The sequence below is a fragment of the Bacillus cereus group sp. Sample62 genome (genome assembly GCF_036851315.1).
GTDB lineage: Bacteria > Bacillota > Bacilli > Bacillales > Bacillaceae_G > Bacillus_A > Bacillus_A wiedmannii.
Map to the genome: position 1 here is coordinate 4,153,819 of NZ_JAFLPK010000001.1, position 115,343 is coordinate 4,269,161.

Genomic DNA, 115,343 nt, shown 5'->3' on the forward strand with positions numbered 1-115,343 from the left:
TCTCTTTCGGTAAATCACCCGGATTTGCTTCAAATGTTAATTCACAATTTGGCGCAAACGGACGTAAGCGACTGTTTATAATATCTAGTAACTTTTTTGTCTGCTCCATATTTAACGCTGTCGGAGTTCCTCCACCAACAAAAATCGTTTTCATACTATCAAACGGTACTTTTTGAACTGTATTTATTATTTCTTTCTCTAAATACTCTAAATATTGATCGACCGGTTGGCGTTCAATAAACACTTTATTAAAATCACAATAGTGACAAATATGCTGACAAAACGGAATGTGAATATATGCAGCTTGCACCAAATATAACTCCTACCTTTCTAAAAAGAAAACCTCCGCGCTTCGGAGGAATCTTTACTTCTCTAACGTATTACGAATTTGTTCCATTCGCATTTTTCCCCAATCATACATCATTTCAACGATTGGTAAAAGCGACATGCCTAATTCCGTCATATAATACTCTACTCGCGGAGGAATTTCTGGGTATACTGTTCGATCAACAACCCCATCTTCCATTAACTCTTTTAATTGGTTCGACAAAACTTTATGAGAAATACTTGGGAATAATCGTTGTAATTCACTAAAACGATGAGGCCCTTCCACACCAAGATGCCACAGTATCACAACTTTCCACTTCCCACTAATAATAGAAAGCGTCAATTCCTTTTCACAATTAAAATTGCCATTTTGTATTTTCTCGTGAATATCTTTTCGAATATTTTCGGACATTAATAGTCTCCTAACTCTATATCAATCATTCATAAATAGCCACTTCACTATTGTAAATGAGAGAAGCTACGTTGTCTAAAAAGTAATTATACATAAAAAAGAAGCCGTATAAACGACTTCTTTTTTATCTCAATTCGTACGAAATAACAATCAATTATTAGTTGTCATCCATTTTCAGTACAGCCATGAATGCTTCTTGCGGTACTTCTACAGAACCAACAGACTTCATACGTTTTTTACCTTCTTTTTGCTTATCAAGAAGTTTACGTTTACGAGAAATGTCACCACCGTAACATTTCGCAAGTACGTTTTTACGCATCGCCTTAATTGTAGAACGTGCTACAACCTTGTTTCCGATAGTCGCCTGAATTGGTACTTCGAACTGTTGTCTTGGAATTAATTCTTTTAATTTCTCTACAATTACTTTACCACGGTCATACGCTGAATCACGATGCACGATAAATGATAAAGCATCGACTTGTTCATTATTTAAAAGAATATCCATTTTCACAAGTTTCGACGGTTTATAACCAATTAACTCGTAGTCAAACGATGCATATCCTTTTGTATTTGATTTCAACTGATCGAAGAAGTCATATACGATTTCTGATAACGGAATTTCGTATGTTAGTGTAACACGTGTTTCATCTAAATATTGCATATCAATAAACGTTCCACGTTTACCTTGGCAAATTTCCATTACAGCTCCAACATAGTCATTCGGAACCATAATCGACGCCTTCACAAACGGCTCTTCTACACGATCGATAGATTGTGGATCTGGCATATTAGATGGGTTATCAACAATAACATCTTCACCGCTTGTTAAATAAACTTTATAAATAACGCTTGGCGCTGTTGTAATTAAATCAATTTTAAATTCACGTTCAATACGTTCTTGAATGATTTCCATGTGAAGAAGTCCTAAGAAACCACAACGGAAACCAAATCCTAGTGCTTGAGATGTTTCTGGTTCAAACTCAAGAGCAGAATCGTTTAACTCTAATTTTTCTAACGCATCACGTAAGTCGTTGTAACGTGCAGAATCGATTGGATATAAACCACAGAATACCATTGGGTTTAATTTACGATAACCCGCTAACGCCTCTGCAGCCGGACGTTTTGCATGTGTGATTGTATCACCTACGCGTGTATCACCTACGTTTTTAATAGATGCCGCTAAGAACCCTACATCACCTACTGTTAACTCGTCACGTTGCGTTGTTTTCGGTGTAAACACACCTACTTCTGTTACTTCAAATTCTTTTCCAGTTGCCATCATACGTACTTTATCGCCAACTTTTACCGTTCCATTTACAACACGGATATATGCAATTACACCGCGATACGGATCATATAAAGAATCGAAAATCATACATTGTAAAGGCTCTTCTGAATCCCCTGTTGGAGCCGGTACCTTTTCAACGATTTGTTCTAAAATATCTTCAATACCAATACCAGCTTTCGCTGAAGCAAGTACAGCTTCCGATGCATCTAAACCAATTACATCTTCTACCTCTTGACGTACACGTTCTGGGTCCGCACTTGGTAAGTCGATTTTATTAATAACTGGTAATATTTCTAAATTATTATCAAGCGCTAAATATACGTTTGCTAATGTTTGCGCCTCAATCCCTTGTGCTGCATCCACAACAAGAATCGCACCTTCACAAGCCGCTAAACTACGAGATACTTCGTACGTAAAGTCGACGTGTCCTGGAGTATCGATTAAGTGAAGAATATACTCTTCACCGTCTTTCGCTTTATACGTAAGTTGTACTGCATTTAATTTAATTGTAATACCGCGCTCACGCTCTAAATCCATAGAGTCAAGCAATTGAGCTTTCATTTCACGTTGTGTTAACGCGTTTGTTTTCTCTAAAATACGGTCTGCTAACGTTGATTTTCCGTGGTCAATATGAGCAATGATAGAGAAATTACGGATTTTGGACTGTCTTTTTGCTCTTTCTTCTTTGTTCATCTATGTTCTCAACTCCTAATAGTCTCGCCAATATACACTAGCACTGATTATATCAATAGAGCAGCAAAGATTCAATGAAAACTCGTGCTGCTTACAATACAAATCATTCTATCTATATCTTATGCGAACAAACCATAAGAGACAAACCTTTTTCAAATTTAAAAACGGCTGTCGTACAAAATGGTAAGACAACCGTTCTTCCTGCTACCCTTAACTAAAAATCTCTTTCACTTTCCCAACAACTATATCCGTTCCAAACTTTGTTACTTCATAAGTAGCACTTGCTATTGCCATACCAATTCCTTCTACAACATTAAAGCTTTTTAAGCTTTCTAATTGTTTTTGTTTTTCAGCAACGGAAAACGAACTTCCCAAAATTTCTGATTCAGCACCCGCACCCTCTGTTCCTGTCATATGAGCGATTTGTTCATACGACATTTGCTGATAACCTTTCATACTTTTCAAACCATGATTAGCAAGTACCACCCCTGCTATTATCATAAGTAAACATAAGGCCGCACTACATATACATAAAAGCGAAAAGCGGCTTAAACGATTATCGTCTCTTCCCATCAATGTGTATATGCTCCTGTATTATCTTGGTCAATTTGATGATGCAAGGCTGCATTTAAACCACTCGCTATTACATTCGCCATATCCTCTATGAAAGCATCCACTTCTTTCGGAGTCACCATTAAATTATGACCAAGAGGAGATAACACTTCATAAATTAATTTTCTCTTCTCTTCATCTTCCAGTGTACCTACAGCACCTAAAAACATATTCCGACTCTTTTCATCCGGCATATCTTCTTCTGTTAATTTTTTCTTTTCTCCAAATGTAAAACCGGCTGGTAACAAAGAACGGGCAGGTTTGTTTCCTTCTTTCATCTCCCGTCCAAAATGTTTCAAAATAAAATCAATTGTATCGCTTGTAATTGAAACGGCATCAACCACAGTCGGAACACCAATCGCGATAACAGGAATACCCAATGTTTCTTTACTGAGTTCCTTACGCTTATTCCCAACACCCGATCCAGGATGAATTCCCGTATCAGAAATTTGTATCGTACTATTTACTCGTTCAATAGAACGGGCAGCTAATGCATCAATTGCAATGACAAAGTCTGGCTTCGTCTTCTCAATGATTCCATAAATGACATCGCTCGTTTCGATTCCTGTAATTCCCATTACCCCCGGCCGAATTGCACTAACAGGCCTAAACCCTTCTTCTACACTTTCAGGTTGCAATTGAAACAAATGTCTCGTTACCAATACATTTTCTACAACAATCGGTCCAAGCGCATCTGGCGTTACATTCCAATTCCCAAGACCAACAATTAAACAACTCGCTTCTTTCGTAACGCCAACCTCTTCTAAGAAATAAGAAAATTCTTTTGCAAAAATGCGCTCTACTTTTTGTTGCAGCTCCGTATCTTGTTGACGTATACCTTGTACTTCAAGCGTTAAATAACTCCCTGGTTTTTTACCCATCGATTCAGAGGCAACTTCATCAATCATTACTTTTGTAATGGTAATACCTTCTTCTTCCCTCTCTTTTACAATAACTCCTTGTATCCCTTTTTTCTCTTCTTGACTCTCTTGCAGCATTTGATGCGCCTCTACAGCAAGGTCAGTTCTAACACTATATTTACTTAAATCTAATGGTTCTTTCATCGTATCTCCTCCGTAATTCATAGTAAATATCGTTAGATTTCCCAAAGTTATATAAGGTCATTCTTTCCTTTACGTGAAATTTCATTGATATACTATTGCAATTCTCTTCACCGTTTGATAGAATATCACTTGTTCTATGTTAAGAATCGAGTCATTCGATTGCACCAGGGAGGTGAAAAGTATGGCAAACATCAAATCTGCTATCAAACGCGCTAAACTTAGCGAAGAGCGTCGTTCACATAACGCTTCTATCAAGTCTGACATGCGTTCTGCTGTTAAAACTGTAGAAGCTTTAGTTACTAATAACGATCTTGAAAATGCTAAAGAAGCTTTCAAAACTGCTTCTAAAAAACTTGACAAAGCAGCTCGTAAAGGTCTTATCCACCAAAACGCTGCAGCTCGTCAAAAATCTCGCTTAGCGAAACAAGTAAACGCGTAAGGCGTTTAAAAAACGATCCATTTGGATCGTTTTTTTATATACAAAAAAGTTCACGTGCTTAGCACGTGAACTTTTTGTTTCATCACATATGATTTAACCGCATTAAGAAAAACTCAAGCACAAGTTTCTTATCCATTTTTCCAGTCTTCATACTATAATCAGCTTCCGCTAATTCTATAATCACTTTTTTTAATTCTTCAAAAGAGAAAAACTTCGTTTGATTCATCGCTAACTTTACACGATATGGATGCACACCAATATGAGACGCAATTTGATTTTGTCCATAACCACGCTGCTGTAACTCTTTCACTTGATAGAGCAAGCGGAATTGACTTACTAATAACGCAAGCAGTTTAATGGGTTCCTCTTGCTGCGTAAATAATCCATCCAAAATTTGCATCGCACCCGTGATATCTTTTTTCACCACTTTTTCTGTCAAAGCAAACACATTTTGTTCAACCGATTTTGGCACAAGCTCTGCAACAAGTTTCGGTGTAATCTCTCCGCCCATACCGACGTATAACGTTAACTTGTCCATTTCCTTCGCCAACATCGTTACATTACTTCCCACAAGCTCTAACAACAAACTAACAGCTGCATTATCAATATGCACATTCACTTCATCTGCACGAGCAACAATCCACTTCTGAACATCCTGCACTTGCATCGCATTCGCTTCTACTACGTCCGCTGTTTTCTTTAATAGTTTTGTAATTTTTTTTCGTTCATCAAATTTTTCGTAAGGCGCAACAAAAACAAGAATAGAAAATGGAGAAGGCTCCCCAATATATTCTTCTAAAATTTTTATATTTTGCTCTAATTTTTCTTTTTGTGAAGTTAAAAATAGTGGTGATTTTATTAATAGCACTTTACGTTCTCCGAAAAAAGGAAGTGTACGTGCATCCTCAACCACATCTTCTAAATACGCCTCTTCTAAATCATATGTCACAACATTAAACTCGCGATCTTCCTCTTCAAGCGCTTCTGTTGTAATAAGCTTTATCGTTTCATTTATAAAAAACGCTTCCGTTCCATACAGTAAATACAACGGGGCAAACTGCTTCTTTTTAATCTTTTTATGTATATCACTCATACTTTTTCCTACTCCCTAACTTGGCAATATATATTTATACTAATGCCCTAGCTTTTGTTTTACAAGTACAAAGGAACAGGCTTTATAACCCGTTCCTTTATTTATATTAAACGCCACGCAATAAGCCCCGGGTTTCTTATCGGTGTGCGGTAATCACCTTCCCTTTATTATTCACAATAAAAATTCGAGTATAAGTGCCAACTGTTAACATGCTTGGAAACAAAAAACTCACGTTCCTTAATAATCTAAAAGTAGTAAAAACGCTCGATTTCTCTTCATATGGAAATTGTAGATTTTTTTCTGACAATATTTTATACTAAAGTGGAATGTTGGGGAGGGATTCTAAATGAATGATTTTGAACAAAACGTTCAAAGTAAACGCAATGACGCTATTGATTCAGGGGTAGGATTTATCGTCTCATTTGGTTTTTTCGCAACACTTTTCATCATTGCAACTGTTATTAAATTTATCGGTTCTTAAAGACTGCTGCTTACTGGCAGTCTTCTTTTTTATCTATTATGTGTTTCATCATATGTGATTTTGCTACGAAAGGTTCCGTGTTCCACTTTAAATACATAGGAAATAGCACCCTGCTTATCCGTACGCCATATTTCAATCCCCATCTTCTCTAAACGCTCTACAACTTCCTTATGAGGATGCCCATACCTATTACGCTCACCGACAGAAATAATCGCTACATCAGGCTGTACAGCGCTCAAAAAAGGCGCTATAGATGACGTATTACTCCCATGATGAGCAACCTTTAAAACATCCGCCCGTAAATCTGGATACGTAGCTATTAAAAACTTCTCTCCTTCTTCTTCTAAATCACCTGTAAACAACCACGTTAACCCTCCTAATTTTGCCCACATAACAATTGAAGCGTTATTTTCACTTCTCGCTTTTCCTGTTGGAGCTAGTACAAAAAATTCCGCTTCATTTACGCTCCAACTCTCTCCTTCCCCCACTTCACTTATTTTCACTTCCTTTTCTAACGCCTGTTTCTTTAATACTTTTTCTAATACCGCATCTTGTTCCTTTCGGCCAAATACAACTTCTTTTACGGTCATATTCGATAATAAATCTTGCGCAGCACCTATATGATCCGCATCTCCATGCGTTACGATTAATTTATCGATTGTTTTAATCCCTTCCTTTTGTAAATACGGGATTAAAATATCATTTCCAACAGAAAATTCGTGCTTTTTCCGTTGCCATTCTTCCTTATTTGCACGCATTGTTCCACCAGTATCAATGAGGTAAATCTCTTTATCGTACGGGAGGCGAATTAAAATTGCGTCTCCCTGCCCAACATCAAGAAATGTAACACTCCCACTTTCTCGAAAATACGGATATACATAATGACATGTACAAACCAAAAGAAACATACCCGAAGCTACGAACATAATTTCCTTCGACACCCGCCTTTCCCAAACCATCAATATACTAACAATACTCGTGCAATATAGAGCTACAAGAAGTATAGGTGTTTGTCCGAAAATAAGGCGGATAAACGGTAAATTTTCACAATAACTTAGAAAATCATTAGAAATATTCAAACCTATTGATAGTACATTCGCAAGTCCTTTTGCAAAAAACGGGACGATTGGTATACATACCAAAATGATAATACTACACGGCAATACAATGAGAGATAAAAACGGAACGTATAGGATATTAAGAAAAATACTATATGGAGAAAAATAACCGAAGTGATATAACAAAATCGGAGTACTAACGAGTTGTGAAATAAAAGAAATATAAATGGAATTTCGGATTACTCCTTTACTACTATCTAGTAAAATCGGGGCTGACAAAATCAAGGCGAAACTACCAACGAACGAAAACTGAAAGCCAATATTAAAAACAAGATACGGATCAAATATAAGCATACATATAGCTGTAACACTTAAAGCATCTAAGCTAGATAAACGAATAGAACATACGAAAGCAATCAACATCAAAACTCCTGTTATAGAAGCTCTTATAACAGACGGGGATGCTCCTGCTAAAATCATATATAGAGGAATGCAAAAGATAAGACATACGGTCGCTATCTCCCTCGTCACACCACTTCTTAGCAAAATAAAATACACAATCACCATTAACAATACGATATGCGATCCTGAAATCGCCAACAAATGTACAAGACCAAATTGCTGATATTGCTCTTCAACTTCAAATGTCATTTGTTGTCTATCACCAAATACTAATGCATTCATAAAAGCACCTGATTGCGCTGGAAACATTTCTGTAACGCCCGAGATTGCTTGCTGTCTCAAAAGAAGAATCCATTGCACGAGTGACAACGATGTTTTATGACATTCAGAAATATATGTAGCCTCCAATATGAAATGAATATTTTGCTTATACAAATAATCACGATAATTAAAACCATGAAAATTCCGAGCTATTGGTGGTTCTTTCCTCTCACCTTCGAATACACAGGATACTCCTGCATATAATTGTCGCAGTTGTTTCTTTTCCGAGGCTGATTTAATTTTGTAACTTAACTGCACTATATTTTCATTCTGATCTTCAACTTGAAATGATAGGCGATCCCCGTTAATAAGAGGTGTATTTTGTATTACCCCCCTTGTAACTTCGTAAGGTTCTCCTAGAGGCTTGTTTTGCCCTTGAATATACGTAGTGTACATAGCGCCACTAAAACACGCTAACATACAAAAAAAGAAGGTTTTACGCGAAGTACGGTATAAACAAAAGAAAACACACAAAACGAGACAACAAGTCAGCAATAAAACTGAAGTGGAAAAGGCAATCGCAATCCCTACGATAAACGAGATTGCAACATAGCCCCATTGTCCATACAACTCATACTCACTCCTTATAGCATCATTTTTGCTTTCGTGAATACATGCTGTAATTCTTCCATTGATAAGTTTTCTTTTTCTAAAGATGCAAATAGTTCTTTTAACTCCATATGGCGCTTTTGATCCTCTAATGCCGCAATATTATATTCTAGCGGAACGTGTTTCACTGTTACATTCGCTTTTTCAAATAACTCTACGGCATATGGATGATTTTTATAATCCTGCGCATAATAAACTGCTGTAATACCACTTTGAATAATCGCCTTACAGCATTGTAAACAAGGGAAATGCGTAACATAAATTTCCGCTTCCTCCGTTTTCACACCGAACTTTGCACACTGTAATAAAGCATTCATTTCTGCGTGAATTGTACGAACACAATGATTATCAATAACGTAGCATCCATCATCTATGCAATGTACGCCACCTTTAATTGAACCATTATATCCACCAGCAATAATTCGTTTATCACGAACGATTGTCGCTCCTACTGCAAGCCTTGTACATGTACTACGTAAAGATAGCAGATGGCTTTGCGTCATAAAATATTGATCCCATGAAATTCGTTCCATATTTTTCACCTACTTTTTTGTCTACTTGTAGTGTAGCGAATGAAGAAAAACTTCGTCAATCTTTTACGGAATAATAATTTGATCTTTTATTTTTTCCAATGACTTCACACCGATCCCATCAATCTCTAACAAATCTTCTATTTTCTGAAAAGGACCATGTTCTTCTCGATATTTCAAAATACTTTCTGCTTTCCGAGAACCAATACCTGTAATTTTTTCAAGTTGTTCTTTAGAAGCTGCATTTATTTGAACTTTCCCCTCCCCCTTTGAAATAGCAGCTACTTCTTGCACTTGTTCATTTTCATTCGGTACATAAAGGATCATTTGGTCTTGTACTATTTGCGCTAAATTCACCTTCTTCCTATCTGCCTCGGGTAAAAAACCACCTGCCTTTTCAATGGCATCCTTGACCCGGTCCCCTTCTTTCATTTCATACACCCCCTCTTTAACAACAGCCCCTTTCATATCAATTACAATTATTTTTTTCTGCTGCTTTGTATCCGATATTTTCGGTTTACTTTTTTTCTCTAGCTCTTTCGCTTGAACATCCGTTGTAATGACCGTTCGCTCTGTATGCTGGTTCGTTTTCCAAAAAAGAAGAAAAAGTACAGTTCCAATAATAGCTACTAATCCTAACCATTTCTTTGGAAAATCCCACATCATTTTACACCTCTAATCATAAATTTATAACATCATTCATATTGTTTAGGAGAAAGCTGTTACGAAGGAGGGATGAAACATTGAACATAGGAATTATAGGGACAGGGAACATGGGGAATATACTAATCGACGCATTTTTAGAAACCCGTGCTGTCAAACCTTCGTGCCTTACAATCATTAATCGAACGCCCGCCAAAGCATATCATATAAAGGAAAAACACCCTTCTGTTCACATAGCCAAAACTATCGATGAGGTAATCGAACGATCACATCTTATTTTTATTTGCGTAAAGCCGATAGATATATACCCGATCCTACAAAAATACGCTGAACATTTTTCTGATGAAAAGTGCTTAGTTTCTATCACAAGCCCAATATCTCCGTCACAATTAGAGACACTTGTACCTTGCCACATTGCACGTATCATTCCGAGCATTACAAACCGCGCCCTGTCTGGCGCATCACTATTTACATTTGGAAGTAAATGCTCTGAAGAGTGGCAACAAAAGCTATTTCGCCTATTCAAAAACATTTCTACTCCCCTTATGATAGAAGAAGATATAACGCGCGTTTCATCTGATATAGCAAGCTGCGGCCCTGCATTCTTTAGTTATTTATTACAATGTTTCATTAACGCTGCTGTAGATAAAACAAATATTACACATGAAGAAGCCACTACTTTAGTAAGTGAAATGGTCGTTGGAATGGGGAAACTACTTGAAAAAGAGATTTTCACATTGCCTACTTTACAAGAAAAAGTATGTGTTAAAGGCGGCGTTACAGGAGAAGGCATTCGTGTTTTAGAAGAACATGTTGGGGATATGTTTCATAAATTAATCGAGCGGACACACGAGAAATTTGATGAAGATTTAAAATGCGTTGATCAGCAATTCAATAAACACACATAATAAATACGTCATCGTCATTCCAAATCCTTTTTATAAATACTTACTTTTTTACATTACATTTTCACTTAAACTAGCATTTTCACACTTCACGTATATCATCTTCCTATTATGCTAGAACTAAAATTACAACTTCTTTATAAAACAAAAGCAACCTTCTCGGTTGCTTTTGTTTTATGCGTTTTTCTTCGCCATGAAGAAAATACGCTCTGTTTGTTCTGTAACTTCAAGTCGCTCAAAGTCACCAGTCACACGAAGCACTGTAAACCCAGCTTCTTCAAGCCATTTTGTTAACTCTTCAACCTGATATGCACGTTGCACGTGACATTCGTCAAAACGATGGTACACATCTTCTTCTGGGTCTTGAACAAAGAATGTTAAATCATGTTCTACACTATTTGATTCTTCACCAGGGAAGCAATTCCAAATAAGAGATATTTCCTCTCCATTCACTGTGTATGTTTCATTTTGAAATACATGATGTATTTTATACAAAGAATGTACATCAAATAAAAACAAACCATCTTGACGTAAATGGTGAAACACTCTGCGAAACGTTTCTTGCACTCCATCTTCTTGCAATACATAATTTAATGAATCACAAAAGATAGTTACACAGTCAAACTCACCCGGAACGTCAAGCTCTCGCATGTCTTGTTGGTAAAAAGGAATAAAGTATCCTTCTCCGCCTAGTTTTTGCTGAGCGACCGTTAACATCTCTTCTGAAAGATCGACACCGATTAAATCGTAACCCTTTTGTACAAGCGGAAGTGTTACATTACCCGTACCGCATGCTACATCAAGAATCTTCGCCTCTTTCATATCCGCTTGCTGTAAACTTTCCTCAGTGAATTCCACCCATTTATCATAAGGAACATCATTCATTAGTTCGTCGTACAACAATGCAAATTGTTCGTATTTCATTGGTCTAGCTCGTCTGTAATATCCTCACGCGGTACATCGCCCCAAAGACGCTCTAAATTATAGTGATTACGCTCATCTTTATGGAATACATGAGCAACTACATCTCCAAGGTCAACTAATACCCAACGTGCTTCGTCAAAACCTTCCATACGTTGTACGTCGATTTCAAACTCATGTGCTTTTGATTTAATTTCACGCGCAATTGCTTGCACTTGCTTATCTGAGTTACCGTGACAAATAATGAAATAATCTGCAATTGGTGAAACACCTTGCATATTTAGGACAACCATATCTTCTGCTCTCTTATCATCAGCCGCTTTTGCTGCTAATACTAATAAATCTTTATCTTTCATTTACTAATTTCCTCCTTGATAACTGCGTTGTATGTTTGGAATGTTAATGGATAAATCGTTTGATTTTTTTCCATTAAAAATTGAATTGTTCGCTTTAACGCAAATAATAAAGCTTGATTTATATCCGTATATGCGAGTTTACGAGCTTCCTCCACCCCTGGAAACTTTCGCCCAGGCTCAATGTAATCAGCTACATAAATTACTTTATCTAACATCGTCATTCTCTCATGACCACTTGTATGATATGTAATAGCTTGCAGGATTTCAGGATCTGTAATGCCTACTTCTTTTTCTACTAAGTATGCCCCAACAGGTGCATGCCATAACTCTTTGTTATAACAGAGTAAATCTTTCGGCAAATTTTCACTTTTAATAATCTCTTCCATCTCAGAAATCGCTCTACACTTCGCATAATCATGGAATATAGCTGCAACTTCAGCTTTTTTTTCATCCACACCGTATAACTTAGCAAGTTCAATTGCTGTCTCCATTACACCAATTGTGTGTATATAACGTTTTTCATGCATTTGTTGTTTGACAATATGAAGTGCTTTCTCACGATTCATACAACCCATTCCTCTCGATATACACCTGTACTTTTTCAGGAAGTAAATATTTACATGTTCTCTTCTCTTTATATCTCTCACGCAATAAAGATGAAGAAACTGCAAACTCCGGAATTTCCACAGTGGTGATAGGATAAGGTGTACGCAATGTATAACCAGGTCTTGCAACCCCAACAAACGTTACAAGATCAAGTAAAGCTTCAATATTATACCACTTTGGTAAATACTCAACCATATCTCCACCAATAATAAAGTGAAACTGCACATCCGGATACTTCTTCGTCAATTGTAACATAGTGTCATACGTATAAGATGGGCCCTTCCTGCTTAGCTCTTCTAAACAAATAGAAAAATGTTCCTCTGCCTCAGTCGCAAGCTCTAACATTTGTAAGCGATTTTCTACACTTGTAATATTCCGCCCTTGTTTATGCGGTGGAATTTGGTTCGGTAAGAACCATACTTCTTCTAAATTCAAAGCGTGATATACTTCATTTGCAATTAGCAAATGCCCATAATGTGGCGGATCAAATGTACCGCCAATGATGCCAATTTTTCTCAAAAGAAACGCCCCTTCCTTTTACCTACAGTAACTCTCTTCATTCCTATCCGAAGAGAGTTCACTGTTAATAAAAGTTCAATTGGTTTCGCTCTCTACATCATTACGCACTTAAGATAAAAAATAGCATATGCTATTCTTTTGATCGCGGAAGTTTAATTTGTTTATTTTCTCTAGATTCTTTGTATAAAACGATTGTACTTCCAATTACTTGAACAATTTCAGCACGTGCGCCTGTTGCAAGTTCTTCTGCAACTTCACGACGATCGAATTCACAGTTTTGTAGCACACTTACTTTAAATAATTCACGAACTTCTAAAGTATCTGCGATTTGTTTAATCATATTTTCATTTACTCCGCCTTTTCCTACTTGAAAAATCGGTGTTAAATGATGTGCTTGTGCACGTAAAAATCTTTTTTGTTTTCCTGTTAACATATATGTTAGCCTCCAAGCTTTCTTATAACTAATTGTTTCATTCTATCGATATTCGGTACACGCCCTGTCCACATTTCAAATGCAAGCGCCCCTTGATAAACAAACATATCAATACCATTTTGAATCATTGCACCTTGCGCTTTTGCCTCACATAAAATTTTCGTTTCAAATGGATTATAAATTATATCTGATACAATCGTCCCTTTTTTTAACGAAGAAATTTGTAATGGCGTATGTTCGACGCGTGGATGCATACCTATCGTTGTCGTCTGAATGATAATATCATAATTCCCTTGTTCTTCTGTTGCTTTTTCTAGCGATAAAGCAACAGAATTAACAGTAGCCGTACATGCAGCAATAAGTTCTTTCGCCTTATCTACTGTACGATTAGCTACATCAATCTCTTTCACACCTACATCAGCAAGAGAAAAATAAATAGCTCGACTAGCACCACCTGCGCCAAGCAATAAAATACGTTTCTCCTGAAGGGGTTCACTACTAATTGACTGCAGCGCTCGGACAAAACCAATTCCATCTGTATTGTAGCCAATCAATTTCCCATCCTTATGAACCACTGTATTTACTGCACCAATTTGTTTTGCTAGCGGGTCAATCTCATCCAAATAATCCATAATAGCAACTTTGTGCGGAGTTGTTACATTAAATCCTGAAATACCTAATGCTTTTAAACCTCTTACTGCTTCCCCTAGCACTTCCTCTTTAACAAGAAATGCATGATAATGGGCATCCATATTCAAGTGTTCAAATGCATCGTTATGCATAACGGGTGATAATGAATGTCCAATTGGATTTCCGATTACACCATATAATTGTTTCATAAATCCCTCTCCATATTAAATTAAAGATTTACGTAGCGAAACACTTACTCCTTTTGGTACGTGTGCAACAATTTTTGCTCCCGGTTCGTTTACCGTAACCCATCCTAATCCAGAGAATACAACATCCGTTTTTGGTTCACGAATATTAAATTCGTATTTCACTAACTCTGGCATATTTTCTAATTCTTCTGGCGTTGGCGGGCTTAGTAAATCCCCAGCATGATTTTTATACAATTCATCTGCTTTCTCAAGCTTTGTACGATGGATTGTTAAACGATTCGAGAAGTGACAAGTAAATGCACGACGACCACCACTTACATAATCAAAACGTGCTAATCCACTGAAGAATAATGTTTGTTCTTCATTTAATTGGAACACCATCGGCTTAATTTCTTTTGTTGGTGTAATAAGCTTTAAGCTTTCTTTTCCAACATAATGAGCCATTTGATGGTGGTTAATAATACCTGGCGTATCATATAAAGAAGATTCTTCGTCTAACGGAATATCAATTAAATCAAGTGTTGTTCCTGGGAAATGAGATGTTGTAATTACATTTTCAGTCTCATCACTAAACTCTTTAATCATACGATTAATAAATGTTGATTTTCCTACATTCGTACATCCAACAACGTAAACATCTTTTCCGCCGCGGTAATACTCAATAGCATCTGCCAGCTCAGCAATCCCTTGTCCCCTTGCTGCACTAATTAAAAAGATATCTTCTGGCTTTAATCCTAGCTGCTTTGCACTATAGCGCATCCAATGCTTTACTTTATCATGTTTTACTGACTTAGGAATTAAATCAGCTTTATTTCCAACAAGTAATACTTTATTATTTCCCACGAAACGATGTAAACCAGGTAACCAGCTACCATTAAAATCAAAAATATCTACAATCTTAACTACTAATGCATCTGATTTTCCAATTCCGTTTAGAATACGTAGGAAGTCATCATCTGTTAATGATACATCTTGAATTTCGTTGTAATGCTTCAAGCGAAAACAGCGTTGACAAATTACTTGTTCTTTCTCTAAAGATGAGGCAGGAGCATATCCTACTTCATTTTTATCTTCTGTTTGAATTTCTACACCGCAACCAATACATTTAATTGTTTCAGTCAAACTTTATTCCTCCCAGTTAATTAAACCTTTTTTCTTCATATTTCTCATAATTCTTCGTTCAATTTTTCGATTAAAGCGCGTTACTAATCCGTCCGTTTGTGCTACCGGTACAACTAAAATCGTATGAAGTCCCACTCGGTTTCCACCTAACACATCCGTTAGTAACTGATCCCCAATTACTACAACTTCATCTGGCTGCAGGTCCATCTCTTGTATCGCACGCTTAAACGCGCGAACAAATGGCTTACGCGCACTATGAATAAATGGAATACCTAATGGATCAGCAAAGTCTTTCACACGTTGCTCATTATTATTTGAAACGACCGTTACTTGAATGCCTTGCTCTTTCATTTTCAAAAACCATTCTTCAAGTTGTGGCGTTGCATTTGGACGATCCCATTCAATTAACGTGTTATCTAAATCAGTAATGACACCTTTAATTCCACGTTTTTTCAAATCTTCTGGTTGAACATGATATACATTTTTCACATATTCATTTGGTAAAAATAGCTTCAATTTCTTTCACCTCTTTGAGGAGTTTTCATAAAAATTTTTCGACAGCATATTTCGATATATGACCTGTGGATAAAATTGTACACATTTTCCACATTAATTTTTCAGCTGATTTGGAATTTACTAACAATCTATACACATTTTATCCACCTAGGTATGTGGATAACCACTCGTTTGTGACTGTCATATTTTTTTGGTACATTAAATGCAACAACGAATCAATCCTTAAATTATTAGGAGGTGACTCACCTTGAAAACAAAATATATGGAACAGTTATCTACTGAGTTACTCACTGAGTCTTATTATAAAGCAAAAGAACTAAAATTAAATCCCGACTTCATTTTACTTATAAAACAAGAAATGATTAGACGCTCATTAGAGGACAAGCTTGTCAAATCGTCTTGATTACATATAAAGTGAAATTTCAATGAGCTAACTTGTAAAAAGAGCCATCCTGCGATGGCTCTCGAATAAACAAGTACTCCCATCTAGGGAATTTCATCATTAAGCATCTTTGTCCATAACTCTTGCTTACAGTTATAAAATGTTTTCTTTACTTATGAGCCGAACGAGTAGCAATTTTTTCACCAAGACGAAGCTCTTGTCCACTCTTCAAATTCTGCACTACTTCTATCATATCTTTTTCAAACAATAACACAACTGTTGAGCCAAATGTAAAGTATGCCATTTCTTCACCTTTTTGAACAGTACTTCTTTCATGCAACAGCTCAATACTATTGACAAACATAGCTCCTACTTTTACAAGTGCCATATGTTCACCGTCACTATTTACTTCTGTAACAGAGCGATAATTTTTTGATAATGGCTCTTTCCCGTATTCCATACCAGCTGCATTTACCGGATATGATTTTCTACCAAGTACAAACCTTTCAGTCACAGAACCAGAAAGCGGACTATGAATACGATGATAATGACTTGGGCTTAAATAAATAACCATGTATGTACCACCTGCATATCGCTTTGCACGTTCTTCATTACCTAGCATATCCACGATTGAATAACGCTTACCTTTAATATCAAATGTTTTTGTGTCCTCAATAGGACCGTGATCAGCAAAAACACCATCAACAGGACTAACGATACTCGATGCATCTGTATCAACACTACGCTTTCCTTCTTTTAGCTTACGCGTAAATAATTCATGCAATGTTCTATATTCCTTCAAACCCTTTTCCATCTCATCTTGGTTAATTTGAAAAACTTTCGCATACGATGGAATAATGATAGAGCTCAAACGAGATTGTGCAAATTTACGTAATATATAAGAAGTAAAACGACCATTTGTAAGTTCGATCATAAGTCGATATAATGTACGTCGCAAATTGCGAAACCTCCTAATCAGTCTATAACTTTAGCTTCCCCTTCTTTTCCTTCTATATCATATGTAAAATTGGTTCTTATTCCCACATATCATATAGAACTGTTTCATTATACATGCGGAAAACTAAGTATGGTATTATTCTTAAATTGTTTAGCACCCTCTAATATTACAGATAGAATCCGTCATTTTCAACAGTGAACATAGATTTATTCTGAACACAACTCTTTTTCTTTCCTTATTGACAAAAAGAAAAGCAGCCCATTTTAAAATATGGCTGCTTGCAATGTACGTTATTCTTTCGCTTTTTTCTCTTTCTCAGCTCTTACAAATTCATGGAACATTTTCATTAAAGCGCGCTTTTCAATTCTTGATACGTAGCTTCTTGAAATACCAAGTGCCTTCGCAATCTCTCGTTGCGTTTTCTCCTTATCAAGCCCCAGTCCAAAACGCTTCACGATTACTTCTTTCTCTCGTTCGTCTAAAATATCGATATACTCTTTAATCTTTTCTAACTCCATACTAAGCTGAATCATATCAATTACATCTTCAGACTCTGATTTTAATATATCGATAAGCGATATTTCATTCCCCTCTTTATCTTGCCCGATTGGATCATGAAGTGAAACGTCTTTTTTCGTTTTTTTCAGTACACGTAAATGCATCAAAATTTCATTTTCAATACAGCGTGCTGCATACGTCGCAAGTTTTGTTCCTTTTCCAGCCGAATAGCTCTCGATGGCTTTGATGAGCCCAATTGTACCAATTGAAATTAAATCTTCTGCATCTTCCCCTGTGTTTTCAAATTTTTTAACGATATGAGCTACAAGCCGTAAATTATGTTCAATTAACAGATTTCTCGCTTGAGCATCACCTTGCTCCATTAACTCTAAGTACTTTCTCTCATCATCTGATGATAACGGCTGCGGAAACGCATTATTCTTCACATAAGAAACAAAGACAAACACTTCTCGAACCATATATCCAATTGCGGCGAATAGACTCAAACCTTTCACCTCCGCCAAAATAGTGGTCTTTATTATGTGTATGTGGGCGTGAGGTTGTTTGTGTCTGTACGATATAAATATGGAATCCTTAGCTTTTTGTCGAACGAAATAAGTCTTTCATACCTTGAATATTTTTCCAATTCATTGCAATATGTAAGGTTCCAAAATTTTGAAAGAGGTGTTTTCATGCGATACGCTACATCAAAAATCAGAAACCTTGTAATACTTACAGCATCATTTTTCTTACTTTCAGCTTGTGGACAACAAACGTCTCCTACAAAAACTGAGGCTACTAAACAAGATACTGCCGTATCAAAAGACAGTACAAAAACGGAAGATAGCCAAAAAACTGAAGACAGTGCAAAAGCTAAGAACAACGTAAAAACTGAGAGCAATGCAAAAACTGAAAATAATACGAAACCTGAAGCAGAATCTAAAAACACACAAAAAGAGCAACAACCAGCTAAGCAACCAAATAAACAAACTGATACTATTACATTCACAAGTGAAGATGCTATAAAAGTTCTAGAAAAAAGAATGGGAGCTCGCTCAAATGAAATTCGTTACGGCTCCAGCGAAGACAAACTAATTGGCACAATAAATGGTATTAAGCTATACGACGTATTATACGGACGCGAATCTCCTGAAAACTCTCGTGCACTAAATTTTGCAGTGGGATCTGATGGAAACCTATATGATTGGTCAAAAGCTCAAGATGGTATTCTTCAACCACTTAACAGCAATTAATAAATGATTATAAGAACATAGTAAAAGCCAATCGATACGTATCGATTGGTTTTTACTAATATTCACTCCAAATTTTCTTCCCGGTATGCGCATCAATATAACGAATTTCTCGACTACCGTCGAAGAATTCTTTATACTTCTCACCCGTTGTTTGTTTATACAACAATTGATATACCGTTTCCTCTACATCATGATCTATAGACCATTCTAATTTAACTCGAATAGCCTCTCTGTATATTTCTAACGCTTTTTCTTTTGTTACTTTTGGTGTTGTTTCGTATGTAAGTAATTCTTTTATAAGGTTGCTAGGCTCTCCAGAGTAGTGCATCACTGCACCGTTTTCCGCATTGATGTTAATCATAAATTGGTTATACTCTGCCGGAATATCATTTATATATACAGAAAAGATAAATCTTTCAATCCCATCTTCTGCTTCTTCACGTTCCTCCCAAAGACGTAGATATTGTGTGATATCTGGAATAACTTGTTCTAAAAATTGAAGTGCTTTTTGTAAACATTCCTCTCTAGACAGTATTTGCTTTACTTCTTTATCGTCTGTCAGTTTTATAAAGCCAATTAATTCATTGGTAGATTTATCAACCGTAATGCCAATTAAATTATTATATTTTAACATCGGTAAATGCTTTTTAAAGAATTCATTCATTAAATACGGATTTTTTTCTTCTTTCTGTTTTTGTAATTCCTCTTTCGGAACAAATTTCATCCTTATTCCATCATCATTTTCCGTCTCATCTACTTTTGTAAAACTTTCTTTATCCCAGTCAAATAATTCGAATATGTCACCTTTCCGGCTATCTTTTTTTATTTTTTCAACAGCTACTGTTGGCGGTAATTTATAATGTTTTGGTCCAAATAAATCTTCTCCCGTACTTGCATTAATAGATGCATGACTAGGTTCTGGCTCATATACAAGATGGTACCCTTTTACTTCCTCTCCATTTTCATACTCACATGAAGAGTGTGTTAAATCCACAAATACAAGTCTCATATCTTGTCTAGCTTTCAAATTTTCTAAGACAACGTTCTCCTCAATAATTTCACTTGGCCATAACGTTTTTTTCTCGATAGCTTTTTGTCCATTATAACGAAAATGCACAACATTACCTGAAGGACAAACTTGCACGACACACCCTGTATTCGGCAATGGATAACCATTCACTTCTTGCATAAAATTTACTTCTTTCCGACCACGCCTGTCGTCCTTAACCGTTACATATGTATAAAATTCATATCCTTCTTTTGTATATTTTTTTAAGAATGCATTTGCAATCTCTCTTGCTTTATTCTCTCCTATCGCTTCCTTACCACTCGAAAAATATTTTTTATCATCTATACTAAATTCAATTAAATTACCAGTATGTCTATTCAGCGTAACTTGTATCGTTCTCTCCTCATCCTCTTTATGTTCCCACCATAATAGATGATATGGGTCATCCACACCTTCTTGATCATCTACGACAAGCCTATAATCATCTGGAATGTCAATCATATGAGCCACTTGCTTTTTTCTTTCTTTATCTTTTTGATCCATCATACCTCTCCCTCTATTACAATTTAAGGTAATTATAACAAACAAAACTAAATAACTATAAACAAAAAAGACTAGAGATATCTCTAGTCTTCTACTTCGTCTCACGATGTAGCGTTACTCGCTTTAATCGTGGACAATATTTTTTTAGTTCGATGCGCTCTGGATTGTTTCGTTTATTTTTTTTAGAAATATAATTACGATCACCGCACTCCGTACAAGCTAATGTAATATTTACACGCATATGCAATTCTCCTTTCTTTCAAAGATCGCAAACTAAAACGTAATGATTACGATTTATATGTTATATAACTTTATTCTATTTGTCAATTACAAAACAAAAGGGATCTAAATAGAACCCTTTTGTTTTGTAATCTATACCTTTTTTTAAAATGTTTCATATGTAACAAACTCACTAATCGGCTTTCGATATCCTCGTGGGCGAATTTTAGTAGTATCGCTTTTTCCTATCGTAATCATTAAAACAGGTACTACATGCTCCGGCATATTCAATTCACTTTGCACTGCTTTTTCATCGAAACCGATCATTGGGCACGTATCATAGCCGTAATATTTAGCTGCATACATAAAAGTCATCGCACTTAACGATGCATTTCTAATCGCTTCCTCTTCCATGAAGCGTTCTCCTTTTCCTTCATATAGCCCTTTCGTTTGCTTAATTGTATCTTTATATTCACATTCATCAATCATCTTTAAAACCTTCATACCAAAATAAATATTTTCGACATTTTGGTATGCTCTCTTATCACCACAAACAAGTATTACCGCAGATGCACTCGATACTTTATATTGCCTAAAAGCTAACTCCTTTAATCTTTCTTTTCGCTCTTGATCACGAATTACAACATAATGTGTATGCTGCAAATTGTAACAAGATGGCGAAAGCTTTGTTAGCTCAAATATTTTTTTAAAATCCTCATCAGGGATTTCTATTCCTTGTTCAAATTTCATTGCGGAACGTCTGGCAACTGCTAATTCTTCAAAGTTCACCGTATAGCCTCCTTAATAACCGTAAATTCAAATATACATTAATTCATACAATTGAATAAATCAAATGAAAACACTTTAAATTATGGATAATAATGATGATTTACAAAAAAAAGACAAAAATCTGAAACAATTAGTTCATACGAAATTCACACGAATCTATTACTATAAGAATTGTACATAGTGAATTTATTAACAATCACGTTTATTCATATAGAATCTTACTCGAAAGGAGTTGAAAGTATGAAAACTAAATATCGTTTTATGATTTCATCATTTGCTGCTTGCGCTTATATGCTTTGGTATTTAGTATAATAACAACCTCACTTGTAAATAGGAAAAGGTGTGTATATAAATGGAATATAATCAATCAACAGTTAACTACTGGAAAGCTTTTGTACTACCGTATACATTTGCTTTAGAAGAGTTAAAAACTAAATTTGAAATTATGAACCGGGAAGCTCAATTTTTAGAGGATTACAACCCGTTTGAACATATAAAAACAAGATTAAAACAACCTGAAAGTATTATTAAAAAGCTTGAGCGTAAAAATTTATTACCGACAGTTGAACATGCGCAAACGCATTTACAAGATATCATTGGCATTCGTATTACATGTTGCTTCGTAGAAGATATTTATCATTTAAAAGAAGTCATTCAAAAGCGTGAAGATATGGAAGTCATAGAAGTAAAAGATTATATCGCTAATCCAAAGGGAAACGGATATAAAAGTTTACACATGATTATTAAATATCCTTTATCCCTAAATTCTGGTACAAAAGATGTATTTGCAGAAATCCAGTTACGTACACTTGCTATGGACTTTTGGGCAAGTTTAGAACATAAACTTTATTATAAATATGAGGGGAAAATACCTGAGTATTTAAAAGATGAACTACATGATGCAGCAATGAAAGCTGAAGATCTTGATAATAAAATGGCAACAATCCGCCAAGATATTGATGAAATCGAAGCATGCTCAAATCAAATTATGTTACCACTATAAAAAAAGGTTCTCGCCAATGAGAACCTTTTTTATTTCGCTATTTACAGGTAGGAAGACTCCCTGATTAAAGTTTCACTTTACTTCTTCCCTATCGTGCGAACTTCTTCAATTTTCCAGCCATCTTCTTCTTTTCCAAGCGCATACTGTACATTTTTCTGAAGAGTGACCTCCCCATCTATTTCCTTTTCCTTTGTTTCAACTACAACATACCCTGCTTTGCTAGCTTTCATGTCTATATGTTCCAATTCAATTTTCTTATTTCTCTTTTGAAAAGCGGCTTCTTTTTGTGTTTTTAAATCTTCAGCACTAGGCATCTTCTTTGAGAATAACTCCATATGTTCAGCAAGATTTTTTTCATTTGTCGTCCGTACAAATTCCTCGATAACATCTTGAATCGATTTTTCTTCTTCTTTCGTTATTTGTACCTTTTCCTCAGTTTTTGTAGTAGATTTTTGTTCTATATGATTCTCCTTGGATTGACACCCGACTAGCAATACTATACCTATTAGAAGGGATCCTATTCCCATGAAAAAAGCCTTCATCTTTCCCATCTCCTAAAAAGAAAAGTGAGGCATTTCGCCTCACTTTCATTTATAATTAGCGTCTTCCTTTATTCGGATCGCCACCGCCAACAATATCAAAGACACGTTTAGCGATATTTGTATTCTCTTGAACGCCAGAGAACAAGTATTTACCTGGGCCAAATGCATATACGTTTACATCTTCCCCTGTATGTCCACCTGTCGTCCATCCTGTAACCGAACGCTTATTGAAAATATCCTCAATCGCATTATCAATCTTTGTTACATCTTTTGAAGGAGCTATATCATTTACCGCTTTAATTTCTTCTGGTGTTAACTGTAAATCAATATATTTTTTCAATGTTTCTTCCACATTTGCACCTTTTGCAATCTCATTTGCCATGAATTCTGGTGTGCGTTTTGCAGCTTTAATCGGATCTACTTTAAAGTTATACTCACCATTCGCACCTAAAGATAATCCGCCAGTAGCGTGGTCTGCCGTTGCAACGACTAACGTATTTTTATCTTTTTTCGCAAACTCAATCGCTGCTTTAAATGCTTTTTCAAAGTCTTCCATTTCACTCATTGCACCTACGATATCATTATCGTGTCCAGCCCAGTCGATTTGACTTCCTTCAACCATTAAGAAGAAACCATTTTTATTTTTATTCAAACGATCAATTGCTGCATTTGTCATCTCTTCTAATGAAGGTGTTTTATCAGTACGATCAATCATTTTATCTAATCCGCCTGGTGCAAATAAACCTAGAATTTGATCGTTTTTATCATTTAACAATTGATTTCGATCTGTTACGTAGCTATAACCAGATTTCTTGAATTCTTCTGTAAGATTGCGATCTTTTCTAACAAAGTTATTTACACCGCCGCCAAGCATAACGTCTACTTTATGCTTTCCTTTAATTTTCTCATCAAAATAATCATTTGCAATTGCGTCCATATTTTTACGACTAATGTCATGCGCACCGAAAGCCGCTGGTGTTGCATGTGTAATTTCAGAAGTAGCAACTAATCCTGTTGATTTCCCTTTTTCTTTCGCTTGTTCAAGAACAGTTTTCACTTCTGCTTTATCATTATCAACTGCAATTGCTGCATTATATGTTTTAATTCCTGCTGACATAGCTGTTGCTGCAGATGCAGAGTCTGTAATATTTTCATGTTCATCTTCCGGATATGTCTTTTGCGTTCCTACAAGATGCTTATCAAATTCTGTAGATTCCATCTCAAAAGTTTTTGGATTATCTTTCATATAACGGTGAGCCGTCATATATGAAGGTCCCATACCATCCCCAATTAATACGATGACATTTTTAATCTTTGCATTGCTTCCGCTCTCATCTGCATTAACCTCACTAGAACGAGTAAAATTCCATGTTGCTACCGAAGTAACAGCTAACGACGCCACAACTGCAAATGGCCATGCTTTTTTTACAAACTTTTTCACTATATTGTCCCCCTAATTAGGTTATTCATTTCCCACTATCAAATTTAATAGAAGACTATTAAGAGAAAATTAGTTATATGTAAATTTTTTGTTAACTTATGTAAATATCAGTTATAATTTGTATAACTTTGTCCTTTCATAGCAACCTCCTTCCCCTTTACAATCAAAATATAAATAAGTTGGATTTCATTTAAAGTAAATCTCTTATTTAACAATTTCAATCTACTTTTATAAAAATTAATAGAAATGTGGTGAGCATTTATGAAAACAATAAATCTAGATGAATCTTTTATTTTTGATTTACTCGACCTTTGCAAATCTATTGGATGGTTACAAGATACAGCATTTATGAAAAAACAATTCGAAATGTATCTTTCTCTCGGCACACTTATCGGTTATATGCATGAAAATAAATTGATTGCAGCTGGAGGAGTATTTCCTTTTAAAAATAGTTTTTCTACTATTGGCATGTTAATCGTCCATCCTAATTTTCAAGGCCGAGGCATCGGGCGGATGTTGCTAAGTCGTTGCTTAGAACACACTCAACTAAAAAAACCAATTGCACTTATTGCAACAAAAGCTGGTGAGCCTCTTTATACATCATTCGAATTTCAAACAGTAACGACGATTCATCGTTTTGAAAAACAAACTACTAAGACACATATCGCTCATACACAACAAGTGAAAAAAACAGACCTTATATCACTTATTTCTCTCGATCAAATTACAACTGGAGCTAATCGTTCCTTACTTTACTCATCGCTATTACCAAGAGCCATACACTCTTTTAAAATTGAGAGAAATAACTGTATAGAAGCTTTTTCCTTATGTATACAAAAAGGTAATATATTATGCATCACTCCACTTATCGCAAAGCAAGAGAAGGATGCTATTCAATTATTAAAGAAGATCTGCGAGTGTTGGAATGGCACAGTAAGGATCGATGTCCCACATTCACAATTTTCATTTCGTAAATTTCTTCAAACAGAAAATTTCCAAGAAACGCTTCTTTCACCTCTTATGATGAAAAATGGTAGCCAACTTCCTGGAAATCGTAATATGCTATTTGCTATGATAGACACAGCGTTATGTTAGAAAGGGGACACCTCATTGAAGCGATTTAGCTATTTTATGGTAGGTTGTCTTACTCTTACACTTTTAGTAGGATGTAGTGCAGCAGAAAAGCCAGTAGAACAAGTAAAACAAGTTAAAAATACACTTACAGCGAAACTAGCTACCGAAGAAAAAATGGTAGAAATAGATGGTCAAACCATTTACTTTAAAAAGATTGGTAATGAAAAACCACCTTTACTTATGATCCATGGATTTGGAGGATCGTCAGATGGTTTTCAAAAGATTTACTCAGACTTGGCAAAAGATCGTACAATTATTTCTGTAGATGCTTTAGGATTCGGGCGCTCATCTAAGCCAATGGATTTTTACTATTCTTTCCCAACCCATGCAAATTTGTATTATAAATTAATGAAAAAACTAGGTTATGATTCGTTTGCGATACTAGGACACTCAATGGGTGGAGAAATTTCCCTTAATTTAACGTATTTATATCCTGAAGCCGTTACCCACCTTATTTTAACCGACGCTACAGGCGGCCCTCATACATTCGTTAATAAACAAGGTTCATCAAAACCACAGTTATCGACTGATTTAAATACCGTTTCTACTATTGCAGATTATGATGAGAGCAAAGTGAAATCCAAGCGTAATGATGAAGAGCATTACAATAAAATGAAATTATGGCCTAGACGTCTTCAAATCAATGCAAATGAAATTAAACAACCAACCTTAATTATATGGGGAAGAAATGATAGTAGCGTCTCTTGGAAAGAAGGAGAAACGTATCATCAATTCTTAAAAAATAGTACTTTCCATATTATCGAAAAAGGTTATCATGCACCATTTCGTCAAGAGCCACAAGAATTTGTAGGGTATGTAAAACACTTCTTTAAGAACAATACAGTTGAAAAATAAAATAAGCGGGTATCTCATTTTGAGATACCCGCTTTCATATATTAAGCAGCTTGCTTTTGGCGTTTTTGAGTTTTTGATCCTAATACTTTCGGAATAACGAAACCATCTATTCCAAATTTACCAGCGTTCATACCAGAGACTAGAACGAACATTGATAGGATAACCATTTCAGGGTTTACACCAATTGACCCACTAAACATATAGGAAAAGTTCATTACAAGACCGAAAAAGACCGCTGTTTTTGTTAAACAGCCTACAATTAAACCAATCCCGACTAAAATCTCTCCCCACATTACAAGTGTATTAAATAAATCAACGTTTGGAATTGCGAAGTCTTGTAAAAATGATGCCCACCAAGATTGAACGGCCGGTTGTGCTCCTTTAGATTTTTCAATTGCACCTTGTAAATAACCAGTTGCATCGAATCCTTTTCCTTGTAGTTTACCGATTCCAGCCATTAACCATGTGTAACCAAGATACACTCGAATTATTGCCAACACAAAAGAAACTGCTTTGTTTTCTCTTAAAAATTGAATAACCATATCTTCCTCCTAAAGTTGTAATTAAGTTAGTTACAGATAATATAATAACATTAGTTACTTATTTTTAAAACGTTAATTATGAATAATTCGTGACATGTGTATGAAACATTCAAAACTAACGTTTATATAGTAACTTTTTTCACCTGCAAAAACTTGAACATATCATACCATAGGTGATAATCATTTTCATTGAAGAAAATGTAAAAAAAATGTGAGTTAAATGTGAAACGCCTTTATTCGAATATAGAATAAAGGCGTTTTTTACTATTTATAGAATTGAAATGTATGTGTCTCCTCATCGATTAATTTCGCCTCTTGAAAAGCATCTTCTAACGTTTTTTCATGGTTAATAAGCCCATAAAATACGCGTATTGTAAGCATAAGTGCTGCATTCCCATCTACATAATCTATCGATCCAATATACGATTTCGCCCCACTACGTAAGAAAGATTCTGCTAGTTTTCGCTCCCCTAATGTACACCCGCTATTTACAATATGTGTATTATGCAATTTTGCATATTTATAAATTTCTGCTGCACCAAAGTATCCCCTCGGTTCATCTTGTTCATATATATCTTCACCTAACTCTTCCATGACAAACTTTCCTTCCTCACCATGAAAGCAAAAAATAACATAATTGATATCGTTATATAAACCCTTTCCAGAAAGAATATTAATGAACTCTCTCGGTCTACCAATCCAGTATGTTATAACTTTTGCCCCAAAATATTCAAGCGATGCTCGGATTGATTGCGCCTCTAAATCAGAGTTAAACCCAACTACTAGTGCAACATTCAAAATACACCCTCCATCCTATCATTAGATCTCATCAATCAGACTTTTAAGGGATACATCCATTTCATATATACCCGTTTCTTGCAAAAAATCAGATCTAGTTAAAACGACTTTCTGCACATATTGCCTATACGCTGTAATTGTCCCGTCGTGAGATACAATGCAAATTCTTTCAGCACCTAGCTCATAACACCGAAGAAGAAATTCATCTACTATTTGCTGAAACCTATTCTCTGAAATAGTATTTATACCTTCCATCCATAACTGCTTATTTTTACTTTTCTCTATCGAAAAATGTGGAAATAAATTTGTTATTATCCCCTGATCTACTATGTCGTCACATGGTAATGTTTTCGCTCCTTCTCGATAAGGAAAAATACGCGGGGATACATATGGATGGACGATTGTTTGACAATCTACTTTCGCACTCCATATTGCCGCTGTTTGTAAAGTTCTACATGTAGGGCTAACAATTAATATATCCGTTTCTTGTAATGGCACATTGAATTGAAGTAATTTAGCCTGATTCTTTCCCTCATCCGTTAATGGTGGATGCAACACTTGTAAACTTGACGGCAAATCTTTTGTATGTTCTCCTTCACCGTGCCGAACAAAGACGAGTTTCATATCCAGCCTCCTCTCACTATGAAATCCTCTTACATATTTCTTCCCTATTTCATTCTTTATTCCTGCTATATGAAAAACTGGTATGTAAAAAACATTTGACACAATTAATTGGAAAACATTACAATTATATATGTAAAATACTTTTTACAAGAGAGAGGGGAATCACAAATATGAAATGGATTATCGCCTTTATCGGAATGATCATATGGGGATACATAAATGGATTTTTTAATAGTGATAAAACTGCTAATCCTTGGATTACAGATGATGAACGTGAAACAAAGATTAAACAGAAAGCAATTATTGCAAGCTGGTCTGGTGTTTTCATGTTTTGTATCATTAATCTCTTAAACAAATGGTTAGGTTTAGGAACGAGTAATACATCACCTTACTTACCATCTTCTATCGCAACTATTTTAAAAGAAAATGTAGAGTTACAAGTTTTACTTATGCTATTTATTACATATGGCATATTTTACGTATACTATCGAAGAAAATTAAGCGCTTAACTTTTATCTCATGATTATCCTCCTAAATGGTTATAGTAATTAGGACGAAATGAAAGGAGCGATATAAAAATGAGTAACTCGAATGACTTTTTAGATACACTACATGAAAAACAAGCAAAAGATGAACAAAACAGAAAGCGTCAGGGAAACGGAAACCCCGCGAAAAAAAAGCCAAATAAAACACATAAATAACAATAAAAAAACGTGCCTAAAATTATTTTTTAGGCATGTTTTTTATTCTTCTTTCACCGAGATGACATTTTCCCAGTTCCATTTCTCATAATACCATTCTGGTACATCTATATTTTCAATCCACTTCTTTTCCTGTGTCCCATCACTATTGGACAGCCATACATTGGCTTTCTTACGGTCTGAACGTATCCATATTAATTGATTGTTCTTCTCCATAAAGATGGGATGATAGTCACCTTGCTTATGAGGTGGCTTTGTGATTTGATGTTGTTCGTCGCTTGTACTATCAATCTCATATAAAGATGGTAGTGGCCTTTTTTCTGGCGGAGTTTCTATCCCTGCCTCTTTTGCTCGTGAAACGATTATTACTTTATCGTTCTTCCATGCAAAATCCCAATCGACATATCCTTTCGGCGTAAAGGTGTTCTGCTGAAGTGCCGGCAGTTCTTTTACTTTTAAATGTTTATTCTCTAACGCAACTCTCCCGCTCCCTTCAATATAAGCTAATATATTGTTGGATGGCGCCCATTTGAACCATTGTGGGTTTAATAACATTTGATCTACCTTTTCAAATCGACTTCCATCTGCTCGAACTAAGCAAAGCGTATTACTATCAGCTGACCATGAAGCTGTCGGTACCGCTAAAAATGAAATCCACCTTTGATCTGGTGACCACTCAAATCCACTTGCAACTAGCGCTAGAAAATCATCATGTTCATTTGGTAATGCATACAAATGCTTCATTTTGTGAGGATTCATATGTGCATCTTTTTGCACTTCATATAGCTGAGCTCCTGTCCAACCTGTTGGAAGTAAGTGTGCTTCAGAAGATACAAGAAACTTCTTTCCATCAGGGTACCATGCATAATCACCCACACCAGCCGATACATTTTCAAAATCTGTATTCTTATTTTTGACATCAAACGTATTTAATGTATTCATAAATACAAATGCAATTGTATTCTCTTTTGGTGACCATTGATAATTCGATACTTCAGATTGCAATGGCCTAACTTTCTTTCCATCTTTCAGTTGGTACAACTCCAAGGTATTTTGCTTCTTTCCTTTAGCATAAGAAATCCATTCTCCATCATGAGACCATTTCGGACCTGTTATGTACTCACCTTTTGTTATTTGTTTTTCTTTTCCATCAATTTTAATCCAAAGATCATGATGACGAATAAAAGCAACTTTCACCTTCACCCCATTATGTTCCGCGCTAATATTAATAATTGAACATAAAAATACGATTAACATTGTACCAACGCTTACTATGAACCGTTTCATAACACTCCTCCATTTCCCTCATAGCATTCCTCACACCCCACCTACAATATGTGAAAAATCCCCCATTCGACATAATCCCAAAAAATTTCCCAATAAATTTTTAATTCAAAGAGGATTGGTATGAATTATGTCGAAAATATAGTTTAACTAACATCCGATTATGTAATTTCAGAAAAATTTGTAAGATTATTTTTCGGAATATTAGCACTTTTTATTAGGGGGAGTTTCAATGAAAAAAACTACATCTGCACTATTAAGTATGGCGCTCGTCTTTTCAAGTTTTGGAGCTTTAAGCGCCCATGCTGAGTCACTGCAAAAGGAGAAGCAATTTAGTCCACAACTACAAACAACGATTGAACAGTGGGGAGAAAACAAAATCGCGCAAAATGTTGAAACAAAAACATCAAAAGAAATTTCAGTCATTGTAGAATTGCAACATGCTCCGCTCGCTTCACAAAGTAACATTCAGCATGCTCCAGATTTAAAAAATGGAAATGTGCAATCATACCATGCACAACTAAAAAAGGCGCAAGAGGATACAACAAAGAAAATTAAAGAAAAAGCACCAAAAGCAAAGATAAAAGAAACGTATAGTACGTTATTTTCTGGATTCTCTATTTCTATCCCAGGAGATCAAGTTGCTGCTTTAGCTTCTTTACCTGAAGTAAAAGCAGTCTATCCGAACTTAACATATAAATTGCATGAAACAGCGAAAAGTGCTACTAGCGAAGAAGCGCCTAATATCGGTGGACCGACAATTGGCGCTCCTGAAGCATGGAAGTTAAAAGATCCATCTGGCAAACCGCTTGATGGAAAAGGTATGAAAGTAGCGATTATCGACTCTGGTGTAGACTATACACATCCTGACTTAAAGGCAAATTATATCGGTGGATATGACACAGTGGATGAAGATGACGATCCAATGGATGGTAACGTACACGGTACTCATGTAGCTGGAATTATTGCTGGTAACGGAAAAATTAAAGGCGTTGCCCCAAATGCTTCTATTCTAGCCTATCGTGTAATGAATGACGGTGGAACTGGTACAACGGACGATATTATTCAAGGTATTGAACGGGCGATTCAAGATGGTGCTGATGTGTTAAATCTATCCCTTGGACAAGATTTAAATGTACCTGATCAACCTGTAACATTAACGTTAGAACGTGCAGCAAAACTTGGGGTTACTGCAGTTGTTTCCAATGGAAATGATGGCCCAAAACCTTGGTCTGTTGATGCACCTGGTAATGCAAGCAGTGTTATATCAGTTGGCGCATCTACAGTTTCTATCCCGTTTCCAACATTCCAAGTAGCTGGTTCCAGTAAAACATATCAAGGATTACCGTTATCAAAATCTGATTTTCCAATAGGAAATGATTCTCCACTTGTATATGTTGGCTATGGTAATCCAAGCGATTATGCAAAACAAGATGTGAAAGGAAAATTTGCACTTGTTTTACAAGGTACTTCTAGTACGTTAGTAAAAGCTGAACAAGCGAAACAAGCTGGTGCACTTGGTGTACTATTAATTTCTACAGAAAAAGAAATCAATATTATGCCTGAATACTTTGCACGTGAAAACCTAGCCCTTCCAGTTATGCAATTATCAAATGTAAACGGTGAAGAGTTGAAAAACTTAATTACAAAGCGCAAGAAAAACATAAAAATTGGACAACCCGTTCCTACTGAATTAATTGGCAACTTTAGTTCCAGAGGTCCGTCACAAGGAAGTTGGCTTATAAAACCAGATATCGTAGCACCTGGAGTACAAATTACTAGTACAGTACCACGAGGCGGCTATGAATCTCATAACGGAACAAGTATGGCTGCGCCACAAGTAGCAGGAGCCGTTGCCTTACTACGTCAAATGCATCCTGATTGGACGACAGAACAATTGAAATCTGCTCTTGCCAACACTGCAAAAACATTAAAGGATGTCAATGAAAATACATATCCTGTCATGGCACAAGGATCAGGTTTAATTAACATTCCGAAAGCAGCTCAAACGGATGCGTTAGTGAAACCGAACAACGTAAGCTTCGGTCTTATTAAACCGAATAGCGGCAAAGTAAAACTAACACAAAATATTACGTTACAAAATCTTTCTAGCAAAAAGAAAAACTTTTCAACTCGTATTGAATTACTAGATACAAAAACAAAAATCCAGACTTCTTTCCCTTCTTCAATTAGCTTAAAAGCAAATAGTAACATCGAAAAGCCTTTTACTATTACTGTAGATAGCTCCTTACCACAAGGCGTATATACAGGAAATCTGTATGTAAAAGAACAAGGAAAAACTGAAGAAATGCGTATTCCATTTACATTTAGCATTGATCCGAAAGAATACAAGCGTATTGATGGCCTTGAAATCGTTAATTCTACTTTCAGTCCAAATAATGACAAAATACTAGATGACAATCTAATCAATTACTATTTAGTTACACCAGTTGAAGATATAGCGTTTCATGCCAATTTAATTACGAAAGACCGTGTGACATATCAAGGCATGGTATATCAAGGTAAAAACGAAACACCAGGTTATAAATCTTTCCAATGGAATGGTACAAAAACTGACGGATCTCCTCTACCTGATGGCTTATACCAAATCGAAGCTGTTGCTTCTAACTCTGGCGGAGAAACAAAGCAAACAGGAGCAGTATTTATTGACCGAACTGCACCGAAATTAACATATGAAATTGATCAAGAAAATCTTGTGATTAGTGGAAAAGTTGACGATATTCTACTAGATTGGATGACAGAATCTGGTTGGGTAGCACCTGGAATTCCAGTGAGACTACAGTATGAAATCAACGGAAATGGTGTATGGGAACAGGCATTCCTGAACCCTTGGGAGAAAAGCTATGGCCTTTATTTAGATCGTGCTCAATTACAAGAAGGTAAAAATATAATTCACATTGTGGCCACTGATGCAGCTGGAAATACATCTAATTTAAATGTTGATTTAGAAGTGAAATAAAGTGAAACTTTAATCAGTGGGGGTTTTCTTCATCCCCCACTGATTATTAGCCCTCACCAATCGGACTTTAATGGGCAGTTGATCCCCCACCTAACTTCTTTGCTTTCGCTGAATTTTGAGGTGGGGGTCTTACTGCCCATTAAAGCGGGATAAAAATTTATTGTTGACAATTTTTTAAATATAGTTTTATAATACAAAACATAGTTTAGTTGAACGAATTATATATCGGCTTTGAAGGAATACTAGTAGCGGCTTATATCCCTGTCTCAGAGAACTGATGGTTGGTGCGAATCAGTACATATACAAGCGTGAATTACAATTCTGGAGCTTCTTTCCCGTAGTGCACATAATGCATGAAGAGAAAGACGGAGTTTTCCGTTATCTTAAAGTGAGTGGTAAACAATTTTTCTGTTTACAATTAGGGTGGTACCGCGATTTTTATCGTCCCTATCGGATTTTCCGATAGGGGCTTTTTTGCGTCCTTCCCTTTTGCACAATTTCATATATACGCGTTGAAAGAATCGCAGTAATATCTTATATCCCTGTTACAGAGAGCTAATGGTCGGTGGAAATTAGCACATATATAAGTATGAATTACAATTCTGGAGCTTCTTTTTCGTAGTGCTTGTACGCATGAAGGAAAAGACGGAGTTTTTCCGTTATCATTAATTGAGATGTAAGTATGTTTTTACTTACAAATAGGGTGGTACCGCGATTCTTTCGCCCCTATCGGATTTTCCGATAGGGGCTTTTTCTATTTCTCACAGAAACAAATGTTAAATAATTCCGAATCTTATGATAAAATTTTATGAGCGCTTACATTTTTGAAAGGTGGTGGTTCTAGCTATACCCAACCAATATTCAATTTTATAGAAAACAAGGAGGATGTCTAAATGACAAAGAAAACAGAAATTCCATCGCATTTAAAACCATTCGTATCCACACAGCATTATGATCAATATACACCGGTGAATCACGCTGTTTGGCGTTACATTATGAGACAAAATCATAGTTTCTTAAAAGACGTTGCTCATCCAGCCTATGTGAACGGACTACAATCATCTGGTATAAATATAGATGCAATTCCAAAGGTAGAAGAAATGAATGACTGTTTAGCACCAAGCGGATGGGGAGCTGTAACAATTGATGGGCTTATTCCCGGCGTAGCATTCTTTGATTTCCAAGGACACGGCTTACTACCAATCGCAACAGATATTCGCAAAGTAGAAAATATCGAGTACACACCAGCTCCAGATATCGTACACGAAGCAGCAGGACACGCACCTATTTTACTGGATCCTACATATGCGAAGTATGTGAAACGCTTTGGACAAATTGGTGCGAAAGCTTTCTCTACAAAGGAAGAACATGATGCTTTTGAAGCTGTTCGGACATTAACAATCGTAAAAGAAAGCCCTACTTCTACTCCTGACGAAGTTGCCGTTGCTGAAAATACTGTAATTGAAAAACAAAAGTTAGTTTCTGGTTTATCAGAAGCTGAACAAATTTCACGTCTTTTCTGGTGGACAGTAGAATATGGATTAATCGGAAATATAGATGCTCCAAAAATATATGGTGCTGGTCTCCTTTCTTCTGTTGGCGAAAGCAAACATTGCTTAACAGACGCTGTAGAAAAGATTCCATTCTCTATCGAGGCATGTACAGGTACAACTTATGACGTAACAAAAATGCAACCACAACTATTTGTTTGTGAATCATTTGAAGAGCTGACTGAAGCACTTGAGACATTTGCTGAAACGATGGCCTTTAAAACAGGTGGAAAGGAAGGTTTAGAAAAAGCGATTCGCTCTGAAAACTATGCAACTGCTGAACTAACTAGTGGATTACAGATTACAGGTACATTCAGCGAGACAATTGAAAACGATGCAGGTAAAGTGATTTACATGCGAACAAATTCGCCAACTGCATTAGCAATTCATAATAAGGAGCTAGCGAATCATTCTACCGCTGTACACAGTGACGGCTTTGGAACACCAATTGGATTACTCACTGAAAATATTGCATTAGAAAATTGTACAGATGAACAACTACAATCATTAGGAATTACAATTGGAAATATTGCCGAGTTTACTTTTGCAAGTGGTATTCATGTAAAAGGAAAAGTAACAGATATTATAAAAAATGATAAGAAAATTGCTCTTATTTCCTTTATCGATTGCACAGTTACTTATAACATCCGCGTATTATTTGATGCTTCATGGGGTGCATTTGATATGGCTGTTGGCTCACAAATCATTTCAGTATTCCCAGGAGCAGCAGATGCAGCATCATTTTTCCCAATTGATGAAGAAACAGAAGAAACTCCAGCACCTCTTGCATTAACTGAGCTGGATCGTATGTATCAAACAGTTCGTGATATTCGAGGTGGAGGTATTTTACACGACGCACATGTCGATCAATTAGGAGCAATTCAAGAGGTATTAAATAAATTTTATCCGAAAGAATGGCTGCTTCGCCTTGAAATATTAGAATTACTTTTAGAACATAACAAAGGGCACGAAACATCAGCAGCATTATTACAACAACTTTCTACTTTCACAACTGACGAAGCTGTAACACGCCTTATTAACAATGGTCTTGCACTACTGCATGTAAAGGATGTGAAAAATGATGCTACGATTAACTGAAGAAGAAGTTCAAGGGGAATTATTAAAGGTGGATAAATGGATGATAAAAGATGAAAAATGGATTGAACGAAAATATATGTTTTCCGACTACTTAAAAGGAGTCGAATTTGTCTCTGAAGCCGCCAAACTATCAGAAGAACGTAATCACCATCCATTTATCCTTATCCAGTATAAAGCAGTCATTATTACTTTGTCATCTTGGAATGCAAAAGGTTTAACGAAACTAGATTTTGAGCTTGCAAAGCAGTTTGATGAACTATTTTTACAAAACGAAAAAGCAATTATAAGAAAGTAAAAAAAAGAGAAGCCTTTTTTAGGCTTCTCCTTTAACTTTGAAATGGATACAATGTCCAAATGGATCCTGGGCTTGTAATATTCCATCTTTGTACGTAGCAATTTTGCCAATATTTTTTAAGCTTTCACATACTTGCTCTTTTTGTTTTTCATCTGCTAGTACAATTGTGAAATATTTCAAGCCAACAGAATTTGGCATTTGCGGTGCTACTCCTTCACCTTGCCACGTATTTAAACCGATATGGTGATGATAGCCACCTGCCGATACGAACAACGCGCCATTACGAGCTGGGATTGTTACTTCAAAACCAAGACCATCCACATAGAAACGTTTCGCTTCTTCCAAATCAGCTACATGGAAATGAATATGCCCCATCACAGTACCAGCTGGAAAACCATTCCACGCAATTCCTTGCTGCAATAATTCTTCACCAGCTAACGGGTTACTAACAAATGGTAGTTCTCCATTCTCATCACGCCAAACTTCTTTTTGGCGATCATGATAAATTTCAATCCCGTTTCCATCTGGATCAGCTAAATAAAGGGCCTCACTAAAGTAATGGTCGGCTCCGCCGTGCAGTGGATATACCATTTCTACAAGATGACGAAGAATATTCGCTAAATCCTGTCTACTTGGTAGTAAAATTGCGTAATGATATAACCCCGTTCTCCCTCTTTGCTTTGGTAAAGCTTCTTTCTTTTCTTCAATGATAAGGAGTGGTTCGTTATTTTCATTCCCAAATGCAACGACCATTTCATCTTCTTTTAGTACTTTCATACTTAGTACTTCTGTATAAAACTCTAGTGATTTCTTTATATTTGATACATATAAATGAACAACATCAAGTGTTGTATCGGGATGAATTTGAAAACTCATCTTGTTAGCCCCCCATTTAATTTAGTTCTTCTTTAACATTCTCTCTTTTAAGAAATTATCTACAAAACCGTCTACTTTCGCAACAAATAAGTACGCACCCATTGCTAACAATGCAAGTTCTAATTCGAAGCCAGGATTTTTTCCATCTCCTAATAAACCAGCTGACCATTTTACTTTTACAATTGCTCCAACCATTACAAGTGCAAATAATAATCCAATATATCTTACACCTAAACCTAGAATTAACAATATACCACCAACTACTTCCGCTGTTGCTACACCGTATGCAAGACCTCCTGGTAAACCAATGCTTGTAAACCACCCTGCAATATTGTCAATCCCCGATTGGAATTTTGTTAAACCGTGCATAAAGAATGTTACCCCTAACACGATACGAATAATTAAGTTACCAATATGTTGATTCATTTCATTCTCTCCTTTATAGTTTTCTTATACAAAACTTTTATTCACATTACAAAACATACACTAATTTTTTTTATTCGTCAATTCATTTTCACTGGGAAAAAATATATTTTTTTTGCTATGATACAAATAGTTGTTTACAAAAAGGAGCTTGATTTTATGAATATTGGTTCTGCAATACGTGAAATTCGTCAACGTAGAGGCATAACAATCGCACAAATTTGTGAGGGAACAGGTCTTTCTAAAGGATTTATGAGTCAGGTTGAAAATAATAAAACATCACCATCTATCTCAACTTTAGAAACAATCTCCAATTTTTTAAACGTTCCCCTTCCCTATTTATTATTAGAACAAAAAGATCGGTTGAAAGTTGTCAAAAAGGTAGAGCGTAAATACAGTGTATACGGAAAAGATGAACAAAGAATTGAGCATGTTGCAGAGCAAGGTGGCCTTCGCCTAAATCTCGTGGAAATTCCTGCTGGGTTTCCGAAAGAAAATATACCAAATGCCCATGAAGGGGAAGAATGTCACCTTGTATTACGCGGAAAACTAGAAGTTCAACATGGAGAAGATATTGCAATTGTAGAAGAAGGTGATTCTTTCTCTTGGAATGCATGTGTTCCTCATATTGTTCGTAATATAGGAGAAGAAACTGCATTATTACTCATCTCTAGTCATGCAGAAAATCGAAAACGTGTTTATTAAATAAAAAAGAAGCCTGTAAATCAGGCTTCTTTTTATCCCCTTATAACTCCATAACTTGTCCCAACTAGTACAGTCTTTTCATGTTGATTGCGATAAACTGACTCGATTGAAACCTTTTTATATCCTTCCATCTGTTCAACATTTGTTAAAGTTAATTCACAAGTGATCGTATCTCCTGTAAAAACCGGTCTAATAAACTCACTTACTAATTCTCTTGCTATGTAATGTAATTCTTCTCCTACTTTCGTTCCAATACTAGCAGTTAATAAACCATGAACCATTAAACGTCCATTTTCATCATATTCCATATGATGCCTACCTTTATCTCCTGTAATATTTGCAAATTCAAAAACCTCTTCCTCAGTAAATCTTCTTTCGTATTTAAATACATCCCCAACTTTTACATTCATTTTTATCCCCCGTTTAATAAACTGAATTTTCTTTTATTTTATCATAAAATGAGTCTCAGTTCAGTTTATATTATTAAAATAGCGATCCTTTTTCTACACTATCTTACTTTTATCGGTGCCCATCTTTTTTTGCTACTTGATACCCGTAGTACGCACATGTTCCATTTTTCGATAACTCTCTCACCTCAAAACCACAACTTCTATAAAAATCAAAATTACTCGCAGATGTATGTGCAAACCAGTCTCCATGTGGCAACTTTTGCAAACAAAGAGCGACAAGTTTCTTACCTAATCCCTTCCCTCTATATTCACATTTCACAACTAAATTTACTATGTTCGCGATCATGATTCCATCAGAAATGACTCTAACCATCGCAATCATCTCTTCTTCATCCCAAATTGTGAATGCCCATGTTGAATTTTCAAATGCTATCGTGAATTTTTCAATTTGCCAAGAAGGGATATTATCATTACTCCAACCAGCATCTTCGAATAAAGTTTTAATTGCATATGCTGGCACACCATTCGTTCCCTCACGAATAATAAGGCCATTATGATAAATATACATGTAATCCCTCCTTTATTTTTATATACCATTCTTCAAAAGATGCAATTTACCTTTTTTCATCCAACGCGTTTAATGGAATAAACAAGAACGTCCATCCCATGAAATGAAGTTGTTTTCTCATAACTAAGCCCTGTTTTTCTAGCAACAAAGATTGAGGCGGGGTGATCCGGATTAATAAGAGAAATTAATTTATTCATTCGTAACGCTTGGAAGCCATAGTCTCGAAATGCTGCTGCTGCTTCTTTCGCATACCCTTTTCCCCAATACTGAGGTAATAACCAATAACCAATTTCAATTTCTTCTTTTCCATCTATCTGCTGCTTTACTAACCCTGCATGACCAATTCGTATTCCCGTTTCCTTTTCAATCAATACAAATAAACCAAGACCGTTTTTATAGCTAGGAATCACCCACTCCTCCAAACTTTTTTTACATTGCATATATGTTTTTAACGTCCCATTTCCAATATAGCGCATTACCTTCTCATTTCCCCATAGCGAAGCATAGAACTGCAAATCATCCATTGTATATTTGCGAATTTTTAAACGATCTGTATGAAACATCTCTGCACTCCTTCCCTCGAATTTGTACTTAACTACACGATCATGTTTTGTATGTATATGAATTGTTACTATCTATTATAAAGTGAAACTTTAATCAGTGGGGCGGTTTTGTTCATCCTCACTCATTATTAGCCTTCACCAATCAAATATTTACGGACAGTGGACCTCCCGCCTAACTTCTTTTCTCTAGCTGAAATTTGAGGCTGGAGTCTTACTGCCCACAAATAGTGGGCTAAATGAACTAAAGAATAAATACAAAATATTCAATCTTTAAAGAATTAAAAAAGACAGTAGACAAATATTGTCTACTGTATCCATATCATAACTAGCATAACGAAAACTACAATTGAGGGGGTGTAGGATTTTCAAATATACTAGATACTTATCCCGTTCTAACGGGCGGTAAACTTTTCAATTATATGAAAGTGAAAAGTTTACCGCACATAAGAACCTTTGCGGTCATTAAGAGATCACTGTTAAGTACTCAAATACACGCTGTGCTTTTTCTCCACCCATTCGTGCATGTTGAAGAAGGGAAATACCATGTGGACCCGATGCACGCAATGCCTCTGGTTGTGCTACTAAAATAGCTTGTACAACTTCTAATTCTCCGAGCATCGCGGCCGCGAAAATATCCATTCGAGCACCCTTTTCTAGTAAATAAAGAGCAATATCTTTACGACCTACATGTGCCGCTGCCCCTAACGCACTTTCCCAATCTGATCCGCCCCAATTGTACGAGGCATGAAGTAAGCTTGGCGATTCAGCCAACAGTTCTTGTACTTTTTCTAAATCTCCGTGAGCTGCCATAACAAATTCTCTTACTAACTCAGTGGTAATACATTCTTCTGTTCGCATCTTGCTCCTCCTTTTTTAGAAATTCGTTTTGGTGTGAAAAATGGCTTGTCACTTCCTTGAAAAATATCTACCTCTATGCCGAACACACGTTGAAACATTTCATGACATAACACTTCTTCTGGTATACCGTCATACTGAAGCTGTCCTCGCTTTAATACGAGTAAACGATCACTATATTGAGCCGCTTGGTTAATATCATGTAAAACCATTACAATTGTCATGCCAAACTCCTCGTTTAACCGTTTCACAAGTTCCATTACTTCCAACTGATGAACGATATCTAAAAAGGTTGTTGGCTCATCTAATAATAAGACATTTGTGCGTTGTGCTAGCGTCATTGCAATCCAGGCACGTTGTCTTTCTCCTCCTGATAAAGATTGTAAAAGACGATATTCATACCCTTCAAGATTTGTAACAGACAATGCCCAATCAACAATTTCTTCATCGTCTTTATTTAAGCCACCTCTCCATGATTTATGAGGTCCCCTTCCAAATTCGATTAATTCTTTCACTGTTAAATCTAATTGATGATCATGCATTTGTGGTAACATCGCTAATTGCTTCGCTACATCGGCACTTTTCATCGTATGAATACTTTTTCCATCTAAAATGATATCCCCTTCGCTTTGTTTAAGTAGTCTTGCCATTAAACGAAGCAAAGTAGATTTCCCTGATCCATTCGGTCCAATTAAACTAACGACCTCTCCAGCTTTAATATGTACATTCATATTTTGCATTTGAAATCTTTCAGAATGTGCGTAAAACACTTTATTAACGGAAATCACGTTGTCTTCCTCCTCTATGAATTAAATATAAGAAGAACGGACCGCCTAAGAAGGATAATAAAATACCAACAGGCAATTCAATTGGATCGAACCAACTTCGAGCTATCGCATCCGCGAAAACAAGTAATATCCCTCCGCCAAGGCATGATAATGGCAGTAAATATTTATAGTCATTTCCAACTAATAAACGTAACATATGTGGTACAACAAGACCGACAAATCCAATAAGACCAGAAACACTAACTGCAATTCCAGCTAATAGTGTACTTACTACTATTAAATAAAACCGGCTTCTCTCCACGTTATGACCTAATAATTTCGCCATTTCATCTCCAAGCATTAATACTCGAATATGCTTTATACCAAAGAAGGCTAATATAATAGCGAATATTGCATAATAAATAATCATGTTTAAATGTGCCCAACTTACACCACCAATGCCACCTGCTAACCAAGGTAACACCGATTGTACTTTGTCACTATGTAATAACATTAACGCTGACGTCGCTGCACCAATTAATGAATTGATTGATACACCTACTAAGACAATCCTTGAAGGCGGTGCCCCTTTTTGCCATGATAAAGCATAAATGACCATCGCCGTTATGAAAGCTCCTACAAACGCCCCGAGCGGTAAAAATGCCATATGCTGAGGGAATAAAATCATAATTACAATTGCTACAAGGCCTGCTCCAGATGAAACCCCGATAATACCAGGGTCTGCAAGAGGATTTCTCATAACCCCTTGCAGCAGTGCACCAGATGCTGCTAAACATGTTCCTACTATAAATCCAACGAGCACTCTCGGTATACGAAGGTCCCATACAATTCGATGAACCGTCGAACCTTCATCTTGTATCCCTGTTAGAATCTCTCGTAAAGAAAAGGATAGGCTTCCTGCGAAAAGACCGTAAAAAAGACCTAGAATCGTTAATACAACTAAAGTAACTGTTATTATCCATCTTTTTTTCGCAAAAGGATGTTCCTTTTCTCTTACTAATTCACTACTTTCCATACGTATCATTTCCTTACATCTTGTATACTTTTATACATAAAGCCCATTGCTTCTGTAACTTTTGTTCCAGGATTTGATCCAAATAAGTCTGGTGGCAAAATAACTACACGATTTTGTTTTACTGCATCTAAATTTTTCCACGCTTCATTTTTCATCATTTCGCCTTCAAATGCTTTTTTAACGCTATTTGGATCTCCATGTGTAATTAAATAAATCACATCTGGATTTGCCTCAATAATACGTTCTACACTTAGCTGCGCATATTGCGGATATTCCTTCATTTCCGGAAAATCAGCTGCAATATTTTTCCCGCCTGTTTTTTCTAAAATATCACCTGATAAAGATGTTGGTAATACTGCTAAATAAGTACCTGGTGCTCCATACACTAGCAATGCTTTCACATCGCTTTTTTTCTCATATGTCTTCATTTGATCATTGATTTTTTGGTTAAGTTCTTTTGCTTTATCTTCTTTCTTCATAATCGTTCCGTATAGTTCAATATTCTTTTGAATATCTTGTACAGAATTCGCAGAAGAAATCATTACTTTCGTTCCTTGTCCTTCAACCGTTGGAACATTCTTTTGAAACCCATTGTTAGCAATAAGTACATCCGGTTTTAAACTAGCGATTTGCTCAAAATTCGGTTGATGTGCATTCCCGATTACTTGTACTTTCTTTAAATCCTCTGGAAGAGTTATTTTTGCATCCGGACGACCTACTATTTTTCCGCCTAAAGCATGAATAATATTCATGTCCCCCATACTTAATGTTGCAAAACTCTCTGGTACTTTATCGAATGTTATCTTTCTTCCTGACAGGTCGGTAACTTCGATTTTCTCTTTTTCTTTTTCTGTTTTTGTTGCAGATGCTTTTTCGTCTCCCTTTGCACTGCAACCTATTAACAAGAAAAAAATAGATAAAATCGCTGTGAATAGCGTAATAGATTTTTTCATTCTTCCACCTCTAACTGATAATGATAATCATTAACTACTATTCTACTTTAATTGATAAGGATTATCATTGTCAATATAAACCGCATACATTTTTTACAAAAACAAAAAGCACTACAAAAAGATTCGTTCTTTTCGTAGTGCTCTATTTCATAATATTACTCACATTCGTTTCCCTCTAACTGTTCTCGCATCATTTTCACACGCTGAAAGAAAAAGAATGATAAACTTAAAAATATAACGGTACTCCCCATCATAACAAAAGATTGTATTGCTTCTTTTGCTCCATTCGGAATCAATAAGCCAACCATTAACAATGTACTTACAGCGAGAAGGATTTGTCCGAACCGAGTATAATCTTCTATTTTTCCTTGTAATTCTTTCATTATATTCTCACTCCTCTATTTCACTGTATCATATTCTATTAAACTTAAAGACCAGTAAATACAGCCATTCTGGGAGATGTTTTCCAAATGAAAAAGAGCCGCTTTATTGCGACTCTTTCATAACCATTACTCCCCTTTATATGCTTCCATATAAATTTCTTTCAACTCTGAAATGAGAGGTAATTTTGGATTAGCTGTTGTACATTGATCTTCAAAAGCTCTTTCTGCTAATAATCCAACAACCTCTTCAAATTGGTCTTTAGCAACTCCTTGTCCTGCAATACTCATATTTATATTTAAGCTTTTTCCAAGCTCAATAATTGCTTGGACGAGTGATTCCACACCTTCTGCTGTCGAGCCTGCTGGAAGCCCGAGCATTCTCGCAATATGTGCATAGCGTTCATCAGCTACAAAGTGCTCATATTTTGGGAACAATGCGTGTTTTCTTGGCTTAATAGCATTATAGCGAACTACGTGCGGCATAAGAATTGCATTCGCACGCCCATGCGGAATATGAAATTCCGGTCCAATTTTATGTGCTAAGCTGTGATTAATGCCTAGGAAAGCATTTGCAAATGCCATCCCTGCGATTGCAGAAGCATTATGCATTTTTTCTCGTGCTTCTTCGTCATTTCCATTTTTAAATGCTCTTGGTAAATATTTAAATACGAGATCAATGGCCTTTAATGCTAACCCATCTGTATAGTCATTTGCCAGAACAGACACATACGCCTCGATTGCATGCGTTAATACGTCCATACCAGTGTCTGCTGTTACATGTGGTGGTACTGTCATTACAAACTGTGGATCAATAATTGCTACATCTGGTGTTAATTCATAATCCGCGAGCGGATACTTTATATTATTTTTCTTATCTGTAATAACCGCGAATGGTGTCACTTCTGATCCTGTTCCTGATGTTGTTGGAATGGCAACAAACTGCGCCTTACTTCCTAATTCCGGATATTTACATGTACGTTTTCTTATATCTAAAAACTTCTGTTTAATTCCATAGAATGTTGTTTCTGGGTGCTCATAGAAAAGCCACATCCCTTTCGCTGCATCCATAGCTGAACCACCACCAAGTGCGATAATTACATCTGGCTTAAAACTTCTCATCATTTCCGCACCTTTAAACACAGTTTCATCTGATGGATCTGGCTCGACCTCAAAGAAAACTTCGACTTTTACATCATTTGCATGTTTACGTAAATAATGCGTAACCGTATCTACATATCCGTGCTCAACCATTCCTGGATCCGTTACAATAAATGCACGTGAAATGTTAGGCATATTTGCTAAATATGCTGTCGCATGTTTTTCAAAATAAATTTTTGGTGGTAATTTGAACCACTGCATATTCTTTTTTCTATTTGCCAACCTTTTTATATTTAATAAATGCGTCGCTGTTACGTTTTGAGAAACTGAATTTTTCCCATACGAGCCGCAACCGAGCGTAAGTGATGGAATAAATCCATTATATATGTCACCGATTCCACCTTGTGATGAAGGGGCGTTTACAATAAGACGGCAAGCTTTCATACGTAATCCAAATTGTTTTTGTACTTCTTTATTTGTAGAATGAATGACTGCTGAATGTCCTAAACCACCGAGGTCTAACATGTCTTCGCAATATGTAAGTCCTTCTTCTAATGAATTTGCTTTTACACAAGCTAATACTGGACTCAACTTTTCACGAGATAGTGGATATGCTGCTCCGATACCTTGTATTTCAGCTACAAGCATTTTTGTATTTTCAGGCACAGTAATTCCAACTAATGCTGCGATATACTGTGCTGATTTCCCTACAATATCACTATTTACTGCACATGTATTTTCATTAATAACAAGCTTTTCTAATTTTCTTCTCTCTTCTTCTGTTACAAAGTAACAATTGTTTGCAATCATTTCTGTTTTCACATCATCATAAATTTCCTTGTCTACAATGATTGCTTGTTCTGATGCACAAATCATACCGTTATCAAATGTTTTTGATAAAATTAAATCATTAACAGCTCGTTTTATATGCGCTGATTTCTCTATATAACATGGTACATTACCAGGACCTACACCTAGCGCGGGTTTTCCAGTAGAATAAGCTGATTTCACCATACCTGCTCCTCCAGTGGCCAAAACAAGTGCAACCCCTTCATGGTTCATTAATTGTTTCGTTGCTTCGACAGAAGGTCTTTCAATCCACTGAATACAATGTTTTGGTGCCCCGGCCTTCACCGCAGCGTCATATACTGTTTTCGCCGCTGCAATGGAACAGTTTTGTGCTGAAGGATGAAATGCGAAAATAATTGGATTTCTCGTTTTCATCGCGATTAATGCTTTAAACATTGTTGTCGACGTTGGATTCGTTACTGGCGTTACCCCAGCTACTACACCGACAGGTTCAGCAATTTCTATTATTTCTTCATGAGGATCTTCGTGGATAATCCCTACTGTTTTATCTTTCTTTATGCTATGCCAAATATATTCAGTAGCAAAAATATTTTTAATGCATTTATCTTCATATACACCACGACCTGTTTCTTCAACAGCCAACTTTGCAAGTGGCATATGTTGATCCACACCTGCTAATGCCATTTCATGAACAATGTTGTCAATTTGCTCTTGTGTAAAACTTTCTAATGCTTGTAAAGCCTTTCGACCGTTATTCACTAACGTATCAATCATCTCTTTTACTTCCTGCATTTCATTTACAACTTTCTCTTTGACTACCATGTAAATTCCTCCTATTCTGCTATCGTGGACTAAATAAGACCCTATAGGTCATAATAAGTCCCGATTAGCGTAAAAAAATAGAGTTGCTTTCCTACATGAACCTCATTGTTTGTGAAACATTTCACAAGTTTGTTCGTGATTAACATTTCATGAATTTAATATACATGAAATAATTTCATTTGTGTATGTCTATTTTGTGAATTTCTTCACAAAATGATGTAATAAAAATGCACTGCCTATATGAGCAGTGCATTTTTATTATGCTAGTGCTTGTGCTAAATCTTCAATTAAATCTTCACCATCTTCAATACCGACAGAAATTCGAATTAATGTATCTGTAATTCCTAGCTCTTTACGACGATCTGCTGGGATTGATGCATGTGTCATTTGAGATGGAATAGAAATTAAACTTTCTACTGCTCCTAAACTTTCAGCAAGTGTAAAGTATTGTAATTTCTCAAGTACTTTATTTAATGTTTCTTCGCTATCTACATCAAATGAGATAATAGCACCAAATCCATTTGCTTGTTCTGTTGCAAGTTCATGGTTTTGATGTGACTCAAGACCTGGGTAATATACTTTATTTACTTTTGGATGGTTATTTAAAAACTCAGCAATTGCGCGTGAATTCGTTTCATGCTCTTCCATTCGAATTCCTAATGTTTTTAAACCACGAAGTAGTAAGAAGCTATCTTGTGGGCCAAGAATGCCTCCTGTTGAGTTTTGTACAAAATGAAGGTCTTCTGCTAATTGCGGGCTATTTACAACTACTAGGCCTGCAACTACGTCACTATGCCCTCCTAAATATTTCGTTGCACTATGAAGTACAATGTCTGCTCCTAAAGTAATCGGTGACTGCCAATATGGCGTCATGAATGTGTTATCGATAATTGTTAATAAATCTTTCTCTTTAGCAAGAGTAGATATTTTCTTAATATCAGTAATTTTCAGTAATGGGTTCGTTGGTGTTTCCACATAAATCGCTTTCGTATTTGGACGAATTGCTTCTACAACTTCCTCTAAGTTGGTTGTATCTACAAATGTATGCTCAATACCGAAGCGATTTAATACTTTCGTGATAACGCGGTACGTTCCACCATACACATCATCTGTTAAAATAACGTGGTCACCTTGTGAGAACAACATAATTGTAGCTGTAATAGCAGCCATTCCTGAACCAAATGCAAAACCAGCATGACCGTTTTCTAATACTGCAATCATTTCTTCTAAAGCTGCACGTGTTGGGTTGCCTGTACGTGAATATTCATATCCTTGATGCTTACCAACTGCTTCTTGTTTGTACGTACTTGTTTGATAAATCGGTACATTTACAGATCCAGTTGAAGGTTCTCCTATGCGAATACCATGAATTAACTTTGTCTTTGCTCTCATTTTTTATTCCCATCCTTTGTATATGTCTTTGCTTAAATAACGCTCACTACTATCAGGAAAAATCGTTACAATATTTGTACCTGGCGCCGCTTGCTCTGCTTCAAGTAAACTTGCATGAAATGCTGCTCCTGAAGAGCTCCCAACGAGCAGTCCTTCTTTTTGCGCTAATTCCTTTACTCGTAAAAATGCATTTCGATCAGAAATTGTATGAATTTCATCAAAATAAGATGTTTTCAAAAATGGCGGGATGAATTCAAGGCCGATCCCTTCTGTTTCATGCGAACCAGCTTTACCACCATTTAAAATGGATCCTTCTGGTTCCACAATAACCGTTTTTATATCTACATTTTTTTCTTTCAAATAAGATGCAGTCCCCATGAATGTACCACCAGTTCCTGCTCCTGCAACAAATATGTTAATCTCTCCGTTCAGTGCCAACCAAAGTTCAGGACCTAGTGTTTTGAAATAAGCACGCGGGTTTGCTTCATTCGCAAACTGACTTGGAGAGTATGAATTCGGTATTTCATTTACTAATTCTTTTGCTTTTGCAATTGCGCCGGTCATTCCTTGCTCAGTCGGTGTATGCACGACCGTTGCGCCTAGTGCTTTCATCAATTCTTGTTTTTCAATACTAAATTTCTCTGGTACACAAACAATAACGCGTAAATCATGTTGTAACGCTGCAAGTGCCAGTCCAATACCAGTATTTCCAGCAGTCGGTTCAATAATTGTTCCACCCTGGGTAACAAGCCCTTTTTCTAGCGCATCTTCGATTAATTCTCTTCCTAAACGGTCCTTAACGCTTCCACCTGGGTTATAAAATTCAAGCTTTGCAAATAAACGGACCCCTTCTGGAAGTGAAAAACGGGTAATTTCTACAATTGGTGTATGACCAATCAACTCATGAACTCCACGATATACATTCATCGTGTTCTCCCCCTTATTTGCCAATAAAGAAAAGGCAACTGTATGTATTTTCTTTATATGAGACAGTTGCCTTTTTGTTACATTACTTTAACTCTTCTAGTACTTTTACGATAAAGTTTGTAGAATGAAGAGCTGCTTGATCTAAAAATTGATCAAATGAAACATTTGATTCTTTACCAGCAATATCAGAAAGTGCACGAATAATAACAAACGGAACTTCATATTGGTGGCATACTTGTGCAACAGCTGCTGCTTCCATCTCTACTGCATAAAGGTCTTCAAATTTATCACGAATTGCTGCAACGCGGTTCGGATCACTCATAAATGAATCACCTGTTGCAATCATGCCTTTTACAACTTGAATATTTTCTTCTGCCTGCATACATTTCTCAGCTAACGCAACTAATGCTTCATCAGCCTTGAATCCAGGCGGCATTCCTGGTACTTGACCATACTCATAGTTAAATGCTGTTACATCTACGTCATGATGACGAACTTCTGTTGAAATAACTACATCTCCAACATTTAGAGAATGATGGAAGCCACCAGCTGAACCAGTATTAATTACTTTTTCAGGCTTATATCTTTCTAATAAAATTGTCGTTGACATCGCTGCATTTACTTTACCAATACCAGACTTTAACAAGATTACTTCATGTCCTGCTAATTGTCCTTTCGTAAATTCACAACCCGCAACCGTTTCTGTTTCTGCTTGTTCTAATTTGTCACGTAAAATACGTACTTCTTCTTCCATTGCTCCAATTACAGCAATTCTCAATCTAATCCCTCTTTCTATTGCTTAGTTGCCTCCATTACCCAAACGAAATGATTTAATCTCGTAAACGTTACATGGAAGCCATTGTTTTCAAAAATAGACTGCATGACTGGAATACGTGTATAATATTCCGTTTGCAAATCGTTTGCTAACTGATGGAAACCTCTTTGTTTTGCTGTTTCAACAGTTTTATCATATGCATCTTGATCTGCAAATATCGTATCAGCAAACACTATTTTACCACCTTTGTTTAGCAATTGACTATACTTCGCAATCGCTACATTTTTTTCATCATCTGTTAAATGATGAAATGCGTAGGTGCTTACTATGGTATCAATTGAATTTGGGACTTCAAACGAAAGAAAATCACCTTCTGTAATGGAAAATTCTTTTGGCAATTTCTCTTTTGCAATCATGCGCATTTCACGTGACGGTTCTATACCGTAAACTGTGCGGCCAGCAAATAATAATTTATTTGTTAAATTGCCAGTACCAACACCAAATTCTAATACATTACCAAATGACTTGTTAACTACATCCTCTAGAATGTCCTCATAATGGGCGAAAACTTCTTTATATTGTATATCTTCGCCTTGTACAAATGAGTCGTACGTATGAGCCCACTCATCAAATAAACCATTAAATTCTGTCCCCATAAAAATCCCCCTTTTTCTTATCGGTTTTATCAGTATGATATGCCCTCTTTCTAAAAATGTCAATTGAAATGTACATGGTATTTCCTTCTTTTCTTTGTTACACTATAGTTGATTACATAGGAGAGGGGTCGTCTTCATGTCATTTACCTTTGAAATGTTAGAAGATAAAGTAGAGTTTTTCGAAGCAGGAGACTTAGCTTCTTTGGAACGAAAAATTAGTGAACAAATCGATAATAATAAAGCACTTATGCTTGAAGTTCATCATATCTCGCATCAAATGGTTATGGATCCCGAAAGCAAAAGGCCATATTATAGCGCGGTTGTTCATTTTAAATTAAAAAAATTACGCTAACTAAAAAAGAGAAGCCCCTAAGGAGCTTCTCTTTTTTAGTTTAGAGTTTGAACAAGTACTGGTTTCCAGCCCTCATTGTCTACCCAATCAATATTCACATAATATTTTTTACCACTTTGCTTATCCTGAACATCGCCATAGGCTTGGCTCTTTCCAGTCTTATCTCGCCCAACCCAATGAAGCACTAATTGGTTTTCTGGAACTTCGACAGCAGTAGAAATCGCTTTTATCATCTCATTCCAATTTGCTGATCCTTTATTAAACGTCCCCGCTGGTGATGCACCTTGTTCTGTTCCAACTGGCTTCCAAGAAGGTTTTGTATAAGCATCTTTTGCTTTTGATACTGTTTTTTCAGCTGGTATTTTCTCATTAGCTTTCGCTTCTTCTTCAGCTTTTTTCTTTTCTTCTTCAGCCTTTAGCTTCTCTTCTTCTTCCTTCTTCTTAGCCTCTGCTTTCTCTTGCTCGTTCTTCTTCGTCTCTTCTTTGCCTTTAGCTTTCTCAGCTTTATTCTCTTTCGTTGTTTGCTGAGCTACTTTTTTATCACTAGAAGACGCTTGCTCTTTTCTTTCAGGAACAAACAATTGATATGATACAATAGCTACTAATATTAATACAATTGCAATTGCAATATTTAAAACACCGTTTTGACGACGTTTTTGTTGTTTCTGTTGGAATCTAGATCCTCCTGCCATTCTTCAAACCTCCATGCAGTTTTTCATACTTGCTATTGTAACATTAAATCTAGAAAGGTTGAACATTTACAATAATATTTTCACGAAATGAAAACATTTCACTATGAATTGCAAGATTACTTTTCAATCTCTAATCGATAGATTGATTCTACGATAGCTTTGAAAATAGGTGTAACTTTATTTCCATTACTATTCGTCTCTATATCCACGACAACTAAAGCATATCTTGGATTTTCATATGGAAAATAACCTGCAAACCAACGATTCACTTTCGTCCCTTTTCCTGTTTGCGCTGTCCCAGATTTTCCAGCGACACTTAGTGGTAACGACCTGAATGCGGATCCCGTTCCTTTCTCCGTTGTTACAACGCCCCTTAATAACTCTTGTAATGTTTTCACCGCTTCATACGAAAGCTGTTTTCCACCTAATGTATGGTCTTCAAATGTATAGAAGTCCGTTCCATTTTTATACATTATTTTTTCCACAGCTTTCACTTCCATCTTTTCTCCACCTCTAGCAATTGTCGCCATCATATTTGCAATCGCTAGAGGTGACATACGTACATCTTTCTGTCCAATTGCTGTTTGCGCTACAGCCTTTTTACTATTCTTATTTCCTTCACTACCCCAAATCGTAACCCTCTTCTCCTCTGGCATTTGCTCAAAATGAGTTGTATTAAATACAGAACCTTTCCATCCAACCTTACCAGCGGCTCCTAACGCCGCTACGTAAGTTTCTAACACCATCTTATCCTTTTGTATTAGCTCATTACCTAACTCTGAAAATGTCCTGTTACAGCTTCTAGCAAAGCTCTCTTTAAAACTAAGTGTACCCATCATAACTTGTGGGTGGTCTTCACCATATAAATCTTGATTACAATTAAATGTACGATTAAACACATTTTCATTTTGATCAATCACTGCCGCTGCAACTATTGTTTTAAAAACAGAACCGGGAAAATGTGGTGTCAACATTTGATTTTCAAGTGTAGTTGTATATAAATGCTCATCCTTCACCTGCACAGATGGTTTACTGACCATCGCTAAAATTTCATTTGTCTTTACATCAAGTAATACTAATCCCCCCTTCTTTATTTCGCTTGCTTCAACCACTTCCTCTGCTTTTTGCTGTAACCTGTTATGTAAAGTTGTTTGAATCGTCACTGGATAAAACGGATTTCCAGGCGCAGTATATTTCGCTTGTTTTCCAAAAATCGGTTCTCCTTGTCGGTCCACTTGATACAATACTTTCGCCTCTCCATCGGTCAAAAGAAATTCATCAAATGATTGCTGCAATCCTGAAATGCCAATTGGCGTTTGCCTTGAAATTTTTCTTGCTTCTCCGTATCGTTTTTGAAATTCTCGTTCATTCTCCCCCACATCACCAATTAAATGATTCATCGTGCCAGTTTGCCGTAAACGAACTTCAGCTGCTACAATACCTAATACATTTAATTGATTTACCTTCTCCATCTGCTCTCGTGCCAATCGAAATGGACCATTTCCCCTTTGCAGTATAAATGCACTTTTCTTGTCTTTCATTTGACTTTCAATCTCTTGTCTCGACACACCAATGATATGCGCAATTTTCTCTAACATGTCATTTTTTATTTGTAGAAATGGAAAAACAATTAAAACAGGATACTTTTTCTCACCTATTTCCTTACCGTTCCGATCTATAAAATGGCCTCGTCCATCATCTACCGTAATGGACTGCGTCCGTTGTGTAACACTTTTTTCAATTAAATTTATCTTACGATCTGTAAATGATTCTGTAGCTATAATTTGTATTTGAATTAAACGACAAAGTAAAATAAACATGATACATATAAAACAAATTAAAACAATTGTAATTCTCCGTTTTATTTTCATAAAAAACACCTCGTCTATTATAGTTTGGACGGAGTGTTTCATCTTTTATACAAATAAAAAAATCACTCGCTTTTACACGAGTGATTTTTTATTATTTTACAGAGATAATCTCTACTTGCATTTCTCCACCTGGAGTTTGGATTGCTACCTTCTCACCAATTTGCTTACCTAATAAGCTTCTTGCAATTGGAGAATCGTTAGAAATTCTTCCTTCAAATGGATCTGCTTCTGCGCTACCTACGATTGTGTAAGATTCTTCATCTCCACCTGGTAACTCTTTAAATGTTACTGTTTTACCTAATGTAACAACTGTAGATTCTTCGCCGTTATCTGTGATGATAACTGCGTTACGAATCATGTTTTCTAATTGTGTAATACGTCCTTCTACGAACGCTTGCTCATCTTTTGCTGCATCGTACTCAGAGTTCTCAGAAAGATCTCCGAAGCTACGTGCAATCTTAATTCGCTCTACAACCTCTTTACGTTTTACCGTTTTTAAATCTTCAAGTTCGTTCTCTAGCTTTTGCTTACCCTCTTGCGTCATAGGGTATGTTTTTTCTGTTGCCATATTTTCCACTCCTTTTATATACCAATCCCCCGAAAAAAAAGAGGAGTTCCATATGAAAACTCCCCCACTTATATGTATAGCGGAGGTTTCTAGCACGCCTGTACTAGCGGAGTTGTCACATACAACCCCGTATTCCCAATTCTTCTTTATATAAAGAAGATATGTATGGAAAGTTGATATAAATATGCCCTCACCTATATATAGATGAGGTTGCATGTTTCATTGTATTCGATAGGAAGGGAAAAAATCCCTTCCTATCGTATATCTTTTACTATGCTATTACAAATTTACTTTTTGTTCAAGAATTGTTGCAATTTTTGTCACCATAATATCAATTGCAACATGGTTTTGTCCACCTTCAGGGATAATAATATCCGCAAATTTCTTAGAAGGCTCAATAAATTGATTGTGCATTGGACGTACAACACTTACGTATTGATCAACAACTGAATCCATCGTACGACCGCGCTCTTTAATATCACGCTGCATGCGGCGTAAAATACGAAGATCTGCATCTGTATCAACGAATAGCTTAATGTCCATTATCTCACAAAGACGTGGGTCTTCTAAAATAAGAATTCCTTCTAAAATGATTACATCTTTCGGCTCAACTGGAATAACTTCTTCTGAACGCGTATGCAATGTATAGTCATATACAGGCTTATCAATTTGCTCATATGCAAGCAACTGCTGCAAATGTTCAATTAACAGATCATTATCAAACGCAAGCGGATGATCATAATTTGTTTTTAAACGCTCTTCCATTGGTAAATGGCTTTGATCTTTGTAATAATAATCTTGCTCTAAGATTAAAATAGAATGACCTTTAAAATGGTCAAAAATCGCTTTCGTTACACTCGTTTTACCTGATCCCGAACCACCAGCAATTCCAATTACAACAGGCTTATTCGTCCCCATTCGACTATCACTCTTTCTTATTGAAGTATGCTTTTGCGCATCATATTATTCACATACACTGGTTGATCCACTTTGAATTTCACGATTTGCAACGGATGTCTCGCTGCATCTAATTCGTTTCCATCCTCATCCCAAATTTTCTCCACCGTCTGCGTAAAGTTTTCTATTTCTGGCCCAAAGAACTCCACTTCATGTCCTGGTTTGAAATGATTACGTTGCTCAATCGTTACAATGCCCGTTTCTTCATTATAATCTAACACTAAACCAGCGAAATCATACGTTGTTTTCTTACTATGATTTCCAAACATTTGCTCTTGATGTCCTGGAACCCCTTCAAAGAATGCGGGAGCTGTATCACGATTTGCACATTTATCAAGCTCATCTAACCATTCTTGTTTAAACTCAAAATTATCCGGATCCGCACAATACGCATCAATTACTTTACGGTATACCGTTGCTACAGTCGCTACGTAATGGATTGATTTCATACGTCCTTCAACTTTTAAGCTATCAATTCCAATTTCAATCATTTTCGGAATTGATAAAATTAAATTTAAGTCTTTTGGACTCATTGCAAAGTGAGCATCTTCTTCTTGGAATAGAGGCAGCTCTTTTGCATCTTTATGTTGTGATACTGTTTGAACTAAATCATAGTCCCAACGGCAAGATTGACAACAACCACCACGGTTAGAGTCACGTGCTGTCATATGGTTACTCAACGTACATCTGCCTGAATATGCGATACACATTGCACCATGGACGAATGCTTCAATTTCAATATCCACTTTTTCTTTAATTTCTTTCATTTCTTCATAGCTTGCTTCACGAGCTAATACAAGACGATGTAAACCTTCTTCTTTCCAATACTGTGCTGCTTTCCAGTTGGATAGTGATTGTTGTGTACTTAGATGCACTTCAACAGAAGGCGCTACACGTTTACAAGTCTCAATAATAAGCGGATCAGCAACGATAATTCCCGTTACGCCAGCTTTTTCAATCCCTTTTAAATATTCCTCTAGCCCGTCCATATTCTCATTATGTGCAAAGATATTTGTTGTTACATATATTTTTGCTCCATATTTCTTTGCAAATTCAACACCTTCTGCCATATCTTCCAGTGTAAAGTTACCTGCATTCGAACGAAGACCAAATTCTTGTCCACCTAAATATACAGCATCTGCCCCGTAATGGATAGCTACTTTTAATTTTTCTAAGTTACCCGCAGGGATTAACAGTTCAGGTTTCTTCACAATAACGCGTTTGCCATCGACTACTCGTGAAATTTCTTGTACAGTCATTTCCTACACCCTCCTCGTTTAGTAAACCGTCTCTTTAAAGAAGAATCCTGTATCTAACGGACGATTTACTGGTTGCATTTCTTCTATCTCTTTATATAAATCGTCTTTCACGTCATAATACGCATCACGATCTTCTACACATAAATCAATTGCTTTACGATATTTCTTCGTTACCTCAATAATGTATGCAGAGCTTTTTAGTACACCATCAACTTTTAAGCTAGCGACTTCAGCGTCCATTAGTTCTTCTAACTCATCGATGAAACAAATATCGTTTGGACTCATAATGTGAGTACCATTTTCATCTTCATAAATTGGATATTTATTGTTACGCTCTGGGTCATATAAGAACATATTCTCTTCATATTTTTTCTTTTCAATGTCAAGATTACGTCCTTGATACTCAAAGTAGTTTCCTACTAAGGAACGCTTCGATTGGAACATACAAGTCATACCGTGAATTTGTACTTCAAGTTCCACTTCAGCATTTTCTTTTAATTCAACAATTTCATCTAAACTAAGCTCACGAGCTAATACAGCTCGTTTTGCTCCTCTTTGTCCCCAGTAGTTACAAGTAAACCAGTTTGTTGCTGTTGTTTCTGTATTCCAGTGCAATTGCATATTTGGCGCTACTTCTCGGACCGCCATTAATACTGCTGGGTCTCCGAAAACAATTGCATCTACACTTACTTCGTTTAAAAATGCAACATAATCTGTTAATTCGTCTACTTTATCATTGTGGAACATAGCGTTCATTGCTACGTATACTTTTACACCATTTTCATGCGCAATCTTCACAGCTTGTTTCACATCTTCACGTGAAAATTCCCCTGCTAAACGTAAACCAAACTTTTGCTCACCGATCATTACCGCATCTGCTCCTGCTTTCGCAAGAGGTTCGATATCCACTACTGCTTTTGGCGTTACTAACAATTCAGGTTTCTTCATACCTTGGTCACCCTCTCTTTTTACTAACAGCTACTCCATCACCAATTGGGAAAATCGTTGTATCATATCCTTCATGGTTCATAAGCCATTCATTGTACGTCTTAATACGACGAATTAAACCACGTGTACGTCTGTTTTCAATTTTCTCTTTTATCGTTACAAGGCCATGGTACATAACATTATCTGAAATAATTACGCCACCAGGATTTAATAACGGTTCATATAAGTCAAAAAAGCGACGATATTGTCCTTTTGCTGCATCAATAAAAATAACGTCAAACGTTCCATGTTTTTCTACTTGCTCGCCTGTTTCTAACGCATCACCGTAAATAACGGAAATACGCTCTTTAACTGGTGAACATTCTATATATTCAAGTGCTTTTTCATATCGCTCGCGATTGCGTTCAACTGTCACAATGTGAGAATTTGGAATAGCTTGCATCATACGAATACTAGAATAACCAATTGCTGTACCGAGCTCTAAAATGCTTTTTGGTCCAATTAAACGTAAAAATTGCAACATAAATTCCATTCCAAGTCGATCCATAATCGGCACATGATTTTCTTTCGCATAGTCTTCCATTTCAAGAATTAATTTATCTTTTGGATCAATAAATGATAATAGGTACTCGTTAACTGCATCCTCCATAATGGTCCTCCTTATTTACATGGAGAAGTGCCTCTATGACGTCTTTTCACACATAGAATGCAATAAAAATACAAGCCAGTTTCACCCTTAGCTTGTACGTCCCGTTTTGATATTAAAAACGATTCTTCTGCCAGTTTTTAACCCGATATATTTTACCACAAAAAAGAGGGATGTGCGACCTTTTTCGCTATCCCTCCCCATTTCACTGTTTTTTCGTAATATATTTTTGCTTTAATGCATTATGCTCTTCCAATGTTTTCGCATAGTACACTTCACCAGTTGGTGCAGCTAAGAAATAATAATAATCTGTTTGCGCAGGTTCTAACGCCGCCTCCACTGAATGTTTACCAGAGTTTGCAATCGGACCAACTGGCAATCCTTTCACAACATACGTATTGTACGGTGAGTTTATCTTTAAATCTTCGTATAATACACGTTGTTTATGCTTTCCAAGTGCGTATAATACCGTTGGATCAGTTTGCAGTGGCATACCTTTTGCCAAACGATTATAAAAGACACTAGAGATTTTTTGACGATCTGTAAAGCCTGTTGCCTCTTCTTCAATAAGTGAAGACAATGTTAAAAGCTGATGAACATCCCAGTTTTTCGCTTTCATTTTTGCCTCGTTTTGAACTACGATTGCATTCGTTTTCTCAAGCATTGGAATTACAATTTCTTCTAACGTCGTATCTTTTTTATAGAAAGAGTACGTCGCAGGATATAAATAACCTTCTAATGGGTATTTAATATTGCTATCAAAGATTTTATCCGTTAACAACTTCGGATACTTTTGCTGCATTTTTTGAATAAATGCTTTGTCATTTAATTGACGTACGACATCATCTTTATTCCACTTTAATTCGTTTGCAACCGTTTCTGCAATTTCAGTTACTTGTGCACCTTCTTTTATCGTCACTTTATAAAAAGCTGGACGATGTACATTACCAGATGACATTTGTTCAATAACATCTGAGGCACCCATTGAAGGATTTAATAAATATGTACCCGCTTGTAAATTTTTTGATTTAGCCTTTGTATAAAAACTAAAAACTGTACCGTTTTTCACAGCACCTTTTTCTTCTAAAATCTCACCAATTTTACTAGTAGATGATCCTTTTGGAATTTCTACTTCAATCTCTTTTTTATTCCCGCTATCAACTGGTCCTAATGCGGATGAAATATACGCATAGACTGAACCACAAACTAAAAGCAGTGCAATAATCGAAAATAAAAAAAGACGTCTACGCTTTTTTTTCACTTGATTCTCTATCAACACTCTTCCTCCTTAATTAAATTGTAGACCGTATGTATATCTTTCTATACAACACGATATAAAAACACAATAAATTTATTTATCTTTTTTAGATAGACACTTTATTTTTCTACAATCCGTCTCATTATACTACAAAGGTTTACACAGTTTCGACAAAAAATCTTTCATTTTACATATAAAAAAAGATGGACTATATGTCGTCCATCTTTCAGTACTTATTTATTCAGCTTCTTGCTCATCAGCTAGAGTGTTGAACATTTCTTGTACCATTTCCCACTCTTCTTCAGATTCGATTGGAAGTAAACTTCCGCCCTCTTCTTCATTTTGCTCATAAGCCATTGCATCATAAATTTGGTCTCCATCTTCGTCTACTTCACCGATTGGAGAGAAGACTACGTATGATTTTTTGCCAAATTTTTCAGCATCAAAAGTGAAAATAATTTCACATAAATGTTCGTTACCTTTTTCGTCTACAATTGTAATTTGATTTTCTTCCATTTTGGTCACCTCTTATTTACTATCTAAAAATCCTTGTAAGATTACGACTGCAGCCATCTTATCGATTACCTGTTTTCGCTTCTTACGACTCACATCAGCTGAAATGAGCAGACGTTCCGCTGCCATCGTTGACAAACGCTCGTCCCACATTACAACTTCTAATTGTAACAGATTTCGCAGGTTTTCTGCAAATTGCTGGCACGCTTCACCACGTGGGCCAATTGTACCATTCATATTTTTAGGTAAACCTACTACTATTTTGTCCACATTGTACTGGTTTACTAACTCAGAAATACGGTCAAAACCAAAGTGGCCTCGTTCTTCGTTAATCCTGATTGTTTCCAGTCCTTGCGCTGTCCAGCCCATTTCGTCACTCATTGCAACTCCGACTGTTTTTGTACCTACATCTAAACCTAATATCCGCATAAACTACTCCTCACGATGATGTTTCAAGTACGACTTCACAAGCTCTTCAATTAACTCATCACGTTCAAGCTTGCGAATGATGCTTCGTGCATCTTTATGGCGAGGTATGTATGCTGGGTCTCCACTTAATAAATAACCGACGATTTGGTTAATCGGATTATAGCCTTTTTCTTGAAGTGCATCATACACAGTTAAAAGTACATCATTTACATGGACACTCTGTTTTTCATCTTGAATGCTAAACTTCATTGTTTTATCAAAACCGTCCATTTCAAGCACCTCACTTATATAGTAAGTATAGGGAGAAGAACTTCTCCTCTCCCTACCATTGTACACTACTATCTCTTTATTTTGAAACAGATTTAACGTACTCTTGTACAAATGCTAAAGCTTCCTCAACTTGCGCTGGGTTTTTACCGCCTGCTTGAGCCATGTCAGGACGGCCACCACCACCGCCGCCACAACGAGAAGCCACTTCTTTCACAAGTTTACCAGCATGGTAACCTTGGCTAATTAAATCTTTCGTTACGCCAGCTAAGATGTTCACTTTATCATCATTTACAGACGCTAATACGACAACTGCAGACTCTAATTTATTTTTCAGGTCATCCATCATCGTACGTAAGTTGTTCATATCTGCAACGTTTACTTTCGCTGCTAATACGTTTACGCCATCAACTGTCATTACTGAATCAGTTAAGTTTCCAGCTTCAATATTGCTTAATTTTGCAGCAAGAGATTCGTTTTCTTTTTGAAGTTGTTTTACTTCAGCAAATAAACCATCCACTCTTGTTAAAATATCTTTCGGATTTGTTTTCATTTTTCCTGCTGCTTCTTTTAATAAACCTACTTGATCGTTCATTAATTCGTATGCAGATTTACCAGTTACTGCTTCAATACGACGCGTTCCTGCACCGATACCAGACTCAGCAACGATTTTGAAAATACCGATTGAAGCTGTGTTATCAACGTGACAACCACCGCAAAGCTCTAAGCTATAATCGCCTACTTGTACAACGCGTACAACATCACCGTATTTTTCACCGAATAATGCCATTGCGCCCATTTCTTTCGCTTCTTCAATTGCTTTTTGAGAAATCTCAACATCAATACTTTCCCAAATTTTCTCGTTTACCATACGCTCAATTTTTTCTAATTCGTCAGCTTGTACTTGACCGAAGTGAGAGAAATCAAAGCGTAAACGTTCAGAAGTTACAAGAGAACCTGCTTGGTTAACATGCGTTCCAAGTACGTCTTTTAATGCTTGGTGTAGTAAGTGAGTTGCTGTATGGTTTTTCACAACGCTACTGCGGTTTTTCGTGTCGATAATAGCTTTCACAGCCGCATCTTTCGTTAATGTACCTTCTTCAACAACAACTTTGTGTAAGTTTTGACCATTTGGTGCTTTTTGTACGTCTTTTACAAGTACTTTCACGCCGTCAGCAAGAAGGTAACCGCAGTCTGCAATTTGTCCACCGCTCTCAGCATAGAATGGTGTTACATCCAGCATTAATTGCCCATCTTCACCAGCTTGTAAGCTATCTGTGTATTCACCGTTTTTTACAAGTGCAACAACGTTACTTTCTGTTGCAACTGTACCGTAACCAACGAACTCGCTCGCTACTTTCACTTCTCCAAGGACACCGCCTTGAACTTGCATAGAATCAACGTCTTGACGAGCAGCACGTGCACGCTCACGTTGTTTTTCCATTTCACTTTCAAAGCCTTCATGATCAACTGTCATACCAGCTTCTTCTGCATATTCTTCAGTTAATTCAATCGGGAAACCGTATGTGTCATATAGACGGAACGCATCTACTCCAGAAATAACAGTTGTTTTTTCTTCTTTTGCTTTTGTGATAACTTCAGCTAAAATTGCTTCCCCATCATGAAGTGTTTCATGGAAACGCTCTTCTTCGTTTTTCACAACTTTTGCTATGAAATCTTTCTTTTCAAGTACTTCTGGGTAGAAGTCTTTCATTACTTCTCCAACAACCGTCACTAATTCAAACATGAATGGACGGTTGATGTTTAATTTCTTCGAATATCGAACGGCGCGGCGTAATAAACGACGTAATACATAACCACGGCCTTCGTTAGATGGAAGAGCACCGTCACCTACAGCAAATGTTACTGTACGGATATGGTCAGCAATTACTTTAAACGCCATATCTTTTTCTAAGTCACCATCACGATACTTCTCACCAGAAATTGATTCTGTTGCGCCAATCATCGGCATGAATAGGTCTGTGTCAAAGTTTGTAGGTACATCTTGAACGATAGATGTCATACGCTCTAGACCCATCCCTGTATCTATGTTTTTCTTAGGAAGCGGTGTATATGAACCGTCTGGATTATGGTTAAATTGAGAGAATACAAGGTTCCATACTTCTAAGTAACGCTCGTTTTCTCCGCCTGGATATAATTCTGGGTCACTAAAGTCATTACCGTAAGCTTCTCCGCGGTCATAGAAAATCTCTGTATTCGGTCCGCTTGGTCCTTCACCGATATCCCAGAAGTTTTCTTCTAAACGGATGATGCGCTCTTTTGGAACACCCATTTTTTCATTCCAAATTGTGAATGCTTCTTCATCTTCTGGATGGATTGTAACTGATAGTAATTCTTTATCGAATCCGATCCATTTGTCGCTCGTTAAGAATTCCCAAGCCCAAGTAATTGCTTCTTCTTTAAAATAATCACCGATTGAGAAGTTTCCTAACATTTCAAAGAATGTATGGTGACGAGCTGTTTTCCCTACGTTTTCAATATCGTTTGTACGAATTGATTTTTGAGCATTTGTAATACGTGGATTTTGCGGGATTACACGTCCATCAAAATATTTTTTTAATGTCGCTACACCACTGTTAATCCATAACAGAGATGGATCTTCATGCGGAACTAGTGATGCACTAGGTTCTACTGCATGTCCTTTTTCTTGGAAAAAGTCTAAAAACATTTGACGAATTTGTGCGCCTGTTAGTTGTTTCATTGTATTTTCCTCCTTAAATATAAAAAACTCCCGCCCCTATAAAAGGGACGAGAGTTAACTCGCGATACCACCCTAATTATGAATTGATTATTATAACAATCAATTCATCACCTCATGGTGCCGTAACGTGGCAAGACGGCAGTGATTAGCTGCTCTCAGGATTAGCTTTCTGTTACCCTTCATTTAAAGCTTCTTTCAGCCATATGGAAGCTTCTCTCTATAAATGGGCTGTAACGTACTTTTTCCGTCATTGATTTAATGTATTATATGACTAAATATAATAGAATTCTCTTAAGTTTGTCAATGTAGATAATCATTTAAATTGCATTAACCATAGTTATTCTACTATTCATTCTTAACAGCCTTTCAATATATTATGCATTTATTAATAAATTGTACTATCTCTATATTTTTTCGGAATATTATATTTTTGTTATAATTAAATTATCAATAATAAAGGAGCGATTACAATGACAAGCTTATTAAGCAAAGCTAAAAACATATTAATGACTGACGAAACAATATTGTTTTATGTAGCATGTTCATTAAATATATTTATTTATCGTTCCGTTGCAAGACCAGGACTGTTAATTTTAACGAACAAACGGCTCTTCTTTTATGGACCAGATGTAAGTAAGAACCCAATATTTGAAGAGTACTCTTTTGCAAACATTTCTAATCTAAAAGAGCAAAAGCGTCTTTTCAGCAATCAAATTATATTTATGTACGATAATGAATGGAAAAAAATAAAACATATTCAAACAAATGATGTAAGCTCTCTCGTTCAACAAATACACGAGCAACTCTCTAAATAATGATAGCCCTCTACTTTTATAAGTAGAGGGCTATCATATTACACATCTTCTTTTTTCCAAAGAGGCCTTACATGAACGATCACCGTACGAATGACCGCTAAAACAGGAACTGATATTAATAATCCTACAATTCCTGCCACTTCTCCCCCAACTAGTAATGCGAGCATAATAATAACAGGATGCATACGAAGTGACTTACCAACGATGTAAGGTGATAAAATGTTACTTTCCAAAAATTGCAAAATAGCAATCGTAATTCCCGCCTTAATGAGTAAACTCGTTGATACCGTTGCCGCAATCATCAATGTCGGAATCGCCCCTAAAATAGGACCGAAGTACGGGATTATATCCGTTACCCCAATAATAATACCGAGTAATAATGGATATTTCATACCGATAAACCAAAAAGAAAGAACAGATACTCCTCCTAATACTAAGCAAACAAATAACTGTCCTCGAATATAACTTCCGAGTGACTTATCAATTTCTTTCGCCAGCATTTGCCCTGTACTACGCCACTTACTCGGGACTAGTTTCCAAAAGATATGATAAAACTCACCGTAATCTTTTAATATGTAAAATACAATGAACGGTATTAAGAAAATAATAAGCAACGAGTCCAATACGCCACGGGCTGTGCTCATCACTTTATTTAAAAGTGATTGTATCTTCGTTTCTACTCCACCAAAAATTTGTTTCACCTTTTCATGAATAAAGGACGGGAAGTTCGCTGTTTGTTCCGTAACGCCATCCATCCAAGAATCATACATTTTTGTAAACTGCGGAAATTGCTCATTAATCTCTTGTAATTGCTTAATAACAATTGGCGTTCCTTTATAAATCCCATAACCAATTCCGCCAAAGAAAAGGATGTAAATGAGCAAAATAGCAAGTGTACGTGGCATCCCTTCTTTATGAATTTTTTCAATTAAAGGATGCAATAAATACGCAATAAAACACGCAATAAGAAACGGTGTAATTGCCACTTTAAATACAAAAATAATTGGTGCCCATAGCGGCTTAATTTTTAAAAAGACGAGCAAACAAAGAAATACAAGTAACAATAACCCTAAACGATATATCCAAATGATTTTAAGATTCTTCACATGAAAAACCTCCTCCACCTTTATTTTGAAAATAAATAGGGTAGGTTATGTGCGAAAGTTTTAAAATCTTTTCGTCCAGACCATACTGTTTTGTAAAGACGTACATATACATAACATAATAAGGACAACCACCCCTGAGAATGCAGCATGAAACAATATAATCAGGAGGGCTCATAATGGTTTTATTTATGCTCGTATTATCAGCACTTTTTATGATTCTTGAATGGGTTTGTATCGGGTTTGGTATTTGGAAAGGTTTCTTTATTCGTTCCTCACGAAAAGAAAGAGCGAAGCAATTATTCCATTACGGAATGCTAGGCGTTGGATGTTACGGCCTATCGTATCTCTTCTCTGAAATTGGACTTTTATATTTACATACAAGTGCATAAAAAAACTCCCTTATGATGAAGGGAGTTTTTTGCGCTTATAAATAAGATTTAATCATCTTACGTGCTTTTTTCATATTGCGTTTTGAAAATACATCTTGCTTGCGAGCATATTGATATGCTGCCGCTCCAACACCTAATGCGATTAATGAATTGCGTAGATTCAAAGTAAATCCCCCTTTTCGTTATCCGATCGTTCTTTCGTTCTCATCAAATAAATCATCAAGAGAGCTTAATGAACCGTCTTCCTCTACTTGATGCGTATGGATTTTCCCCTTTGAAACCGATAATTCGATATAACAATTCCAGCAATAAAATTGGTTGACACCTATTTTTCCAATGTCTTTCCCTTTGCAATTTGGACAAATGAACATATGGCTTTCATCTCCTTACAGTCTCCCAGATTCTATTCGCCATTATGTCCAAACCGCATTCATTTATACATTGCTGGAGCCTTTCAACGTTATACGTTTGAAAGTTTCACTATATAATTTCACCTTGTTACATGAAATCATACGGTGAAATGTTTTCCACGTCCATTTCTTCGCCATTAACTGTTACCATCTGTACTTCTCCTTGTGATTCTTGCAAGCGACTCGCTAAAGTCGTTTGACGCATTGCATCATCAAGGCGATTTACACCAGACCGGAAAGCTGCTTCCTCACCACAAATAATAAGGAATTTCTTACTCCTTGTAATGCCCGTGTAAATTAAATTACGACGTAACATACGGTAGTAGCTCTTTACAATTGGCATAATAACTATTGGGAATTCACTACCTTGTGATTTATGAATTGAGCAGCAATATGCATGGGTAATTTGGTTCAAATCAGGCTTTGTATACGTTACTTCAATCCCATCAAATGAAACGATAATCATATCTTGCTGCTCGACATTTTCTTTTGCATAAAAAATCGAAACAATTTCTCCAATATCACCATTAAATACTTGGCTTTCCGGCTGATTGACTAATTGAAGTACTTTATCACCTCTTCGATACACAACGTCACCGTAGGCAATTTCTTTACTTTTTTCTTTTTTCGGATTAAACACTTCTTGAAGAGCTTCATTTAACACATTAATACCTGCTGGTCCGCGGTACATAGGTGCCAACACTTGTACATCTTTTGCGCTAAACCCTTTCGTCTTCGCGTTTTCACATACTTTTTTTACAACTTCAACAATTTGAGCCCCTGCACAGCTGATAAATGAACGATCTTTTTTATTTTGCGCTAAATCTGCTGGAAGTGTTCCGTCTTTTATCGCATGGGCAAGCTGAATAACAGACGAACCTTCTGCCTGACGATAAATTTCTGTAAGTTTTACCGTTGGGATGGCTCCTGCATTTAATAAATCTTTTAACACTTGTCCAGGTCCTACAGATGGCAACTGATCTTCATCACCTACAACGATAACTTGAATATTTGTCGGAAGTGACTTGAATAGCTGATTTGCAAGCCAAATATCAACCATTGAAAACTCATCAATAATGAGTAACTTTCCTTGTACTGGATCGGTTTCATTGCGCTGGAAAGACCCTTCTGGCGTCCAACCAAGCAAACGATGAATCGTACAAGCTGGAAGCCCTGTCGATTCACTCATACGCTTCGCTGCTCTTCCTGTTGGGGCCGTTAATAATATTGGAAATGGATTATCATCACTGTATTCATTCGTATTTAATGATAATCCGTGCAGTGACGCATACATTTCAACAATCCCTTTAATAACTGTTGTTTTCCCCGTTCCTGGTCCACCTGTTAATAGCATCATCGGCTTATGAAGTGCAGTTTGAACTGCTTCTTGCTGAAGCGGTGCATACTGTACCTTTAGCTGTTCTTCAATTTCCCCTAACGTTTTTAACACTTCGGCTTCAGGGAATGCAGGGGTTTCTTCTTGGTTCATAAGACGACGAATTGACTTTACAACGCCTTTTTCAGAGTAGAATAACGAAGCTAAATACACTCGCTCTTCTTCTATAATGACTTTCCCTTCACTTTGCATCATTTCAACGCAGCCTACAATATCTTCCTCAGTCACTCTTCCTTCTTGATTGTTTAAAAGTGACATCGTCTCTCTTACAAGTTGATCTTTCCCCATATAAACGTGACCGAGTTGCAGTGAAACATTCTCTAACGTATAAAAACACCCCGCACGTACACGGTCATCATGATTACCCGATATACCTAACGCACGTCCTATATCATCCGCTCTTCCAAAGCCAATCCCATCTACTTCTTCAATAAGCTTATATGGATTATTACGAATCACTTCTAATGTCATTTCTTTATATTGCTGATAGATTTTAATAGAAAGCTTCGTTCCAAAACCGTAACCATTTAAAAAGCTCATTACTTTCTCTAACCCTTGATGCTCAACAATTGTCTCATATATTTCCTGTGCTTTTTGTTTGTTAACAACACCATTTAACGCATCCGGATCATCCATAATTTTAGAAATAGCATGCTCCCCAAGATGATCTACAATTTTTTCGGCCGTACGCTTTCCAATCCCTTTAAATAAATCGCTCGCTAAATATTGCACCATACCTGCTTTTGTTTGCGGCAATTCTTTCTTAAACGTTTCAACTAAATATTGTTTCCCATACTTCGGATGGTCTTTAAAATGCCCTGTCAATGTAAACACTTCATCTTCATGCATGCGGGGAAAATGACCGTTTATCATCACTTTTTTTTCGTCGTACGTTTCATTCGTTTCAATGATTTTCATACTGACAACGGAATAGAGGTTTTCTTCGTTGTGGAAAATGGTATGAAGAACTTGCGCTTTTATAAATTTTTTCTCTTCCTCAAACAAATCCATGGCATGTTGATTTCCCATCTTTCCTCTCCTTCCCGAGTTCTTTTCACCTTAATGAGCAGTACATCCCCCACCTCTTTCACAATCTTTAGATGAGGGGTAACTGCGCATTAAACTATAATTTCACTTTATTCAGCTTCTTGCCCTAATAAACGAACACCATTACCAGCTAAAAAGTGATCTGGCTGAATTTCAGTTGCTTTCTTAAATAAAGTAAGAGCCTTCTCGTTATTTTCTTCAAATACGTACGCAACACCTAAATTATAATACGCATCTGCATGCTCTTCATCCATTTCTAATACCTTTTCAAAATAAGGTTTCGCCTCTTGAATATGTTCTAAACGTGCAAAGCAAAGTCCGCACTGGAACACAGCTTCTACATCGTTTTCATCTAATTCTGTTGCTCTTTGTAAAAACGGCAGTGCAAGACGATCATTTCCAAGTTGCACATGTGTAATACCTAACATAAATGTTACATCAGCTGATTGTAATCCCGCTTGCATCGCTTGTTCAAATACAGCCTTTGCCTCTGCAAATTGCTCTTGACTGTAATACACATTTCCTAATCCATAATAAGCAGCCGCAGATTTATCATCTAATTCTAATGCACGCTTATAAAATAAAATTGCTCTTTCACTATCACCTATTACATCTAATAAGTTCGCAAAATTAATGTATCCAAGCGCATCTTTCGGATTTTCTTCGATTGCTTCTGTGAAATTTTTAGCAGCTTCTTCCCAGTTTCCTTCTTGCATATATTGAATACCTGTTTCAAGTTTGTTTGACATGTCCTTCACCTCTACAACAAATTATAACAAAGAATGTATTTTCCAAGCGAACGAAAATTCGCTTTATGTAAAAGAAACCTCTAACCGCTAATCGGCAGAGGCTTCTCATTTTATCCTAAATAATCCAATTTCTTACCACTACGATATACTTCATCAATTGTAGCACCGCCTAAGCACTCATCTCCATCATAGAAAACAACTGCTTGTCCTGGTGTAATTGCACGAATTGGCTCGTCACAAAGAATACGAACTGTATTTTCATCAACGATTTGAACCGTTACTTTATTATCTTCTTGACGATAACGGAATTTCGCTGTGCACTTAAATTCTTTTTCTTTCGCTTCATTACTTACCCAGCCGATATTCGTAGCAATAACTTCATCACCATATAGAAGTTCGTTATGGAATCCTTGATCAACATATAAAATGTTTTCTTTCAAGTTTTTCCCAACAGCAAACCACGGATCACCGTTACCACCAATACCAAGGCCATGACGTTGTCCAATTGTATAGTACATTAAACCGTCATGTTTTCCTTTCACTTCACCAGATAATGTTTGCATCACACCTGGTTGCGCTGGTAAATAGTTGCTTAAGAAATCTTTAAAGTTACGCTCACCGATAAAGCAAATACCAGTACTATCTTTCTTCGCCGCTGTCGCTAAACCAGCTTCTGTCGCCATTTCACGAATTTGCGGTTTCTTTAATTCACCTAACGGGAACAATGTTTTTGATAATTGCTCTTGGCTTAATTGATTCAAGAAATACGTTTGGTCTTTATTATCATCAACGCCGCGAAGCATTTTATATTCGCCGTCCATATAAGCAACGCGTGCATAATGACCTGTCGCTACATAATCAGCACCAAGCGCAATCGCATGCTCTAAAAATGCTTTAAATTTAATTTCTTTATTACACATTACATCTGGGTTCGGTGTACGACCAGCTCGGTACTCATCTAGGAAGTACGTAAATACTTTATCCCAGTATTGTTTTTCAAAGTTTACTGCATAATATGGAATGCCAATTTGGTTACACACTTCAATTACATCATTGTAATCTTCTGTTGCTGTGCAGACACCATTCTCATCTGTATCATCCCAGTTTTTCATAAAAATTCCGATTACATCATAGCCTTGCTCTTTTAATAAAAGAGCTGCTACAGATGAATCGACGCCACCGGACATCCCGATGACAACGCGTGTTTCTTGAGGTAGTTTGTTCATCATGTCACCTCCCATGCTAATTTTGTGTTAATCGCTTCACGATTTTCACTGTTTCGTACGCCGCTTTCTCAATTTGCTCTTTCGTATTTCCAAGTCCAAAACTAAAGCGTACGGATGAACGTATTTGATCGGAGTCTTTTCCGAACATCGCTACTAATACATGTGATGGATCAATCGAACCAGCTGTACATGCCGAACCACTTGACACTGCAATGCCAGCTATATCTAAGTTCACAAGGAACGGTTCAATGTTCATTCCTGTAAAACTAATATTAAGCACATGTGGTAAGCGATATTCTAAGTTTCCGTTTACCTCGAAAGTAATGTCTTCATTTTTGAAGACAGATACCATTATATCTTTAAACTCTTCATATTGGGCATTTTTTTGCTCACGAGTTTTTTCAGCTAGTAAAATTGCATGTTGCAAACCAACGATACTCGGTACATTTTCAGTACCAGCACGGCGTTTTCTTTCTTGCTCCCCGCCTATTAATAACGGTTCAAATTTCACATTTGCACCAGCGTATAGGAACCCTACACCTTTTGGTCCATTAATTTTATGAGCTGAAATCGATAATAAATCAATGCCGAACTCTTTTACATCTATTTCTACTAATCCGTAAGCTTGTACCGCATCTGTATGAAAGTAAGCTTGATGCTCTTTTAGCAACTTCCCTATTTCCGCGATTGGTTGCATTGTCCCAATTTCATTATTCCCAAACATAACGGATACGAGAATCGTCTCTTCTGTTAATGCATTTTGTATGTCAGAAACTTGAACGCGTCCTGTTTCATCAACAGGTAAATATGTCACTTCAAACCCTTCGCGCTCTAACAATTCACACGTATGCAAAATTGCATGATGTTCAATTCGCGTCGTTATAATATGGTTACCTTTATGACGGTTCGCACGTGCTACACCTATAAGTGCTAAATTATCAGCTTCTGTACCACCGCTCGTAAATATAATTTCATTCGGATTCGCATGAATGCTACGTGCACCCGCACGTCTTGCCTCATCTACTGCATGACGCGTTTGACGTCCATAAAAGTGAATACTAGACGGGTTCCCGAATGTTTCTGTCATATATGGAATCATCTTTTCGACCACTTCTGGGTGAGTCGGAGATGTCGCAGCATGATCTAAGTAAATGCGTTCCATTAAATCTCCTTCTTTCCAAATCGTTTCACAAGGAATTAAATGTAAAACATATAGCCCCCGTGATTTTCTTCCTCATAACGTACTAAATCTTCTAACGTTGTACTATCTAACACTTCTTGCACCGCATCACGAACACGCATCCATAATTGGCGTTGTGCTGGTTCTTCTTCTTCTATCATTTCTACAACACTAATTGGACCCTCTAATACACGGATTACATCCCCAGCTGTAATGTTAGCTGGCTGATCTGACAATACATATCCACCATATGCTCCGCGCGTACTCTTTACTAGGCGAGCGTTACGAAGTGGTGAAATTAATTGCTCTAAATAATGTTCCGATAAGTCATGTGCCTGCGCAATTGATTTTAAGGAAATCGGACCTTCACCAAACTTTTTTGCAAGATCGATCATAATTGTTAAGCCGTAGCGGCCTTTCGTTGAAATCTTCATCTATTTTGCACCTCTTTTCAAATTTTCACTTCTATTGGTTATATCTTATTTATAAAAGAACACAATTTAAAATCCTATGAAATTATAGCATAATATAGTATTATAAGAAATTTCAACTTGTGTATCAAAATGATAACATAAAATCACATTGAAAAACTCGGAAATTATTACAATTGAAAGAAAAATGAAAATATTTATATTCATTTTTCCCACAAAACAGCATCCTATTTCAAATTCCACTAAAAAAAATGATACGATAGAAAGAGATTATACTTTAAGGGAGACGGTAAAAATGAAACAGCCACTCGCACATCGAATGCGCCCTACAAATATTCAAGAAATTATCGGACAACAACATTTAGTTGGTGAAGGAAAAATTTTATGGCGAATGGTCCAAGCAAATCATTTTCAATCTATGATTTTATACGGCCCTCCAGGCACAGGAAAAACATCCATTGCGAGCGCAATTGCAGGAAGTACTGGAACCCCTTTTCGCCTATTAAACGCCGTTACTCATAATAAAAAAGATATGGAAGTTGTCGTACAAGAAGCAAAGATGCATCGACACCTCGTTTTAATTTTAGATGAAGTACACCGTCTAGATAAAGCAAAACAGGATTTTCTATTACCTCATTTAGAAAGCGGACTCCTTACCTTAATCGGTGCAACAACGAGTAATCCGTTCCATGCTATTAATTCTGCTATTCGAAGTCGTTGTCAAATCTTCGAATTACACGCATTAACAGAAGATGATCTTTTAATTGGCTTAAAACGAGCACTTGAAGATAAAGAAAAAGGTCTCGGGGAATATGATGTAACGGTTACGCCTGAAGCATTACATCACTTTGCAAATGCATCTGGTGGAGACATGCGTTCCGCTTATAATGCACTTGAACTAGCTGTTTTATCTAGCTTTACAACGGATGACAAGTCTGCAGAAATTACGCTAGAAATCGCAGAAGAATGCTTGCAAAAAAAGAGTTTCGTTCACGACAAAGGTGGAGATGCTCATTATGACGTATTATCGGCATTTCAAAAATCGGTACGCGGAAGTGATGTAAATGCAGCACTTCACTATTTAGCACGTCTTATTGAAGCTGGTGATTTACAAAGCATTGGTAGACGTCTTCTTATTATGGCATACGAAGATATCGGACTTGCTAGCCCACAAGCCGGACCGCGTACACTAGCAGCCATAGAATCAGCTGAACGAGTTGGCTTCCCAGAAGCACGCATACCACTTGCAAATGCTGTTATCGAGCTTTGCCTATCACCAAAATCAAACTCAGCTTATAAAGCTCTTGATGCTGCATTACACGATTTACGTAACGGTCAAACAGGCGACATTCCAAGTCATTTAAAAGATAGTCATTACAAAGGCGCAGAATCACTTGGAAGAGGCATTGGATACTTATACCCACACGACCATCCAAATGGCTGGGTACAACAACAATACTTACCTGATAAAATAAAAAACAAACAATATTATAAACCAAAAACGACAGGGAAATTTGAGCAAGCACTTTCTACTGTATATGAAAGATTACAAAGTTCGAATAAAACGAAAAATAAAGGGTAACATAAGCGAAAACGTCACCATTATGGAGGCTTCGCTTATGAAAACACGTCAAGATGCATGGACAAAAGAAGATGATCTCCTTTTAGCAGAAACTGTTTTACGACATATTCGCAGCGGTAGCACACAAATAAAAGCATTCGATGAAGTCGGCGATACATTGAACCGCACTTCAGCAGCTTGCGGATTTAGATGGAATGCTGAAGTAAGACCGAATTACGAAGATGCGGTGCAACTTGCAAAAAAACAACGGAAAGAATTAAAGCGCTCTGAAGCTAAAATAGAAAAAGAGCATTTCACGCAAACGAAACAACTCGTAATCGATGCCGAGTTTTCAGAAGATATTACGCCAAGTAAGCAGGATCTTACCATACAAAGTGTCATTTCATTTTTACAAAACTTAGAGCACAATAATCCTTCACTCGCAAAGTTACAAACTGAAAATGACGTATTACAAGCTCAGCTCACGTCCCTGCAAAAAACGAATCATGAACTCGAAGCAAAATTAGCGGTCCTCTCAAAAAAACAACAGGCAATCGAAGAAGATTATGCCATGCTTGTTAGAATTATGGACCGTGCTCGAAAACTCGTTTCAGTTGAAGAACAAGAAGAACAGATCGCTCCAATTTTCAAAACAGATCAAAATGGTAATTTAGATATTATTTATTCTGCAGAAAATTAAAAGGGATGTCACTAAGTGACATCCTTTTCGTTTCTTCTGTGAATGCTGTATTGGTAAATGAAATTATATCGACGATTTTCCGAATATATCTATCGTAACTTACAATATATCAACGATTTTTTAATTATATCGACGATTCGACAAGGGATATCGATTTACCAACAAATATCGACAAAATACGTCAGCCCACTATACAAAGAACCCTAAAAATAATTAGATATATTTTACTTAAATGTTGCTATAAACATATACGATTAAAAGGAGATGATCTCTATTTCATTAACAGTCTTCAAAATAACACTCGGTATTCTCGTTCTAACATTAGGACTTTTTACCATTCAGAGTTTAAAAAAAGACTTCCGCCTATAAGTCGGATAAATACGATTATTCTTTATTAGGATTACTTACATTCGAATTATTAGTATTGCAAATATCTGCAATTCTTTAAAACACAATAGAAAAAGCATATATCCTAGACGGATATATGCTTTCTTTTTATTCTTGCCCTACACGCTTCACTTCAACGTTTTTAATACGTTCACGTACAACGTGACTTGCCATAATTAGGCCTGCCACAGATGGTACGAATGCATTTGATGAAGGTGGTAATTTCGCTTTACGAATTTTTGCATTTTCGTCTGGTACGATTTCTTTACGTACTTCTTCACGAATTACGATTGGGTTTTCGTCAGAGAAGACAACTTTTACACCTTTTTTAATACCATCTTTACGAAGCTTTGTACGAATTACTTTCGCAATTGGATCTGTATGTGTTTTAGAGATGTCCGCAATACGGAAACGAGTTGGGTCCATTTTATTTGCTGCACCCATACATGAGATAATTTTAATTTTGCGACGTAAACATTGTTTAATTAAATGAATTTTGAACGTAATCGTATCAGATGCATCTACTACGAAATCTAATCCATGTTTGAAGAACTCTTCATATGTTTCATCAGTATAAAACATTTCTAGTCCAATTACTTCACACTCTGGATTAATGTCTGCAATACGTTCTTTCATTAATTCTACTTTTGAACGTCCTACAGTAGATACTAACGCGTGAATTTGACGGTTTACGTTTGTAATATCTACAACGTCTTTATCGACTAATACGAGACGTCCTACGCCAGAACGCGCTAACGCCTCTGCCGAAAATGATCCTACGCCGCCGATTCCTAAAATACCAACTGTACTATTTTTTAATATTTCAAGTCCTTCTTTACCGAAGGCTAATTCATTACGTGAAAATTGATGTAACATTCAGCTCTACACTCCTATTACAAAAATGGTCTATCATGTATTCTAGCGTTTTTCCGACTATTTGTATAGAAAAAGTTATAGAATTCCTAAAAATACATATTTCGAGAATAAAAACATAGTGTAAACGAGCTTTTATTTCCCCTTAAATATACGTATTTAGAGAACCGAGCATACGTAACGATGAGATGCGACAGTTATCTGAACTGGATTTTTTAAATTTCCTCTCAAAAAAAAGTCTAGACGGCTATAGTATAACCATCTAGACTTTATTCTTACTTCTCTTCTTTTAAGCTTAATTTTAAGTTTAACTCTTCAAGCTGTGCTTCTGCAACTGGGCTTGGAGCTTCTGTTAATAAGCAGCTTGCGCTTGCTGTTTTCGGGAATGCAATTGTATCACGAAGGTTCGTACGACCTGCAAGTAACATAACAAGACGGTCTAAACCTAATGCGATACCACCGTGTGGTGGAGTACCGTATTCGAATGCTTCTAATAAGAATCCGAATTGCTCTTGTGCTTCTTCTTGTGAGAATCCAAGTGCTTTGAACATTTTTTCTTGTACGTCACGCTCGTAAATACGAAGTGATCCACCACCAAGCTCATAACCATTTAATACAAGGTCATATGCTTGTGCACGTGCTTTTTCTGGTGCTGTTTCTAATAACTCAACATCTTCACGGAATGGCATTGTGAATGGGTGGTGAGCTGCGAAGTAACGATCTGCATCTTCATCGTACTCAAGAAGTGGCCAATCCGTTACCCATAGGAAGTTAAATTTACTTTCATCGATTAACTCAAGCTCTTTACCTAGACGTAAACGAAGTGCACCTAAGCTATCTGCGACAACGCTCTTCTTATCTGCTACGAATAGTAATAAGTCGCCAGCAGTAGCTTCTAATGTAGCCATTAACGCGTTTGCTTCTTCTTCACCGAAGAATTTCGCAATCGGTCCTTTTAAGCCGTCCTCTTCCACTTTAAGCCAAGCTAGACCTTTTGCACCGTATACTTTTACGAATTCAGTTAATGCATCGATATCTTTACGAGAGTATTTGCTCGCAGCACCTTTTGCATTAATTGCTTTTACTTGTCCGCCGCTTTCTACAGCACTTGTAAATACTTTAAAACCACAACCTACTGCAAATTCAGATAGGTCTGTTAGTTCCATTCCAAAGCGTGTATCTGGCTTATCAGAACCGTAACGAGCCATTGCATCAGCATATTTCATACGAGGGAATGGTGCACTCACTTCTACACCTTTTGCATCCTTCATAACTTTCGTCATCATGCGCTCCATCATATCTAAAATTTCATCTTGTGTTAAGAATGAAGCTTCGATATCGATTTGTGTGAATTCTGGTTGACGGTCTGCACGTAAATCTTCGTCACGGAAACAACGTGCTACTTGATAATAACGCTCAAATCCACCGACCATAAGAAGCTGTTTAAATAATTGCGGAGACTGTGGTAATGCATAGAATTCACCATCATGTACACGACTTGGTACTAAATAGTCACGAGCTCCTTCTGGTGTGCTCTTCGTTAAAATTGGTGTTTCTACTTCTAAGAACTCTTCTGTGTCTAAGAAGTTACGAATTGTTTTCGTTACATCGTGACGCATTTTGAATGTGTTAAACATTGCAGGACGACGTAAGTCTAAATAGCGATATTTTAAACGCACATCTTCTGATGCATCTGTATCATCAGCAATAATGATTGGCGTTGTTTTTGCTGCATTTAATACGTTTACTTTCGTTGCTTGTACTTCAATACGACCCGTTGCCATATTGTCATTAATTGCGCCTTCACCACGCTCAACAACTGTACCTTCTACATGCAATACGTATTCACTACGAATAGCTTCTGCTATTTCTAACGCTTCTTTTGATGTTTCTGGGTTAAATACAACTTGCACGATACCTGTACGGTCACGTAAGTCGATAAAGATTAATCCACCTAAATCACGGCGTTTTTGTACCCAACCTTTTAATTGAACTGTTTGTCCAACTGCTTCTACTGTTACTTTTCCACATGCATGTGTTCTTTCAGCCACTGTAAGTTCCCCCTATATTAATTTCTCTGCTACGTATGAAGCAAATACATCTAATGCTACTTCTTCTTGTTCGCCTGTTGCCATATCTTTCAAGTTAATGATGCCTTTATCTAGCTCATCTTCCCCTAATACAGCTACAAATTTCGCCTTTAAACGATCTGCTGATTTAAATTGCGCTTTCATTTTACGGTCTAAATAATCTTTTTCAACTGATAATCCAGCTTTACGAAGATCAAACGCAACTTTCGCAGCATGGTCTTTCGCTTTTTCACCAAGCGCTACAACATAACAATCAATACTATGTTCAATTGGTAATTCGATGTTTTCAGCTTTTAGCGCCATAATTAAACGTTCGATACTCATCGCAAAACCGATACCTGGCATTTCTGGCCCACCGATTTCTTGTACAAGCCCGTTATAACGGCCACCGCCGCTTAATGTAGTGATAGCACCGAAACCTTCTGCCTCACTCATAATTTCAAAAACAGTGTGTTGATAGTAGTCTAAACCACGTACTAAGTTCGGATCTTTTTCAAACGGAACATCCATCATCGTTAATAGTTCTTGAACTTTGTCGTAGTATACTGCTGAATCTTCGTTTAAGTATTCTGTAATAGATGGTGCTGTTCCCATTAATTCATGGTTACGGTCCTTCTTACAATCTAAAATACGAAGAGGGTTCTTTTCTAAACGAGATTGGCAGTCAGAACAGAACTCGCCGATACGTGGCTCAAAGTGTGTGATTAACGCATCACGGTGCGCTTGACGGCTCGCTGCATCACCTAAGCTGTTTAATACAACTTTAATATTTTTTAAGCCCATGCCGCGGTAAAACTCTACAGCAAGTGCAATTACTTCTGCATCAATCGCAGGATCGTTACTACCGATTGCTTCAATACCGAATTGTACGAATTGACGATAGCGACCTGCTTGTGGTCTTTCGTAACGGAACATTTGACCGATATAGTATAATTTCGTTGGTTGTGTTGCATCACCGAACATTTTGTTTTCAACGTAAGAACGTACAACAGGTGCAGTACCTTCTGGACGTAATGTTAAACTGCGCTCTCCACGATCTTGGAATGAGTACATTTCTTTTTGTACGATATCTGTCGTATCACCAACACCACGTAAAAATAGCTCAGTGTGTTCAAAAATTGGTGTACGAATTTCTTTATAGTTGTAACGACGGCAAATTTCGCGTGCTTGCCCTTCGATATACTGCCATAACTCAACGCTACCTGGAAGAATATCTTGCGTTCCGCGTGGGATTTGAATAGACATATTCAGTTCCTCCTCAAATTGTTTTAATCTTAATAAAAATAAAAAAACTCCCGCCTCTACTGTTTGAACAGTAGGGACGAGAGTATTATACCCGTGGTGCCACCCTAATTGAAGCACGTATGCTTCCACTTTTTTAATAACGCTTAAATGTGCGTTCATCCCTACTAAGCATATATGCCGTTCAAGTTGAAACCTCTAGAGTGTCATTCAATCAGTCATCATGTAGAAATGTTTTCAGCCTAAGACATTTCTTCTCTTTCCATGTGTGTCTCATTTACTCTTCTCTATCAACGGTTATATTCATATGTAAATATAAAATTACTATACGTTTGTTGAGTAGGATTGTCAAGTACTCTAAGAGCGCTCAATCTGCTTCTTTAGACGCTTTACATCTTGAAGAGAAATCCCAAACTCAGAAGCAAGCTCCATTGAAGTATTGTTTTGCTCTTTTGAAATAAAATCATGAAAATTTACGTTAAACAGTTGATTTGCACCATTTGTAACAGAATGCCCTTTTTCATTCATACGCATACGTATATCCCTCACATTCAATATAGATGTTTTACTTTTTATTGTTCCATATTGATGAAAGAGTTATACATAACCGAAACAGCTATTGATTCCAAATAAAGTGAAACTTTAATGAATAGGGGTTCTGTCCATCGCCACTCATTATTAGCCCTCACTAATCAGGCTTTTACGGGCAGTGGATCTCCCACAAATAGCGGGATAAATGAACAAAACATACAACAATATATAAAAAAGAGAGGATTATATAATCCCCTCTTCTTTAGCAACACTATTTACTATCCACAATTAAGGTCACCGGACCATCATTGATTAAAGAAACATCCATCATTGCTCCGAACCTCCCTGTTTCTACATGCAATCCTTGCTTACGAACTTCCTCATTAAAGAAATCATATAAACGCTCTGCATAATCAGGTTTGGCAGCATCCATAAAGTTGGGACGTCTTCCCTTGCGGCAATCTCCGTATAATGTGAATTGCGAAATTGATAGAACTTGTCCTTCTACATCAAGTACAGAATGGTTCATCTTTCCACTCTCATCTTCAAAAATACGTAAGTTCGCAATTTTTTCTGCAATGTAAGTTGCATCTTTTTCTGTATCTTCATGCGTAATGCCAACTAGTAATGTTAAACCGAACGGAATTTGTCCTACGATCTCACCGTCTACTGTGACAGACGCTTCTTTTGATCGTTGTAAAACAACTCTCATCTTTTCTACACTCCCTATTAATGCATCATGCGTCGTACTGCATAAATTTCTGGAACACGTTTAATGCGTTCTACTACTTTTTTCAAGTGCTGTAAGTTACGAATAGAGATTGACATATTAATTGTTGCCATCTTATTACGGTCACTTCTACCAGAAACTGCCGAAATGTACGTTTTCGTCTCTGTAACAGCTTGCAATACTTCATTTAATAAACCACGGCGATCGTAACCTGAAATTTCAATATCAACGTTATACTCAATTTCTTTTTCAGGGCTACCTTCCCACTCTACTTCTAATAAACGTTCTACAGCTTCTTCTGTATGAACATTTACACAATCACGGCGGTGAATCGATACGCCTCGGCCTTTCGTAATATATCCAACGATATCATCACCCGGTACTGGGTTACAGCATTTTGATAAGCGAATTAATAAATTATCCGCACCGCTTACTTTAACGCCAGAATCCCATTTTCGAATTTTCATCGGTTTACGAACTTCTTTAACTTCAACGATTTCTTCTTCTTCACGTTGCTTACGGAATTTGTCCGTTAGTCGCGTAACAATTTGCGACGCTGTAATCCCGCTATATCCAACTGCTGCAAACATATCTTCTTCATTTGCAAAATTGAACTTCTCAGCAACACGTTTTAAATTGTCAGGAGCTAACACTTCTTTCATCTCATACTCTAGACCACGCACTTCTTTTTCAACAAGCTCACGGCCTTTTTCAATATTTTCATCTCTACGTTGCTTCTTAAAGAATTGACGTATTTTGTTTTTCGCATGAGATGTTTGAGCAAGTTTCACCCAGTCTTGACTTGGCCCATACGAATGTTTCGATGTTAAAATTTCAATGATGTCACCTGTTTTTAATTTATAATCAAGCGTCACCATTTTCCCGTTTACTTTTGCACCAATTGTTTTATTTCCAATCTCCGAATGCACGCGATACGAAAAGTCAATCGGAACAGATCCAAGTGGTAATTCCATTACATCGCCTTTCGGTGTAAAGACGAATACCATGTCAGAGAATAAATCAATTTTTAATGACTCCATAAACTCTTCTGCATTAGAAGCTTCATTTTGCCATTCTAATATTTGACGGAACCATGTAAGTTTCTTCTCTAATGTACCTGTTGTTTCTGCTGTTTTTCCTTCTTTATACGCCCAGTGTGCCGCAATCCCGAATTCTGCAATCTCATGCATTTCTTTCGTACGAATTTGCACTTCAAGCGGATCACCTTTCGGCCCAATTACAGTCGTATGAAGAGATTGATATAGATTTGCTTTCGGCATTGCAATATAATCTTTAAAACGACCTGGCATTGGCTTCCAGCACGTATGAATAATTCCAAGCACCGCATAACAATCTTTAATACTATTTACTACGACACGTACAGCTAGTAAATCGTAAATTTCATTGAACTGTTTATTTTGCAGTGCCATTTTACGATAAATACTGTAAATATGTTTTGGTCTTCCAGAAATCTCAGGTTGAATTGAAACCTCTTTTAATTTCTCACGAATACCAGTCATTACTTCATCTAAATACTCTTCACGCTCTGCACGTTTACGCTTCATTAAATTTACAATACGATAATATTGTTGCGGATTTAAATAGCGAAGTGACGTATCCTCTAACTCCCATTTAATAGTACTAATTCCGAGTCTATGTGCTAAAGGTGCAAAGATTTCTAACGTTTCATTCGCAATGCGACGCTGCTTCTCTTGAGGCAAATGTTTCAATGTACGCATGTTATGAAGACGATCAGCTAGTTTAATTAAAATAACTCGAATATCTTGAGCCATTGCGATAAACATTTTACGATGGTTTTCTGCTTGTTGTTGCTCATGAGATTTATATTTAATCTTTCCGAGCTTTGTTACACCATCGACAAGCATAGCAATTTCTTTATTAAATTCCCGTTCGATATCTTCTAATGTAATCTCTGTATCTTCCACTACATCATGTAAGAAACCTGCTGATACTGTAGCTGGATCCATGTGTAAATCAACTAAAATACCTGCAACTTGAATTGGATGAATAATGTACGGTTCACCCGATTTTCTGTATTGTTCGCTATGCGCATCACGTGCATATTCATAGGCACGTGCCACTAGCTCAATATCTTCATCTGCTAAATATTGACTTGCTTTCTCGAGTACCTGTTCAGCTGTTAGTACCTGCTCATTTGCCATCGAATCACCTTTTATTGAAAATTGACTTTATCTTAATTAAGTAGAATAAATTATATTCTATCATTATAACCTAATGATTGTGAATTGTGAAAAGGAAAAGATTTTACTGACATTTCACCTTATTTTTTTGTGCAATTATACAAAAGTACCCGCTCCTCTCCAAGAGATTCACGGGTACTTTTTATCACCGTAGTTTTACCTATATAGTGATTAGTATTTTTCTAATACTAATACATCGTAACCATCTAACATTTTACGACCATCTAAGTAAGTAAGCTCTACTAAGAATGCAATTCCTGCTACAACTCCGCCAAGTTCTTCAACTAGCTTAATTGTCGCTTCAATTGTTCCACCTGTAGCTAATAGATCATCTGTAATTAATACGCGTTGACCTGGCTTAATTGCATCTTTATGGATTGTTAAAACATCTTTACCATATTCTTTACCGTAGTCAACTGTAATTACTTCACGTGGTAATTTCCCTAATTTACGAACTGGTGCAAAACCTACTTCTAACGCATAAGAAACTGGGCAACCGATAATAAAGCCACGTGCTTCTGGCCCTACTACAACGTCAATGTCTCTTTTCTTTGCATACTCAACGATTGCATCTGTTGCTGCTTTGTATGCTTTACCGTCGTTCATTAACGGTGTAATGTCTTTAAATACAATACCTTCTTTTGGATAATCCGGTACAATTGCGATATGTTGCTTGAAATCCATATTTCTGAATCCTCCTCAGATCTAAAAGGTTTGTAAATACAAATCCTTTACCCTAACTGTTCTACTTCTTTATGATTACGAATCGTTTCAAACCATGTATATAGTTGCTGATATGTGCTATAAACCAATTCTTTTTCTAATTGTAAGTGGTTCATTTTCTCACGATATGTGTTCGATTCAATTAAATCACGCTTTTGTTTTTTGTCTGCCATAAAAATGACGCCATCTTTTATTGTAACAAATTCTAACTCAAAAAACACCTGTGTCATGAAATTTACTGTATCTTTTGACCAACCTTTATGTCGACATAGTTGTTCTCCATATTGTCTTAAAGAAAATGGTGCTTTTTGGCTCAAGAACGAATAGTACCATTTAAAATGTTCCCTCGTTGGAACAGTACTAAATAAATGATTATTCTCTTGATAAAATAGCGTATAAATTCGCGACGGGAACCCAACCTTAAATAAATCTCTTAATTCATCTGTTCCTTTTGGCAAATCAAGTAACACGATGTATTGATCGTCTAAATGAGTTACTTCTGATGCATGCATCATATGCTCTTTATAGTCTTCTAGAGAAAATTTATTCAATACCTCTTCAGAAAAATACACCATCGTTATTTTTTCTTTCGGAAGTTCTGCTACATTCGCTTCTACGTTACGCATACTACGCCAATCAAATAATTGCCACGCCTCTACAGCAATATCTTGTACCATTAATTGCGGCTTCTTAAAATTATTCCATTCATTGATAGATGCTTCCCCTATTACAGATACCTTTGCAACTGGAGAAATTTCTTTCGCATACGCACCAAAACCAAATCCGATTGTATCCAGTGTCGCTTGTCCATCGCGAAGAGCCATTTTCAAATGAGAGCCATCTGATCCGATTGCACGAATACTTTCTAACTCTGCATCCTTCACTGCAATACGCGGTTTTGGATTTCCAACACCAAATGGCGCTAACTTTTGCATGTCTTCAATTGCTGCCAGTGTTACATCCTCCACTTTACAAAAAACATCAACAGCTGTAATTGGAATAAAATCTTCTTCTGTTAAAATTACCTCTGCTTGTTCATTTAAGCGACGGCGTAATTCATCTACATCATTCATATGTAGCGTCATTCCCGCTGCCATCGGATGCCCTCCGAAGTGTGGCAATAACTCTCTACAATCTGACAAATTTGCAAACAAATCAAATCCTGCAATACTACGTGCTGAACCTTTTGCTGTTTCTTTTACAGGATCAATGCATAGTACAATCGTTGGACGATAAAAACGTTCAACTAATTTAGATGCGACAATTCCAATTACACCTGGATTCCAGCCTTCTTTTGCCAGTACTAGTACTTTATTGTCTTCTGGCGGGAAATTATTTTCCACTTCAGCGATAGCTTCTTCTGTAATTTGCTTTACAATATCTTTTCGCAGTTTGTTCAGCTCATCAATTTCTTCAGCTAGCTCTTTCGCTTCTTCTGGATCATCTGATAATAAAAGATGTACAGCCGGCGTAGCATCTTCTAAACGTCCAACTGCATTAATACGCGGTGCGAGTGAGAAACCAATACTCTCTTCTGTAATTTCACTTTGCGAAACGTTAGCAACTTTAAATAGCGCCTTTAGTCCGATATTTTTCGTCATGCGCATATGCTTTAAACCGCGCTTCACTAGCAATCTATTCTCACCATGAAGTGACACTAAATCGGCTACTGTACCAATTACTGCAATTTCTAATAAATGTTCTGGCACACGGCCTAGTAGTGCATGTGCAACTTTAAACGCAACACCTACACCAGCTAAATAGTGAAACGGATATACACCGCCATCTAATTTCGGATGAATAATCGCAAGTGCTTCTGGCAATTCTGGTGGTGGCTCATGGTGATCTGTAATAATAAGATCTATTCCAAGCTCCTTCGCTACCTTCGCTTCATGTACTGCTGCGATACCAGTATCGACAGTAATAATTAGGGAGAACCCTGCGCTATGTGCCCAACGAAATGCTTCTTCGTTTGGTCCATATCCTTCTGTAAAACGGTTTGGAATATAAAATTCTACGTCTGCACCTAATTCTTGCAAAGCAAGATATAACACAGTCGTACTACTTACTCCGTCCGCATCGTAGTCACCAAATATTAATATTTGCTCTCCATTTTGAATCGCCTTATTTACACGTTCTACCGTTCTATCCATTCCTTCTAATAAAAATGGATCATGAAATTCTTGATTTTCTGTATTTAAAAAATCTAAAATCTTATCTTCTGTATCTAGTCCTCTACCGAGGAATAACGAAACGACAAGTGGTGATAATTGTAATTTACTTGCTAATTCACTCACTCGCTCATTATTATATTCTTTTTCTTTCCAACGCGTCTTCGGTTGTAACACGAAATCACCCCTTAACCTGTTCATTATACAAGACAGATTAAGGGGTGACAATATAATGCAAACTACGATGCAATATCTATATACTAAAATGTTAATGATATTTAATTTGGAGAATACGGGTTTATATGTACAAACACATTTTGTACGTTATCTTGTTCCATAAGCGTTTCTTTCACATGCTTTCCAATGCGGTGCCCTTCTTCTACAGTAATGTATGGATCTACAGAAACTTTAATATCAACAATAACGTAATGACCATGCTCCCTGGCATATAAAGAACCAATTTTTTTCACACCATCTATTTGAAGTACTGCTTCTCTAAGCGGAACAACATCTTCCTCATGAAGAACATGATCAAGCGTTGCATGAATTGCTTCTGCCCCAATACTCCATGCCATTTTTGCAACAAGAAGTGAAACAAATAATCCTGCAATTGGATCGGCATATACAAGCCAATCTACCCCAAACTTACCACCAATAATCGCTGCACAAATACCGATTAAAGCTGCAATTGAAGAAAATACATCCGAACGATGTTCATATGCATTTGCAATAATTGCATCACTATTTACCCTCTTCCCTAATCGGAATTTATATTGAAACATTCCTTCTTTCACGATAATTGAAAGAACAACAGCGAAAATCGTAATTCCTTTCGGTGGTTCTAGTTCTTGCGAAAAAGCTTTTATAGACGAAATCGCTATCTCGATTCCCACAATAAATAATAATACTGCAACAATAATTGCTGAAATCGATTCCGCTTTACCATGACCATACGGATGATCTTCATCGGGCGGTTGCTTTGCTGCTCTCAATCCAAAAAGTACAGCGAGCGAACCAATTACATCTGATGCAGAATGCACGGCATCCGCTAATAGTGCTTTACTGTTCCCAATATAACCAATTACCGCCTTTACAATCGCTAATATAATATTACCAACGATTCCGACAATAGCACCAAACTCGGCCTGTTTAAAACGTTCATCTTTTTCCATAATTAAAATCCCTTCTTTTCTTAACCTATCTTTTTATTGTAACAAAAACAGCGATAACATCACCACTTTCTTCCATCTTACTTCTGTTAAAAAGTTGCTATCTTATTGTATCCACAAACGAAAAAAGAGATGCCTCATAAAGAGACATCATCTTTTTTATACTTGTGGTTCAGATTCTACTTTCTCAACCTTTTTCTTGTTTTTGCCCTTTTTCAAACGACGGTTTTCAAGCATTAACCAAATTTGAGAAGCAACGAAAACAGAAGAGTACGTACCTACAACTAATCCAACAAGTAACGCAAACGAGAAGTTACGTAATGACTCACTACCAAAGATAAGTAATGTAATTACCGGGAATAACACTGTTAATACGGTGTTAATTGAACGACCAAGCGTTTGGCGAATACTTGCATTTACGATTTCTTCTAAGTCTTTTATATCGCGAACTCGTTTTTTCTGTTTGTATAATTCACGGTTTCTATCAAATGTAACAATTGAGTCATTAATAGAATAACCGATGATTGTTAACACTGCAGCGATAAACGTTAAGTCTACCTCTAATTGGAAAATACTAAATATAACAACCATAACGAATGCGTCATGTAATAATGCAAGTACTGCAGATAATGCGTACGTAAATCTGAATCGAATACTTACGTATAAAATGATAACCGCAGAAGCAATTAATACTGCGATAAATGCATTTCGTGCAATTTCTTTACCAATTGTCGGTGAAACTGTACTTACATTTGGATCTGTACCATATTTATCGTGGAAGAATGTTTTTGTTTTCGCAATTTCATCTTTTGATAGAACACCTAATGTACGAACTGCGAATCCTTTATTGTCATCTCCAGTCGGTACAATATTTTCTTCCTTCACGTCAATTTTCAATTCTTTAAAATCTTTATGAACATCAGACACAGTAAGTGCTTGTTTTGATTGCAAGTCGATACGTGTACCACTCGCAAAATCAATACCAAGATTCAATTTGAAAATCGGTAGTATAATTGCACCTGCAATTACAACTACAATCGAGAAAACAAGGAATTTATGACCGATATTTACGAAGTTAATACGATCAAATCTTGTCGGTGGATGTACTACACCTTTTGTTAATGGAATAATATCCTTTTGTTTCACACCAAAGTATCCTGGCTTTTTATCGAAGTAACGGCTCTTTACAAGTAAACCTAGTAAGAAACGAGTACCGAATACGTTCGTAACGAAACCAACTAAAATACTTACGATTAAACTTGTTGCGAATCCTTTTACAGAGCTATTACCATAAACGAATAATACACCAGCCGCTGCAAGAGTCGTAACGTTTGCATCTAAAATTGTTGCTAATGAACGATGATTACCAGCACGGAATGCTGACATCATTGACTTACCAATTTTCAACTCTTCTTTCAGTCTCTCGTACGTAATAATATTCGCATCAACTGCGATACCTACCCCGAGCACTAATGCCGCAATACCTGGTAATGTCAGAACCGCATGCATCCAGTTAAATACGAGTAGCGTAACAAAAATGTATAGACCTAACATAATAACCGCTACAATTCCTGGTAAACGGTAGTATACAAGCATAAATAAGAAAATAAGAGCGATACCAATCGCACTAGCGAAAATCGTTTGCTCTAACGCTTGTTGACCAAATTTCGCTCCAACTGATGTTGAATACATTTCTTTTAAATCAACAGGAAGTGCACCTGCATTTAATAAAGATGAAAGTTGTTTCGCACTTTCAACTGTGAAGTTTCCACCTACGATAGATACTTCAGCTTGATTAAACACTTGGCTTACTGTTGCTGCTGATAAGAACTTCGGATTCGGTTTTGCAGACTCTGCTTTATACGAATCTTTTCCTTCTTCAAAGTCAAGCCAAATTACCATTAAATTCGTTGGTGGTGGCATTTTTGAAATTTTTTCAGTTACTTCACGGAATCTATCAGCGCTTTTTAGTGTAAGACCTACGCTCGCACGGCCTTGCTCATCAAATGTTTGTTTCGCTCCGCCGCCTTTTAAATCCGTTCCATCCATAAGAAGGTTGTCATCTACATCACGGAATGTTAATTTCGCTTGTGTTGATAACATTTCACGTGCTTTTTGCTGATCTTGTACACCAGCAAGCTGTACGCGAATTCGATCTTGTCCTTCAATTTGAATATTCGGCTCACTTACACCGAGAACATTGACACGATTTTCAAGAGCACCTACTGTACTTACAAGTGCCTCTCGGTCGATTTTATCACCTTTTTTGGCTGGTTTTACTTCATACAGAATTTCAAAACCACCGCGAAGGTCTAGTCCTAGACTAATTCCTTTTGCTATGTCTTTTCCTGCCGCACCAATTACTCCACCGATTAATAAAACGATGAGGAAAAAGGCGGCAATTCTCGTACCACGCTTTGCCATATGTACCCTCTTTCTGCTACTAACACTTTAAATAAATCTCTTACGATTCACTTTTACACGTATGCATACGCCTAGTTAGTAGACTTCCTTTCTATAATTTTGCTAGTTCATCACTAGCTGTGTCGGTACGTTTTTCACAATACCTACACTTTCATTATTTATTTTTTCTCTTCACTACCCCCTTTATATATAATCTTAGACATAATTATTTCCTCATTATCAATACCTATCATTATACTGCAAAAGGAAGAACAAACCAATTGCAGTCGGTTATTTATTTTCATATTCATCAAATGACCAAAGTGGCGCTTGATATGCTTCAACAGTTAAATAATTCATATATTCATTAGTACTTACTCTTAATACATCATTTACTAATTCATATAATCTAACATCACCGTTTATTTTTTTCCACTTCTTCACTTTGAGAAACTTCCAAATATCATTATCTGTCACTCGGTCGTAGCCGAACATTTGAAATTCTTCTACTTTACTTTCTAAAACGACTTGTAACTGTCCGCGGTATGATTCTACCAAAGCCTCTCTATCTAACATATATAACATCTCCTTCTTATTTCAGCACGAAAAGTCGCTTTTAATCCCGCTCTAATGGACAGCAATAACTACTTTCAAGAGCACTCTCATACTCCACTCTCTTAAATGCTTGTCATTCTTGTCTCATACGTGCATATAAATTATTGTAAATCATTCCACTGATTTTGAGAAGGTAGGAGAAGATCATGACGAGACAAAGCTTTTTAAAAGGCGCATTTATTTTAATGATAGCCGGCTTTATTACCAAAATCCTTGGATTTATTAACCGGATTGTAATGGCACGTATTTTAGGAGAAGAAGGCGTTGGCCTTTATATGATGGCCGTTCCTACATTCATTCTAGCAATTACATTAACACAAATCGGTCTTCCTGTCGCAATCGCAAAATTTGTAGCAGAAGCGGAAGCGGTGAACGATAAACAAAGAGTAAAAAAAATATTAACAGTATCATTAGCTGTTACATCCGTTATTAGTATCATTTTAACAATTGGAATTATGCTCCTCACGCCTATTTTAGCAAAAACATTATTAACTGATGAACGGACGTACTATCCATTAATGGCCATTTTGCCTGTCGTTCCTGTTATTGCTGTTTCTTCTGTTTTACGCGGCTATTTCCAAGGGAAACAAAATATGAAACCTAGCGCTTACGCCCAAGTTATAGAACAAGTTGTCCGCATTACAATTATCGCTATATGCATTCAGTTATTTTTACCTTACGGTGTAGAATATGCTGCAGCTGGTGCTATGTTATCAGCCGTTCTCGGTGAAGTTGCATCGTTATTATTTTTACTCACTTTATTTCAGCGCGAAAAACATTTATCTATACGCTCTGGATTTTTCACTACTGTAAAGGAGAGCAAAGGTACATTTTATTCTCTGATGGATATCGCTCTTCCGACTACAGGAAGTCGTTTAATCGGTTCCGTTTCATATTTCTTTGAGCCTATCATCGTTATGCAAAGCTTAGCGATTGCCGGAGTTGCTGCCTCTGTCGCAACCCAGCAATACGGTATATTAAACGGTTATGCATTCCCACTTCTATCACTGCCAGCCTTTATTACATACGCTCTTTCTACAGCACTCGTTCCATCTATTAGTGAAGCGATGGCTAAAAGACAGCATAAATTAGTGGAACACCGCCTACAACAAGCACTTCGGATCTCATTAATTACCGGTGGGTGGTCAGTCGTTATATTATACGTATTCGCTTCTCCTGTTTTAACTCTTATGTATGGATCGGATAGTGCAACAGCATTCATCCAGCTCCTTGCACCTTGCTTTTTATTTCATTACTTTCAAAGTCCACTTACCTCTGTTTTACAAGCTTTAAACTTAGCAAGAGCTGCAATGATGAATACATTTATTGGCGCCATCGTGAAATTAATCCTTATTTTTGTACTAGCTTCAAGGCCAGATTTTCAAATGATGGGGGTTGCACTCGCTATCGCTGCAAATATAGTAACGGTAACATTCCTTCATTACGCTACTGTTTTAAAGAAAATTACATTTACCATTTACGCAAAAGACTATATTTTCGGTGGACTTGCTATCGGTATTGCAGGCGCTTTCGGTTTTTACCTTCATAAATATATGATTTTCTCTCATTCACTCGGCTTACAAACATTATGGGAAATCACTTTAACAACAATCGTTTATATTATCCTCCTCTTCACTTTCAAACTCATTCGAAAAGAAGAGTTAAGTCGACTTCCAATCATTCGAAAACTTTCATTTTTGAAGTAAACGGGCTTACTATTTCATATAGTAAGCCTCTAGTTTTCTTTCAAATCAACAAAAAATTGTCCATTTTGAAAGCTGCAGTATAAAATTTGTTTGATATCGCTATAACCTAAGTTTTTTAATTTGCCAATGAGCCATTCATCTGTATGTTCAATCATTTGTAAATGATTCGATTGAATTTCTCCATCAATAATAAGAGGAAGAGTAAACTGCAATGCCCCCTGTTTACCTTTTTGTTTTTGAAAGACAGATAACTTCCCAGATGGTTCTAAAATAGCGTATTCCACATCTCTGATATCTCCAACTCCTTGCTCCCTTAATTGCATCATTAAATCATCTATATTATAACGCTGCTTTCTCATCTTCTTTTCATCAATCTTTCCCGCATTTACAAGAATAGCCGGCTCACCTTCTATTAAATGCCGGAAGCGTTGATACTTTAACGAAACAACTGACAAGATGATCTGTATACACATAAGAAAAGTCATCGGAACTAATTGGTGCCAAAGTGATTTATCGGTATTTTCAATTGCCACTACAGCCATTTCACCAAGCATGATGAATACGACTAAATCTAACACACTTAACTCTCCAATTTCACGTTTACCCATAAGACGAAAAATAATTAATATGATGATATACAAAAGCATCGTCCGACCAATGATTGATACCCATTCCATTTCTACATCTCCTTTTTTTACGTATAGACTCCCCTATAAAAAATAAACTAGTCTAACTTAAGCAAAAAGAAAATATGCTTGTATTAAAAAGGGGGACTGTATACATGGATGGAACGAAAAAATTATCAACTGCAATCGGCTTTGGTATCATTACCTTATTAATTCTTGCATCAATTATTAGCATGGTTATGGCTCTTTTATTAAAGTTTACTGATATGACTGAAGGGACATTAGCCGTTACTATTTTTATACTAGCTCTTTTATCTATGCTTATATCCGGATTTACTGCCGGCAAAAAGGCGCAAGGTAAAGGTTGGCTAGTAGGTTTCACAACGGGACTTACATTCGCCATACTTGTTTTTTTAGTTAACTATTTAGGCTTCTCTCAAACTTTATCGAACTCACAGTTACTCTACCAATTAGCATTAATGGGCGCGAGTACACTCGGAGGTATTTTCGGTGTAAATATGTCAAAGCAAAATAACTAAAAAAAGACCCTGCACATTTCATGCAGGGCCTTCCTCATTAGTTTTTTACAACTTCACGAATCGCATTGCGATCGAAAGTTAAGTGTGAACCACCAGATTTAACAACGATTGAAGTTTCATCTACTGATTCGATTGTACCGTGTAAGCCACCGATTGTTACGATAGCATCACCTTTTTTGATTTCATTTTGCATTTGAGCAACTGCTTTTTGACGCTTTTGCTGCGGGCGAATTAATAAGAAATAGAAAATCGCAAACATCGCAACAATCATAACGATATTCATCATACCTGGATTCATCTTTTGTTCCTCCTTTTAAATTATGTATTAGAAGTTTTTAGCATTCGGTTTATTAAAGCCATACTGTTCAAAGAACTCTTCGCGGAAATCGCCAAGACGGTCTTCACGAATAGCTTGTCTCACCTGCTCCATTAAGTTTAACAGAAAATGAAGGTTGTGATAAGACGTTAAACGAATTCCGAACGTTTCATCACATTTCATTAAGTGACGAATGTACGCACGAGAGTAATTTTTACATGTGTAACAATCACAATTTGGATCAAGCGGACCGAAGTCTCTTGCAAATTTCGCATTTTTTACAACTAGACGGCCTTCACTTGTCATACATGTACCATTTCGAGCGATACGAGTTGGAAGTACGCAGTCAAACATATCAATACCACGAATTGCACCATCGATTAACGAGTCAGGAGAACCTACTCCCATTAAGTAACGTGGCTTATTATCTGGAAGAAGTGGCGTTGTAAACTCAAGTACACGGTTCATAATATCTTTCGGCTCACCTACAGATAAACCACCTACAGCGTAACCAGGGAAGTCCATTGAAACAAGGTCTTTTGCACTTTGACGACGAAGCTCTTCGAACTCTCCGCCTTGTACAATACCGAATAACCCCTGATCTTGTGGACGTTCATGCGCTTTTAAACAACGTTCTGCCCAGCGACTTGTACGTTCTACAGATTTCTTCATATATTCAAAAGTAGCCGGGAAAGGTGGACACTCATCAAATGCCATCATAATATCTGATCCTAATGCATTTTGAATTTCCATCGCTTTTTCTGGTGATAAGAATAATTTATCTCCATTTAAGTGGTTACGGAAGTGAACGCCTTCCTCTTCAATACGACGGAAGTCACTTAAACTGAATACTTGGAAACCACCAGAGTCCGTTAAGATTGCACGATCCCAGTTCATAAATTTATGCAAACCGCCTGCTTCACGAATAATTTCGTGACCTGGGCGTAGCCATAAATGATACGTATTACTTAAAATAATGCCAGAATCCATTGCTTTTAACTCTTCTGGTGACATTGTCTTAACTGTTGCAAGTGTACCAACTGGCATAAATGTTGGTGTATCAAATGAACCGTGCGGCGTATGTACACGTCCTAAACGGGCACCCGTTTGTTTACAAGTTTTTATAAATTCATAACGAATTGCTGTCATAATTTACTCCTTTTATTTGTTTCCCATTTTAGCGTGAGATGCAACGAACATTGCATCACCGAAGCTAAAGAAACGATATTTTTCTTTTACTGCTTCATTATAAGCATGCAGTACATTATCTCTGTTTGCAAATGCACTTACAAGCATAATTAATGTTGATTTCGGTAAATGGAAGTTTGTAATTAAACCATCAATTGCTTTAAATTCATAACCTGGGTACATAAAAATGTCTGTCCAGCCCGAAGCAGCACAAAGCTTACCGTCATGATCTGTCGCAATTGTTTCTAACGTACGAGTTGAAGTCGTGCCTACCGTAATAATACGTCCACCATTCTCTTTCACGCGATTTAATAACGCAGCTGTCTCTTCAGACATATGGTAATATTCTGCGTGCATATGGTGTTCTTCAATCGTATCAGCAGAAACTGGTCTAAATGTTCCAAGTCCTACGTGAAGTGTAATGAAAGCTAACCCAACGCCTTTTTGTTTTAATTTCTCCAGTAACTCTTCTGTAAAGTGAAGTCCTGCAGTCGGCGCTGCTGCTGAACCAATTTCTTTCGCATATACTGTTTGATAGCGATCGCGATCTTCTAGCGTCTCTTTAATATATGGAGGAAGTGGCATTTCCCCAAGTTCATCTAAAATTTCATAGAAGATGCCGTCATATGAAAATTCAAGCTGACGTCCACCTTGATCTGCAGTTCCTATGCAAGTTGCTTTTAATTTCCCTTCGCCAAAAGAGATAACAGTTCCTTCTTTTACACGTTTCGCTGGCTTAACAAGCGTTTCCCACTTATCGCCTTCTTCTTGTTTTAAAAGAAGTACTTCAATATGCGCGCCTGTATCTTCTTTCACACCATGCAAACGAGCAGGCATAACTTTCGTTTCATTTAAAACTAAGCAATCCCCCTCATGTAAGTAAGAAAGAATGTCTGTAAAATGTTTATGCTCAATATCGCCTGTTTCACGATCTAACACCATTAATCTTGATGTTTCACGATCTTCTAATGGGATTTGTGCAATAAGTTCTTCTGGTAAATGAAAATCAAACAGATTAATATCCATAACTATATCCACCTATTTCTTATTTAAATCGATTTATTATATACATAATAAAAGATAATACAATACTTAACACAATACATGTAATGATAGGAAAATAAAAGGTAACGTTTCCTTTTTTCACAAAAATATCGCCTGGAAGCCTTCCAACGAACTTCCAAGCTAATCCAACAACGATGAGTAAGATACCTGCTGTAATAAGCAATTTTGGCATCTCCGTCATACTTTTGGCATCTCCATTCCGAAATGCTCATATGCAAGCGGCGTTACGATTCGGCCTCTTGGTGTTCGTTGTAAAAAGCCAATTTGTAATAAATATGGCTCATATACATCTTCAATCGTATGAGATTCTTCTCCAATCGTTGCCGAAACCGTTTCTAACCCGACTGGGCCACCACGGAATTTCTCAATAATACCAAGTAATAATTTATGATCGATATGATCTAGACCTAATTTATCTACTTGCAGTAGTTCTAACGCCATTTGTGTAATTTCCATCGTAACCGTTCCGTTACCACGAACTTGTGCGAAATCTCGTACACGTCGTAATAAACGATTCGCAATACGAGGTGTACCACGAGCACGTCTTGCAATTTCTAATGCAGCTAACGAATCAATTTCAACTTCGAATACTTCTGCTGTACGTTCAACAATCTCAGAAAGCTGATCTACTGTGTAATACTCTAATCTTGAAAGTACACCGAAACGGTCACGAAGCGGCGCTGATAATGCTCCCGCACGTGTCGTTGCTCCAACTAATGTAAATGGAGGTAAATCTAAACGTACAGACCGTGCTGACGGCCCTTTTCCAATTACGATATCAAGGCAAAAATCTTCCATCGCAGGATATAACACTTCTTCAATTGACCTATGCAAACGATGAATTTCATCAATAAATAATACATCACCCGGCTGAAGTGCTGTTAATACAGCTGCTAAATCTCCCGGCCTTTCAATTGCTGGACCTGAAGTTGTTCTAACATTTACGCCCATTTCATTGGCAATAATATTGGCAAGCGTCGTTTTACCAAGTCCTGGTGGTCCATATAAAAGCACATGATCTAACGTTTCTTCACGCATTTTCGCTGCTTCAATAAACACCTCTAAATTATGTTTCGCTTTATCTTGGCCAATATACTGACGGAGCGTCTGTGGCCGTAATGAATATTCTAAATCCGAATCTTCATATGCAGATTCCCCTGAAAGGAGACGTTCGTCCATTATACTCACCTCTTACCATTTAGTAAAAGACTAAGTGCCTTTTTAATATACTGATCCGTCGTTAATGATTCTTTTAATAACTCTGGTACAACGCGGGAAACTTCTCGTTCTGCGTATCCAAGTGCGCGCAGAGCTTCCAGCGCCTCATCAAGCTCAGCTGATGAACCTTTCTTCTCATCAAAACGTTCTGTGTCTGAGAATAAATCAACAAATGCATCTGGCACGACATCAGCTAGTTTTCCTTTTAAATCTAAAATCATTTGGCGTGCTGTTTTCTTTCCGACGCCCGGGAACTTCACTAAAAACTTCTCGTCTTCGTGTTCAATCGCTTGAACGACCTGTCCTGTTTGACCAGACGCTAAAATTGCAAGAGCGCCTTTCGGTCCAATACCAGACACACCTAACAACTTTGTAAATAATAAACGCTCTTCACGTGTTTTAAACCCGTAAAGTGCCATAATATCTTCTCTCACATAATGATATGTATAGACACGGATTTCTTGCTTACTTCTTTGAAATACATACGGATTTGGTGTGAAAATTTGATAACCAATTCCATTATGGTCAATTACGACATATTCCGGTCCTACATACTCCACGTAACCTGTAACATATTCAAACAAAATACGATCTCTCCCTCTTAAATCATGTATTCCATTTTAACATATTTAATGATAGAAAAGCGAGACTACCCCAACAAATGTTCTCCATTTGAAACTTCTGTTATTTTCCATTGACAGAAAGTATGAAGCACCTTAATATACAGAAGTCGATAATGATTATCAATACTAATTAAAGGGGTTACATCAGGATGAAACAGAAGCTATTTATTTTATTTACTATTATGCTAGTTGTTCTTTCTATCGTTGGCTGTTCTTCTCAAAAAGAAGAATCGAAAGCGAAAGAACAACCGAAAACAAAAGTTGTAAAACACGCTAAAGGGGAAGCTACAATTCCAGTAAATCCAAAGAGAATTGTTGACCTATCTGGATCAACAGAAGAATTATTACTTCTTGGACACAAACCTATCGGTACAGCAAACACATATAAAGATAAAATCCAAAATCATTTAACAAAAAAATTAGACGGAGTAAAGGCAGTAGGTTGGTACTGGGCACCTAAAGTTGATTTAGAAGCTGTTACTGCATTAAAACCAGACTTAATTATTTTAAATAATCGTCAATTGAAGATCTATGATCAATTAGAAAAGGTTGCACCAACAGTTGTTTTAGAAACAAACTTAGAAGACTGGCGCGGTAAGTTTAAAGAAGTAGGTAAACTATTTGACGAAGAAAAGAAAGCAGACAAATGGATTGCAGACTACGATAAAAAAGCAGACTCTTTATCTAAAAAAATTAAAGAAAAAACAAAAGATGAGAACTTTATGTTCGTCGCAGTTACACCACAAAACTTCCGTGTATACGGTAACTTCGGATACGGTGACATCATCTTTAATGACTTAAAACTTCCAGCAACAAAAGGTACGGATTTAAAACAAACGATGGCACAAGTATCGCTAGAAGGTCTTGTTGCATTCCAACCTGATCAAATGTTTATTGTAAACTTTGGCGGCGAAGCTGATAAAGTTTACGAAGACTACAAAAACAGTGCCGTTTGGAAAGACAATAAAGCAGTTAAAAACAATCACGTATATGAAGTATCGAATGAAATCTTTAATACGAAAGCTTTCAATCCAATCGGAAAAGATATGCTAATTGATGAAATCGCAAAACAAATTCTAGATAAAAACAAGTAAAAAAAAGCAGCTCACCATGAGCTGCTTTTTTTCTTACTTTGCACTGCGTATTGCTTCATTTTTTCAATCGTCTTCACAAAACCTTCTTTTGATTTAATGCGAATACCACGCTTCAATTTCGCACGCTCATAACTCTCAAGCTTTTTCATATCAATTTGAAAGAAAGAATGGATCGCATTATCACTTTTCGGCACCCCTTTGAAGATTTGTAATATCCCTTCCTCTGACACACCAAAATAACCACTCGTCTTTAATAAAGGAGAAATATCATCAACTTTCTTCTGTAATACAATTTGTACATCATCACGATCAACGAGTTGCCATCCTTTATATTGCTGTAGAAACTTTTCTAAGTCCGCTACTTTTTCTGTAAATATTTCCTCGCTTACTTCTCCATCAACATACATTCGCTCTAATAAAATTGTAACTTCAGGCTCTTTTTCTGTTACTTCTGGTACTGGCCCTTCCGCCTTCACATTCGTTTCATAAACGAAACAAAACATCATAACGAAAGCTTGCATCGCAATCAGCATCCATTTCATTTCCGTTCACCTCTTTTAGGCAAGATCAAACTTTCATTAGTAGTTTTTCCGGAAATGGGGGTTTTATCCATAAAAATGACCGTATTACATTTCACTCGAAAATAAAAAAATGCAGATAAAGTTTTATCTTTATCTGCATTAGCATTTGTTTTTATATAAAATGAAAGACGCCTGCAAAGCAGGCGTCTTGATGCGTTTACGGCGAGAGACCAGGCGACCACATTCGCGTGTTTAGCACTTAAGCATATCTCTCGTCTTACGTAAATTAGCTCATCGCTTTGCTAATATAACATTAATAAAGTATAAGTGCAACATGTTTATAAAAATATTTTATTTCCTCTTTCAACCAAACGAACTTTATGTAAATTATAAATTGATAAATGCAATATATATGTTACAATTAATGTGACAGTGAAACCATAATAAACAGGAGATGGATATTGTGAAAAAAATAAAGGATGAACGTCTCATTCTGAAAACATTAAAAAACATACGTATTGCCTTTCTTTTTCAATCGCTTGGTATAATTGGCATTTTAGGCTATATCGGATTCACTGAAGGGATGGATCAAATTACGAAATCTCCATTATGGTTATTATTTATCCTTACAAGTATCGTACTTAGTTATTTACAGTTAAGCGTTTCTATTGATGTAGAAGAAGGCGAAAAGGATATAAAGTTAACTCCTTATTACAAAATTATTTTACGCTCTCTTATTGTAGGAACTATTATAGCCATTATTTATATCATTTTCAGTCCAGAAAGACCTCTCTTTGAGGCTATTCTAACAGGTAGTATTTTCTTTATATGTTTTTTAATTTCTTACTCCATTAGTTATTTTATTAAAAAACGTCGTTTACAAGATGAAGATGAATAAAGAGGAAGGGCTACCCCTTCCTCTTTTGTTTTGCTAGCGCACAGTACCTGTCAAACCGTAACGAATGTCTCGGAACATATTTGTTATGTCACGATTAAAATCGTTTGTAACTGTACCATTACGTAGGCGTGTACTCATTGCATCGACACGAGTAAACATGTCATTTCTTACAGAAACATATACATTTCTGTTTCCAACTTCATTTACAACGGCTTGACGAACTTCGTTTGCAAGTGCCGTTTCATTCGATACTGGATTACGCGGTTTTACCGCAATCGCCACATCGTTTCCATATACAACTGTAGACACGCGGTCTACGTTATTCATACGCTTTACACGATTTGTTATTTTTTCTGCTGTTTTACCATCATTGTTAATGTATGAATTGTTCATTGTAATATTACGTGTCGGATGCGGGTTAGCAATTTGACCGTTGTAATTTACATCGCGGTAATAATTGTTATATCCTGTATCGTTACGACCATTTCTATATGTTACATAATCTGTATAACGATCATTACGCGTTACATTATCACGGTACTGGTGTGTATCATTATAAGATGTACGCTCGTAATTGTAGTTACGTCCATCCATTGCATTGTTATCTTTTGGTGTACCACATGCAGCTAATGCACTGGTAACTAACAAAGAAGCAGCAATCACTTTTACTTTCGTATTCAATACAAAAACCCCCTCTGTTAGAATGAGCTTCTCTTCTAAAAAGCTCCCTCTTATGATGAGTAACAGAGAAGGTTTTTACACTGTTAATATTTCACTGGGGATTTTCTAACATTTGATGTAAATCTTCCATTTTCAGAACGACTCTACATAAAAAAAAGGCGGGAATAATCCCACCTTTTTTAAACTTCCTCTTCGTCCTCTTCTTCTGAAACTGGATCTCCAAATACATTTGGTGGATCTGGTTGATAATACATCGTTCCTGGCTGTGGCGCATATGCCGATTGAGTTGGTTGATAATATAAAGGATTCGCGTATTGTGGTCCTCCCGGTTGAGGACTATATAACCTACTCTCTCCTCCGCATCCACAATCTTCCTCACCTTGTACGAGCGGCGGCATATTATTATCCATTGGCATTATATTTGGATTTGGCATAGACGTATATTGCGGTCCAAACGGCGCTCCTTGCTGATATGGCATTTGATATGGATTTGGTGGTTGATAGTACGGATTTGGCGGCATCATAGGCTGTTGGTATGGTATTTGATATGGCATCATATTCGGTGGTTGATTATTATCCATGATTGGCATCATATTCGGCATTTGATTGTTATCCATGATCGGCATCATATTCGGCATTTGATTGTTATCCATGATCGGCATCATATTTGGCATTTGATTATTATCCATGATTGGCATCATATTCGGCATTTGATTATTATCCATGATCGGCATCATATTTGGCATTTGGTTGTTATCCATGATCGGCATCATATTTGGCATTTGGTTGTTATCCATGATCGGCATCATATTTGGCATTTGGTTGTTATCCATGATCGGCATTATGTTTGGTATTGGGTTATTATCCATGATTGGCATTATATTTGGTGGTTGATTATTATCGATGATTGGCATTATATTTGGTGGTTGATTATTATCGATGATTGGCATTATATTTGGTGGTTGATTATTATCCAACATTGGCATGATGTTTGGTGGTTGATTATTATCCAACATTGGCATGATGTTTGGTGGTTGATTATTATCCAACATTGGCATGATGTTTGGTGGTTGATTATTATCCAACATTGGCATGATGTTTGGCATTTGAATATTTGGCGGTATTACTTGTGGAATAACTACATTTTCTTTCGATACATTTGGTGACACTATGTTTCCTACATTTTCTTTCTTCACTTGCGGTGACACAATATTCCCTACATTTTCTTTCTTTACTTGCGGTGACATGATATTTCCTATGTTTTCTTTCTTCACTTGCGGTGACACGATATTCCCTACATTTTCTTTCTTTACTTGTGGTGACATGATATTTCCTATGTTTTCTTTCTTCACTTGCGGTGACACGATATTCCCTACATTTTCTTTCTTTACTTGCGGTGACATGATATTTCCTATGTTTTCTTTCTTTACTTGCGGTGACACGATATTATCTTTTTTCGTTTGCGGAGAAATGATGTTATTAGGTTTCATTTTAGTAATTTGAGGAGCAATTAACTCGCTTCCTTTTTTAATTACATCTGAAATTTTATATTCTTTTTTCGCTTTTATTGGTGGTTGTGGCGGCTGTGGTAATACATTTACCGAAAACTTTGTGTTTTCTTTTTCTGCTGGTTTTTGTTTTTCTATAACAGTTGGTTTTTGAATAACAGACGGTTTTTCAACTGGTTTTTCTATTTGAATTGGCTTTTCTTTTTGCACCTCTTTTTGTGGCTTTACCTGCACTTCTTTTTGCGGTTTCACTTGCATTTCCTTCTGTGGTTTTACCTGTACTTCTTTTTGTGGTTTTACTTGCACTTCTTTTTGTGTTTGTTGCATAGCAGGTTGCTGTGTAATTGGCGCTGCTTGATACGTAACTTCTTCCTCATCCTCTATTCCAAGCGGAGTTGGCGTTGCTGCAAACTCTTTTTGTTGGACTTCTTTTACGTATTGTTTTGGAGGTGCTGAACCTGCTCCAGCATGTTGTTTCACGTGAACGCTGTTTGATGGTACTTTAATTTTCATACCTGGCATGATTAAATCTGGATTACTAAGTTGTGTGTTTGTTTTTTTCAACGTATCAAAATCAACTCCGTACTTTTTCGCAATTTTCCAAAGGGTATCCCCTTTTTGCACGATATGAATTTTCAATTTTTCCCCCTCCTGTATAACTTATCTATAAGTAACAAATCTCATGAAGTAACCCTTTCTAAATAACGTTAACTTCTTTTCACTTGTATCACTTCTTCGATTTTCAATACCATTAGAAGTGGAATAAGCATAAGAAAATCGCAATGATTTCTTCAAAACAATGTATGCCCATTTCGTTCTCGTTATGATTATATGCATGAAAAAAAGCAACAGAAATACCGTTGCTTTACACACGCTCTAACATACGATTTAATGCAAGAACCGCTTCTTCAGTCACTTGTTTATCTACGCTAATAACGTTAATTTCTTCTCCTCTTTCTACCGTTTCAAGCACCCATAATAAGTGCGGCAGATCAATTCGGTTCATCGTTAAACACGGACACATAAATGGATTAAGTGAAACAATCTCTTTATCTGGATGTTGCTGAATAATTCGGTTCACTAAATTCATCTCTGTACCAATTGCCCATTTACTTCCAGGTGGCGCTACTTCAATCATATCAATAATATATTTCGTTGATCCTGCGTAATCCGAAGCATCAACAACCTCATAACAACATTCTGGATGTACAATAATATTCATATCCGGATGATTTTTCCGTACATTCTCAATGTTTTTCACTGTAAAGTTTTGATGAACCGAACAATGCCCTTTCCATAAAATCACTTGAATTCCTTCTATATCTCCATCGTACTCTAATGAATCTGTATGTGGGTCCCATACTGCCATTTTATCTAATGGGATACCTAAATCGTATGCTGTATTTCTTCCTAAATGTTGATCTGGTAAAAAGACAAGACGCTCTTTTTGTGTAAACGCCCAAGACACCATTTGTTTTGCATTAGAAGATGTTACTGTTGCTCCGCCATTACGACCACAAAATGCTTTAATTGCAGCTGTAGAGTTAACATATGTTAACGGAATCATCGTATCTCCAAATAATTTTGCGAGCTCTTTCCATGCCCTTTCTGTTTGTTCAATATCTGCCATATCTGCCATCGAACAACCTGCACGCATATCTGGCAAAATAACGATTTGATCATCTGTCGTTAACATATCTGCTGTTTCTGCCATAAAGTGTACACCACAAAACACAATATATTTCGCTTCTTTATTGCTCGCTGCAACTTGCGCAAGCTGAAGTGAATCTCCTGCTGCATCAGAAAATTGTACCACTTCATCTTTTTGGTAATGATGTCCTGGAATAAATAGTGTTTTCCCCATTTTTTCTTTAATTTCACGAACACGCTTTTCCATTTCTTCTGTTGTCATCGTGTAATAACGCTCTGGTAACATCGTTTCAATCGGTTGCACTTTTTCTAAAATACTCATATTCCTTTCTCCCCCTCTAAGCCACTTTCCTTACGCCTCAATATTGAAACTAATATCAAGTGCTTTCACTGAATGTGTTAACGCTCCAAGTGAAATATAATCGACCCCTGTTTTTCCATATTTCGATAAATCTTCAATTGTAATGCCTCCTGATGCTTCCGTAACGATGGCACTTGGTACAATCTTTGAAAACTCCCGAATCTCATCTGGCGTACGATTATCAAACATAATAATATCCGCACCAGCAGCTACAGCTTCTCTCACTTGTTCCTCTGTTTCTGTTTCCACTTCTACTTTCACCATATGTCCTAATTTTTCTTTCACCGATGTAATAGCTTTCGTAATAGAACCAGCAAAAGCAATATGATTGTCTTTGATCATGACACCATCATATAAACCGAAACGGTGATTAAATCCTCCTCCGCACACGACTGCATACTTATCAAACATACGTAGCCCCGGCATCGTTTTTCGTGTATCACAAATACGTGTATGGCTGCTATCTAATGCAAGAACAGCTTTATGTGTCATCGTCGCTATCCCGCTCATACGCTGAATAACGTTTAATATAACGCGCTCTGCCGTTAATAAAGAAGCAATTGGTCCTTGCGCAGTTGCTATTAATTCGCCCTTTTCTACAAGATCTCCATCTTTTTTATGAAGCTCCACTTCAATTCTCTCATCAATTAATTTAAATCCTTCTTCAATGACTAAACGCCCCGCAAAGACCCCTGTATCCTTCGCAAGAAACGTTCCTTTTGAAAGTAAATTATCTGGAAAAATAAGCTGAGATGTTACATCTCTTTCTCCTATATCTTCTAGAAAAAATCGATTTAATGCTTCTTTCACTTTTATCGTGTTCATAGAGCCCCTCTTCCCTTCATCACACAAATTGTAGTTTTCTTTTCACTCGAACAATCTCTTTTTTTACGCTATTTCTATTTGGATAATCACTTCGATAATGAGCACCAATACTTTCTTCTCTTTGCAAAGCTGATACGACTATAAGCTCACAGGCTGTTAACATATTAATAAGCGTTATCTCTTCATTTGTAAGAGCACCATATTGTAATATCATATTTCGAACACCGTACTTACTAAGCCATCTCTTTGCATAAGATAAACTTTGCTCTGTTCGCACAATCCCAACATATTTCATCATGCAGTCTTGTATTTCTTCTTTCGCCGGCAAATGATTCAGAACAATAAACTTCTTTTCCTTCTCAGCCACGTTGTTCCAGCTTTCTTTTGTCGCTTTCGTTAAAATATGTTGTCCTATTCTTTTTCCAAACACAAGACCTTCTAATAATGAATTACTTGCTAATCTATTTGCGCCATGAACACCATTACAAGCTACTTCACCGACCGCATATAAATTTGGAATGGACGTCTCCCCATCACAGTTCGTTTTCACGCCGCCCATATGAAAATGAGCACCGGGTACGACTGGAATGCGTTTTTCATTTATATCGACACCATTCTTTTTACACAATGACGATACAGTCGGAAAACGTTCTTCGAAATTTTGGATAGACTCGATATTTACATACACTTGTTCACCCGCTAAAAGCTGCTCATGAATCGCTCTTGCTACTACATCACGTGGTGCGAGATCGTGATCAGGGTGTATATTCATCATAAAACGCTGCCCTTTTCCATTCATAAGGACAGCTCCTTCACCACGGACAGCTTCAGAGACAAGGCCGCAGCATCGCCCGCTCGCGTATAACATTGTTGGATGAAACTGTACAAACTCTAAATCTACGAGCTCCCCGCCTGCACGATACACCATCGCAAGTCCATCACCCGTAATTGTCTTATCGTTAGAAGTAAAGGCGTATAAACCGCCAATCCCGCCTGTTGCTAACACCGTATACTCTGCAACGTAACGCTTCAACTTCCCTTCACTAGTTCTTGTTAAAACTCCAACACATTTATCATTTTCTATAATAAAATCGAGCACCATTTCCTGTTCCACTACCGTAACGTGCGGAGCTACTTCTTGAATGAAATGCTCTAATAAATTCTTTCCTGTTGCATCGCCACCTGCATGTAAAATACGACGCTTTCGATGTGCGCCTTCTTTTCCAAGATGAGGACCCGTTTCATCTCCATCAAATTTCATTCCATTTTCAATGAGATTATTCATTTCTTTCGGTCCTTCCTCGACTAAATAACGGACCACATCTTCATTGTTATAATGACATCCTGCTACTAACGTATCTTCAAAATGATCATTTGGATTGTCATATGTAGCAACCGCTGCGGCAATTCCACCTTGCGCTAAATATGTATTATTATTACGATTTGTTTCCTTTGTGATAATAATCACATTCTTTTCGTGACAAATCTCTTTCGCAACACGAAGTGCCGCAACGCCACTTCCAATAATTAAGACATCTGCACTTGGCATAATTGTTGCCTCCTACTTTACACTTTTCAACTGTCTTGACACCTATATTTACATAGTTTTAAAATAATGACAAGAGTTTTTTTATAATTCTTATTTTCACTACCATTAAAAAAATATAAGAAATGTAACTCTTACTAGGGAGAGGAACTTACATGATGATATATCTTGACTATGCAGCTACTACACCTATGAGTGAAGAAGCATTACACACATATATGAAAGCAGCATCGCAATACTTTGGAAATGAACAAAGTTTACATGATATTGGAGGAACAGCCTCTTCTTTATTACAAGTTTGCCGAAAAACATTTGCTGAAATGATTGGCGGAAAGGAACAAGGGGTATTCTTCACAAGCGGCGGCTCGGAATCCAACTACCTTGCGATTCAATCCCTTCTCAATGCTCGAAATAAGAAACACATTATTACGACACCTATGGAACACGCATCCATTCGAAGTTATTTTCAATCCTTACAATCAGAAGGGTATACAATTACTGAAATTCCTGTTGATGAGGGCGGGGTAATCCATTTAGATGATTTAGAATCAGCTATTACAGAAAATACTGTTCTAGCAAGTATACAGCACGGAAACTCTGAAATCGGAACCGTTCAAAACATCGCAGAGATCGGAGCACTTTTAAAAAAATATAACGTTTTATTTCATTCAGATTGTGTGCAAACATTTGGTAAACTTCCTATCAATGTTTTTGAGATGGGAATTGATAGTCTCTCTGTTTCAGCACATAAAATATATGGACCAAAGGGTGTTGGCGCTTGTTATATAAATCCGCAAGTTCGCTGGGCACAAATATTTCCCGGAACTTCTCACGAAAAAGGATTTCGCCCAGGTACAGTAAACGTTCCTGGCATCGCATCTTTTTTAACAGCTGCTGAGAATATATTAAAAAATCAACAAGAAGAGAGCTTACGTTTTACAGAGTTACGGTCCTACTTTTTAAGACATTTACAAGCGCTTCCTCTAGAAATTGAAGTAGAAGGTCATTCTACTTCTTGTTTACCACATATTGTTGGGGTTACAATAAAAGGAATAGAAGGTCAATATACAATGTTAGAATGTAATCGCCATGGTATTGCCATTTCCACTGGAAGTGCTTGCCAAGTCGGTAAACAAGAACCTTCGAAAACAATGCTTGCAATTGGAAAAACGTATGAAGAGGCAAAACAATATGTCCGCTTCTCTTTCGGACAACAAACAACGAAAGATCAAATTGATACTACTATTCATGCACTACACACAATTGGAAATCAATTTTATAGAGGTGTTAAATCATAATGAAACAAAATGACCAAAAAAAGATTTTAGGTGAAGAAAGACGACAGCTCATCCTTCAATGGCTTCTCGCTGCAAATGAACCGTTATCTGGGAATGAACTATCGAAAAAAACAAATGTAAGTCGACAAGTTATCGTGCAAGATATTTCCTTGCTTAAAGCACGAAACGAACCAATTATTGCAACTGCTCAAGGATATTTATATTTAAAACCACAAGAGAAACAACAAGCTTTCGAACGCGTAATTGTATGCCAACATAAACCAGCAGAAGTACGTCAAGAACTTACAATGCTTGTTGATCACGGCGTTACTATTAAAGATGTAAAAGTTGAGCATCCTGTATACGGTGACTTAACAGCATCCATCATGGTAAGTAATCGATTTGATGTAGAGCAATATTTACAAAAAATCGAAAACACAAATGCTTCCTATCTTTCGCAACTAACAGATGGTATTCACTTACATACAATTGAGGCAGATTCAAAAGAAAAGTTAGATGCTGCTTGCGAGGCACTAGATAAAGCAGGATTTCTCGTTTATTAATTCATGTAAAGCACAGAGTTTTTATCATTCTCTGTGCTTTTTTAGTGATATAATATTGTAATCAATTGTAAAGGGGATCAAATATGGGAATTGAACTCGTTCACTTTAGCATTGGCAAACCGAAACAAATGAAATATAGCGAAGATAAAGAAATGATTACTGGTATATGTAAAGAACTTACAGAAGAAGCTTTCCTCTCAAAAGACGGATTCCTCGGTGATGACGTAGCAGATTTAAAACACCACGGGGGACCTGATCGCGCAGTTTGTATGTACCCACATGAGCATTACGCACTATGGGAAGAAGAATTTCAAACTACGCTTCCAGCTTCCACATTTGGCGAAAACATTACCGCAACAAATATGTTAGAACGTGATGTTTGCATTGGAGATACATATCAACTAGGTGAAGCAATCATTCAGGTCACACAAGCAAGAGTACCTTGTAGCACTATTTCAAAACGTCTCGGTATTCCTGGCATACTGCCTCGCATTGTAGCAACTGGATTTACGGGTTACCTATGCCGCGTTCTTCAAGAAGGTACTGTACGTAAAGATTCTAAAATTACATTACTAGAACGTCAACCGCGCAATGTTTCTGTTTTGTTCTCTAACGAAATTTATTTTCATAATAGAAAAGATAAAGATGGCATCGAAAAGATTCTTGCTGTTCCAGAACTAGCCGATATTTGGCGTGGTCAGTTAGAGGATCGTCTTGCGAAATTAAAATAAAGAATCCCACCATTTATAGGTGGGATTTTATTTATCTATCGCGCATTGTACTAGCGACTGAAATGATATCGACTTAACTACAAATACTCCCCTTTACAACCAATAAGAAGAATAACTCCCCAGCACAGTAACAGAAAAGCCGAGTGCTTCAAGTTCCATCGTTACGCCTGGCAATAATACATCATCGTATGCTTTATCGACATCGATTAAGAAAAAGTAATTTCCAAGACCTGTTTTCATCGGGCGAGATTCGATTTTTGATAGATTTAATTTTCTCCATGCGAAAGCTGATAACACTTGATATAGTGCCCCTGCATAATCAGCAGGTAACGTTATCATAAGCGTCGTTTTCTCTCCGCGGTTTTCTCCGTTATTTGAGAGTATTGCTTTCTTTTTTTTATGGAGCACGAGGAAGCGTGTATGATTATTTTTATGCGTATGAATGCTACGTCTTACAATCGTTAATCCATATTTTTCTGCGGCTGCTTCATTTGCAATGGCAGCGATTTTTTCTTCAGGGTGTTCTTTCACATATTGTGCAGCTGCACTTGTTGATGTCATATCTCGGACGGTTACCCCTTTTAATTCTTCATTTAAAAACTTATGACATTGTGCAATAGCATGCGGATGAGAATGCACTGCATATACTTCTTCCCACACTTCTGCATACTGCGGATGTACAAGTAGATGTTGCTGAATCGGTACTGTAATTTCTCCTACAATAGAAAGTGGTTGCTCATGTACGAGATAATCAACTGTTATATTCACTGAACCTTCTATGGCATTTTCTAGTGGTACCACTGCATAATCTACATTTCCATTTGCAGCTGCATCAATACAATCTGGAATCGTTCGATACGGTACATGCTCCGCTTCCGGAAAAAAACGACTCACCGCCATATTTGTAAATGTTGCTTCTGGTCCTAAATATCCTACTCGAATCATCGTCTTTTCCCCTCTTTTTCGTTTTCTTACTGTTATACCATACTTTTTTATATTCTTCTATGTAAATTTTGAATATTAAAAAAAGACTAGCATTGGCTAGTCTAAATGTTTCCTATATTCTCTTTGAGCGAAAAAGAAATAAATGATGCATGCAGCAATATAAAACAGAATAAACAAGCCTACTTTTCGTAATGAACCATCCATAAAGATCGTATTATGAAACGTATATAACGCAACTGCACTATGCATACTCCCTACTATAATTGGCGCAAAAAATAGCATACACAATTGCCAACGAGAAATCTTCCATACTTCTTCCTTCGTCATTCCAAGTTTAGAGAGTGCCCCGTACTGCTTTCTATCCGATGAAATATTATGAAACCATTTAAAATATACGATACTACATGATGTAAGGAAAAATAATATACTAATGAATGAGCCTATAAATAGAGTAATATTGCCAAAATCTTTCATATTCACATATAACTCCATATTACTTCGAAATGCGTTATTATCATCTTGTTTCATATGTTTCCGTAAATCTTCATTTAATTTTTTCGTATTTTCGATATTTGGTAATGTATATCCTCTATATATCATTTTTTCAGAATCCGGAACCTTATTTGCTATACTGTCAAAGTCTTCATCATTCATGACGAAGAACAGACCATTAATGTACGAAAGGTGATGGTTAAATTGAACCCCTTCTTTCTGACCGTTAAATACGAATTGATATGGTTGATTCATTACTTGCAATTGAATCTCTTTTTGATTATATACATTCGAATTATTGTATTTATTATAATAAACAAGTGTCACTGTACCTTTTTTAGGACGATACGTTTTCTGTTTTTGTTTCCTTGCTTCTTGATTATATTCACTTTCTTTTATAAGAGGCGCTACTTCTGTCTCTCCCTTGTTGGACTGAAAAGATGCATACACTCCAACAAAACTCATAGATTGAAAATCATCATACCCATACTGATGTAATAATTTTTCAACTGTACCTTCCTCAAAGACTTCATGTGCAGAAACACCTTTTTCTATGTATGACAATGAGTGCGTGCCCCCATCCCGCCACATATCTTGCATACTAGAAAAATATAAGAACACCGTACCAGTTGCCGTAACTACAAACGTCGTTGCCATAGAAAGCATAAAGAAAAAGCGACCATTTTCCTTCATTCGATGCGCCAATTGATTCACTATAAATAAATACGGATATGTATACATAATCTTTTTATTTCGTTTTATCATTTCTAATACTTGAGCAGTACCGTGTGTAAAAGAAAAATACGTTCCGAAAAAGACAAGTATAGACACAGGGAAAAAGTATATTGCTATCGTTGCCATCGTCACTTGTAGCGCTAACGCATATCCTATCCCTAAACAAATAAAGCCGAATATACAAAGCCACTTTGATGTTTTCTTCTCTTTTTTATCTGTTCGAAATTCTTTCAATAACCGAATGATTTTTATATTCCATATACGTAAAGCACTTATAAAAGATAACAGAATAAAAACGACCATATACGCAATAAACGTTCCCCCAATTGCTCTCACGTCAAATATGACAGGGAGTTCTTTCGGAAGTTGAAGCAACATACTAAACACCATGAAAAAGAGCTTTAAAAAGATCACGCCAAGCCCAATGCCGAAAACATTAGCAAATACCCCGATTAATATTTGCTCGGTCATAATCACTCTTATTACGTTAGATTTCGTTGCTCCCATTAACATATATAACCCTAATTCTTTCTTACGTGCCTCTATGAAAATAGAAGTAGCGTACAAAATAAATATGACGAAAAAAGAAATAATTATAACATTACATATGATAAGTCCCCAGCGTACGTTTTGATACCACATCGTCTCTTGCATATACGGATGTACAATGACAGACATGTATGCAAAAGACGCAAATATTGCAAAACAACTGCTTAAGAAAAACACTTTATAATTGCGCCAATTTCCTTTTATATTTTGCAGCGCTAGTTGCCGAATGTTCATCTATCGTCCCCCTATAACTTACTACATAGGCAAAAAGCTAGAGGTTTCTCTAGCTTTGCACGTGTTTCAAATATCCTCTTTGTGCGATCATAAAGTAAATCGCAGAAGCTACAATGTATGCTCCAATTACAATCGCTCCTGATTTCCACAAATCGATATAAAGCATTTTCCCTAACGTATGAAGAGCAAATCCACTATGAATTGCACCGATTAAAATTGGGATAAAGAAGATAACGCCCATTTGTCGAATTGCAATTTTGCGAATTTCTTTATCTGTCATACCGATTCTCTTTAACGATTTAAATTGAATACGATCTTGTTCTTTATCGTTAAACCATTTAAAGTATGTCATACTACAAGCGAAGAAAAAGAACAGCACAGCTACGAAGAAACCAATAAACATCGTAATTGCCCCTGATTCCCTTATATCTTTATAAGCAAGCACCGAGTTATTTAATTCCCCTTGCTTATCTGGTGCAATTTCCTTTTTTAAATCTAACACAAGGTCTTCCGTACTTTTCCAGTCTTCTATATAATAACCGTAATATTTCGTCTTTTCTTCGTCTGGTACGAGCTTTGAATATTTCTCAAAATCTTGCTCATTCACAATGAGATATTCACTATCATTAAAAACAGAAAATGGAGTTGGCTCATTTAATTGAACAGACTTTGTTTGTCCGTTAATTTTAATTTCATGCGGTTTCGTACGATCTATCTTCATCATATCGTTCGCCATATCCATTATGACCATCGTTGCACTACCTGGTGCATTATGAACTTCTCTAACTTGCTCTCTCTTTTGTTTACGTACTTCAGCGTTATATTCTTTCTCTGAAACAATCGCCATTGGCATCTCATGTTCACCGTTAAACATTGTGATTTTTTGAGTTCCAGGAAGCTTTACATACGTTACTTCTCGCGCTTCTTCAAATCCGTGTTTTTTTATTAATTCTTTTGTTTTCCCTTCTTTTATGACATTATGCGTATGAATGCCTTTTTCCTCATACGAAATAGCATGCGGGGTACTAGTTACTGCCTTATAACTCATATCCTCAAAAAATACGTACAGTGTACCAACTGCCGAAGATACAACTGCCGTAATAATAGAAATTACAAATAGAAAACGAGCATTATCTTTCATTTTATAAATAAGGTTGCTAAGTACGAACATATTTGGATATGTATAAAAAGATTTTTTTCGTTTTTGTAACGCCTTCAATACGACTGTACTACCTTGCGTAAACAGTAAATAAGTTCCGCCTATCGTCAGCCCTACAATCGGTAAAAACAGAATGATAAAATTCATAAACGTCACTTGGAAGCTAAGTACATATGCAACAATAATACATCCTATACCAACTACACATAGCGATGTAAATGCAAAAGGTTCTACTTTTTGTTTTCTTGCTTCTCTTAATAAATCAATAATTTGCAAGCGCCCTACTGTCCAAACACTAAACAATGATAGGATTAAAAATAAAATAAAGTATACACCTGCTGTAATAAGAATTGCTTTACTATTCCATACGAGTGGAAGTGTTTTATCTATTTTCAATATTACGCTTAATGCTTGGAAAAATAATTTTGAACAAAGCATGCCAAGCCCAATACCTACTACAATTGCAATACTACCTAACATAAGCTGTTCTAATATAATCATTCGGCCAAGTTGAGATTTTGTTCCGCCTATTAATGTTAATAGACCAAACTCTTTTTTTCTTGCTCGTAAAAATGTTGAATTTGCATATAAAATAAAGAGTGCTGAGAAGATGACTACAATGTAATTCATCGATTCTAGCCCTTTTGAGATCATCTCTCTCATACTTATATTACCACTTACGACATCTGGATGATAAATAAAGGAAGCATACATGAAAAATACGACAATCGATAAACAGCTACTAATAAGGAAAGCTTTATAATTACGCCAATTTCCTTTTACGTTATTAAGCGCGAGCTGGCGAAAGTTCATGATATTCTCCTCCTAGCATCGCAAGTACGTCCAGAATTTCTTGGAAAAAGGCTTGTTTCGTTCTTCCCTTATGTATTTCTGAAAAAATTTCTCCGTCGCGAATGAAAAGAATACGTTCGCAATAACTCGCCGCTACTGGATCATGCGTTACCATTGCAATTGTCACTTTCTTTTGTTCATGTAAATCTTGCAATGCACTCATTAATGATTTTGCTGACTTCGAATCTAAATTTCCAGTTGGCTCATCCGCTAAAATTAGCGTAGGTTCATGAATGATCGCTCTCGCTGCTGCTGCACGTTGTTGTTGTCCGCCTGACACTTCATATACTTTTTTATTTAATATTTCTTCGATATTTAAAAACTTTGCAATCTCAAGCACTTTCGCATCGATTTCATTTACAGATTTCTTCGCCATGACAAGTGGTAAAATGATATTTTCTTTAATCGATAACGTATCAAGTAAGTTAAAATCCTGGAAAATGAATCCTAAATGTGTACGGCGAAACTCCGCTAATTTTGCAGCACGCATTTGATTAATTTCTTCACCATTTACAAGCACATGACCTGAAGTTTGCTTATCAATTGTTGCTAATAAATTTAAAAGCGTTGTTTTCCCGCTCCCTGAAGGCCCCATAATTCCTACAAATTCGCCTTCTTCTATTTTAAAATTTATATCGTTTAAAGCAGTCGTCGCTACTGAACCTTTTGATTGGTAAACTTTTGTTAATCCTTTCACTTCAAGAACACTCATTTCTAATCCCCCTATGTGTTTTCTTCTTACATTTACTATAAGAAAAATAAGAAAAAGAAACGAGTGATTTCCCTTACAAAACGTTTTGTTATCTTACAGTTTTGTCATTTTTCTCATTAATGTATGATATTCTTCATCTTTTGCAAATTGGAACGTGAATGTTGTCCCTTCCCCTTCAGCCGATTGCACATACATTCCGTGATGTAAATTATCGCAAATTTCCTTCGTAATATATAAACCCATTCCAGTCGCTTCTCTCGTTTTACGGCCATTTATTCCCGTAAAGAATGGATCAAATATACGCTTTACATCTTGCTCTGGAATACCAATTCCATTGTCCTTAATATGTAGTAACACCTTTTGATCTTTCTCTTCAATTTGAAATTGAATTTCCTTTTTCTCCACTTCTGAAATTTTCGTATACTTAATTGCATTTACAACAATTTGCCCTATAGCAATACTTAGCCATTTTCTATCAGATGCAACCATACAAGTATCTTCATCAAATATTACTTTCGGAAATACCGACGATTGAATGAAAGATTTTCGATTTTCATTAATAATACCTCTGATGATATCTATCACATTTACTACTTCTACTTTATAATCTTTCGCAAATTGCTCTAACCTTGCCATATGTAACGCTAAATCTAAACCATTTAGTATACGATTATTTTCTTCACGAATACTTTCAACTGTTGCTCTTGCTTCACGATGCTCTTTACCAAACTTTTGTAATAGCAATTCTATAACCGATACTGGTGTTTTCATTTGATGAATCCATTGGTTCATAAATATCATTTGCTGTTGTTCTTTCGCATGTTGTTTATGAACTTCATTCATATATTGCTGTCTTAATAGCGTAAACGATTCAACAACCATCTCTTGCTCTGAAGTATAAGAAGTATCAATAAGTAAAGAGTCGTGTAATGTATTTCCGCTAGCAACATACTTTTCGATTCTTTTTAAAAATACACTTCGTTTTCGATAATCGTAAATGAGGTATACAGTAAATACAGCTGTCCCTAATAAAAGCCCATATAACCACGTACCCCAATCAATGGATCTTTTTTCCAAAAGACTTTGTAACTGCAAAACGAGTCCAAATAAACAAAGGCTAATAATATAAGAAAGAAGTAAAGAAAAACGGTCCATGAGGTAATTTTTAACCTTCATGCCCTTCGCCCCACTCTGTAAGAAGCGCATAACCATATCCGCGTTTCGTTACAATTGCATTTTGAATGCCTAGCTCCTCTAATTTCTTCCTTACGCGTTTTACATTTACGGTTAATGTATTATCATCAACAAAAGCTACCTCATCCCACAGGGCCTCTAACAGTTCTTCACGCGTTACA

At 36.6% G+C, this 115,343-nt stretch carries 118 protein-coding genes, 1 pseudogene and 4 other annotated features (2 of these 123 only partly in view); of the genes and pseudogenes, 26 read left to right on the top strand and 93 right to left on the bottom strand.

Annotation, left to right across the window (positions count from 1 at the left end; all coding sequences use genetic code 11):
* The 5 genes from hemW to gpr form a co-directional block, all read right to left on the bottom strand.
* Positions 1-313, bottom strand: partial view of a radical SAM family heme chaperone HemW gene (hemW, locus tag J0835_RS21170; RefSeq protein WP_087981991.1) — the beginning only. The gene continues 827 nt to the left of window position 1, outside the view; the window shows 313 of its 1,140 coding nt (coding positions 1-313); the start codon lies at positions 311-313; its stop codon lies off the left edge, out of view.
* Between the two features lie 51 nt (positions 314-364).
* Entirely contained in the window at positions 365-739 is a 375-nt protein-coding gene (locus J0835_RS21175) for a winged helix-turn-helix transcriptional regulator (protein WP_087981993.1), read from the bottom strand.
* A gap of 157 nt (positions 740-896) precedes the next feature.
* The gene (gene lepA / locus J0835_RS21180; protein WP_087981994.1) at positions 897-2,720 is read right to left on the bottom strand and encodes an elongation factor 4; all 1,824 of its coding nucleotides are present in this window, start codon (positions 2,718-2,720) and stop codon (positions 897-899) included.
* Between the two features lie 210 nt (positions 2,721-2,930).
* On the bottom strand, positions 2,931-3,296 hold the full coding sequence (locus J0835_RS21185) for a YqxA family protein (protein WP_087981996.1): 366 nt from the start codon (positions 3,294-3,296) through the stop codon (positions 2,931-2,933).
* A complete protein-coding gene (gene gpr / locus J0835_RS21190) occupies positions 3,293-4,396 on the bottom strand; it encodes a GPR endopeptidase (protein WP_087981998.1) in 1,104 nt (367 codons plus the stop codon). Before gpr ends, J0835_RS21185 begins: the two co-directional genes overlap by 4 nt.
* A gap of 181 nt (positions 4,397-4,577) precedes the next feature.
* Between gpr and rpsT the strand changes: the two genes are divergently transcribed.
* Positions 4,578-4,835: a 30S ribosomal protein S20 gene (gene rpsT, locus J0835_RS21195; RefSeq protein WP_001274014.1), complete on the top strand. Its 258-nt coding sequence runs from the start codon at positions 4,578-4,580 to the stop codon at positions 4,833-4,835.
* Positions 4,836-4,917: 82 nt separating this feature from the next.
* On the opposite strand, the gene holA is transcribed toward rpsT, so the two are convergent.
* On the bottom strand, positions 4,918-5,928 hold the full coding sequence (gene holA, locus J0835_RS21200) for a DNA polymerase III subunit delta (protein ID WP_087982000.1): 1,011 nt from the start codon (positions 5,926-5,928) through the stop codon (positions 4,918-4,920).
* 346 nt (positions 5,929-6,274) lie between these two features.
* On the opposite strand from holA, the gene J0835_RS21205 reads away from it, so the two are divergent.
* Complete coding sequence (locus tag J0835_RS21205; protein ID WP_000997609.1) at positions 6,275-6,409, top strand: YqzM family protein; 135 nt, start codon at positions 6,275-6,277, stop codon at positions 6,407-6,409.
* 29 nt (positions 6,410-6,438) lie between these two features.
* Here J0835_RS21205 and J0835_RS21210 read toward each other — a convergent pair whose 3' ends face one another.
* From J0835_RS21210 to J0835_RS21220, 3 genes are all read right to left on the bottom strand, one after another.
* Positions 6,439-8,760 (bottom strand): DNA internalization-related competence protein ComEC/Rec2, encoded by a 2,322-nt coding sequence (locus tag J0835_RS21210; protein WP_087982002.1) that lies wholly within the window; start codon positions 8,758-8,760, stop codon positions 6,439-6,441.
* Between the two features lie 14 nt (positions 8,761-8,774).
* Entirely contained in the window at positions 8,775-9,332 is a 558-nt protein-coding gene (locus tag J0835_RS21215; protein WP_000439786.1) for a ComE operon protein 2, read from the bottom strand.
* A gap of 63 nt (positions 9,333-9,395) precedes the next feature.
* Positions 9,396-9,995, bottom strand: a complete 600-nt coding sequence (locus tag J0835_RS21220) for a helix-hairpin-helix domain-containing protein (protein ID WP_087982003.1) — start codon at positions 9,993-9,995, stop codon at positions 9,396-9,398.
* Positions 9,996-10,072: 77 nt separating this feature from the next.
* Between J0835_RS21220 and comER the strand changes: the two genes are divergently transcribed.
* Entirely contained in the window at positions 10,073-10,900 is an 828-nt protein-coding gene (gene comER, locus J0835_RS21225) for a late competence protein ComER (protein ID WP_001020539.1), read from the top strand.
* 171 nt (positions 10,901-11,071) lie between these two features.
* On the opposite strand, the gene J0835_RS21230 is transcribed toward comER, so the two are convergent.
* From J0835_RS21230 to J0835_RS21265, 8 genes are all read right to left on the bottom strand, one after another.
* Positions 11,072-11,821, bottom strand: coding sequence for a class I SAM-dependent methyltransferase (locus J0835_RS21230; RefSeq protein ID WP_000873068.1), 750 nt, complete (start codon positions 11,819-11,821; stop codon positions 11,072-11,074).
* Positions 11,818-12,174: a ribosome silencing factor gene (rsfS, locus tag J0835_RS21235; RefSeq protein ID WP_087982005.1), complete on the bottom strand. Its 357-nt coding sequence runs from the start codon at positions 12,172-12,174 to the stop codon at positions 11,818-11,820. Before rsfS ends, J0835_RS21230 begins: the two co-directional genes overlap by 4 nt.
* On the bottom strand, positions 12,171-12,740 hold the full coding sequence (gene yqeK, locus J0835_RS21240) for a bis(5'-nucleosyl)-tetraphosphatase (symmetrical) YqeK (RefSeq protein WP_087982007.1): 570 nt from the start codon (positions 12,738-12,740) through the stop codon (positions 12,171-12,173). The genes rsfS and yqeK overlap by 4 nt, the downstream gene beginning before the upstream one ends.
* Positions 12,730-13,299: a nicotinate-nucleotide adenylyltransferase gene (gene nadD, locus J0835_RS21245; protein ID WP_001226041.1), complete on the bottom strand. Its 570-nt coding sequence runs from the start codon at positions 13,297-13,299 to the stop codon at positions 12,730-12,732. Before nadD ends, yqeK begins: the two co-directional genes overlap by 11 nt.
* Before the next feature lie 130 nt (positions 13,300-13,429).
* Entirely contained in the window at positions 13,430-13,732 is a 303-nt protein-coding gene (yhbY, locus tag J0835_RS21250) for a ribosome assembly RNA-binding protein YhbY (RefSeq protein WP_087982009.1), read from the bottom strand.
* A 5-nt stretch (positions 13,733-13,737) separates the two neighbouring features.
* A complete protein-coding gene (gene aroE, locus J0835_RS21255) occupies positions 13,738-14,571 on the bottom strand; it encodes a shikimate dehydrogenase (RefSeq protein WP_087982010.1) in 834 nt (277 codons plus the stop codon).
* A 15-nt stretch (positions 14,572-14,586) separates the two neighbouring features.
* Positions 14,587-15,693: a ribosome biogenesis GTPase YqeH gene (gene yqeH / locus J0835_RS21260; protein WP_087982012.1), complete on the bottom strand. Its 1,107-nt coding sequence runs from the start codon at positions 15,691-15,693 to the stop codon at positions 14,587-14,589.
* Positions 15,694-15,696: 3 nt separating this feature from the next.
* Positions 15,697-16,209 carry a YqeG family HAD IIIA-type phosphatase gene (locus tag J0835_RS21265; RefSeq protein WP_087982014.1) on the bottom strand — a complete coding sequence of 171 codons (513 nt, stop codon included), beginning with the start codon at positions 16,207-16,209 and terminating at the stop codon, positions 15,697-15,699.
* A gap of 247 nt (positions 16,210-16,456) precedes the next feature.
* Here J0835_RS21265 and J0835_RS21270 point away from each other — a divergent pair, with 247 nt between their 5' ends.
* Positions 16,457-16,612 (top strand): sporulation histidine kinase inhibitor Sda, encoded by a 156-nt coding sequence (locus tag J0835_RS21270; RefSeq protein ID WP_000853283.1) that lies wholly within the window; start codon positions 16,457-16,459, stop codon positions 16,610-16,612.
* Between the two features lie 148 nt (positions 16,613-16,760).
* Here the strand turns inward: J0835_RS21270 and J0835_RS21275 are convergent, their stop codons facing one another.
* Positions 16,761-17,549 carry a phosphatidylserine decarboxylase gene (locus J0835_RS21275; RefSeq protein ID WP_048562268.1) on the bottom strand — a complete coding sequence of 263 codons (789 nt, stop codon included), beginning with the start codon at positions 17,547-17,549 and terminating at the stop codon, positions 16,761-16,763.
* A 290-nt stretch (positions 17,550-17,839) separates the two neighbouring features.
* Positions 17,840-18,553 carry an RNA polymerase sporulation sigma factor SigK gene (gene sigK / locus J0835_RS21280; RefSeq protein WP_000051382.1) on the bottom strand — a complete coding sequence of 238 codons (714 nt, stop codon included), beginning with the start codon at positions 18,551-18,553 and terminating at the stop codon, positions 17,840-17,842.
* A gap of 186 nt (positions 18,554-18,739) precedes the next feature.
* Here sigK and J0835_RS21285 point away from each other — a divergent pair, with 186 nt between their 5' ends.
* Positions 18,740-19,300: a hypothetical protein gene (locus J0835_RS21285; protein WP_087982016.1), complete on the top strand. Its 561-nt coding sequence runs from the start codon at positions 18,740-18,742 to the stop codon at positions 19,298-19,300.
* Between the two features lie 55 nt (positions 19,301-19,355).
* On the opposite strand, the gene J0835_RS21290 is transcribed toward J0835_RS21285, so the two are convergent.
* The 3 genes from J0835_RS21290 to J0835_RS21300 all read right to left on the bottom strand — a co-directional run bounded on the left by J0835_RS21290 (position 19,356) and on the right by J0835_RS21300 (position 21,860).
* On the bottom strand, positions 19,356-20,852 hold the full coding sequence (locus tag J0835_RS21290) for a YcdB/YcdC domain-containing protein (RefSeq protein ID WP_087982018.1): 1,497 nt from the start codon (positions 20,850-20,852) through the stop codon (positions 19,356-19,358).
* Between the two features lie 91 nt (positions 20,853-20,943).
* Entirely contained in the window at positions 20,944-21,093 is a 150-nt protein-coding gene (gene rpmG / locus J0835_RS21295) for a 50S ribosomal protein L33 (RefSeq protein WP_001265617.1), read from the bottom strand.
* Positions 21,094-21,236: 143 nt separating this feature from the next.
* The gene (locus J0835_RS21300; RefSeq protein WP_087982020.1) at positions 21,237-21,860 is read right to left on the bottom strand and encodes a nitroreductase family protein; all 624 of its coding nucleotides are present in this window, start codon (positions 21,858-21,860) and stop codon (positions 21,237-21,239) included.
* Between the two features lie 352 nt (positions 21,861-22,212).
* Here J0835_RS21300 and J0835_RS21305 point away from each other — a divergent pair, with 352 nt between their 5' ends.
* Positions 22,213-22,863: a GTP pyrophosphokinase gene (locus J0835_RS21305; RefSeq protein WP_087982022.1), complete on the top strand. Its 651-nt coding sequence runs from the start codon at positions 22,213-22,215 to the stop codon at positions 22,861-22,863.
* Positions 22,864-22,940: 77 nt separating this feature from the next.
* Here J0835_RS21305 and J0835_RS21310 read toward each other — a convergent pair whose 3' ends face one another.
* Positions 22,941-23,405, bottom strand: a complete 465-nt coding sequence (locus tag J0835_RS21310; protein WP_087982024.1) for a hypothetical protein — start codon at positions 23,403-23,405, stop codon at positions 22,941-22,943.
* A 55-nt stretch (positions 23,406-23,460) separates the two neighbouring features.
* Positions 23,461-24,846, bottom strand: a complete 1,386-nt coding sequence (locus J0835_RS21315; RefSeq protein WP_087982026.1) for an alkaline phosphatase — start codon at positions 24,844-24,846, stop codon at positions 23,461-23,463.
* A gap of 261 nt (positions 24,847-25,107) precedes the next feature.
* On the opposite strand from J0835_RS21315, the gene J0835_RS21320 reads away from it, so the two are divergent.
* On the top strand, positions 25,108-25,941 hold the full coding sequence (locus tag J0835_RS21320) for a GNAT family N-acetyltransferase (protein ID WP_087982030.1): 834 nt from the start codon (positions 25,108-25,110) through the stop codon (positions 25,939-25,941).
* A gap of 15 nt (positions 25,942-25,956) precedes the next feature.
* Positions 25,957-26,835: an alpha/beta fold hydrolase gene (locus tag J0835_RS21325; protein WP_087982032.1), complete on the top strand. Its 879-nt coding sequence runs from the start codon at positions 25,957-25,959 to the stop codon at positions 26,833-26,835.
* Between the two features lie 41 nt (positions 26,836-26,876).
* On the opposite strand, the gene J0835_RS21330 is transcribed toward J0835_RS21325, so the two are convergent.
* From J0835_RS21330 to J0835_RS21340, 3 genes are all read right to left on the bottom strand, one after another.
* Positions 26,877-27,377: a DoxX family protein gene (locus tag J0835_RS21330; RefSeq protein ID WP_087982033.1), complete on the bottom strand. Its 501-nt coding sequence runs from the start codon at positions 27,375-27,377 to the stop codon at positions 26,877-26,879.
* Between the two features lie 264 nt (positions 27,378-27,641).
* Positions 27,642-28,178 carry a delta-aminolevulinic acid dehydratase gene (locus tag J0835_RS21335; protein ID WP_087982035.1) on the bottom strand — a complete coding sequence of 179 codons (537 nt, stop codon included), beginning with the start codon at positions 28,176-28,178 and terminating at the stop codon, positions 27,642-27,644.
* An 18-nt stretch (positions 28,179-28,196) separates the two neighbouring features.
* Positions 28,197-28,799, bottom strand: coding sequence for a histidine phosphatase family protein (locus tag J0835_RS21340; RefSeq protein ID WP_087982037.1), 603 nt, complete (start codon positions 28,797-28,799; stop codon positions 28,197-28,199).
* 170 nt (positions 28,800-28,969) lie between these two features.
* Between J0835_RS21340 and J0835_RS21345 the strand changes: the two genes are divergently transcribed.
* Together J0835_RS21345 and J0835_RS21350 are read left to right on the top strand one after the other, a co-directional pair.
* Positions 28,970-29,308, top strand: coding sequence for a phosphoglycerate mutase (locus J0835_RS21345; protein ID WP_087982039.1), 339 nt, complete (start codon positions 28,970-28,972; stop codon positions 29,306-29,308).
* Positions 29,309-29,377: 69 nt separating this feature from the next.
* On the top strand, positions 29,378-29,500 hold the full coding sequence (locus J0835_RS21350) for a DUF4023 domain-containing protein (protein ID WP_000071861.1): 123 nt from the start codon (positions 29,378-29,380) through the stop codon (positions 29,498-29,500).
* A 42-nt stretch (positions 29,501-29,542) separates the two neighbouring features.
* On the opposite strand, the gene J0835_RS21355 is transcribed toward J0835_RS21350, so the two are convergent.
* On the bottom strand, positions 29,543-30,787 hold the full coding sequence (locus J0835_RS21355) for an eIF2A-related protein (protein ID WP_087982041.1): 1,245 nt from the start codon (positions 30,785-30,787) through the stop codon (positions 29,543-29,545).
* A gap of 229 nt (positions 30,788-31,016) precedes the next feature.
* Here J0835_RS21355 and J0835_RS21360 point away from each other — a divergent pair, with 229 nt between their 5' ends.
* The 3 genes from J0835_RS21360 to J0835_RS21370 all read left to right on the top strand — a co-directional run bounded on the left by J0835_RS21360 (position 31,017) and on the right by J0835_RS21370 (position 36,707).
* Positions 31,017-33,764 carry a S8 family serine peptidase gene (locus tag J0835_RS21360; RefSeq protein WP_087982043.1) on the top strand — a complete coding sequence of 916 codons (2,748 nt, stop codon included), beginning with the start codon at positions 31,017-31,019 and terminating at the stop codon, positions 33,762-33,764.
* Between the two features lie 222 nt (positions 33,765-33,986).
* Positions 33,987-34,216 (top strand) — a binding site (T-box leader).
* Between the two features lie 51 nt (positions 34,217-34,267).
* Positions 34,268-34,495, top strand: a binding site (T-box leader).
* Positions 34,496-34,657: 162 nt separating this feature from the next.
* Positions 34,658-36,412, top strand: a complete 1,755-nt coding sequence (locus J0835_RS21365; RefSeq protein ID WP_087982046.1) for an aromatic amino acid hydroxylase — start codon at positions 34,658-34,660, stop codon at positions 36,410-36,412.
* A complete protein-coding gene (locus J0835_RS21370) occupies positions 36,393-36,707 on the top strand; it encodes a 4a-hydroxytetrahydrobiopterin dehydratase (RefSeq protein WP_046957588.1) in 315 nt (104 codons plus the stop codon). Before J0835_RS21365 ends, J0835_RS21370 begins: the two co-directional genes overlap by 20 nt.
* Positions 36,708-36,725: 18 nt before the next feature.
* On the opposite strand, the gene J0835_RS21375 is transcribed toward J0835_RS21370, so the two are convergent.
* Together J0835_RS21375 and J0835_RS21380 are read right to left on the bottom strand one after the other, a co-directional pair.
* The gene (locus J0835_RS21375) at positions 36,726-37,583 is read right to left on the bottom strand and encodes a VOC family protein (protein ID WP_087982048.1); all 858 of its coding nucleotides are present in this window, start codon (positions 37,581-37,583) and stop codon (positions 36,726-36,728) included.
* A gap of 21 nt (positions 37,584-37,604) precedes the next feature.
* On the bottom strand, positions 37,605-38,009 hold the full coding sequence (locus J0835_RS21380) for a DoxX family protein (protein WP_087982050.1): 405 nt from the start codon (positions 38,007-38,009) through the stop codon (positions 37,605-37,607).
* Positions 38,010-38,165: 156 nt separating this feature from the next.
* On the opposite strand from J0835_RS21380, the gene J0835_RS21385 reads away from it, so the two are divergent.
* Entirely contained in the window at positions 38,166-38,711 is a 546-nt protein-coding gene (locus J0835_RS21385) for a helix-turn-helix domain-containing protein (RefSeq protein ID WP_001020697.1), read from the top strand.
* Positions 38,712-38,743: 32 nt separating this feature from the next.
* Here the strand turns inward: J0835_RS21385 and J0835_RS21390 are convergent, their stop codons facing one another.
* The 13 genes from J0835_RS21390 to J0835_RS21450 all read right to left on the bottom strand — a co-directional run bounded on the left by J0835_RS21390 (position 38,744) and on the right by J0835_RS21450 (position 50,726).
* Positions 38,744-39,121 (bottom strand): MaoC/PaaZ C-terminal domain-containing protein, encoded by a 378-nt coding sequence (locus J0835_RS21390; RefSeq protein ID WP_087982052.1) that lies wholly within the window; start codon positions 39,119-39,121, stop codon positions 38,744-38,746.
* A 109-nt stretch (positions 39,122-39,230) separates the two neighbouring features.
* Positions 39,231-39,689, bottom strand: a complete 459-nt coding sequence (locus tag J0835_RS21395; protein WP_087982054.1) for a GNAT family N-acetyltransferase — start codon at positions 39,687-39,689, stop codon at positions 39,231-39,233.
* 56 nt (positions 39,690-39,745) lie between these two features.
* A complete protein-coding gene (locus tag J0835_RS21400; protein ID WP_254913133.1) occupies positions 39,746-40,324 on the bottom strand; it encodes a GNAT family N-acetyltransferase in 579 nt (192 codons plus the stop codon).
* A gap of 390 nt (positions 40,325-40,714) precedes the next feature.
* Positions 40,715-41,110, bottom strand: coding sequence for an ankyrin repeat domain-containing protein (locus tag J0835_RS21405; RefSeq protein ID WP_087982058.1), 396 nt, complete (start codon positions 41,108-41,110; stop codon positions 40,715-40,717).
* Positions 41,077-41,895: an ABC transporter ATP-binding protein gene (locus tag J0835_RS21410; RefSeq protein WP_048562253.1), complete on the bottom strand. Its 819-nt coding sequence runs from the start codon at positions 41,893-41,895 to the stop codon at positions 41,077-41,079. Before J0835_RS21410 ends, J0835_RS21405 begins: the two co-directional genes overlap by 34 nt.
* Positions 41,882-42,910 (bottom strand): FecCD family ABC transporter permease, encoded by a 1,029-nt coding sequence (locus J0835_RS21415; protein ID WP_333728161.1) that lies wholly within the window; start codon positions 42,908-42,910, stop codon positions 41,882-41,884. Before J0835_RS21415 ends, J0835_RS21410 begins: the two co-directional genes overlap by 14 nt.
* Positions 42,911-42,915: 5 nt before the next feature.
* Entirely contained in the window at positions 42,916-43,863 is a 948-nt protein-coding gene (locus J0835_RS21420; RefSeq protein ID WP_333728162.1) for an ABC transporter substrate-binding protein, read from the bottom strand.
* 155 nt (positions 43,864-44,018) lie between these two features.
* The gene (locus J0835_RS21425) at positions 44,019-44,246 is read right to left on the bottom strand and encodes a YrhC family protein (protein WP_000661457.1); all 228 of its coding nucleotides are present in this window, start codon (positions 44,244-44,246) and stop codon (positions 44,019-44,021) included.
* 126 nt (positions 44,247-44,372) lie between these two features.
* Positions 44,373-46,976, bottom strand: coding sequence for a bifunctional acetaldehyde-CoA/alcohol dehydrogenase (gene adhE, locus J0835_RS21430; RefSeq protein WP_087982064.1), 2,604 nt, complete (start codon positions 46,974-46,976; stop codon positions 44,373-44,375).
* Positions 46,977-47,234: 258 nt separating this feature from the next.
* Positions 47,235-48,368: a bifunctional cystathionine gamma-lyase/homocysteine desulfhydrase gene (locus tag J0835_RS21435; RefSeq protein ID WP_087982066.1), complete on the bottom strand. Its 1,134-nt coding sequence runs from the start codon at positions 48,366-48,368 to the stop codon at positions 47,235-47,237.
* 3 nt (positions 48,369-48,371) lie between these two features.
* Positions 48,372-49,295, bottom strand: a complete 924-nt coding sequence (locus tag J0835_RS21440; protein ID WP_087982068.1) for an O-acetylserine dependent cystathionine beta-synthase — start codon at positions 49,293-49,295, stop codon at positions 48,372-48,374.
* An 82-nt stretch (positions 49,296-49,377) separates the two neighbouring features.
* Positions 49,378-50,073, bottom strand: a complete 696-nt coding sequence (gene mtnN, locus J0835_RS21445; protein ID WP_001217038.1) for a 5'-methylthioadenosine/S-adenosylhomocysteine nucleosidase — start codon at positions 50,071-50,073, stop codon at positions 49,378-49,380.
* A gap of 14 nt (positions 50,074-50,087) precedes the next feature.
* Entirely contained in the window at positions 50,088-50,726 is a 639-nt protein-coding gene (locus tag J0835_RS21450; protein ID WP_000536314.1) for a class I SAM-dependent DNA methyltransferase, read from the bottom strand.
* 136 nt (positions 50,727-50,862) lie between these two features.
* Between J0835_RS21450 and J0835_RS21455 the strand changes: the two genes are divergently transcribed.
* Complete coding sequence (locus J0835_RS21455; protein ID WP_000010984.1) at positions 50,863-51,078, top strand: YrzA family protein; 216 nt, start codon at positions 50,863-50,865, stop codon at positions 51,076-51,078.
* A 35-nt stretch (positions 51,079-51,113) separates the two neighbouring features.
* On the opposite strand, the gene J0835_RS21460 is transcribed toward J0835_RS21455, so the two are convergent.
* From J0835_RS21460 to alaS, 12 genes are all read right to left on the bottom strand, one after another.
* Entirely contained in the window at positions 51,114-51,770 is a 657-nt protein-coding gene (locus tag J0835_RS21460; protein ID WP_087982070.1) for a YrrS family protein, read from the bottom strand.
* 116 nt (positions 51,771-51,886) lie between these two features.
* On the bottom strand, positions 51,887-53,641 hold the full coding sequence (locus J0835_RS21465; RefSeq protein ID WP_087982072.1) for a peptidoglycan D,D-transpeptidase FtsI family protein: 1,755 nt from the start codon (positions 53,639-53,641) through the stop codon (positions 51,887-51,889).
* A gap of 91 nt (positions 53,642-53,732) precedes the next feature.
* Complete coding sequence (greA, locus tag J0835_RS21470) at positions 53,733-54,209, bottom strand: transcription elongation factor GreA (RefSeq protein WP_087982074.1); 477 nt, start codon at positions 54,207-54,209, stop codon at positions 53,733-53,735.
* 279 nt (positions 54,210-54,488) lie between these two features.
* Complete coding sequence (gene udk / locus J0835_RS21475; RefSeq protein ID WP_087982076.1) at positions 54,489-55,127, bottom strand: uridine kinase; 639 nt, start codon at positions 55,125-55,127, stop codon at positions 54,489-54,491.
* A 17-nt stretch (positions 55,128-55,144) separates the two neighbouring features.
* Entirely contained in the window at positions 55,145-56,425 is a 1,281-nt protein-coding gene (locus J0835_RS21480; RefSeq protein WP_087982078.1) for a peptidase U32 family protein, read from the bottom strand.
* Positions 56,426-56,443: 18 nt separating this feature from the next.
* Positions 56,444-57,373, bottom strand: a complete 930-nt coding sequence (locus J0835_RS21485; protein WP_087982080.1) for a peptidase U32 family protein — start codon at positions 57,371-57,373, stop codon at positions 56,444-56,446.
* A gap of 7 nt (positions 57,374-57,380) precedes the next feature.
* Positions 57,381-58,022: an O-methyltransferase gene (locus J0835_RS21490; RefSeq protein ID WP_087982082.1), complete on the bottom strand. Its 642-nt coding sequence runs from the start codon at positions 58,020-58,022 to the stop codon at positions 57,381-57,383.
* Positions 58,023-58,224: 202 nt separating this feature from the next.
* Positions 58,225-59,295: an endolytic transglycosylase MltG gene (gene mltG, locus J0835_RS21495; protein WP_087982084.1), complete on the bottom strand. Its 1,071-nt coding sequence runs from the start codon at positions 59,293-59,295 to the stop codon at positions 58,225-58,227.
* Positions 59,296-59,514: 219 nt separating this feature from the next.
* On the bottom strand, positions 59,515-59,793 hold the full coding sequence (locus J0835_RS21500; protein WP_000392246.1) for a DUF1292 domain-containing protein: 279 nt from the start codon (positions 59,791-59,793) through the stop codon (positions 59,515-59,517).
* A 12-nt stretch (positions 59,794-59,805) separates the two neighbouring features.
* Complete coding sequence (ruvX, locus tag J0835_RS21505; RefSeq protein WP_087982086.1) at positions 59,806-60,219, bottom strand: Holliday junction resolvase RuvX; 414 nt, start codon at positions 60,217-60,219, stop codon at positions 59,806-59,808.
* A 3-nt stretch (positions 60,220-60,222) separates the two neighbouring features.
* On the bottom strand, positions 60,223-60,489 hold the full coding sequence (locus J0835_RS21510) for an IreB family regulatory phosphoprotein (RefSeq protein WP_000348590.1): 267 nt from the start codon (positions 60,487-60,489) through the stop codon (positions 60,223-60,225).
* 76 nt (positions 60,490-60,565) lie between these two features.
* The gene (alaS, locus tag J0835_RS21515; RefSeq protein ID WP_087982088.1) at positions 60,566-63,208 is read right to left on the bottom strand and encodes an alanine--tRNA ligase; all 2,643 of its coding nucleotides are present in this window, start codon (positions 63,206-63,208) and stop codon (positions 60,566-60,568) included.
* A gap of 40 nt (positions 63,209-63,248) precedes the next feature.
* Positions 63,249-63,468, bottom strand: a binding site (T-box leader).
* 210 nt (positions 63,469-63,678) lie between these two features.
* Here alaS and J0835_RS21520 point away from each other — a divergent pair.
* Entirely contained in the window at positions 63,679-64,023 is a 345-nt protein-coding gene (locus J0835_RS21520) for a PH domain-containing protein (protein WP_087982091.1), read from the top strand.
* 38 nt (positions 64,024-64,061) lie between these two features.
* On the opposite strand, the gene J0835_RS21525 is transcribed toward J0835_RS21520, so the two are convergent.
* Positions 64,062-65,129 carry an AI-2E family transporter gene (locus tag J0835_RS21525; protein WP_048562241.1) on the bottom strand — a complete coding sequence of 356 codons (1,068 nt, stop codon included), beginning with the start codon at positions 65,127-65,129 and terminating at the stop codon, positions 64,062-64,064.
* Positions 65,130-65,305: 176 nt separating this feature from the next.
* Between J0835_RS21525 and J0835_RS21530 the strand changes: the two genes are divergently transcribed.
* The gene (locus J0835_RS21530) at positions 65,306-65,518 is read left to right on the top strand and encodes a hypothetical protein (protein ID WP_000242555.1); all 213 of its coding nucleotides are present in this window, start codon (positions 65,306-65,308) and stop codon (positions 65,516-65,518) included.
* 35 nt (positions 65,519-65,553) lie between these two features.
* Here the strand turns inward: J0835_RS21530 and J0835_RS21535 are convergent, their stop codons facing one another.
* The 7 genes from J0835_RS21535 to cymR form a co-directional block, all read right to left on the bottom strand.
* Positions 65,554-65,682 (bottom strand): YrzQ family protein, encoded by a 129-nt coding sequence (locus J0835_RS21535; RefSeq protein ID WP_001053553.1) that lies wholly within the window; start codon positions 65,680-65,682, stop codon positions 65,554-65,556.
* 18 nt (positions 65,683-65,700) lie between these two features.
* Complete coding sequence (locus J0835_RS21540; RefSeq protein ID WP_000469281.1) at positions 65,701-65,889, bottom strand: hypothetical protein; 189 nt, start codon at positions 65,887-65,889, stop codon at positions 65,701-65,703.
* Between the two features lie 127 nt (positions 65,890-66,016).
* Entirely contained in the window at positions 66,017-68,353 is a 2,337-nt protein-coding gene (gene recD2 / locus J0835_RS21545; protein WP_087982094.1) for an SF1B family DNA helicase RecD2, read from the bottom strand.
* Positions 68,354-68,460: 107 nt separating this feature from the next.
* Complete coding sequence (locus J0835_RS21550) at positions 68,461-69,120, bottom strand: tetratricopeptide repeat protein (RefSeq protein WP_087982096.1); 660 nt, start codon at positions 69,118-69,120, stop codon at positions 68,461-68,463.
* A gap of 110 nt (positions 69,121-69,230) precedes the next feature.
* Positions 69,231-70,346: a tRNA 2-thiouridine(34) synthase MnmA gene (gene mnmA, locus J0835_RS21555; RefSeq protein WP_064474720.1), complete on the bottom strand. Its 1,116-nt coding sequence runs from the start codon at positions 70,344-70,346 to the stop codon at positions 69,231-69,233.
* 16 nt (positions 70,347-70,362) lie between these two features.
* Positions 70,363-71,508 carry a cysteine desulfurase family protein gene (locus J0835_RS21560; protein WP_087982098.1) on the bottom strand — a complete coding sequence of 382 codons (1,146 nt, stop codon included), beginning with the start codon at positions 71,506-71,508 and terminating at the stop codon, positions 70,363-70,365.
* A gap of 35 nt (positions 71,509-71,543) precedes the next feature.
* The gene (gene cymR, locus J0835_RS21565; protein ID WP_000704116.1) at positions 71,544-71,960 is read right to left on the bottom strand and encodes a cysteine metabolism transcriptional regulator CymR; all 417 of its coding nucleotides are present in this window, start codon (positions 71,958-71,960) and stop codon (positions 71,544-71,546) included.
* A 292-nt stretch (positions 71,961-72,252) separates the two neighbouring features.
* Between cymR and J0835_RS21570 the strand changes: the two genes are divergently transcribed.
* Positions 72,253-73,539, top strand: coding sequence for a replication-associated recombination protein A (locus J0835_RS21570; RefSeq protein WP_087982100.1), 1,287 nt, complete (start codon positions 72,253-72,255; stop codon positions 73,537-73,539).
* 37 nt (positions 73,540-73,576) lie between these two features.
* The gene (locus J0835_RS21575) at positions 73,577-74,218 is read left to right on the top strand and encodes an RsfA family transcriptional regulator (RefSeq protein ID WP_087982101.1); all 642 of its coding nucleotides are present in this window, start codon (positions 73,577-73,579) and stop codon (positions 74,216-74,218) included.
* A gap of 495 nt (positions 74,219-74,713) precedes the next feature.
* Here the strand turns inward: J0835_RS21575 and J0835_RS21580 are convergent, their stop codons facing one another.
* The 11 genes from J0835_RS21580 to J0835_RS21630 form a co-directional block, all read right to left on the bottom strand.
* Complete coding sequence (locus J0835_RS21580; protein WP_000903181.1) at positions 74,714-75,481, bottom strand: tRNA threonylcarbamoyladenosine dehydratase; 768 nt, start codon at positions 75,479-75,481, stop codon at positions 74,714-74,716.
* A gap of 272 nt (positions 75,482-75,753) precedes the next feature.
* Positions 75,754-77,529, bottom strand: coding sequence for an aspartate--tRNA ligase (gene aspS / locus J0835_RS21585; protein WP_087982103.1), 1,776 nt, complete (start codon positions 77,527-77,529; stop codon positions 75,754-75,756).
* A gap of 12 nt (positions 77,530-77,541) precedes the next feature.
* Positions 77,542-78,813, bottom strand: coding sequence for a histidine--tRNA ligase (gene hisS / locus J0835_RS21590; protein ID WP_087982736.1), 1,272 nt, complete (start codon positions 78,811-78,813; stop codon positions 77,542-77,544).
* A gap of 69 nt (positions 78,814-78,882) precedes the next feature.
* Positions 78,883-79,113: a binding site (T-box leader), on the bottom strand.
* Positions 79,114-79,167: 54 nt separating this feature from the next.
* Entirely contained in the window at positions 79,168-79,344 is a 177-nt protein-coding gene (locus J0835_RS21595) for a hypothetical protein (RefSeq protein WP_001242605.1), read from the bottom strand.
* A gap of 268 nt (positions 79,345-79,612) precedes the next feature.
* On the bottom strand, positions 79,613-80,053 hold the full coding sequence (locus J0835_RS21600) for a D-tyrosyl-tRNA(Tyr) deacylase (RefSeq protein ID WP_087982105.1): 441 nt from the start codon (positions 80,051-80,053) through the stop codon (positions 79,613-79,615).
* Positions 80,054-80,070: 17 nt separating this feature from the next.
* Positions 80,071-82,254 carry a GTP diphosphokinase gene (gene relA / locus J0835_RS21605; protein WP_002145623.1) on the bottom strand — a complete coding sequence of 728 codons (2,184 nt, stop codon included), beginning with the start codon at positions 82,252-82,254 and terminating at the stop codon, positions 80,071-80,073.
* A 210-nt stretch (positions 82,255-82,464) separates the two neighbouring features.
* Entirely contained in the window at positions 82,465-82,977 is a 513-nt protein-coding gene (locus J0835_RS21610) for an adenine phosphoribosyltransferase (RefSeq protein WP_000346221.1), read from the bottom strand.
* 47 nt (positions 82,978-83,024) lie between these two features.
* A complete protein-coding gene (gene recJ, locus J0835_RS21615) occupies positions 83,025-85,364 on the bottom strand; it encodes a single-stranded-DNA-specific exonuclease RecJ (RefSeq protein WP_087982107.1) in 2,340 nt (779 codons plus the stop codon).
* A 101-nt stretch (positions 85,365-85,465) separates the two neighbouring features.
* Complete coding sequence (locus tag J0835_RS21620) at positions 85,466-86,359, bottom strand: cation diffusion facilitator family transporter (protein ID WP_087982109.1); 894 nt, start codon at positions 86,357-86,359, stop codon at positions 85,466-85,468.
* A gap of 156 nt (positions 86,360-86,515) precedes the next feature.
* Positions 86,516-88,780 carry a protein translocase subunit SecDF gene (gene secDF / locus J0835_RS21625; protein WP_048562232.1) on the bottom strand — a complete coding sequence of 755 codons (2,265 nt, stop codon included), beginning with the start codon at positions 88,778-88,780 and terminating at the stop codon, positions 86,516-86,518.
* A 270-nt stretch (positions 88,781-89,050) separates the two neighbouring features.
* A complete protein-coding gene (locus tag J0835_RS21630) occupies positions 89,051-89,335 on the bottom strand; it encodes a post-transcriptional regulator (RefSeq protein ID WP_087982111.1) in 285 nt (94 codons plus the stop codon).
* Between the two features lie 185 nt (positions 89,336-89,520).
* Here J0835_RS21630 and spoVB point away from each other — a divergent pair, with 185 nt between their 5' ends.
* Positions 89,521-91,080, top strand: a complete 1,560-nt coding sequence (gene spoVB, locus J0835_RS21635; RefSeq protein WP_087982113.1) for a stage V sporulation protein B — start codon at positions 89,521-89,523, stop codon at positions 91,078-91,080.
* Positions 91,081-91,109: 29 nt separating this feature from the next.
* On the opposite strand, the gene J0835_RS21640 is transcribed toward spoVB, so the two are convergent.
* Complete coding sequence (locus J0835_RS21640) at positions 91,110-91,757, bottom strand: DUF421 domain-containing protein (protein WP_087982115.1); 648 nt, start codon at positions 91,755-91,757, stop codon at positions 91,110-91,112.
* Between the two features lie 104 nt (positions 91,758-91,861).
* On the opposite strand from J0835_RS21640, the gene J0835_RS21645 reads away from it, so the two are divergent.
* The gene (locus tag J0835_RS21645; protein WP_087982117.1) at positions 91,862-92,245 is read left to right on the top strand and encodes a TIGR04086 family membrane protein; all 384 of its coding nucleotides are present in this window, start codon (positions 91,862-91,864) and stop codon (positions 92,243-92,245) included.
* A 37-nt stretch (positions 92,246-92,282) separates the two neighbouring features.
* Here the strand turns inward: J0835_RS21645 and yajC are convergent, their stop codons facing one another.
* From yajC to ruvA, 6 genes are read right to left on the bottom strand one after another with little or no spacing between them, the layout of a single operon-like run.
* Positions 92,283-92,543, bottom strand: coding sequence for a preprotein translocase subunit YajC (yajC, locus tag J0835_RS21650; protein ID WP_087982119.1), 261 nt, complete (start codon positions 92,541-92,543; stop codon positions 92,283-92,285).
* Positions 92,544-92,570: 27 nt separating this feature from the next.
* Complete coding sequence (gene tgt / locus J0835_RS21655; RefSeq protein ID WP_000125362.1) at positions 92,571-93,710, bottom strand: tRNA guanosine(34) transglycosylase Tgt; 1,140 nt, start codon at positions 93,708-93,710, stop codon at positions 92,571-92,573.
* Positions 93,711-93,722: 12 nt separating this feature from the next.
* Complete coding sequence (gene queA, locus J0835_RS21660) at positions 93,723-94,775, bottom strand: tRNA preQ1(34) S-adenosylmethionine ribosyltransferase-isomerase QueA (protein WP_000354006.1); 1,053 nt, start codon at positions 94,773-94,775, stop codon at positions 93,723-93,725.
* A gap of 19 nt (positions 94,776-94,794) precedes the next feature.
* Positions 94,795-94,995 (bottom strand): DUF2905 domain-containing protein, encoded by a 201-nt coding sequence (locus J0835_RS21665; RefSeq protein ID WP_087982121.1) that lies wholly within the window; start codon positions 94,993-94,995, stop codon positions 94,795-94,797.
* Positions 94,992-95,993 carry a Holliday junction branch migration DNA helicase RuvB gene (ruvB, locus tag J0835_RS21670; protein WP_000344467.1) on the bottom strand — a complete coding sequence of 334 codons (1,002 nt, stop codon included), beginning with the start codon at positions 95,991-95,993 and terminating at the stop codon, positions 94,992-94,994. The genes J0835_RS21665 and ruvB overlap by 4 nt, the downstream gene beginning before the upstream one ends.
* 5 nt (positions 95,994-95,998) lie before the next feature.
* Positions 95,999-96,616 (bottom strand): Holliday junction DNA helicase RuvA, encoded by a 618-nt coding sequence (gene ruvA, locus J0835_RS21675; RefSeq protein ID WP_000464511.1) that lies wholly within the window; start codon positions 96,614-96,616, stop codon positions 95,999-96,001.
* A 188-nt stretch (positions 96,617-96,804) separates the two neighbouring features.
* Here ruvA and J0835_RS21680 point away from each other — a divergent pair, with 188 nt between their 5' ends.
* Positions 96,805-97,749: an iron-hydroxamate ABC transporter substrate-binding protein gene (locus J0835_RS21680; RefSeq protein WP_087982123.1), complete on the top strand. Its 945-nt coding sequence runs from the start codon at positions 96,805-96,807 to the stop codon at positions 97,747-97,749.
* Between the two features lie 11 nt (positions 97,750-97,760).
* On the opposite strand, the gene J0835_RS21685 is transcribed toward J0835_RS21680, so the two are convergent.
* Positions 97,761-98,291: a BofC C-terminal domain-containing protein gene (locus J0835_RS21685; protein WP_087982125.1), complete on the bottom strand. Its 531-nt coding sequence runs from the start codon at positions 98,289-98,291 to the stop codon at positions 97,761-97,763.
* 433 nt (positions 98,292-98,724) lie between these two features.
* Here J0835_RS21685 and J0835_RS21690 point away from each other — a divergent pair, with 433 nt between their 5' ends.
* The gene (locus tag J0835_RS21690; protein WP_087982128.1) at positions 98,725-99,168 is read left to right on the top strand and encodes a branched-chain amino acid ABC transporter substrate-binding protein; all 444 of its coding nucleotides are present in this window, start codon (positions 98,725-98,727) and stop codon (positions 99,166-99,168) included.
* Between the two features lie 33 nt (positions 99,169-99,201).
* On the opposite strand, the gene J0835_RS21695 is transcribed toward J0835_RS21690, so the two are convergent.
* The 5 genes and pseudogenes from J0835_RS21695 to nadB form a co-directional block, all read right to left on the bottom strand.
* The gene (locus J0835_RS21695) at positions 99,202-99,849 is read right to left on the bottom strand and encodes a YhcN/YlaJ family sporulation lipoprotein (RefSeq protein ID WP_087982130.1); all 648 of its coding nucleotides are present in this window, start codon (positions 99,847-99,849) and stop codon (positions 99,202-99,204) included.
* A gap of 1,990 nt (positions 99,850-101,839) precedes the next feature.
* Positions 101,840-101,996: pseudogene (gene safA, locus J0835_RS29255) on the bottom strand (SafA/ExsA family spore coat assembly protein); the annotation flags it as partial.
* A 226-nt stretch (positions 101,997-102,222) separates the two neighbouring features.
* Positions 102,223-103,329: a quinolinate synthase NadA gene (gene nadA / locus J0835_RS21705; RefSeq protein WP_087982134.1), complete on the bottom strand. Its 1,107-nt coding sequence runs from the start codon at positions 103,327-103,329 to the stop codon at positions 102,223-102,225.
* Between the two features lie 30 nt (positions 103,330-103,359).
* A complete protein-coding gene (gene nadC, locus J0835_RS21710; RefSeq protein WP_087982136.1) occupies positions 103,360-104,193 on the bottom strand; it encodes a carboxylating nicotinate-nucleotide diphosphorylase in 834 nt (277 codons plus the stop codon).
* 19 nt (positions 104,194-104,212) lie between these two features.
* Positions 104,213-105,742 carry an L-aspartate oxidase gene (gene nadB / locus J0835_RS21715; RefSeq protein WP_144536342.1) on the bottom strand — a complete coding sequence of 510 codons (1,530 nt, stop codon included), beginning with the start codon at positions 105,740-105,742 and terminating at the stop codon, positions 104,213-104,215.
* A gap of 152 nt (positions 105,743-105,894) precedes the next feature.
* Here nadB and J0835_RS21720 point away from each other — a divergent pair, with 152 nt between their 5' ends.
* From J0835_RS21720 to J0835_RS21730, 3 genes are all read left to right on the top strand, one after another.
* Positions 105,895-107,037 carry an IscS subfamily cysteine desulfurase gene (locus tag J0835_RS21720; protein ID WP_087982140.1) on the top strand — a complete coding sequence of 381 codons (1,143 nt, stop codon included), beginning with the start codon at positions 105,895-105,897 and terminating at the stop codon, positions 107,035-107,037.
* A complete protein-coding gene (locus J0835_RS21725) occupies positions 107,037-107,579 on the top strand; it encodes a transcription repressor NadR (protein ID WP_000812240.1) in 543 nt (180 codons plus the stop codon). The genes J0835_RS21720 and J0835_RS21725 overlap by 1 nt, the downstream gene beginning before the upstream one ends.
* Before the next feature lie 83 nt (positions 107,580-107,662).
* On the top strand, positions 107,663-108,310 hold the full coding sequence (locus J0835_RS21730) for an MOSC domain-containing protein (protein WP_087982142.1): 648 nt from the start codon (positions 107,663-107,665) through the stop codon (positions 108,308-108,310).
* A gap of 93 nt (positions 108,311-108,403) precedes the next feature.
* On the opposite strand, the gene pheA is transcribed toward J0835_RS21730, so the two are convergent.
* The 6 genes from pheA to J0835_RS21760 all read right to left on the bottom strand — a co-directional run.
* Positions 108,404-109,255 carry a prephenate dehydratase gene (pheA, locus tag J0835_RS21735; RefSeq protein WP_087982144.1) on the bottom strand — a complete coding sequence of 284 codons (852 nt, stop codon included), beginning with the start codon at positions 109,253-109,255 and terminating at the stop codon, positions 108,404-108,406.
* A gap of 96 nt (positions 109,256-109,351) precedes the next feature.
* Positions 109,352-111,265, bottom strand: a complete 1,914-nt coding sequence (locus J0835_RS21740; RefSeq protein ID WP_087982146.1) for an FtsX-like permease family protein — start codon at positions 111,263-111,265, stop codon at positions 109,352-109,354.
* A 49-nt stretch (positions 111,266-111,314) separates the two neighbouring features.
* On the bottom strand, positions 111,315-113,237 hold the full coding sequence (locus J0835_RS21745) for an ABC transporter permease (RefSeq protein ID WP_087982148.1): 1,923 nt from the start codon (positions 113,235-113,237) through the stop codon (positions 111,315-111,317).
* Positions 113,212-113,988 (bottom strand): ABC transporter ATP-binding protein, encoded by a 777-nt coding sequence (locus J0835_RS21750; RefSeq protein WP_000114530.1) that lies wholly within the window; start codon positions 113,986-113,988, stop codon positions 113,212-113,214. The genes J0835_RS21745 and J0835_RS21750 overlap by 26 nt, the downstream gene beginning before the upstream one ends.
* 93 nt (positions 113,989-114,081) lie before the next feature.
* A complete protein-coding gene (locus tag J0835_RS21755; RefSeq protein ID WP_087982150.1) occupies positions 114,082-115,164 on the bottom strand; it encodes a HAMP domain-containing histidine kinase in 1,083 nt (360 codons plus the stop codon).
* On the bottom strand, positions 115,154-115,343 hold the end of the coding sequence (locus J0835_RS21760) for a response regulator transcription factor (protein WP_000276710.1). It continues 518 nt past the right edge of the window; only the last 190 of its 708 coding nucleotides appear in the window; the start codon falls outside the window, past its right edge — the gene reads right to left on this strand; the stop codon is at positions 115,154-115,156. Before J0835_RS21760 ends, J0835_RS21755 begins: the two co-directional genes overlap by 11 nt.

Bases quoted from the DNA above. Each gene is read 5' to 3' on its own strand.
- recD2 (WP_087982094.1), bottom strand. From the start codon at position 68,353: ATGGGAAATCAACATGCCATGGATTTGTTTGAGGAAGAGAAAAAATTT.
- J0835_RS21485 (WP_087982080.1), bottom strand. From the start codon at position 57,373: ATGAAGAAACCTGAATTGTTAGTAACGCCAAAAGCAGTAGTGGATATC.
- ruvB (WP_000344467.1), bottom strand. From the start codon at position 95,993: ATGGACGAACGTCTCCTTTCAGGGGAATCTGCATATGAAGATTCGGAT.
- J0835_RS21405 (WP_087982058.1), bottom strand. From the start codon at position 41,110: ATGCGAACAGAAGAATGTATTACCACTGAGTTAGTAAGAGAATTTGTT.
- J0835_RS21230 (WP_000873068.1), bottom strand. From the start codon at position 11,821: ATGAAATACGAACAATTTGCATTGTTGTACGACGAACTAATGAATGAT.
- J0835_RS21610 (WP_000346221.1), bottom strand. From the start codon at position 82,977: ATGGATTTCAAGCAACATATCGCAATTGTACCGGATTATCCAAAAGAA.
- J0835_RS21310 (WP_087982024.1), bottom strand. From the start codon at position 23,405: ATGAAGGCTTTTTTCATGGGAATAGGATCCCTTCTAATAGGTATAGTA.
- J0835_RS21755 (WP_087982150.1), bottom strand. From the start codon at position 115,164: ATGAAGGTTAAAAATTACCTCATGGACCGTTTTTCTTTACTTCTTTCT.
- queA (WP_000354006.1), bottom strand. From the start codon at position 94,775: ATGGATATTAATCTGTTTGATTTTCATTTACCAGAAGAACTTATTGCA.
- J0835_RS21330 (WP_087982033.1), bottom strand. From the start codon at position 27,377: ATGGTTATTCAATTTTTAAGAGAAAACAAAGCAGTTTCTTTTGTGTTG.
- J0835_RS21480 (WP_087982078.1), bottom strand. From the start codon at position 56,425: ATGACTGTACAAGAAATTTCACGAGTAGTCGATGGCAAACGCGTTATT.
- holA (WP_087982000.1), bottom strand. From the start codon at position 5,928: ATGAGTGATATACATAAAAAGATTAAAAAGAAGCAGTTTGCCCCGTTG.
- J0835_RS21425 (WP_000661457.1), bottom strand. From the start codon at position 44,246: ATGAAAGAATTACAAGGAAAAATAGAAGATTATACTCGGTTCGGACAA.
- J0835_RS21630 (WP_087982111.1), bottom strand. From the start codon at position 89,335: ATGTTAGATAGAGAGGCTTTGGTAGAATCATACCGCGGACAGTTACAA.
- J0835_RS21570 (WP_087982100.1), top strand. From the start codon at position 72,253: ATGAAACAGCCACTCGCACATCGAATGCGCCCTACAAATATTCAAGAA.
- ruvX (WP_087982086.1), bottom strand. From the start codon at position 60,219: ATGCGGATATTAGGTTTAGATGTAGGTACAAAAACAGTCGGAGTTGCA.
- adhE (WP_087982064.1), bottom strand. From the start codon at position 46,976: ATGGTAGTCAAAGAGAAAGTTGTAAATGAAATGCAGGAAGTAAAAGAG.
- J0835_RS21175 (WP_087981993.1), bottom strand. From the start codon at position 739: ATGTCCGAAAATATTCGAAAAGATATTCACGAGAAAATACAAAATGGC.
- relA (WP_002145623.1), bottom strand. From the start codon at position 82,254: ATGGCAAATGAGCAGGTACTAACAGCTGAACAGGTACTCGAGAAAGCA.
- J0835_RS21370 (WP_046957588.1), top strand. From the start codon at position 36,393: ATGATGCTACGATTAACTGAAGAAGAAGTTCAAGGGGAATTATTAAAG.
- J0835_RS21465 (WP_087982072.1), bottom strand. From the start codon at position 53,641: ATGAAAATAAAACGGAGAATTACAATTGTTTTAATTTGTTTTATATGT.
- J0835_RS21305 (WP_087982022.1), top strand. From the start codon at position 22,213: ATGGAATATAATCAATCAACAGTTAACTACTGGAAAGCTTTTGTACTA.
- rpsT (WP_001274014.1), top strand. From the start codon at position 4,578: ATGGCAAACATCAAATCTGCTATCAAACGCGCTAAACTTAGCGAAGAG.
- J0835_RS21450 (WP_000536314.1), bottom strand. From the start codon at position 50,726: ATGGGGACAGAATTTAATGGTTTATTTGATGAGTGGGCTCATACGTAC.
- rpmG (WP_001265617.1), bottom strand. From the start codon at position 21,093: ATGCGTGTAAATATTACATTAGCTTGTACGGAGTGCGGTGATCGTAAT.
- J0835_RS21595 (WP_001242605.1), bottom strand. From the start codon at position 79,344: ATGCGTATGAATGAAAAAGGGCATTCTGTTACAAATGGTGCAAATCAA.
- J0835_RS21460 (WP_087982070.1), bottom strand. From the start codon at position 51,770: ATGGCAGGAGGATCTAGATTCCAACAGAAACAACAAAAACGTCGTCAA.
- cymR (WP_000704116.1), bottom strand. From the start codon at position 71,960: ATGAAGATTTCAACGAAAGGCCGCTACGGCTTAACAATTATGATCGAT.
- J0835_RS21390 (WP_087982052.1), bottom strand. From the start codon at position 39,121: ATGAATGTAAAAGTTGGGGATGTATTTAAATACGAAAGAAGATTTACT.
- J0835_RS21440 (WP_087982068.1), bottom strand. From the start codon at position 49,295: ATGAATGTATATCGTGGAGTTCATGAGTTGATTGGTCATACACCAATT.
- rsfS (WP_087982005.1), bottom strand. From the start codon at position 12,174: ATGAAAGATAAAGATTTATTAGTATTAGCAGCAAAAGCGGCTGATGAT.
- J0835_RS21345 (WP_087982039.1), top strand. From the start codon at position 28,970: ATGAAATGGATTATCGCCTTTATCGGAATGATCATATGGGGATACATA.
- J0835_RS21725 (WP_000812240.1), top strand. From the start codon at position 107,037: ATGAAACAAAATGACCAAAAAAAGATTTTAGGTGAAGAAAGACGACAG.
- J0835_RS21365 (WP_087982046.1), top strand. From the start codon at position 34,658: ATGACAAAGAAAACAGAAATTCCATCGCATTTAAAACCATTCGTATCC.
- J0835_RS21385 (WP_001020697.1), top strand. From the start codon at position 38,166: ATGAATATTGGTTCTGCAATACGTGAAATTCGTCAACGTAGAGGCATA.
- nadB (WP_144536342.1), bottom strand. From the start codon at position 105,742: ATGCCAAGTGCAGATGTCTTAATTATTGGAAGTGGCGTTGCGGCACTT.
- J0835_RS21290 (WP_087982018.1), bottom strand. From the start codon at position 20,852: ATGGATCAAAAAGATAAAGAAAGAAAAAAGCAAGTGGCTCATATGATT.
- J0835_RS21350 (WP_000071861.1), top strand. From the start codon at position 29,378: ATGAGTAACTCGAATGACTTTTTAGATACACTACATGAAAAACAAGCA.
- yhbY (WP_087982009.1), bottom strand. From the start codon at position 13,732: ATGTTAACAGGAAAACAAAAAAGATTTTTACGTGCACAAGCACATCAT.
- J0835_RS21340 (WP_087982037.1), bottom strand. From the start codon at position 28,799: ATGAAACTCGTCTTTGTTCGGCACGGTGAAGGAGAACATACAAAAGAT.
- J0835_RS21215 (WP_000439786.1), bottom strand. From the start codon at position 9,332: ATGGAACGAATTTCATGGGATCAATATTTTATGACGCAAAGCCATCTG.
- aroE (WP_087982010.1), bottom strand. From the start codon at position 14,571: ATGAAACAATTATATGGTGTAATCGGAAATCCAATTGGACATTCATTA.
- J0835_RS21685 (WP_087982125.1), bottom strand. From the start codon at position 98,291: ATGAAATGGATGCTGATTGCGATGCAAGCTTTCGTTATGATGTTTTGT.
- nadA (WP_087982134.1), bottom strand. From the start codon at position 103,329: ATGAGTATTTTAGAAAAAGTGCAACCGATTGAAACGATGTTACCAGAG.
- J0835_RS21745 (WP_087982148.1), bottom strand. From the start codon at position 113,237: ATGAACTTTCGCCAGCTCGCGCTTAATAACGTAAAAGGAAATTGGCGT.
- J0835_RS21640 (WP_087982115.1), bottom strand. From the start codon at position 91,757: ATGGAATGGGTATCAATCATTGGTCGGACGATGCTTTTGTATATCATC.
- J0835_RS21420 (WP_333728162.1), bottom strand. From the start codon at position 43,863: ATGAAAAAATCTATTACGCTATTCACAGCGATTTTATCTATTTTTTTC.
- J0835_RS21550 (WP_087982096.1), bottom strand. From the start codon at position 69,120: ATGTCAAACAAACTTGAAACAGGTATTCAATATATGCAAGAAGGAAAC.
- J0835_RS21600 (WP_087982105.1), bottom strand. From the start codon at position 80,053: ATGAGAGTTGTTTTACAACGATCAAAAGAAGCGTCTGTCACAGTAGAC.
- yajC (WP_087982119.1), bottom strand. From the start codon at position 92,543: ATGAATCCAGGTATGATGAATATCGTTATGATTGTTGCGATGTTTGCG.
- J0835_RS21750 (WP_000114530.1), bottom strand. From the start codon at position 113,988: ATGAGTGTTCTTGAAGTGAAAGGATTAACAAAAGTTTACCAATCAAAA.
- J0835_RS21500 (WP_000392246.1), bottom strand. From the start codon at position 59,793: ATGGAAGAAAATCAAATTACAATTGTAGACGAAAAAGGTAACGAACAT.
- alaS (WP_087982088.1), bottom strand. From the start codon at position 63,208: ATGAAACAACTAACAGGCGCACAAATTCGTCAAATGTTTTTAGACTTT.
- J0835_RS21740 (WP_087982146.1), bottom strand. From the start codon at position 111,265: ATGAACATTCGGCAACTAGCGCTGCAAAATATAAAAGGAAATTGGCGC.
- J0835_RS21490 (WP_087982082.1), bottom strand. From the start codon at position 58,022: ATGGAGGATGCAGTTAACGAGTACCTATTATCATTTATTGATCCAAAA.
- mnmA (WP_064474720.1), bottom strand. From the start codon at position 70,346: ATGAACAAACTACCTCAAGAAACACGCGTTGTCATCGGGATGTCCGGT.
- secDF (WP_048562232.1), bottom strand. From the start codon at position 88,780: ATGGCAAAGCGTGGTACGAGAATTGCCGCCTTTTTCCTCATCGTTTTA.
- J0835_RS21415 (WP_333728161.1), bottom strand. From the start codon at position 42,910: ATGGAAAGTAGTGAATTAGTAAGAGAAAAGGAACATCCTTTTGCGAAA.
- J0835_RS21645 (WP_087982117.1), top strand. From the start codon at position 91,862: ATGGATGGAACGAAAAAATTATCAACTGCAATCGGCTTTGGTATCATT.
- J0835_RS21320 (WP_087982030.1), top strand. From the start codon at position 25,108: ATGAAAACAATAAATCTAGATGAATCTTTTATTTTTGATTTACTCGAC.
- nadC (WP_087982136.1), bottom strand. From the start codon at position 104,193: ATGAACACGATAAAAGTGAAAGAAGCATTAAATCGATTTTTTCTAGAA.
- pheA (WP_087982144.1), bottom strand. From the start codon at position 109,255: ATGATTCGAGTAGGATATTTAGGACCAGAAGCAACATTTACAAATATG.
- J0835_RS21690 (WP_087982128.1), top strand. From the start codon at position 98,725: ATGGATATTGTGAAAAAAATAAAGGATGAACGTCTCATTCTGAAAACA.
- J0835_RS21540 (WP_000469281.1), bottom strand. From the start codon at position 65,889: ATGTTCATTTGTCCAAATTGCAAAGGGAAAGACATTGGAAAAATAGGT.
- spoVB (WP_087982113.1), top strand. From the start codon at position 89,521: ATGACGAGACAAAGCTTTTTAAAAGGCGCATTTATTTTAATGATAGCC.
- J0835_RS21455 (WP_000010984.1), top strand. From the start codon at position 50,863: ATGTCATTTACCTTTGAAATGTTAGAAGATAAAGTAGAGTTTTTCGAA.
- J0835_RS21375 (WP_087982048.1), bottom strand. From the start codon at position 37,583: ATGAGTTTTCAAATTCATCCCGATACAACACTTGATGTTGTTCATTTA.
- yqeK (WP_087982007.1), bottom strand. From the start codon at position 12,740: ATGAATCGTGAGAAAGCACTTCATATTGTCAAACAACAAATGCATGAA.
- J0835_RS21285 (WP_087982016.1), top strand. From the start codon at position 18,740: ATGCGATACGCTACATCAAAAATCAGAAACCTTGTAATACTTACAGCA.
- J0835_RS21205 (WP_000997609.1), top strand. From the start codon at position 6,275: ATGAATGATTTTGAACAAAACGTTCAAAGTAAACGCAATGACGCTATT.
- gpr (WP_087981998.1), bottom strand. From the start codon at position 4,396: ATGAAAGAACCATTAGATTTAAGTAAATATAGTGTTAGAACTGACCTT.
- J0835_RS21395 (WP_087982054.1), bottom strand. From the start codon at position 39,689: ATGTATATTTATCATAATGGCCTTATTATTCGTGAGGGAACGAATGGT.
- J0835_RS21730 (WP_087982142.1), top strand. From the start codon at position 107,663: ATGGGAATTGAACTCGTTCACTTTAGCATTGGCAAACCGAAACAAATG.
- J0835_RS21580 (WP_000903181.1), bottom strand. From the start codon at position 75,481: ATGTTACATCAATTTTCACGTAATGAATTAGCCTTCGGTAAAGAAGGA.
- J0835_RS21220 (WP_087982003.1), bottom strand. From the start codon at position 9,995: ATGATGTGGGATTTTCCAAAGAAATGGTTAGGATTAGTAGCTATTATT.
- J0835_RS21720 (WP_087982140.1), top strand. From the start codon at position 105,895: ATGATGATATATCTTGACTATGCAGCTACTACACCTATGAGTGAAGAA.
- J0835_RS21620 (WP_087982109.1), bottom strand. From the start codon at position 86,359: ATGGAAAAAGATGAACGTTTTAAACAGGCCGAGTTTGGTGCTATTGTC.
- J0835_RS21355 (WP_087982041.1), bottom strand. From the start codon at position 30,787: ATGAAACGGTTCATAGTAAGCGTTGGTACAATGTTAATCGTATTTTTA.
- hisS (WP_087982736.1), bottom strand. From the start codon at position 78,813: ATGTCTATTCAAATCCCACGCGGAACGCAAGATATTCTTCCAGGTAGC.
- greA (WP_087982074.1), bottom strand. From the start codon at position 54,209: ATGGCAACAGAAAAAACATACCCTATGACGCAAGAGGGTAAGCAAAAG.
- J0835_RS21665 (WP_087982121.1), bottom strand. From the start codon at position 94,995: ATGACGGAGATGCCAAAATTGCTTATTACAGCAGGTATCTTACTCATC.
- udk (WP_087982076.1), bottom strand. From the start codon at position 55,127: ATGGGGACGAATAAGCCTGTTGTAATTGGAATTGCTGGTGGTTCGGGA.
- J0835_RS21435 (WP_087982066.1), bottom strand. From the start codon at position 48,368: ATGAGAGCAAAGACAAAGTTAATTCATGGTATTCGCATAGGAGAACCT.
- J0835_RS21520 (WP_087982091.1), top strand. From the start codon at position 63,679: ATGACAAGCTTATTAAGCAAAGCTAAAAACATATTAATGACTGACGAA.
- tgt (WP_000125362.1), bottom strand. From the start codon at position 93,710: ATGACAGCAATTCGTTATGAATTTATAAAAACTTGTAAACAAACGGGT.
- J0835_RS21510 (WP_000348590.1), bottom strand. From the start codon at position 60,489: ATGGACGGTTTTGATAAAACAATGAAGTTTAGCATTCAAGATGAAAAA.
- lepA (WP_087981994.1), bottom strand. From the start codon at position 2,720: ATGAACAAAGAAGAAAGAGCAAAAAGACAGTCCAAAATCCGTAATTTC.
- J0835_RS21575 (WP_087982101.1), top strand. From the start codon at position 73,577: ATGAAAACACGTCAAGATGCATGGACAAAAGAAGATGATCTCCTTTTA.
- J0835_RS21560 (WP_087982098.1), bottom strand. From the start codon at position 71,508: ATGGAACGCATTTACTTAGATCATGCTGCGACATCTCCGACTCACCCA.
- J0835_RS21360 (WP_087982043.1), top strand. From the start codon at position 31,017: ATGAAAAAAACTACATCTGCACTATTAAGTATGGCGCTCGTCTTTTCA.
- J0835_RS21680 (WP_087982123.1), top strand. From the start codon at position 96,805: ATGAAACAGAAGCTATTTATTTTATTTACTATTATGCTAGTTGTTCTT.
- J0835_RS21380 (WP_087982050.1), bottom strand. From the start codon at position 38,009: ATGAATCAACATATTGGTAACTTAATTATTCGTATCGTGTTAGGGGTA.
- J0835_RS21530 (WP_000242555.1), top strand. From the start codon at position 65,306: ATGGTTTTATTTATGCTCGTATTATCAGCACTTTTTATGATTCTTGAA.